Here is a 104737-nt window from a genome sequence, read left to right on the forward strand (position 1 = left end):
GCCATTAAGGCTGAAATCGGCCACATGAAAACTGACGGGCGCCTCACATGCTGCGCCTTGAAAGGCACCATCGGCGACGCTCTCTTTGCCGCGCTCTGCGCCTGCGGCCACACCATCCGCAAGATCCTGGCCCACCTCAGACTCTGGCTTGTCCGCATTGTCGTCGCCATTTTGAACGCAGTGTACCACCCGGGTCGCCAGTATCAGGCCGTCACATCAGTCTGAATGCATTGTTTAAGGCGAACTCGATAGTTGATTGTCGGTATATCATGCCTTTCTCCATCGTAAAACCACGGCATCTGGCGCCATGCGATCACTTTACAGGCTGAAGCATCACGCGGAAGCGGTCAGAGAAAGACATGCGATCTTACACTTAACCACTAAAATTACATATATACATTCCTGTCCACGCGCGCCCCCTACCTCTTCACCAGTAAAGCCGTCCCAATTCCCCCCGCCGCCGCAATCGCAGCCAATCCAATCCCAGCCCGCAATTCATAAAACAACCGCACCGCCAGTACCGCGCCCGATGCCCCAATCGGATGCCCGCGCGAAAGCGCTCCGCCGCCAATATTTACCCGCGCAACATCCAACCCCGCCCCGGTCACACAGGCCATCGCCTGCACCGCGTAGGCTTCCATAATCTCAGCCACCTCGACCCTTTCAGCTGAAACTCCCACTCGTTTCAACACCGCCCGGATGGCCACGACGGGGGCCAATCCCGGCTCCTCTGGATCACCGCCCAGCGTCACCCCGCCCAAGATCCGCAGTCCCCGCCCCGCTGCCACTCGATCCGACACTACCAAAACAAACCCCGCCGCATCCGCCGCCACCGCCGTATTCGCCGCCGTGATCGACCCGCACACCAGCTTCGCCCGTGAAGCCACCACCAAACTCAACCCCCGCGCAAACACATCCCGAACCTGCCCCGCAACCGCCACAATCTCCCCCTCACAAACCCGCGCCTTGGCGTGACTCTCCACCGCCCACTGATCCTGTGCCGCCCGCGAAATCCCCAATCGCTCCGCCAGCGCAAACGCTGCCTCCGCCATCTCCGGATCACGCTCCGCCCAAGGTGTGAACCGCGCCTGATCATAGGCCACAGCCGCCCCCCCTTCAGGATCAGTCCGCAGCCGCAACGGACGCCGCGAATAACTCTCTGCCCCGCCCGCGATCACCACCTCGGCAGCCCCCGAATCCACCAAGGCCCGTGCGATCAGAACCGCATCCAGTCCCCCCGCGCATTGGCGGTCCACCGACAGACCCGCCACCCGTTTCGGAAGCCCAGCAGCCAGTGCCACCCGCCGGGCCGGATTCCCCCCCGCCCCAAGCGCGTTTGAACAGATCAATTCATCGACCGAGCTCGCCGAAATCCCCGCCGCCGCGAGCAATGCCTGCACCACAGGCGCACCCAATTCCTCAATCTCCAACCGCGAAAAGGCGCCACCCCGAGGCACTACCGCCGTCCGCTTCGCCGCCAAGATTACGCTCATAGCCCGACCTCGCGCGCCAATCGCCCAAGATCGGTTTTCCCCGAGGCCAACACCGGCCACTCCTGAACCCAGATTGCCGCGCGCGGCGCGATCAATGCCCCCAACCGCCCCCGACAGGCCGCCAAAATCGCAGCCTCAACCGAACGATCCCCCTGCAAAACCGCCACCATCACCGCCCCGCGCAAAACATCCTTACGCGGCAGCGCCGCCACACGAGACACCCCCGGCAGTCCGGCGATAAAGCTCTCAATCTCCTCCGGAAACACATTCTGATCCGCCACCGTCACCATCCGCCCCGCCCGCCCCGACAGATACAAATACCCGCCCTGCATCCGCCCCATCTCACCGACCGACAGCCAGCCCTGATCCCAGATCGCCCCGCCTGCATCTGCCCCGCCATAGCCCTGAAACAGATAAGGCGAGCGCACCCAAATCTGCCCCGCGCGCAGGTCAACCTCGACCCCCGGATAAACCGCGCCCACCGACTCCGCAGGCGCATCCGGCCCGGCCAAAGTGATAAAACTTGCCTCGGCCGCACCATAAAACTCCCGCACGTCCGCGCCCTCCAAAGCCGCGCGCAACCCCGCGTCCAGCTTCGAGCCACCAACCAAGATCAATCCCGATGCCTGCCACCCCGCCTCAACCAACAGCCTAAGTTGTGCCGGGGTCGCGTAAATCACCCCCACCCCCGCCAAGGCCCGCGCCTGCCGGTCTGGACGCATACCGCCGAGCAGCAGAACCTCGGCCCCCAGATGTAGCCCCTCCAGCGCGCCATACAGAGCCAGCGAATGCACCAGATCGCCCAGCACCGCGACGCGGCAACCCGGCCCGATGCCAAACAGCCCCGCGTTCACCGCGAAACTGGCAATCCAAGACTCCATACTGCGCGAAATCCGCCGGGGCGCACCGGAGGAGCCAGAGGTCAGCGCCTCAAACACCCCCTGCCCCTCTGGCTGCGGGCCCACACCACCAATCCGAAACGCCCGCCCCGGCGTAGCCAGTGCGGCGCGCAACGCCCGATCATCGCCCGTAACGCACGCCTCAGGATGCCACCGAAACCATTTCATCTTGGCCTAAATACTCCCGCCGGAGGCTCCCACACCACCACGACCCTAGCGTTTCAGCAAAGACGCCATCCGCCGCAGCGCCAGCAGATAGCCTTCGGTGCCAAAGCCCGCGATCACGCCTTCTGCCCGCCCCGACACATACGAATGATGCCGAAACGCCTCGCGCTTGTGGATGTTTGAGATATGCACCTCAAGAACAACGCCTTCAAACACGTTCAGCGCATCCAAAATCGCCACCGATGTGTGCGAATAGGCGCCGGGGTTGATGATGATCCCCGCCGCCACCCCGCGCGCGCTTTGGATCCAATCCACCAGTTGCCCCTCGTGGTTCGATTGCATACACTCCACCGTCAGCCCCAACTCCACAGCCAAGCCCGACAGGCCAGCCACCACATCGGCCAAGGTTTCCTGCCCGTAAATCTCGGGCTGGCGCAGGCCCAGCAGGTTCAGGTTCGGGCCATTCAGAACGAAAATCGGCTTCATTGCGGCATCCTTCGCGATATTTTCTAAGCTTTACCGCATCTTCCCCATAACCGCATAGAAAAAACGCGCCTCCCGTGGGGGGAGGCGCGCAAGTGGGTCGCTGGGTCTGGGGGACCTGCCGTCAGGGAGACGTTAACGCTTAAGCGACCTTTTCGAGTGCGATTTGTGGCGAAAGTTCCGGCGCAATCCCCAAAGCGCGGACAACTTCACGGGTCAGTTCCGGGCGGTTCAGAGTGTAGAAATGCAGATCTTCGACGCCGCCTTCGATCAGACGGCTGCACAAGGTTGTGCATTGCGTCAGCGCCAACAAATCTTCGCGCCCATCGCGTTTCGCCATCGCAAAGCCTTCGTCCAGACGTTGCGGAACGCTCGCACCGCAACGAGAGGCGAATTTCTTGGTGCTCTCCCATGACTGGATCGGCAGGATGCCCGGAACAACTGGCGCGGTGATACCCGCTGTGACGCAAGCATCGCGGAAGCGGAAGAACGTATCCGCCTCAAAGAAAAACTGCGTGATGGCAGAGCTAGCCCCGGCATCAATCTTGCGCTTCAACCAAGTTACGTCAGCGAATTCATCCGCGGCATCCGGGTGTTGCTCGGGATAGGCGCCAACCCGCAACTTGAATTTCCCGGTTTTCGACAAGGCCTCGACCAGTTCCACCGACGAGGCGAACCCATCCGCATGGGGCGTGAACCGATCCGCGCCCTTCGGGGCATCGCCACGCAAGGCTACGATCTCGGTCACACCCACGTCGGCATAAGCCTCTGCAATCTCAAGGGTTTCGGTGCGGCTGGCATCAACGCAAGTCAGGTGCGCGGCCACGTTCAGCCCGTAATTACGCTTGATGGCGGCCACCGCGTCATGTGTCAGCTTGCGGGTGGTGCCGCCCGCGCCATAGGTAACGGAGACAAAGTTCGGCTGCATCGGTGCCAGCACCTGCACGGTTTCCCACAGTTTGAACGAAGCGTCCAAGCTTTGCGGCGGGAAGAATTCAAACGAGATACGCGGTGCAGACATGATCAGGCTCCTTTTACTTGACCCCGTTATGCCAGAGCGCGTAAATTGAAGCCAATTCATAATTTTCACCATAATGATGAAAGTGGCGCATGTATCTGGAACTCCGCCACCTGCGCACCATCCGCGCCATCCATCAAGCCGGCGGCCTCGCCCGCGCCGCCGATCTGATGAACATGACACAGTCGGCGCTCAGCCATCAGGTTGCGGGACTGGAGGCGCAAGTCGGGATGGAGTTATTCGTGCGCCGTTCCAAACCGATGACCCTGTCGGCGGCGGGTATCCGTATGCTGCGCGCGGCAGAGCGTATCTTGCCGGAAATCACCGCGCTGGAGGAAGAATTCCGCGCGCTGCAAGCTGGCAAAACGGGCCGCTTGCACATAGCTATTCAATGTCACGCCTGCTTTGACTGGTTGTTTCCGGTGCTGGAACTGTTCCGCCACGCTTGGCCCGAGGTCGATGTCGACATCCGCGCGGGCCTCGCCTTTGACAGCTTCCCCGCCCTGTTGCGCGAAGAAGTCGATCTGGTGATCTCGTCCAACCCAGAGCCGCTGCCCGGCATCAGCTTCAACCCATTGTTCGATTATCACCCGATGTTCATTGCCTCATCGCAAAACCCGCTCTCGGCCAAGCCGATGATTGAGGCCGAAGATTTTCGCGACCAGACCCTGATCACCTATCCGGTGCCGCGCGATAAGCTGGATGTATTCACCGAACTGCTGACCGCCGCCCGGATTGAGCCGCGCGCCCAGCGCCCGGTGGAACTGACCGCCGTGATCCTGATGCTGGTGGGTTCCAATCGCGGCGTAGCGGTGCTGCCCGATTGGGTGCTGCGCGATGTGAAATCCAACGCCGATTACATCACCCGCCCGTTGGGGCCGGGCAGCATCACCAAACGCCTCTATGCCGCCACCCGCGAAGAAGACGCCAGCAAGCCCTATATCGGCCATTTCCTGAAACTGGGGCGATCCGAAGCGGTCAAACTGCAGCGCGGATAGGGCACGGCTGCATCCAGCCCCAGCGCTCTGCGCATCCCAGCCATGCAAGAAACGCATTAGAATAATAAGCAGGCTTATTATATCCATGCCTAATGAATTTTGCACAAGATCAGCTAGGCCCCCTGCTGCACGACGCCGCGCGTCTGGTGCGCAAACGCTTTGCGCAGCGGGCGTCGGAATATGGCCTGTCCTCGGCGCAGTGGCGGCTTCTGGCCGTGGTGCTGCGCGAAGGTCGCGCCAGCCAAGCCCGCATCGCCGACAAATTGGAAATCGAGCCTATCTCGGTCTCGCGGCTTGTGGACCGGATGGAGCAAGCCGGTTGGGTCGCGCGTGAGCCTGACCCCGAGGATCGCCGCGTGCGTGTGATCGTGCCAACCGCCTCGACGCTGCTGATCCGTAATGACTTGAAGGCAATGGCGGATTCCGTCTTTGCCGAAGCGCTGTCGGGCCTAGCCCCCGAAGCGCGCACCGCTTTGATCGCCGGGCTGACCTCGGTGACCGCAACATTGTCTCAGGCCGTCTGCGATGCAGCGGCTGACGCAAAGGACATCTGAAAATGACCGCCAGTTCGACCAACACCCCCGCCGCAAACACAGCCCCCGCAACCGTCACCCCGATTACACCTATGACTGCTCCTGTCCCCATCCCCGCCCCCCGCAACAAGCGCCGGGTGCTGATGATCGCGGGCCCCTTGGTGCTGCTGGCGGCGGCGGGCGGCTATTGGCTGATGGGCGGGCGGTATGAAGAAACCGAAAACGCTTACCTGCACCAAGCCCGCATCGCGGTTGCCTCGTCGGTGCCGGGCCGGATTGATAAGGTGCTGGTGAAAGACAACCAAACCGTCAAGGCTGGCGACGTGCTGTTCCAAGTCGATCCCGTACCTTACAAGCTGGCGCAAGCCCAAGCCGATGCCGCCGTCACCGCCGCCCGCATCACGGTCGAGCAGTTGAAACTGGCCTACGGCACCGCTCAATCCAACCTGCAACTGGCCGAGGATGAAGCGGCCTACCAAACGGTTGAGCGCGAGCGGCAGGAAAGCCTCGGCGCGAAAGGTGTCGCCACCGACTCCAATCTCATCGACGCCCGCCACGCCGAACGCACCGCGCTCGACAAGCGAGATCTCGCCAAGCAAGCCGTCGCTTCGGCCTTGGCTGCCATCGGTGGCGATCCGCTGATCCCAACCGACAATCATCCCGCCGTGCGCGCAACCGTCATCGCCCGCGAACAAGCCGCCTATGACTACGCAAACGCCGTGGTCAAGGCGCCAGCCAATGGCGTGATTTACCAAGCCTCGTCGTTCAAACCGGGCCAGATGGTCGCCGCAGGCCAAAGCCTGTTCGCGCTGGTGCAGACCGATGACATCTGGGTCGATGCCAATTTCAAAGAAACCCAGCTTGCAGGCATCACCGTGGGCGCACCGGCCGAGTTGACCTTCGATGCCGATCCGGGCCGCAAGATAGAGGCCGTGGTGGCCGCCATTGGCGCAGGCACGGGCTCAGAGTTTTCACTGCTGCCCGCCCAGAACGCCACTGGCAACTGGGTGAAAGTCACCCAGCGCGTGCCGGTGACGCTGAAACTGGTCAACCCGGCGGATGCCGCTGGCCTTGCCTCGGGCGTCAGCGCCAGCGTTTCGGTGGACACGGGCCGTCACCGCTTGATCTCAGACCTGCTGCCCAGCTTCCTGAAGTAAACCACCATGAGCACCGCCCCCACCACAGAAGTTCCGCATAAGGGCTTGATCACGCTATCGATTATGCTGGCGACGATCATGCAGGTGCTGGACACCACCATCGCCAACGTCGCTTTGCCGACGATGACGGGTGACCTAGGCGCGTCCCAAGACACCATCACTTGGGTGCTGACCAGCTACATCGTGGCATCTGCCATCATGACCCCGGCCACCGGCTGGATTTCTGACCGCATCGGCAAGCGCGAGTTCTTTCTGATCTCGATTGCCGGCTTCGTTGCCACCTCCATCGCCTGTGGTCTGGCGTGGAGTCTACCTTCAATGGTGTTCTTCCGCCTGCTACAAGGCATCTTTGGCGCGGCTATCGTGCCGCTGTCGCAAACCTTCCTGCTCGACATCAACCCGCGCGAAAAAGCCGGTCAAGCCATGGCGCTTTGGGGGGCTGGCATCATGGTCGGCCCAATCATCGGCCCCACTTTGGGCGGCTGGCTGACCGAAAGCTTCAGCTGGCGCTGGGTGTTCTTTGTCAATCTGCCCGTGGGCATCATCGCCTTCCTCGGTTGTGCTGCCTATCTTCCAAAATCCGTGACCCGTCCGCGCCGCTTTGATTTCTTCGGCTTCGGTATGCTGTCCATCGGCATCGGTGCCTTGCAACTGATGCTGGATCGCGGCGGCGAGGTCGATTGGTTCTCCTCTGCCGAGATTTGGCTTTATCTGTTCCTGACCCTGACGGGGATGTGGGTTTTCGTGATCCATATCTTAGGCGCGGAAAGACCCTTCCTTGACCCCCGCATGTTCCTGGATCGCAACTTCTCCACGGGCCTTGTATTCATCTTCATCATCGGCATCATCTTGTTGGCCAGCCTTGCGTTGCTGCCGCCGATGCTGTCGAAAATCTTCGGCTATCCCACCATCACGACGGGTATGGTAATGGCCCCGCGCGGCGTCGGCACGATGATTTCGATGATCATGGTGGGGCGACTGGTGCAAAAGGTCGATGCCCGCCTGTTGGTGTCCGTCGGACTGATCCTGACCGCCGCCTCGCTGCACTATATGACGCAGTTCACCCCGCAGATGGATTCTGGCCCGGTGATCTGGACAGGCGTGCTTCAAGGCCTGGGGTTGGGGTTGGTGTTCGTGCCGCTGTCGACCATCGCCTTCGCCACCATAGATCCGGCCTACCGCGCCGATGCCACCAGCCTGTTTTCGCTGGTGCGCAATATCGGCTCTTCAATCGGGATTTCGATGGTGACGCTGATGCTGACGCGGAATTTGCAGGTCAATCATGCCGATCTGTCCGTCTCGATCTCGCCGTACAACCCCAACTTCAACATGGTGGTGCCGCCCGGTACGTTGACGGCGGCGACCCTGCAACAGATGGAGGGGTTGGTTTCCAGCCAAGCCCTGATGATCAGCTATATCGACGACTTCTATCTGATGATGGTGATCACGCTCTGCGCGCTGCCCTTGGCGTTTTTGCTGAAAAAGGCCCAGCCCCGCGTGATGGCCCCCGGCGAAGCCCCGGTTGCGCATGATTGATTTCCGCTTGGACAGGCGCTATAATTTAGGGGCGTACAAACCACAGGAGGGGTGCATGTTCCTGCTCTGCCACCCACGCACCTATGGCTCTGCAGCGGCCCTGCCTTTGTTGCAGGGCTGACACGACCCGCATCGCAGGTCTTCCGGTCCGCCCCTAACGGCGCTTTTGCGCTTATTTCTATGCGGATGAATCCATGACCTTGCTTGCCACCAAATCCTTGGCCCTCACCCTCGGCCAACCCCTGTTCACCGACCTTAGCTTCAGCATTGAACCCGGCGACCGCCTTGGCCTGATCGCTGCCAACGGACGCGGCAAATCCAGCCTGCTGCGCTGCTTGGCCGGCACATTGGAGCCGACCTCTGGCGAAATCACCCGCACCCGAGGCTTAAAATCCGCGCTGGTCGATCAAGACGTCCCCACCAGCCTGTTGCCCCTAACCTTCCGCGAGGCTACCCTCGCCGCCCTGCCCGCCGATCAAGCCGCGTATGAGTCGTGGCGGGCCGAGATTGTGCTGGATGATCTCTGCATTCCCGAAGCCCTGCGTGACACGTCGCTGTCCGCCCTGTCTGGCGGATGGCAACGCACCGCCCTTTTGGCCCGCGCCGCGATCCACGAGCCTGATCTTTATCTGCTGGACGAGCCGACCAACCACCTCGACCTCTCGCGTATCGGCACCCTGCAGCGCTGGCTCGGCACCCTGCCCCGCGATACCGCCGTGATCACCACCAGCCACGACCGCGCCTTCCTCGATGCCGCCACCGCGCGCAGCCTGTTCCTGCGCGCCACCGCCAGCCGGATCTTCGCGCTGCCCTATTCCCGCGCCCGCGCCGCGTTGGAAGAATCCGACGCCGCCGACTCGCGCCGCTTTGAAAATGATCTGAACAAAGCCGACCAACTCCGCCGCCAAGCCGCCAAGCTAAAAAACATAGGCATCAACTCGGGCTCGGATCTGTTGATCACCAAGACCAAGCAGTTGAAAGACCGCGCCGAAAAGCTAGAGGCCGCCGCCCGCCCCGCCCACCGAGAAACCTCATCCGGCGCGATCAAACTGGCCAATTCCGGCACCCATGCCAAAGCCCTGATCACCTTGAACGACGCGCCGATCACCACACCCGATGACCGCCCTTTGTTCCACACCGGCCAAAAATGGATCGAGCGTGGCGACCGCGTGGTGATCTTGGGCGCCAATGGCACCGGCAAATCCCAAATGATCCGCGCCGTGCTGGCCGCGATTCAAACTGGGCATCCCACGATCAAAGCCGCTGCGACCCTCGCCCTCGGCTACTCCGACCAAAACCTCGCGCAACTGCCCGACGCGATGACCCCGCAAGCCCTGATCAGCCAACACGCCAACGACCAAACCACCAAAACCCTGCTCGCAGGCGCTGGCATCAAACCCGATTGGCAAACCCGGCCTTTGGGCAAACTATCCGGCGGCCAAAGAGCCCGGCTTGCGATGCTGTTGCTGCGCCTGTCCAACCCCAACTTCTACCTGCTGGACGAACCTACCAACCATCTCGACATCGAAGGCCAAGAGGCGCTTGAACAAGAACTCCTCACCCAAGGTGCCACCTGCCTGCTGGTCAGCCACGACCGCGATTTCATCCGCGCCGTGGGTAGCCGCTTTTGGCAAGTCGAAAAGCGCAAGCTGATCGAGGTCGATGGCCCAGAGCCGTTCTTCAAAGCCGAACTCAACCGCCAGCCTTAACCACCCCGCCGCCTTGCGCTCTTTCCCCCACCCGTGTATGCCCCCCACCTTACGCCCCACCCCAGACGCGACCGGAGTCCCCGCCCATGCAAGGCAGTGCCAACCTCAACCTGATGATCAAGGCCGCCCGCCGCGCTGGCAAAGCGCTGGTGAAAGACTTCCGCGAGGTCGAGAACCTGCAAGTCTCGACCAAAGGCCCCGGTGATTTCGTCACCAAAGCCGACCGCGAGGCCGAGCGGATCATCAAAGAGGATCTGATGGGCGCCCGCCCCACCTATGGCTGGCTGGGCGAGGAGACGGGTGAGCAAGAAGGCCAGGACCCCACCCGGCGCTGGATCGTCGATCCTTTGGATGGCACCACCAACTTCCTGCACGGCATGCCGCATTGGGCGATTTCGATCGCACTAGAGCACAAGGGCGAGATCACCTCTGCCGTGGTGTTCGACGCCGCCAAGGATGAGATGTTCTGGGCCGAAAAAGGTTCAGGCGCTTGGATGAACGACCGCCGCCTGCGGGTGTCGGGCCGCCGCGCCATGCACGAGGCGGTGTTTGCTACGGGTGTGCCGTTCAGCACCAAGAAAACCCTGCCTGCCACCCTCGCCGACCTCGCTCGCCTGATGCCCGCCTGTGCCGGCATGCGCCGCTGGGGCGTCGCCTCGCTGGACCTCGCCTACGTCGCTGCGGGTCGTTTCGACGGCTATTGGGAGCGCGAGTTGCATCAATGGGACATTGCCGCAGGCATCCTGTTGGTGAAAGAAGCCGGAGGGTTGATCGGCCCGGTGCGCGAAGGCTATGACATCTTGGAAAAAGGCGCCTTGATCTGCGCCAATCAGGCGCTGTTCGCGCCGTTGACCAAAATCATTCGCGACGTGTAGGCGATTTTTAAGAAAAATCGTGGCCCCGGCTTGGACATCTAGCGCGCTGAACTAACGTTTGGGCACGCGCGGGATACGGCTGGGGCTGAACAAATATTCCGCTGCCGGATGCGGTGGCTTGCCTTTGTTCTGCACCCAAAACCCGCGCCGCAGCAGCACAGGCAGCACCAACACCGCCCCGGCAATAAAACCGCCGACATGGGCAAGGTAGGCCACGCCATCCGCAGTCGCAGAATAGCCATTAAAGCTTTGCACCGCGAACCAAATTCCCAGCACGACCCAAGCCGGGATCGAAAACACCCGGAAAAAGATGATGAAAATCAACAGCACATCGACACGGGCACGCGGAAACAGCACCAGATAGCCGCCGAGCACCCCGGCAATCGCCCCCGAGGCCCCAATCAGCGGCCCATCAAACCCCGGGTCGCCCGCCACCTGCAACGCCGCAGCCGCGAGCCCACAGGCAAGATAGAACAAAAAGTAGCGCAGATGGCCCAGCACATCTTCCAGATTGTCACCAAAGATCCACAAAAACAGCATGTTACCCGCCAGATGCATCCAGCCGCCATGCAGGAACATATGACTGATCAGCGTGGAATACCCCTCGCCCTGCATCAGCCAAGCGGGCACCAGCCCCCAAGTGTAGTAGAACTCCGCCAGCGCATACTCGCTGCGCAAGCCAAACCAAGATACCACGAACACCGCGATATTCACCGCAAGCAGCGCGTAGGTCACATAGGGCACCCGGCCCGAGGGGTTATGATCGCGGATTGGAAACATGCGGCAGCGTTTCCGATCTGGCGCGCGGCGTCAAGCTAAGTTGAAAGATTGCGCCGGGGGGCTGACGCCCCCCCCCCCCGGCATGCGATTGGCAAGAACCGAACCCACTCCCCCCAAGAATACTTACAGGCAGAGGATGACCATAAGCAGGGTCAGCCAGAGACTTCCGCCAGCAGTTGCGCATTGCCGCCCGAGGCTGTGGTGTCGATGCAGACATGCCGCTCCAGCATCACATGGGCTGCATCCGGCATATCGCCAATCAGCGACAGAATTGGCCCCTTGCGTGCGGCCAAAGCCTGCGCCCGCGCCCGGCCTTGCGCGGCGTCGCCCCACCACACAGCCCCGGAAAACCCCTCCAGCCGGGTCAGCGCCAGCGGAGCGAGGCCGTCGGCCAGCACAGCTTGCCCGCCCAAAGCCCGGACCGCCTGCGCCTGCGCTTCAGCCGCCTGCGGCCCCGGCCCAAGACAGAGGAGTGGCGCGCGCGGGCTGGCGGTCAGCCGGTTTGACTCACCTGTCGGCCCCGGCAACACCAGCGCATAGGCAGGGCCCTGCGGCGCGGGCAGGTTTTTCAGCGCCTTCGCCACCTCGGCCTCCGGCAAATCCGGGCTGGCCGCATCGGCAGCCGCCGCCGCTTTGATGGTGAAGCGGTGCAGATATTCCGGCCCGCCTGCTTTCGGCCCGGTGCCGGAAAGCCCCTCACCACCAAAGGGTTGACTGCCGACCACCGCGCCGATCTGGTTGCGGTTGACGTAAAGATTGCCGACATGCAGCGCCTCAGTCACCGCCTGCACCCGGTCATCAATCCGGGTGTGCAGCCCAAAGGTCAGCCCGTAGCCGGTGGCGTTCACCGCCTGCACCACCTGATCGACCTCACCCGCCTTGAAGGTGGCGATATGCAGCACCGGACCGAAAATCTCGCGCGGCATTTCGGCGATGCCAGCCACTTTGATCACCGTCGGGGCGATAAACGTGCCTTGCGTCGGAGCATTCATTTCGCGCAACACCCGGCCTTCCGCGCGGGCCGCTGCGATGTAGTCGCGGATACCGCCCTGCGCCTGCGCGTCGATCACTGGCCCCACGTCGGTCGCCAAATCCAAAGGATCGCCCAAAACCAACTCATCCATTGCGCCAAACAGCATTTCCTGCACCGTTTGTGCCACATCTTCCTGCACATAAAGGCAGCGCAGCGCCGAGCAGCGTTGCCCCGCTGATTGGAAGCTGGAAGCGAGTATATCGCGCACCGCCTGTTCCGGCAGCGCCGTGCTATCGACGAGCATCGCGTTCAAGCCGCCCGTCTCTGCGATCAACGGAGCGGTTGGATCCATAAAATCGGCCATCGAGCGGCGGATTTTCAGCGCGGTTTCGGTGGACCCCGTAAAGGCCACGCCCTTGATGCGCGCATCTTTAGTGATCATCCCGCCAACACCGCCATCGCCCGGCAACAGTTGCAACGCACTGGCCGGAACCCCAGCCTTCCACAGCAACTCCACCGCCAGCCCCGCGATCAGCGGCGTCTGCGGCGCGGGTTTTGCCAGCACAGTATTCCCCGCAGCGAGGGCCGCGCCGATCTGCCCCGAGAAGATTGCCAGCGGGAAATTCCACGGGCTGATGCAGGCAAACACCCCGCGCGCAGGGGCGGTCAGCGCAGCCCCGCCATCGGCATAATAGCGCAGAAAGTCAACCGCTTCGCGCAGTTCCGACACCGAATCGGCCAAGGATTTTCCCGCCTCGCGCGCCAGCAGCGCAAAGATCGCGCCGCACGAAGCCTCATACAAATCCGCCGCCCGCCGCAGCACAGTCGCACGGGTTGCCGCATCCGCCGTCCAAGGCTCTGCCAGCCGCAACGCGGTCTCCACATCCGCCTCAGATGCGCTCAGCACATGGCCGACCAGCGCACCCGTCGCCGGATTGCGCACCTCCTGCCGCAAGCCGCCGACGCTATGGCCCGCCAGCATCGGCCGCGCCTCAAACAATGTCGCCTCATGCGGCTGCCGCTCCGCCGCAAGTGCGGCAAGATCGCCCGCATCGGTCAAATCCCAGCCCTTGGCGTTCTTGCGCGCGCCAAATAGCCCCGGCCCCGTTGCAATCACGGAACTGGCCACTGGATGCATCGCCTCCATCGCAGAAATCGGACACGCCGCCACGGTTTCCGAGCTGACCTCCTCATTCACAATTTGGTTCACGAAACTGGAGTTCGCGCCATTTTCCAACAACCGCCGCACGAGGTAAGCCAGCAGATCGCGATGCGCACCCACCGGCGCATAAATCCGGCAACGTGTGGCGTTGTCGGTCAGCACAATATCGTGCAGCCGCTCGCCCATACCGTGCAAGCGCTGGAACTCAAACGACTTCTTATCGTCTGCCATCTCCAGAATAGCCGCCACCGTATGCGCGTTATGGGTGGCAAACTGCGGATAAATCCGGTCGGTCATGCCCAGCAACTTGCGCGCATTGGCGATGTAGCTGACATCCGTCGCCTGTTTGCGGGTGAACACCGGGAAGCTTTGCAGCCCCAAAACCTGCGCCCGCTTCACCTCGGCGTCCCAATAAGCCCCCTTCACCAACCGCACCATGATCTTGCGATCCAAGCGGACTGACAACGCATAAAGCCAGTCAATCACTGCCCCGGCGCGCCGCCCGTAGGCCTGCACCACCACGCCAAACCCATCCCAACCGCGCAAAGCCGGATCGGACAGCACCGCCTCGATCACCTCCAGCGACAAGGCCAGCCGATCGGCTTCCTCGGCATCAATGTTGAACCCCAACCCCGCCGCCTTCGCGAGCCCCGCCAAAGCGCGAACCCGCGGCACCAATTCCTCCATCACCCGCGCCCGCTTGGCGACCTCGTAGCGCGGATGCAGCGCCGATAGTTTCACCGAAATCCCCGGATTGCTGCGAATATCCCCGGTGACCGCCGCCTTCGCAATCGAGGTAATCGCCGCCGAATAAGACAGATGATAGCGCCGTGCATCAGCTTCGGTCCGCGCGGCTTCCCCCAACATATCATAGCTGTAAGTATAGCCCTGCCCTTCCAGCACGGTCGCGCGTTTCATCGCTTTTTCAATGGTTTCGCCCAACACAAAGTTGCGCCCCATCTCTTTCATTGCCCGCGTCACCGCCCCCCTAATCACTGGCTCGCCCAAGCGTTTCACCGCCGCTTTCAGATGGCCGACCACGCCGGGCTCGCGCTCATCCAGCACCTTTCCAGTCAGCATCAAGGCCCAAGTTGAGGCATTCACCAGCGATGACGCCGATTTTCCCAGATGCCGTCCCCAATCCGATGGCGCGATCTTATCCTCGATCAACGCATCCATCGTCACGGCATCCGGCACCCTGAGCAGCGCCTCGGCCAGACACATCAGCGCAATACCTTCATCGGTGGAAAGCCCGTACTCGGCGAGGAAAACCTCCATCAACCCCGGCTTGGCCGAGCCCCGGATCCGGCGCACGAAATCCGCGCCCAAAGCCGTCACCCGCGCGCGTTGAGCCTGATCCATCCCCGCCTCGGTAGTCAATTCGGCCACTAAAGCCGCCTCATCCCGCAGAGAATCACGCTCAATCACCGTCCACGCATCGCTCATAGCAGCCCCCTAAAGATTTCGCCCATGATAGCGCAGGTTTGACAGGCTGTTTCCCTCATTATACAATGAAGCGCAGCCGAAACGCCGCAAAAGGATCACCGCGCCATGCCAATCGACCGCGCCCAGCTTGACCGTTTCGACCATGCCATCCTGCGCGAACTCAGTATGGATGGCCGGATCAGCGCCACCGAACTTGGCCGCCGCATTGGTTTGTCAAAATCCCCCACTCAAGCCCGGATGAAACGGCTGGAGGACGGTGGCGTGATCATTGGCTACCGCGCCAATCTTGATCCGATCCGCATGGGCCAAGCCCATGTCGCCTTTGTCGAGGTGCGGCTGTCGGACACCCGCGAAGCCGCTTTGCAGGCTTTCAACAAGGCGGTGCTGGCGGTTCCAGAGGTCGAGCAGGCCCATATGATCGCCAGCCGCTTTGATTACCTACTGAAAGTCCGCACCACCGATATCCAAGATTACCGCCGCGTGCTGGCCGAGCGTATCTCTGCCCTGCCACATGTGGCCTCCACCTCGACCTATGTCGCGATGGAAGCGGTCAAAGAATTGTTCTGAAGCGGTTTTGCCTGCAATGGGCTCCGGCCGGACGTGGGCCGTCACGACCAACCGGTCTTGCGACGTTAAGTCTTTGGTTCTAGGCATTTCGCGCAAGGTCGCGCGCGCTCATCGCGCTTTTGTATCAGCGGTCTCAAGCACAACATTGCCCACCGCCATCAGCGGCTTTTGCGCGCCCGAACGACGGTTTGGGGCGAGGCGTAGTCGCCGTTCTTTAGGATAGCTGAAGATTGCTGCTTTTTCGGGCGCAGATCAATCCCACCCCTAGATATCGCTTAGCCGCCCTTGATGCGTTGAATCAGATAGATCTCGTCCAAGGGGTCAACAGCGGTGGACATGTTGGTGACGATCTGGCCATTCAGAGAAACCGAAACCCCTGCCTTGATCACCTGCAGCAGGGCTGGATGCGCCTTGACCAGCGCATCCAGAATCTCGCGCACAGTGCTACCACTGACCGAAATCACCGTCTGATCGCCTGCGAACCTGCGCAGGCCGGACCAGAGGTTGATCTCAACCACGCGCGTTTGCCTTGATCGCGGCCAGCACCTTGGGCGGTGACATCGGCAGGCTGCGCAACCGCACACCCGTGGCGGCCGCAATCGCATTGGCCAGCGCAGGCAAAGGCGGCGTGATCCCGGTTTCGCCCACACCCCGCACGCCATAAGGATGGCCGGGGTTTGGCACCTCGACGATCACCGTGTCGATCATCGGCAGGTCAGAGGCGACGGGAATGCGGTAGTCCAGGAACACCGCATTTTGCAGCCGCCCGTCCGCGCCGTAGACATATTCCTCGTTCAGCGCCCAACCGATGCCCTGCACCGCACCGCCCTGATACTGGCCTTCGACATAGGCCGGATGGATCGCGCGGCCCGCATCTTGCACCACCAGATAGCGCAGAACCGTGGTGCGCCCGGTTTCAGGATCAACCTCGACATCCACCACATGCGCGCCAAAGCTGGCCCCGACCCCGCCCGCCGTCACCTCGTGGTGGCCCGAAATCGGCCCCCCGGTGCTGCCCATCTTGGCACCGATTTCGGCGATGCTCATCGGCGGGAACTTCCCGGCGTTCGGCCCGGCGGGAACCGCCGCACCATCCAGCCATTCGACAGCCTCGGCATCAATCCCCCATTCAGCAGCGGCACGGGCGCACATCTGGGCGATGGCCTGCTTGGCAGCCTCGACCGCCGCAAGGCCACTGGCAAAGGTGGCGCGGCTGCCATGCGTGGGTTCGTTCACGCCCAACGCCCCAGTTTCCACGATATTCACCCGCACGGACTCGTAAGCGATGCCCAGCGTTTCTGCCGTCATCATCCCCAAAGAGGCCCGACTGCCGCCAACATCCGGCGTGCCGACCGACACCGTCACGGTGCCATCTTCACCAATCGCCAAGGAAACCGAGGTCTCGCCACCGTGGTTGAACCAAAATCCCGCTGCAGCGCCGCGCCCCTGATTGGGGCCAAGCGGCACCTTCAGATTGGCATGCGCCATCGTCGCCTCCAGCGTTTCCACCAGACCGATGCGGTTGTAGGTGGGGCCATAGCTGGCTTTAGCCCCTTCGCGCGCGGCGTTTTTCAGGCGCACGGCTAACGGATCAAGCCCCAACTCGTGGCACATCTCATCCAGCAGGCTTTCCACCGCAAACGCCGCCATCGGCGAGCCGGGCGCGCGGTAGGCGGCCGCTTTCGGGCGGTTGGCCAGCACTTCGTAGCCTTGGTGAAACACCGCAGGCACCGTGTAGCAGGCCAGCGCACAAGACAACGCCTCACCCACCGGGGACGAGCCGATAAACGCGCCGCCCTGCATCCGGAAATTCACCGAAGCCGCGGTGATGGTGCCATCGACCTTCATCCCCATCTTCACATCCATCGAGGCCGAGGCGGTTGGCCCGGTGGCGCGCAGCACTTCGGCGCGGCTCATCACCAGTTTCACCGGGCGACCGCCTGCCTTGCGCGACAAAGCCAGCGCCAGTGGCTCCATGAAGATCGTGGTCTTGCCGCCAAAACCGCCGCCAATTTCCGAAGGTGTGACGCGCAGTTGCGACGCCTCGGTGCCCAAAACTGCCGAGCACATCCGGCGGATATACCATTGGCCTTGGGTGCAAACCCACATCTCGCCCTTGCCATCCGCGCCCATTTGGCCAAGGCAAGCGTGGGGTTCGATATAGCCCTGATGGGTGGCTTCGGTCTTGTAGCTTTGCGCGCGCACCAGATCGGCTTCGGCAAAGCCCGCCTCCAGATCGCCATGGCCGAACTCGATGTATTTCACCACATTCGGATGCATGCCTTCGGGCACCGAATGATCAGCGGTGCCTGCACGGATCACCGGGGCATCGGGCTGCATCGCCGCATCGACGTCGATGACATGCGGCAGCACTTCGTATTCGACCTCAACCAGCCGCGCCGCATCCTGCGCCAGCAGTTTCGAGGTGGCCGCCACCGCCGCAACCGCATGGCCGTCATAGAGCGCCACATCGCCCGCAAGGGTGTTTTCCTGCAAGTTCCAATCCTCACCGGTCAGCCCGGTGGGGAAATCAGCCCGCGTGATCACCGCTTTTACGCCATCCAGCGCCAACGCCTTGGAAGCATCAATGCGGATGATCCGCGCATGGGCATGCGGCGATCGCACCACGGCGGCGTGCAGCATACCGGGGGCCGAGATATCCGCGCCATAGCGGGCGCGTCCCGTGACTTTGTCCAAGCCATCGGGGCGGTTGGGGCGGGTGCCAACCAGACGGTAGGCGGTTTTCAGATCATCCTTCGGCATCAGTGCGTCCCCCGCATTTCAGCGCCCGCATCCATCACGGCGCGGATGATTTTGTCATAGCCGGTGCAGCGGCACAGATTGCCCGCCAACCAATAACGCACTTCGACCTCAGTCGGATCGGGGTTTTGGGTCAGCAGCGCATTGGCCGCGACCAGAATCCCCGGTGTGCAAAACCCGCATTGCAGCGCCGCATGTTCGATGAACTTGCGCTGCAGCGGGTGCAGATCGGGGCCGTTTGACAGCCCCTCAACCGTCGCCACCGTTTTGCCCTCGGCTTCCGCGCCCAGCACAAGGCAGGAACACACCAAAACCCCGTCCAGTTGCACCGAGCAGGCACCGCAATCGCCGGTGCCACAGCCTTCCTTCGTGCCGGTCAGGCCCAACTGATCGCGCAGGCAATCCAGCAGCGTGTCGCGCGGATCGGCCAGAAATTCGACCGCATCGCCGTTCACCGTGGTGGAGACGTGGATTTTGCTCATGCTGAGGCTCCTTCTGCGCGGGTGTAGGCGATACGGGCGGCGCGTTGCACCAGCACGCCTACGATGTCTTTGCGGAACGTGGCGGTGCCACGTTTGTCGGAAATTGGCGTGCTGGCGGCAATCGCGGCGGCTGACAGCGCGGCTAGGGCCACTGCATCCAGCGCGGTGCCAATGATCGCCTGCGCGGCGGCTGGCACCAGCAGAATCTTCGGTGCCACCGCCCCGAGCGCAATCCGCGCCTCGATGATCCGCGCGCCGTCACGCCGCAGGTTCACCGCCACGCCGACCACAGCAATGTCCATCTCGGTGCGCGGGATGAACCGCAGATAGGCGTCGCCGCCATGCGCCCCACGGGGCGGCAAGATGATCGCAGTGATCACCTCACCCGGCAGCAAGGTGGTGCGGCTGGGGCCCGCGGGAATATCCTCGACCGCCACCGCGCGGTTGCCCTGCGGCCCGATCACCGATACCATAGCGCCTGCAGCCATCATCCCCGGCACGCTGTCGGCGGCGGGCGAGCCGTTGCACAGATTGCCCACCAAAGTCGCGCGGCCCTGCACTTGCGTCGAGCCGACCAGTTGCATCCCCTCGACCACGCCGGGCCAATCGGCGCAAACCCCCGCGTGTCGCCCCAGCTCCGCCCCCGACACCGCAATGCCAATCCGCCAACCACCTTCGGTGGTGCGGGCGATATCCTTGACGCCGGGAATATGTTTGAGATCAATCAGATCATCCGGCGTGACAATCGCCGCGCGCAATTGGACCAGAACATCCGTCCCGCCCGCAAGAAACCGTGTTAACCCTGAAGCCCCCGCCGCAATCGCTGCGGCCTGTTCAAAAGTCTTTGGCGTGTGAAATCGCATCCTGCCTCCCCTAAGCTGATGGTCATCGTCCAGACAGAATCTAAGCAGGTCTGAGTGCTGCCCGAGTATGGCGGGTATTCTGCGGGAAGTCAGCCACATCGGCAACAGTCCGAACCCCTGTGATCAACCGCAATATCGCTTTATTTGAGCTGGCGGCTCAGGTTCGGACCCAGTCCCCTGACGTGGTGTAGCTGGCCGTGAAGGTCACCGCCATTTCGGGCGGTACCTGCTTGATCAGCTACACCACGCCACGAGACATGATCGCCGACAGCCAACAAACTGTTCCTGAACTCTTCACACGCCAACGAGTCCTCGGGTACTCGAAATGCCCATCGGTGGTCACCATCCGGTCGCCCGTTCAAATCCAACACATGGCATTGAAATCATAACCCCTTGTTTTTTGGTGCCCGCGGCCGGACTTGAACCGGCACGGCCGTTCGGCCTAGAGATTTTAAGTCTCCTGTGTCTACCATTTCACCACGCGGGCAGTCATGCGGGTTTGGCAATCTGCCGCACCATAGCCATCTGCGCGGCGGGGTAAAGCACCCGAAATCATATCACTTGCAACAAACTGCTGCGCTGCGGCGATTGACTTCACCAAAATCCCTGCCTTTTATACCCGCGAGAGTTTGCGGAGGACCCCGATGAAGAAAATCTACCCCAACGCGGCGGCGGCGCTGGATGGTCTGCTGTTTGACGGCATGTTGATCGCAAGCGGCGGTTTCGGCCTCTGCGGTATCCCAGAACTGCTGATCGCGGGGATCCGTGATGCGGGCACCAAAAATCTGACCATTGCTTCGAACAACGCGGGCGTCGATGGGTTCGGGCTTGGCCAGCTTTTGGAAACCCGGCAGGTCAAGAAAATGATCTCGTCTTACGTCGGCGAGAACGCCGAATTCATGCGGCAATACCTGTCAGGCGAGTTGGAGTTAGAATTTAACCCGCAAGGCACTTTGGCCGAACGGCTGCGCGCAGGTGGCGCAGGTATCCCCGGTTTCTACACCGCCACGGGCGTGGGAACGGTGATCGCCGATGGCAAAGAGCACCACGACTTCAACGGCAAGACCTACATCTTGGAAACCGGCATCATCGCCGATCTCGCCATCGTCAAAGCGTGGAAGGCCGACCCCTCGGGCAACCTCGTGTTCCGCAAAACCGCGCGCAACTTCAACCCACCAGCGGCGACATCGGGCAAAATCTGTGTTGTTGAAGTCGAAGAAATTGTGCCGCTGGGCGCACTGGACCCCGACACCATCCACCTGCCGGGCATCTATGTGCACCGTATTGTGCAAGGCCAGCACGAAAAACGTATTGAGAATCGCACGACTCGTAAGAAGGAAGCCTAAGATGTGGGACCGCAACCAAATGGCCGAACGCGCCGGGCGCGAGTTGCAAGATGGCTGGTATGTCAATCTTGGCATCGGCATCCCCACTCTGGTGGCCAACTATATTCCCGAAGGTGTTAACGTCACCTTACAGTCGGAAAATGGCATGTTGGGCATGGGACCCTTCCCGTTTGAGGGCGAGGAAGACCCCGATCTGATCAACGCCGGCAAGCAAACCATCACCGAACTGCCGCAGACCGCTTATTTCGACTCTGCGCAGTCTTTCGCGATGATTCGCGGTGGGAAGATCGCCATGGCGATCCTTGGTGCGATGGAAGTTGCCGAAAACGGCGACTTGGCGAATTGGATGATCCCCGGTAAGCTGATCAAAGGCATGGGCGGTGCGATGGATCTGGTCGCTGGCGTTGGCCGCGTTGTTGTGGTGATGGATCACACCAGCAAGCACGGCGAATCCAAGGTGCTGAGGGCTTGCACCCTACCCTTGACTGGCAAGGCCGTGGTCAACCGCATCATCTCAAACCTTGGTGTTTTGGACGTGGTCCCCGGTGGGCTCAAAATCGTCGAATGTGCCGAGGGGGTCACCGAGGCCGAGTTGCGCGCCGCAACCGAGGGCACCATCGTTGACTGAAGTTATCCGCGAACATAGCGCGCACAAGGGCCGCTAAGTCATCCGCCAGAACGGTGAAGAAGCCGAGATCACCTATTCGATCACCAGCCCGACGCTGGTGATCGCCGACCATACCGCCGTGCCCGACAGCTTTCGCGGCAGCGGCGCGGGTCTGGCGATGCTGACACAGTTTGTCGCGGATGCGCGGGCCGAGGGCTTTAAGATCATGCCGCTCTGCCCCTTCGTCAACGCCACGTGGAAAAGCATCCTGAATGGGCGGATGTGTTCGCGGCTTGAAAGCGCTGGGGAATCTGGCGAAATCGTTAAGATTCCCTGACCGCCTCTCCATAAGTCCTTGATTTGAAGAAATTCTAATAAGGTCCCGAGTTGGGACCTTTCAATTCGTCGCCGAGATTACCTTGAACACACAAGCATCGGTGACCAATTCCGGCGGGCTTAGGCATAGCCCCTGCGCCACCTGCCACGCCGCCAAAACCTTGGGCACATAATCGCGAGTCTCGGCATAGGGCGGCACGCCCACATTGGCGTCAATCGCCCCCTCCCCCGCGTTATAGGCCGCGATCACCATCAAAGGATCATGATCGAACCGCTTCATCAGCCAGTCTAGATACGCCACCCCACCCTTGATGTTCTGCACCGGATCGGTGGAATCGCTAACGCCAAACCGCGCCGCCGTCGCCGGGATCAACTGCATCAACCCCTGCGCCCCGGCCGAGCTGACCGCATTGGGTTTGCCCGCACTTTCAATCCCGATCACCGCCAAGACCAAAGCGGGCGAGACATCGGTGCCAATCGTCGCCTTCAATATCTCGGTGCCATAGGTTGAGGCGATCTCTTGCATATGTTGCATCCGAGGGGCAGCCACCCGCGCCCCGCCCGGACCTTGGCTTAACGTGGCCAGTGCCAAGGGAAACCGCCCCGAGACCTGATCGCGCTGCACCGGCACCGCATCCCAAAACCAGCCATATTGCGCCGTGGCCGGGGTCGGCAGCGCGGGGGTCGGTGCCGCATCGGGATCAGCGGGCACCTCGGGCGCGCGGGCCTCGACCTCGGGCAAAGCCGCCAACAAACGCGCTTGCTCGGCCGGATCAATCTGCACGGTGATGCGCTTACCGGGTAGGTTATCGCTGACCTTGATGCGCTTAAAGCCCTCACCCGTGGCCGAATTCATAATGATTTCCGCCGCTGCCGGGATCGGCAGCAGAAGAATCAACCCTGCCAGAACTGCGCCTTGTGCCCGTCGCATCACGTTGGATGCCGCCTGCTTTGTTTTCATTGCGCTCAATGTTGCAGAATCGGGAAAGCTTTTCCACGTTTGCTTGCGTCAATCATGGCAATTTTGCCCAAATCGGCGCGAAAGCAACGCCTGTGAGGTACAAGGTTAAGTAGCCGCTAAAATATATATCGTTATATACCAAAGATATGCAGGGCAATCTTGCCTAAGTTGCCGCGCTTAAAAAACGCCCCACCCTGACCAAACTGCCGCCACGTTTACGGGGCCATATAGGGTCATACCGAACGGCAAGCGGCGAAACAGAGATCGCAGTTGACAGAGCCGGAGCGGTTAGAAACCTGAGCATCCCCAGAAAGGGACTACATTATGATGACCTTGAAACTTCGCAAACTGTTCAAATCCTTCCGCGCTGACGAATCCGGCGCTGTGACCGTTGACTGGGTCGTGCTGACCGCCGCCATCGTTGGCCTCGGCATGGTTGTGATGAAAACCGTTGGTGGTGGCATCGAAGGTCTGGGCGACTCGATCGTATCCGACCTGCAGGGCCGCGCTTCGGGCTACGAAAACCAGTAATCGGTTTTTTCGATCACCTGATAAGGGTGAGGGCCGCATCCGGGACGGGATGCGGCCTTTTCCATCTGCGACAGTTGCCTTGCTTGCTGCTGCGCGATTTCTCGATCAGAAACATATTTTCTCGATCAGTCGCGTCACCCGCCGCATGCCGCCGCCAAGCCGAGGCTGAACATTGCCAGTTGGACAGTGTTCCGAGCATCAAAACACCCCCCATGCCAGCGAAGCCGTCAATCCTAAAATCCGATCACATCCAGACCAAGCCGCTTCTGATGCAGAGGCGGGGCGTTCGCATCAGCCAAGCGGCAGCTTTCAGATGATTTGGCCAGAGCATTGTTTCCAAAACAGAAACGCCGCATTTCTGCACAATCGCAAGATAAAATGGTGAACGCTGCAATCACCCTGAAAAGACCTAAAGCCCGCCGCAATCGCGCCACGATTAGACGGCCTTATCAATTCAAGCCGAAGCGGTGAACGTGCTGGAACAGAGGCCAGAACGTGACGATCCAAAGCGGTGATACCTGAGCAACTCCTGGGATAGGGAAATCCAAAATGATGACGTTGAAACTTCGCAAACTGTTCAAATCCTTCCGCGCTGACGAATCCGGCGCTGTGACCGTTGACTGGGTCGTGCTGACTGCCGCCATCGTTGGCCTCGGCATGGTTGTGATGAAAACCGTCGGTGGTGGCATCGAAGGTCTGGGCGATTCGATCGTATCCGACCTGCAGGGCCGCGCTTCGGGCTACGAAAACCAGTAATCGGTTTTTTCGATCACCTGACAAGGGTGAGGGCCGCATCCGGGACGGGATGCGGCCTTTTCCATGTACGAAATCCGGGCCGAAATCTGGCACCAGACCACATTGCCGCCACGGAACCATACCGATTCCGGCCACAATCCCGCGCTATGGCGGTCATTGTAGGTTTTCTGTGTAGCCGGAGCGAAAGTCGCAAAGGAGTTAAGATGCAACGCTGGTTGAAGAAATTCATTCGAAAAACAGACGGCGCAGTCACTGTAGAATGGGTGACCTTGTCTGCGGCGGTGATCGGGCTCGGGATGCTTGTGCTGTGGCCAGTGGCCTTCAGCACGGAAAGCTCGACGCAGGGCGTGGCGGATTACATCGAAGGCATAGACGTGGGTTACGACAGATGAGTTGGGGTGTTCCGCAAGGCTTGCAACGAGGCGGAAACAAGTGGGAAAGGGGTTAACATGCGGATGATCTTTGGATTGGTGCTGGTGGTCGGCATGATGCTGGCAGGTGCCGCTGTGTTCATGGCAAAGAATTTCATCGGTCAGCAGCAATCGGCGGTGACGCGCGAGAAGCAGCTGATGGCCGACACAGGCGGTCTGACCATGGTTTTCGTCGTCAATAAGGCGAAGAACTACGGCGATCCGCTGACCAAGGAAGATGTGCAACGCATCTATTGGCCGAAAAACGCTTTGCCGGAAGGCGCGTTTGAGGATGGCGACCTGCTGTTTCCGAAAGATGCCAAAGATCCACGCTATGTGGTGCGGCAGATGGAAAAATTTGAACCGATCCTGGCAGTCAAAGTCACCGCTCCGGGCGAGCAGGCGGGTCTGAACGGCGCGATTGAAAAAGGCATGCGGGCGTTTGCGATCAAGGTTGATGCCGCAGACTTCCTGCAACCTGGCGATCGGGTGGATATCTATTGGACCGGATCTTCAGATGCCTCGGGCTCGGAAATCACCCAGCGCATCGAAAACGCGGTCAAGATCATCGCGGTGGATCGTAACGCCAAGGCCACCGTGGCTGCGGGCGAAATTCAAAGCCGCACCATGACCGTGGCCGCGACACCCGAACAGGTGGGGCGCTTGGCCCAAGCACAAGCCACCGGGCGTCTGGTGATGTCGCTGGTGGGCAATGACAGCGCAGCCGCCAGCGATCCGACCGAGATCAAAGTCACGATCAAAGACATCAACGGCGATACAACTGCCGCCCCTGAAGCCGTAGTCGTGGCACCTCAAGCGTGCTTCATCACGGTGCGTCAAGGCGGTGTTCCGACCCAAGTGCCGATCGCTTGCACCAACTAGGCCGCAAAACCGATCTTGCCGCCACTTCCTATAGTGGCGGCGGAATTCACCTTCCGCATTTGGTAGCCTGCTGTTGCAAGTTATCCACATAAGGAACGGCCTCCAACCATTTGATTCTTGCAAAAAAACGACACTTACGTCATCTTACGAACTGGATTGGGCATACCAAGACCCGACCAGAGGCGTGATCGAAAGGGCAGGTCACATGAATATGCGCAAATTCCTGACCGCCGCTTGCTTGGGGCTTGCCCTCGCAAGCATGGCGCTCAGCCCGCTGTCTGCACAGACGCTGCGGGTCATGGAGGGGTCGGCTTCGGCCCCGCTCAACGTGCCGATGAACCGCGCCGTGGTTGTGGAAAGCGACATCTCGTTCTCGGAGCTGTCGATCGCCAACCCCGGTATCGCCGATATCTCGACGCTGTCGGATAAGTCGATCTACGTTTTGGGCAAGACCCCCGGCCGCACCACGCTGACCCTGCTCGGGCCGGATGGCAAGCTGATCTCGAATGTGGATGTCTATGTCACCCCCGACATCGCGGAATTCAAAGAACGTCTGCAACAAATCCTGCCCGGCGAGAAAATCGAAGTCCGCACCGCCAATGACGGCATCGTCATGTCGGGCACGGTATCCTCCACCGCCAAGCTGGATCGCGCCCTCGATCTCGCCGAACGCTATGCGCCGCAGCGCGTGTCGAATTTGATGAACGTCGGTGGCACCCAGCAGGTGATGTTGAAAGTGCGTTTTGCCGAGATGCAGCGCTCGGTATCAAAAAGTCTGTCGGCCTCGCTGGGAGTATCGGGCGGCACCAAAATGGGTGTGATCGGAGCAACCGGCACGCTGGCGAGCCAAACAAAAGAGAATATCGCGGATGGTTTTCTGGGGCTGAAGCCAGGCACGCAAGGGGCCTTAGGCCTAGGCTTCACCGCAGGTTCTATAGAGTTTGCCGTGCTTCTGGAGGCGCTGGAATCCAAAGGCGTTGTGCGCACCTTGGCCGAGCCGAACCTGACTGCGCTGTCCGGGCAAGAGGCCACGTTCCTTGCGGGTGGCGAATATCCGATCCCGGTGACCGACAATGACGGCATCAAGATCGAATACAAGCCATTTGGCGTCGAGATGTCCTTCACACCCACTGTCGTTGATGGCGATATAATCAATTTGGTGATCAAGGCATCGGTTTCGTCGATTGATACGACCAACAGCGTCACCACCTCTGGCTTTTCGGTCAACGCCTTCAAGCGCCGCGAAACCTCGACCACGGTTGAGATGCGCGATGGTGAAAGTTTTGCCATTGCGGGCTTGCTGCAAGACGACTTCCGCGATCTGAACGGCCAAGTGCCGTGGCTGGGTGACATTCCGATCATCGGCGCCTTGTTCCGCTCGGCGGAATATCAGCGCGCACAGTCGGAACTGGTTATTATCGTTACGCCGCATCTGGTCACACCCACGCGCGGCGAGGCTTTGGCGCTGCCGACCGACCGCGTCAAACTGCCGTCCGAAAAGGATTTGTTCCTGTTTGGCAATGTGGCAGGCAAACAAAAAGGCGCTGCGGGCGATGTCGCTCGGCAAGATTTCAGCGGCTCTTATGGCTATGTGATGGAGTGATCATGCACCTGCGCTCGCTCCCTTTGATTGTCGCCGCGATAGTAAGCTTGGCGGCCTGTGATCCGATTGACTTCAACGGCGAGGCCGGCGCCTCTGTCGACGAAGGCGGGTTTGGCAACTCGACCATGAACAACACCTTGGTGATGTCGGGTGAACGCGATTACACCATCGCTTTGGCCCAACGTTTTGCGCAAACGGTGCCAACCACCATTACCTTCGCATTCAACAGCTCTGAACTGACAGCAGAAGCCCGTTCTACCTTGGCGCAACAGGCCGATTTCATCCGACAGTTCCCGCAAGTGCGCTTTCGCGTTTATGGCCATACTGATCTGGTTGGGTCAAACGCCTATAACAAGGCTTTGGGCCTGCGCCGCGCCCGCGCCGCAGTGGCCTATCTTGCCAGCCTCGGCATTGGTGGCTCTCGGCTTGAAGCAGTGGTGTCTTACGGCAAAACGCGGCCAATCATCCAAACCTCGGCGCCGGAACAGCGTAACCGCCGCACAGTCACCGAAGTTTCGGGTTTTGTGAAAAATGACCCGATGGTGTTGAACGGCAAGTATGCTCGGATCATCATGCAAGAGTATGTCAAAGGCGCAGTCGTTCCACAGGGCTTCTACACGGGCGTACTAGACCTGCCACCGCCACCGCCGGATACAAATAAGAAGTAACGACAAGGCCCGTGCGCGCGACCGCAGGGGCCTTTGTTTATGAGTTCGTTTCCGAAATAGCCGCTTAGATCGCTAAATACCCCAGATTGACGCTGTTTTAGCCCCAATCTCGCCACCATCCTCCAGCATCTTGCACTCAATGGGAACAATGCCGCGCCGAAGGCCAGGTATGCTCCCCCGATTGGCCCCAATCGCGCCTTAATTTTGGCCGGGGTCCGTGGTGGGATGTCTTGAGAAGGACGATGAAACGATGACGAGCGTGGCCAACTTACAACCTGATCCTGCACCCATTCTGGCGTGCACGATTTCGCGCGATGTGCAGAACTTTGATCTGCTGATCGACGATATGGAAAACGAGCTGGGCGAGGCTTGGGGTGATCTTGGCTTTGAAGACGCCCTGATTTTCCTGGGCCAACCTGAATCTGCCACGCTGGAGTTTGTCGCCATCGCCGTCGATGCCGAAGATGAGGCCGATCTGTCGCGGATCACCGAGATCATTCGCACCGCAAAGGCAAAGTCGATCAAAGTGATCTTAATCGCCGATCAGGTCGGCCCTGCCGCGCTGCATCAGCTGCTGCGCTTGGGTGCCGAAGATTTCGTGCCCTATCCGCTGCCCGATGGCGCTTTGCACGAAGCCATTGAACGCATCCGCAAAGCCAAACCTGCTGAAGCTGCCGCCCCTACCCCAGCCCCCGCCCCTACCCAGGCACCAATCATCTCGGATGAACCCCATGCCGAAAAGGCCCCAACGTTCAAAGCCAAAGGCGACCGCGATGCGGTGGTGCTGCCTGTGCATGGGCTTGCAGGCGGCTGTGGTGCATCCACCTTCGCCGCCAATCTGGCTTGGGAGCTGGCAACTTTGTCGAAAACAGACGCCCCGCGCGTCTGCCTGATCGACCTTGATTTCCAATATGGCTCGGCTGCGACCTACCTTGACCTGCCGCGCAAAGAGGCGGTGTTTGACCTTTTGACCGACACCGGCCATGCCGATTCTGATACCCTTCTGGCCGCCATGCTGACCTTCAACGACAAGCTGCATGTGCTGACAGCTCCGTCTGACATGCTGCCGCTGGATATCGTCAGCCCGGAAGACATTGGCCGCATCATCGACATGGCGCGGGCGAATTTCGACTTTGTGGTGATCGACATGCCGCGCACCATCGTCGCCTGGACCGAAACCGTGCTCAGCCGCGCCCATGTCTATTTCGCGCTGATGGAGTTGGACCTGCGCTCGGCACAAAACGTGCTGCGTCTGGTGCGGGCGCTGAAAGCAGAAGGTCTGCCGCATGAAAAGTTGCGCTATGTGTTGAACCGCGCGCCGAAATTCACCGATCTTTCGGCGAAAAGCCGGGTAAAGCGGATGGCCGAAAGCCTTGATATCACGATCGAAGTGCAGCTTCCCGATGGCGGCGCGCAGGTAACGCAAGCCAATGATCACGGCCTGCCACTCTCGGAAAATGCGGGCAAAAACCCGTTGCGCAAAGAAATCCAAAAGTTGGCGAAATCGCTGTTTGATCTGAACAAAGCCGTGGAAATCGGCAGGGCCTAAGGCCTGGACTTTGGGGGTTAACGATGTTCTCACGTTTCAAGAAACCGGAAGCCGGCCCAAGCGCCAGCCCAGCCGCCGCGCGCGCCGCAGCACCGGCCCCTGCGCCAAAGCCCGGCATCAGCCGCCCGGTGGCCGCACCCGCCCGCCCGCCCGCCGAGGCGGTTGCGGCTGATAAGGAAAAGAAACGCAAGGAACGTCTGGGCGAGTTGAAGCAGGAATTGCACAAGCGCCTGCTCGACAACCTCAACCTCGCCGCCATCGAACAGGCATCAGAAGCCAATCTCAAAGCCGAAATCGCCGCAATCTCGGCCGAAGCGTTGGACGAGATGTCGGTAGCTTTGTCGAAAGAAGACCGCGCCACGCTGAACCAAGAACTTTACGACGAGGTGATGGGCCTTGGCCCGCTGGAACCACTGCTGAAAGACGAATCCGTCAACGATATTCTGGTCAACGGACCGAACCGCATCTTTGTCGAACGCAACGGCAAGCTGACCCTGACCGACATCACCTTCAAGGACGAGCGCCACCTTTTGCGCATCATCGACAAGATCGTCTCAGCGGTGGGCCGTAGGGTCGACGAATCCAACCCCTATTGTGACGCCCGTTTGGCCGATGGCAGCCGTTTCAACTGCATGGTGCCGCCGGTTGCGGTCGACGGCTCTCTGGTTTCGATCCGGAAATTCAAGAAAGAGAAACTTGGCATCCCCGATCTGGTGCGCTTTGGGGCTTTCACCGAGGAAATGGGCCTTTACCTGCAGGCCGCCGTGTCATGTCGGTTGAACATCATCGTCTCGGGCGGCACCGGTTCGGGCAAAACCACCACGCTGAATGCGCTGTCCAGCTTTATCGACAACACCGAACGCGTGCTGACGATTGAGGACACTGCCGAACTTCAACTGCAACAGGTCCATGTCGGCCGGATGGAAAGCCGCCCCGCCAACGTCGAAGGCAAGGGCGCTGTGACCCAGCGCGACTGTCTGCGCAACGCCCTGCGGATGCGCCCCGACCGTATCATCGTCGGCGAAACCCGCGGTGAGGAGGTCATAGACATGTTGCAAGCGATGAACACCGGCCACGATGGATCAATGACCACCATTCACGCCAACTCGGCGCGTGACGGCATCAGCCGTCTGGAAAACATGGTTGCCATGGCCGGGATTGAGATGCCACTGAAAGCTGTGCGCAGCCAGATCGCGTCGGCCGTGAACCTGATCGTGCAAGCCTCGCGCCTGCAAGACGGCTCGCGCCGCATGGTCTCGATCACCGAAATCACCGGCATGGAGGGTGAAGTGATCTCGATGCAGGAAGTATTCCGCTACGAACGCTTGGGCGTCGAGCCCAACGGCAAAATCATTGGCCGCTTCAACGCCACCGGCGTGCGCAGCCACTATTCTGACCGCTTCAAGCAATGGGGCTACGATCTGCCTGCCTCGATCTACGAACCGATCAACTGAGGGTATCATGACCATTTCAGCCGCCCCGCTTATCTATGTTTTGATCTTCGTCGCCGTGGTGGTGATGGTGAACGGCCTGTATCTGGTGGTGTTCGGCAAATCCATCAGCCTGAACAACCGCATGAGCCGCCGTCTGGCCTTGCTGGAGAAAAACAACAACCGCGAACAGGTGCTGGAGCAGCTGCGCAAGGAAACCGAGCAGCACGTCAACTCGCGCGGCATCCCACTGTATTCGATCCTCGCCAAAAAAGCGCAGAAGGCCAACATCGCCTTCAGCCCGCAGCAACTGGTGCTGATCATGATCGGCATGGTCGGCGTGGCGTTCACGGGCCTGACCTTTGGCACCCAAGTCGCCCTGCCAATCCGTGTGGTGGTCGCCGTCGGCATGGGCGTGGGCGGCGTGTATTTCTGGGTCAACGGCAAGGCCAAAAAGCGCATCGCGTTGATGGATGAACAACTGCCCGACGCGGTTGAATTGATGGTGCGGTCCTTGCGCGTCGGCCACCCGTTTGCGTCCGCCATCGGCATCGTTTCCAAGGAAGTCCCCGATCCTTTGGGCACCGAATTTGGCATGATCTCAGACGAAGCCGCTTACGGGCGCAACGTCGCCGACAGCCTGAAAGCCTTTGCCGAACGCATGGACAGCCAGGATCTGCGCTTCCTCGCCGTCGCCGTCACCATCCAGCAAACCTCGGGCGGCAACCTTGCCGAAATCCTTGAAGGTCTGTCAAAGGTGATCCGCGCCCGCTTCAAACTGTTCCGCCGCGTCAAGGCGATCACTGGCGAGGCAAAATGGTCGGGCATGTTCCTGTCGATGTTCCCGATCGGCGCGATCGTCATGATCAACATCATCAAACCTGACTATTATGATGATGTCGCGAAATCGGCGGTGTTCATCCCGGCCTGTCTTGCTGTCGCGGTGTTTCTTGTCATCAACATCATCTTCATGCGTATCATGGTCAACATTAAGGTCTAAGCGTCATGGAATTTCTGAACACTATCAACACGCAACTGATCGACACCTTCGGCCCGCTGGGGCCGTTGCTGGCGCTTGGTCTGCTGGGTCTGGCGCTGATTGTCGCCGTGCTGCCGATGCTTCTGCAAAAGCAACCCGAGCCGTTCGACAAGCTGAAAGCCCTGCGCAAAGACATCGAAAACGCCAGCAAATCCCAAAAAAGCGCCAACCTGCGTCACAGCGAAAAAGCCGACCGGTTGGAGAAATTCGCCTCGTTCCTGGAACCGCAGGATGAGCAGACCATGACCGCCTCGCGCCTGAAAATGGTGCGCGCGGGCTACAAACAGAAAAACGCCGTCCGCACTTTTCACTTCGCGCAACTGGCCTTGGGCGTTGGTCTGCTGGGTTTGGGGATGCTTTACACCTTCACCGGCAATGACGGCGCCGAGGTGTCCACCCAAGTGATGATCATCTCTACCCTGTTGCCGGGGGGGCTTGGCTATTACTTTCCGATGTATTGGGTCAACAGCCGGGTGCAAAAGCGTCAGTCCGAAATCGTCTCGGGCTTCCCGGACGCGCTCGATCTGATGCTGGTCTGTGTCGAGGCGGGCCAGTCGCTGGACCAATCCATCAACCGCATTGCAAAAGAAAGCCGCAACTCTTGCCCCGCGCTCGCCGAAGAATTTGAAACCGTGGCACAAGAGGTCAAGGCCGGGAAAGAACGCGTCAAGGTGCTGAAAGACATGTCCGAACGCGTCGGCATCGCCGATATCTCGTCGTTCTGCACCACCCTCGTGCAATCAGCGACCTTCGGCACCTCGATGTCAGACGCCCTACGGGTGTATTCCGCCGAGATGCGCGACAAACGCATCATGCGGGCAGAAGAATTGGCCAACAAATTACCGACAAAACTCACCCTCGGCACTATGCTGTTCACGCTGCCGCCGCTATTGATCATACTGATCGGACCATCGGTGTACGGGATCTCGAAAACCCTCGGTGGCGGCTAAACCACGGGCGCAAGGCCCAGTAAGACGGGGCTAAAGTGGCGCGCGCGGCAGTTATCCTTCTGATCTGCATCCCCTTGGCCGCCTGTCAGCATGCGGGCGGCCTGTCCGCATCCGGCACCCCCCGCAACGTGCCCTACGGTGTCGATGCCCGCGAACAAGGCGTTGATGGCCTGCTGGTCGGCCACCGCCTAATGGAAGTGGGCGAATACGATCTGGCGATGAAAGCCTATCTGCGCGCCGCGTCTGAACAAGGCATGAACGCCGATGTGCTCTCGGCCATCGGCTCTGCCGATCTGAAACTGGGGCGTTTGGGTCAGGCAGAAAAAGTGCTGCGCCGCGCCATTGAAGCCGATGAGCGCAACGTGCCCGCTCTGAACAACCTTGGCTGCGTACTGATGGAGCAAGGTAAATCTGGCGAGGCCCGCCGGGTATTTCAGCAAGCTTTCGCGCTGGACAGTGGCCAATCGGACTCCATCCGTGAAAATCTCAAGCTCGCGATAGCGCGCAGCGAGGCCTCTGTATATGATCCGGTTCAGGACGAAAAACCCGTGATGAAACTGGTGCGACGCGGCCAAGGCTCTTACGTTTTGCTGTCGCAACTTTGAAGCCCGCGAATGTGAAGACCGAGCAGTAGACCAAAAAGGACGCAAAATGCGCCAACCCGTGTTGCTTACTTTGTGCCTGATCGGCGCCACCGCTCTGGCGGGGTGCCAAGGCACCCGAGACGCCGCCTCCAAACGTGCGCTGAAATCGGTGAATGTGGTCGATGAGAGCAACCTCAGCGACATCATGCTGACCGTGGGCGACCCGAATGAGGCCGTGGCCTATTTCCAGAAATCCAGCGCCGAGAACCCCGACCGCATTGATCTTAAACGCGGTCTGGCCAAGTCGTTGATCCGCGCCAACAAACCGTCTGAGGCCATCGGCGTGTACACCGCCATCATCGCCTCGTCCGAAGCCACCAACGACGACCGTGTCGGTCTGGCTGACGCGCAAATGCGCACCTCGGACTGGGCAGCCACCGCCGCCACCCTGAACACCATCCCACCAACCTTTGAAACCTTTGATCGCTATCGGCTTGAGGCCATGGTCGCCGACAGCCAGAAAAACTGGAAGAAAGCCGACAGCTTTTACGACATTGCCGCGGGCCTCACCAACAAACCCTCGGGCGTCTACAACAACTGGGGTTTCTCGAAACTGACCCGCGGCGACAATGCGGGGGCTGAAAAGCTGTTCCTCGAAGCCCTCACCTACGATTCCAAGCTGTTCACCGCCAAGAACAACCTGATCCTCGCCCGCGCAGGTCAGCGCAAATACGACATGCCGGTGATCGAGATGACCCAGACCGAGCGCGCGCAGCTTTACTACACCCTCGGACTTGCGGCCGTGAAGCAAGGCGATACATCCGTAGGCCGCGAACTGCTGCAACAAGCCGTCGACACCTCCCCCACCTATTTCGAGGCCGCCGAGCGCAGCCTGAAAGCGCTGAGCACCTGATATGATCTCTCCCCACACCGCCCTTGTCTTCCTGCCGTTCTGCTTCGCCGTCGCCATTTGGGTGTCGTGGAGCGATATGAAATTCATGAAAATCCCCAACAAAGCTGGATTGGCGCTGCTGATCCTCTGGCTGGTGCTGGGGTTGATCCTCGTGCCGTTCAAACTCTGGCTTTGGGGCTGGGCCTTGGCCGCCTGCGTCTTGGTCGCGGGCTTTATCCTGAACGCAGGCGGCGCCGTCGGTGCCGGGGACGCGAAATTCGCGGCTTCCATGGCCCCGATCTTCATCCACGCCGACATCCGCTTCGTGCTCGGCCTCTACGCCGCCTGCCTGCTCGGCGCCTTCGCCGCCCACCGCCTTGCCCGCCTGATCCCGCCGTTTCGCGCCGCCACGATCGATTGGCAAAGCTGGACGCATAAAGACTTCCCGATGGGTCTGGCGCTGTCAGGAACACTGATCTTCTACCTTTTGGCCGCACTCTTGCCGCTTTTCTAGGTCAATCCTTGGCATTGAAGCTTCGGGCGCAACAGTCGCCCCACCAATGCAAAGGTGCCGCCGATGAACATGCAAGTGCCGATGGGCGTGCAAGCCCCGCCGCAACCAAAGTCTTTGGCCGAAACCGGCCTAAGCTCGGTGATGATGCGCGACATTCTGCTCAAAACCATGTTCCGCATGAACCTCGACATGGTGACGGACCTCTCCCGCGCGATCTGCCTGCCCGTCGTCTTGACCCAAGAACTGGTCGACGCCGCCCGCCAACAACGCCTGCTCGAAGCCAAAGGCACGCTGAACGCCACATCGACCAGCAACGAGATGGGCTATCAGTTGACCGATGCTGGCAAAGCCCGCGCATTGGATGCCCTGTCACAATCCGAATACTATGGCGCTCTGCCGCTGCCCCTCGCCGCCTACTCCGCGCAAATGAAGCGCCAATCCGTCCGCGACATCAAACTGACCCGGCCCGAGTTGATGAAGGGCATGGGCCATCTGATCCTGCCGCCCGATCTGATTTCCAACCTTGGCCCCGCCGTCACCTCGGGCCGATCCATCCTGATGTATGGCCCGCCTGGCAACGGCAAATCCTCAATCTCCAACGGCATCCGCGCCGCTTTGGGCGATAAGATCTACATCCCGCGCGCGATCGAATATTCCGGTCAGGTGATCACCGTTTTCGATCCCATCGTGCATTCATCCGCCGAAGAATCCGTCGACGACCCCAACGCCCTGCGCCGCACCGGCAACCGTTATGACAACCGCTATGTCTACTGCGAACGCCCTTCGGTGATCACCGGCGGCGAATTGACCCTCGACATGCTCGATTTGAAATACAACCCCACCGCCCGCACCTACCAAGCGCCGTTGCAACTGAAAGCCTCGGGCGGCATTTTCATCGTTGACGACCTTGGCCGCCAGGCCGAACCGCCGCAAAAACTGGTCAACCGCTGGATCGTGCCGCTGGAAGAATCCCGTGATATCTTGGCGCTACAATCAGGCGAAAAATTCACCGTCCCGTTCGACACCCTCGTAATTTTCTCGACCAACTTCCACCCGAATGAGATTTTCGACGGCGCCGCCCTGCGCCGGATTTTCTTCAAGATCAAAATCGACGGCCCGAACCAAGAGATGTTCCTGAAAATCTTCGCGATGGTCGCGAAGAAAAAGAAAATCCCGCTGGACGAAGCCACCCTGATCTACATGCTGAAATCGAAATACCCGACCATCGCCAACAACTTCGCCAACTACCAGCCGACCTTCCTGATCGACCAGATGATCGCGGTCTGCGAGTTTGAAGGCATCCCCTACCAAATGTCCCCCGAGTTGATGGACCGCGCTTGGGGCAACATGTTCGTGCGGCAAGAGACGATTGCGAAGTAAACACCCCCTCTGATCGAATATACGAATCAATTGGCTGATCGGATAACCCGGTCAGGGTCCAACCTGATTAAAAAATCCGATCAATTTGATTAAAATTTGCTTTCAGACTGGCTCAAATATCCCACGGGGGTCTGGGGGTGTGAAACCCGCAGCGGCCAGCCCCAAGCGCCTAAAACCGCCGCACGCCCACCTCCGTCACCATCATATCCAACCTCTGATCGAATTGATCAATCGGCACTTCATCCAATTCCTGCGCAGCAAAGCCAAACCCCACCGCCAACGTAGGCCGTTTCAAGCGCAACCCCTGCAAGGTCCGGTCATAAAACCCGCCGCCATAGCCCAAGCGGAACCCGCGCGCATCGAACCCCACCAAAGGCACAATCAGCACCTCCGGCTCAATCCACGCGCCTTCACTCGGGATAAAAGCCCCAAACGCGCCCATTTCCATCGCACAGCCCGGCGACCATTCGCGAAACCGCAACGCCTCACCCTGCGCCACAATCACCGGCACGCAAACCGGCCCCTGATGCGCCAGCATGGCCGCCATCGGATCAGCCTCGGTGCGCATCGCCATATATCCGGCCAAAGCACGCCCGCGATGCTCTGCCAGCACATCGGCCAACAGTTCCGCCGCCTGCCCCTGCCCCGCAGCAAACGCCAATTTTCGCGCGGCAAACGCCACCTTGCGGGCCTCGGCCTTGTCGATCCCCGAATCCATCACAGCAGCACCAGCGTCGCCAGCCCCAAAAATGCCAAATAGCCCAGCACATCGGTCAAAGTCGTCACGAACGTCCCCGACGCCAAAGCCGGGTCCAGATCCAGCCGATGCAGGCCAAGCGGCACCAACACCCCGCCCATCGCCGCCACCAACTGATTGGTGATCATCGCTGCCCCCAACACCAACCCCAGCTTCCAATCGCCAAAGATCACGGTCCCCGCCAAGCCCAGCAGGAAGGCCAGCGCCAATCCGTTCAAAAGCCCGCCCACCAGTTCCCGCAACACCACCCGTTTTGCGTTGGCCGAGGTCAGCGAACGCGTGGCCAGTGCCCGCACGGCCACCGCCAAAGACTGCGTCCCGGCAATCCCACCCGTCGAGGCCACAATCGGCATCAACGCCGCCAATGTCACCAGCGAGGCAATCGTGCTCTCAAACCGAGAAATCACAAATGCCGAAATCGAGGCAGTAAACAGATTCACCACCAGCCACGGCAACCGCTGTTTCGCCGTCGCCCAAACCCCGTCCGACAAGCTCGAATCGTCGCCCACCCCAGCCAGACGCAGCATGTCCTGCTCGTGTTCCTCGTCCAACACGTTCATCGCGTCATCAATGGTGATCACGCCCACCAGCCGCCCCGTCGCATCGACCACCGGGGTTGAAATCAGGTGATACTGGTTGAACATATAAGCGACATCGGCCTCTAATTCCGTCGCCGGAACCGTGCGGAAACTATCCTCAAGTATATCCTTCAGCCGCACCTCGCGCCGAGAGGACAACAGCCGCCCCAAAGTCACATATCCCGTTGGTTTTACACGCGGATCAACAAGAATGACATGGTAGAACTGGTCCGGCAGATGCTCCACCTCGCGCAGATAATCAATCGCTTCGCCCACCGTCCAATGCTCGGGGGCCACCACCACTTCGCGCTGCATCAGACGGCCCGCGGATTGCTCCGGATAGCCCATCGCCTGCTGCACCGCAATCCGGTCCACATCCTCCAGCGCATCCAGAATCAAGCCCTGTTGTGGCAGATCAAGGTCTTCCAGAATGTCGACCACATCATCGGTGTCGAGTTCGCGCATCGCTTCGGCGACCACCGAATGTGGCAGCGATTCGATCACCTCTTCGCGGATCGATTCGTCAATTTCCGACAGGATCTCGCCGTCGATCTCGCCCGACCACAAAGCCAGCAACGCACGGCGGTCCGCCGAGCCGATCTGCTCCAGCACGTCGGCAATGTCCGCCGCGTGCAGCGGCTCCATCAATTCGGTGATGCGCGCGGTATCTTCGGCCTCAACCGCGTCAAGGATCGCCGCCACGCGGTCGGCGTGGACTTCATCTTCGTCCATAACTGCCAGATTTTCCGTCATGACGCACTCCTTTGCCGCTTGCTTACCGAAAGCTGTTTCAACAAAACAGAGGGCATGCGGAAATTTACCTAATCAGCATAAGCCTATACCATAACCGGGTTTGGCAAGCGGAGTAAGTTATGGCAGAGCAGGTTGGGACCGACATTCTTCTGGGGCAAGTGCTGTCCTTCGCAGGCGATCCCTTTGTGGATGGTCCGGATGCCGCGCGGCACGTCACGCATGGCGCGGTCGCCGTCAACCATGGCAAGATCGCAGCCGTCGGCCCCGCCGATCAAATCCGCGCCGCCTTTCCGCAGGCCCGCATCACCGATTACGGCCAATGCCTGATCTCGGCAGGCTTCATTGACGCGCATGTGCACTACCCGCAAACCGCGATCATCGCCTCTTGGGGCAAACGCCTGATCGACTGGCTGAACAGCTACACCTTCCCCGAGGAAATGCGCTTCGCCGACAGCACTTATGCCGATGAGATCGCCAACCGCTATCTCGATCTGGCGCTGGCGCACGGCACCACCTCGATGTGTACTTATGCCACCATCCACCCCGAAAGCGTCGACGCCTTCTTCACCGCCGCCCAAGCGCGCGGCCTGCGCGCTTTCGCTGGCAAAACCTGCATGGACCGCAACGCCCCCGCAGGCCTGCGCGACACCGTGCAATCAAGTTATGATGACAGCAAACGCCTTTTGCAAAAGTGGCACGGGATAAACCGCCTGTCCTACGTCATCACCCCGCGCTTCTCGCCCACCTCCAGCCCCGAACAACTGGCCGCCATGGGGCAGCTTTGGCGCGAATACCCCGACTGCCTGATGCAAACCCACCTGTCGGAGCAGGTCGACGAAATCGCATGGGTGAAAGAGCTGTTCCCGCAATCGCGCGACTACCTCGACACCTATGAGACCCAAGGCCTGTTGCGAAGCGGTGCCGTCTACGGCCACGCCATCCATCTGACACAACGTGAAAAAGACCGCCTGATCGAAGCCGGCGCAAGCCTCGTCCACTGTCCGACCTCCAACACTTTCATCGGCTCGGGCCTGTTCGACATGTCCCTTGCGCAGAACCTGAGGGTAGGCCTCGCCACCGACACCGGCGGCGGCTCATCGTTTTCCATGCTGCACACCATGGCTGCGGCCTATGAGGTGGCACAGTTACGCGGGCACGCCCTGCACCCCAGCCAACTTTGGTGGCTCGCCACCGTAGGCTCCGCCCGCGCCCTGCATGCCGAACACCAGATCGGCAACATCGCGCCGGGGATGGAGGCCGACCTGACCATCCTAGACCTGAAATCCACCCCCGCCATCGCACAAGCCACCCGACGCGCGCACAACATCTGGCAAGCGATCTTCCCCACCATCATGCTGGGCGATGACCGCGCCATCCGCGCGACATGGATCGGCGGCAAACCCCACTCACCGCGACCGCTCCTCGCGGCAGACGGATAACCGCGCTAGCGTGGCGCAAACTGAACAGGAGCCACACCCCATGCTGAAACCAATCCCCGCCCTGATGTCGACGCTATGCCTCACCGCCTGCGTCACCAGCATGCCAACGGGCCCACGCCCCGACATCGCCCGCCAGTTCAGCTTGGCGGATGGCTCACCGTTGACAGTGATGACCGATGGCCGCCAAGCCCAACTGCGCTATCCCGCCCGCTATCCGCTGACCGACGCCGAAACTGCGTCTTATGTGGAGGACGCCACCAACTGCGCCCCCGGTCGCCTGCTGAGCAGCAGTTCTGATGGTTACGATGCCCTGCGCAGCTACGCGCTGAACTGCGGCTAACACCCAATACCAGTGCCACCTCGGGAGTGGGAGGCGGATCAGAAAACGCGCTGAGGGCGCGTTTTCCCGCCGAGCGGAGGCTCCACCCGGCGGCGTTACCACCGCAGGCATGTGGCGGTCGCCTTACGCCGCACAGGCAGCGCGCTCTGCAGCTTTGGGGTGCCTCCGGCGGGAGTATTTGAAAAAGAGCAATTTCATCTTGGCGTAAATACTCCCGCCGGAGGCGTCCACATGCCCCCAGACGCACCACGCCGCAGAATCACCGCAAAACCGAACTGCCCCAGCGCAAAGCCGGGGTGATAAGACGAAACCTTGCGGCGCGAAGCCGCCCCATTTGCTTAGCCCGCGACCAGCCTATTCGTCGCCCAATTCCCAGCCATCCGGGTAGAACTCAAACGGCAGTACAATTTCTGTGGCTAACCGTTCCCATTGCCACACCGTCTCGGCATCAATCGTGATCGGACCGATCCGGGCTTGCAGCACATCACCCGCATGGCTGGTCTTGAAGCCCTTTGCCCGTAGCGCCTTCTCCACCGCCGCCCATTTGGTATCGACCTCTTCGGCGACGAATTCATAGACCACCACCGACAGCTTCGGCAGCTTCACGCCGCGGCCCACCGTGGCAAAGGTTTCAAACGTATCCGCCCGCTGTTCCTGAAAATTATGCATGATCTGCCCCCTTTGCCCGCGCGCCCAGATAAACCGAATCACGCAGCGCTTGATATTGCCGCGTCCGCCTTGTATCCGCTGCATTCAAGATTAGAATAGGGTCTGCTGTTATGCAGGGCCCCTCGGGCCCGCAAAAGCCCCCTGAACCGGAGTTCGCCATGTCCTGGACCGACGAGCGCGTCGAGACGCTCAAGAAAATGTGGGCCGAGGGCCAGTCTGCCAGCCAGATCGCCAAAGAGCTGGGCGGCGTCACCCGCAATGCCGTGATCGGCAAGGTGCACCGGCTTGGCCTGTCCAACCGCGTCGGCTCCGGCACACCCGAGGGCGAAGAGCCCGAGGTCGCAGCCCCGGTCACGCCGCGCCCCGAACCCAGCCCCAAACCTGTGGTCGTCGAAGCCCCGGTGCGCACCGCCGCCCCCGAGCGCGTGGCACCCGAGCCGCGCCCCGTCCCGCCCGTCGCTGCTGCCACTGTGGCCAGCGTCACCACCCTGCCGATCCCGATGCGCAAGGCGATCATCCCGGCGGGCCAACCTTTGCCACCGCAGCCCTCGGCCAATGAGATCAGCCCTGAGACCTTGGCTTCTGTGCGCGAAGTTGAAAAAAGCGCCAAGCGCCTGTCGCTGATGGAACTTACCGAGCGCACCTGCAAATGGCCGATCGGCGACCCGGCCACCGAAGATTTCTGGTTCTGCGGCCTGCCCTCGGTGCCCGGCAAGCCTTATTGTGAAGCCCATGTCAGCGTCGCATTCCAACCGATGTCAGCGCGCCGCGACCGTCGCCGCTGAAGCAGGCTGATTTGGCCTAAGCCAGAAAACTCAAAAGGCGCGAGCATCCCTCGCGCCTTTTGCATGCTCGCGCCGCTGATCGGCAGCGTAGGGTGGGTTTTTAACCCACCGCGAACCTCCACAGCGTAGGGTGGGCTTCAGCGCACCCCCGCCAGCCTCAATTCCCGCCCCCCAACAGTTTTTGCAAAGCCTTCTGCGCCTGTTCATCCACCGCCTCATTCATCCGCCGCTTTGCCGCATCTTCCAAACTTTCGCCGTCTTGCTGCACCACACCCAACTCAGATTCCAACTTGGCGCGGGCCTCAGCCTCCAATTCCGCCCGCTTGGCTTCCGCCTGCGCCTCTAAGGCCGCCGTCTGCTCGGCCAATTTCTCATCGGCAATCGCCTGCAAATCGAGCGAAAACTTCGGGTTCGCCCACGATCCCTTGATCAACAGCGGTGCTGTCAGCCCACCCGCCCCGGTGTCATCCGCCAAAGCCGTGGCCTTGATGCGATACTCCAAAGTCCGCGCGCCCATGCCCACATCCCCCACGCCGCGTGCCGTGATGTAAGGTGATTTCAGCACCAAATCCTCATTGCGCAATACGCCGTCGGCCATGGTGAAACTGCCGCCCAGACTGTCAAAAATCGTCTTCTGGCCTTCGCCGACATAAGACGTATCCAGCGTCCGCAGCATGCCCGCGATGTCCAAGCCCAAAATCTCGCCATTGCTTAACGCCAGCGATCCCGATCCTGACAGCGACTGCATGATCGCATCCACCGACGCGCCCGAGCCCAAAAACTTCACCCGCATGTCGCCGGTGCCCACCAGTCGCTCATAGCCGCCAAAATCGGCCAGCATTGGCCGCAACGCCATGCCCGCAAAGGATAAATCCCCCCCAACCGACAGCCCCTTGCGCCCATTGACCACAAACTGCCCCGAGATCACACCTTCATAGGCCGAGACCTTGCGCAACTCCGCCACCAGCCGCGATCGATCATTGGTCAGCACGATCTGCGACGCCCCGAACTTCACCATCCCCAGATCAATGCTGTCCGCCGTCAGCGCCACCACGGCATCCAGGCCCGACAACCCGCTGACATCAATCTTATCCGTGGGCCAACCCGCAGCCTGCACCCCACCGCTTTCGCCACCGCCCTGCCCGCCCGACACCCCGGCCAAATCCAAAGCCGCCGCCGTGACCTTGGCCGACAGCTTGGCGCGCTCCCCCGCCGTCACCAAATCAGCATCCATCGCCAGCTTGTTGCCATCAAGCACCACCGCGCCTGCACGCAGATGCAGCGACCCCGCCGTGGTCAGCGTCACCGCCCCCACCACTTGAACGTCCGAAGCCCCCAAGCCTTCAGGCAGCTTTGGGGCCGCTATGCCGGCCAAAGCCGAGATCGCCGCCAGATCGCCCAGATCGGCGCTGAGCGCGCCCTTTGCCTCTGGCCCCAGCCCCGCAGTGCCTTTGAAGCCAACTTCAGCCGCCCCGGCGATCAGCTTCAGATCGCTGTCCACCAACTTGCCATCGAGAAAATCCTGAAACGCGCCAACCTTGCCGGTCAGCGTGAACGACTGCCCATTCATCACCGCCGCCATATCAATCGTCGCAGGCCCGGTGTAACGCGGGATCGCCGCTGCGGCTTCAATCCCGCTGACTTCATAGCGCACCCCCGCCGCATGATCGGCAAACACCAGCGCCCCACCCGAGACCGAGGCCTTGTCCAGCGTGAACGGCTGCCCTACGCCCGGCGTCGCGGCTGACACCGTGCCGCCAGCCTCGCCGCCAAACACCCAGTTTTCCGCGCCCTTGGCAGACCGCTCCAGCACGATCTTCGGATTGATCGCCTCGACCCCGGTGATTTTCACATCGCCGCCGATCAGCGCCGCCAGATCCAGCGAGATCGACAGCCCCTCGGCCTGCACCATCGGCCCCTCTTTCGACCACGCGGCGTTGGAAATCGAAATCGGTCCGGTTGTCACCCCCAGCTGCGGCCAAATCGACGGTCGCACCGCGCCTGAAATCACCAATTCCCGCCCGGTCAGCGCATTAAACTTCGCCACCGCAATCCCGGCCACCTTCTCTGCCGGGATTAGAAACACCGACCCCACCAGCACGATCGCCAGCAAAACCACAGCAATAACCGAACGAATGATCCAGCGCATAATACCCTCACAACGACCCACATTCCGAGTCTACCCGCAACCCTCCGGCAAACAAGCCACTCCCCGCCGATTGGCAACACTTCGCCCGATACGCCTGCGTCACCGCCCTGTTACATTGCCCTGATTTATCGCCACCAAAACAGGAGCCCAGCATGCCAGACACGTCGTCGCCCAACACCCCCACTCCGCAAGCGCTCGACTGGCTGGAAGCAGAACTCGCCGATGCTTTTGATGAGGAATACGAGCTAGAGCTGGAAGACGCCCAACTTTCGCTGGAAATCTCCAAGATTTACAAAGACAAGCATCCCGATGGCATTGATCGACACACCTATTTCCAATCGCTGATCCGGCTGCAATCCGAACTGATCAAGCTGCAAGACTGGGTGGCCTACCACAAGAAAAAGGTCGTCGTGCTGTTTGAGGGCCGCGATTCGGCGGGCAAAGGCGGCGTGATCAAACGCATCAGCCAGCGCCTGAACCCGCGCGTCGTCCGCGTCGTGGCGCTGCCTGCACCATCCGACCGCGAAAAAACCCAGTGGTATTTTCAACGCTATGTCCCCCACCTGCCCGCAGGCGGCGAAATCGTGCTGTTAGACCGAAGCTGGTACAACCGCGCCGGAGTTGAGCGGGTAATGGGTTTCGCCGATGACGATCAGGTCGAGCAATTTTTCAACGACGTGCCAGAATTTGAACGCATGCTGGTGCGCTCGGGGATTACCGTGATCAAATACTGGTTCTCGATCACCGATGAAGAACAGCAAATGCGCTTCCTGATGCGCATCCACGATCCGATGAAGCAATGGAAACTCTCGCCGATGGACCTGCAATCCCGCGTGCGCTGGGAGCAGTATACCAAAGCCAAAGAAGAAATGATGGCCCGCACCAATATCGCCGAAGCGCCGTGGTATATTGTTGAGGGCAACGACAAAAAACGTGCCCGCCTGAATTGCATCGACCACCTGCTCCAGCAATTCCCCTACGAGCCGGTGCCGCACGAAGACGTCCACCTCCCCGACCGCGTCTTCAACCCGCAATACGAACGCGCCGTGCTGCCACCGGAATTGTATGTGCCGGCCAAATACTAACCCATAGGGTGCGCTTCAGCGCGCCACTGTATCGGTAAAGCGGGGCTTGCCCCTCAACGCATCCGGCTCATGGCGCACAAGGCGGAACGCCACCGAGCAAGAGGCGTCATGCTGCAAGCCAGACGCCAATAATCGGGCCGCGCCTGACTGGGTTGGCGCGGCCCGATTTGTGTGCGGCCAAATCGGGCAACAAACCCGTCACGCCGCATTGGAAATATCTGTAGGTGTCGCGTCCCGGCGGTTTGCGGGACGATCTTGTGCCCGTGATGGTTGATCTGACGCACACCTAACCACACCTTGCCCGCAACCCTTAGCCATTCCTGAACACCCCCAGTCTAACTCCTTGAAATCCACAAACCACGCCTCGGTCCACGCGTGGACACCCCCTACCGCCACGCTGCGTTTCAATATATAGCCTTCCGCATGTCGCAAAATCCGCCCATGCCCAACCTCGGGCTCCGCCCAGACCTCGCCCCGAAGCCCAGCTTCAGCGAACCCGTCCGCCCCGGCCAGCCCACCATCGGCATGGTGTCGCTCGGCTGCCCAAAAGCTCTCGTGGACAGTGAACGCATCCTCACCCGCCTGCGCGCCGAAGGCTACGCGATCAGCCCCGATTACAAGGGCGCCGATGCCGTGATCGTCAACACCTGCGGCTTTCTCGACAGCGCCAAAGCGGAATCCTTAGAGGCCATCGGCGAGGCTCTCGCCGAAAACGGCCGCGTCATCGTCACCGGCTGCCTCGGGGCCGAACCTGAATACATCACCGGCGCGCACCCCAAAGTTCTCGCCGTCACCGGCCCGCATCAATACGAAGCGGTCTTGGATGCCGTCCACAAAGCCGTTCCCGCCAAGCCCGACCCGTTCATTGACCTTCTGCCCGCAAGTGCCGTCAGCCTAACCCCGCGCCACTACAGCTATCTGAAAATTTCCGAGGGCTGTAACCACAAATGCAAGTTCTGCATCATCCCAGACATGCGCGGCCTGCTGCAATCCCGCCCCGCCCATGCCGTGCTGCGCGAGGCCGAAAAGCTGGTTGAAAACGGCGTGCGTGAACTTTTGGTGATCTCTCAGGACACCTCTGCCTATGGCGTGGACCGCAAGCATGACCTTAGCCCTTGGAAGGGCGGCGAAGTGCGCGCCCATATCACCGACCTCGCCCGCGCGATGGGCCATTTGGGCGGCGACACCAAACCTTGGGTCCGGCTGCACTACGTCTACCCCTACCCGCATGTCCGGCAGCTGATCCCGCTGATGGCGGAAGGGCTGATCCTGCCCTACCTCGACATCCCGTTCCAACACGCCGATCCGGGCGTGCTGAAACGTATGGCCCGCCCCGCCGCTGCTGCAAAAACGCTGGACGAAATCGCGGCATGGCGTGCGGTGTGCCCCGATATCACCCTGCGCAGCACCTTTATCGTCGGCTATCCGGGCGAAACCGAGGCTGAATTCCAGACCCTGCTGGATTGGATGGACGAAGCGCAACTCGACCGCGTCGGCTGTTTTCAGTATGAAAACGTCGCCGGTGCGCGCTCGAACAATCTGCCCGATCATGTGCCGGATGAGGTAAAGCAGGAACGCTGGGATCGCTTCATGGAGAAGGCGCAAGCCATCTCGGAAGCCAAACTGGAAGCCAAAGTCGGCCACACCTTGCAAGTCATCGTTGATGAGGTTGATGACGAAGGTGCCACCTGCCGCACCATGGCGGATGCACCGGAAATCGACGGCAACCTGTTCATTGATCAGGGGTTCGAGGGCCTGAACCCCGGCGATATGGTGACGGTGACGGTGGAAGAAGCCGGCGAATATGATCTTTGGGGGCAACGCGTTTAAGCCTGCCCCGACGCGCCACGCCGCCCCGGGCTTGATCCTGGGCCTCATGGTCGCGCAGCAGAAGCCGCCGGATCAAGTCCGGGGCGGCGAAGCTTGTGGCTTTGATCAACGCATGATCGCTTTTTTTGCCAGCCAACGCAAAAACCCGAGTCCAAAGTCACTCCCAGCTGGGAGTGACTTGTGTTTTTCTGCAATTTTTACCGTGATTTCCACAACATGTTGTGGCCTTTAGGGCATTGCGTGTTTTGTCTTGATCTTGAAGCGCTTTGGCCATGCAGCGCAAACCGATCTCGACTCGTGTTGCAACGCGGATTCTGTGCACCTCGCCCCAAGCGATCAACCGTGGTTGACGGCGTCATCCTTGCCACGCCCGCGACGGGCAAATTCCAGACTGTGATCCGCCGGAACCATCAGCGAGGTATGGCCAGCGCCATCAGCCTTGCCCTTGCCGCCGCGAACATGGCCCGCCGGATCATCGCCGCCACGGCCACGTCGCGACAACAGCAGGCTGTCATCGCTGGCCGTGCCCGGCAGGGCTGCGGAAAACTGCGGCAGCACAGTCTCTTGCACCATCGCGATCGCAGCGCTGGCAGCCGTCAGCGACAGCGCAACTGCGCCCGCCGCGATGATTTTGGTCAATGTGAAATGAGACATGATAGGCTCCATGAGGTTGTTCGATCGTAGCCTCAATCTACGCCCCCACGTCCCGCCGCATCAGGGACCATAGCCCAGCGATTTTCACAGGCAAAATCCGCCGATGGTCTGATAAACCTTCAGTCCTTCAGATGCACCCGCGCCAGCATCGCGGCCTCGACCCGGTTGCGCACATGCAGCTTTTGCAGGATCGAGGTCATGTAATGCTTGACGGTTTTTTCCTGAATATCCAGTTTGGCGCCGACCTCTTTGTTGGACAGCCCGGTCGCCACCAGCCGCAAAATGTCCTCCTCGCGGCGCGACAGATCGGCCAAGGGATTGGGCGCACCCACCGGCTTGCCGCGCAGCGCCACCAACAGCCGTCCCGCCAATCCGGGTGAGACATAAGACCGCCCCGCCGCCAGATCGCGCACCAGTTCGACCAATTCGCTGGCCCCCACCCCTTTCAGAATATAACCCGCCGCCCCCGCCTTCAGCGCCGTCATCAGATCGCCCTCATCCTCGGATGCGGTCAACATCGCGACCAAGGGCGGCTTTTCCATTTTCATGATCAGGGCCAAAGCCCCCAGGCCGCCACCCTTCGGCATCGAGACATCCAGCAACACCAGATCTGGCTTCAACAACAGGCTAAGCCGCGCCGCCGTCTCGCCGTCCTGCGCTTGGCCGACCACATCAATCCCGCCCGCATCCGCCAGCGTGCGCGCCACGCCGTCGCGGTAAATCGGGTGATCATCGGCCAAGATCAGACGGATATCGGTCATAGGGCTTCCTTCAAATCCAATGTCATCCGCAACTGCGCACCCGGCCCATCGCTGCGATTGGCAAAGCTGATATGGCCGCCCAGACTTTCCACCCGATCCGCCAATCCGGCAAGGCCCAGCCCGGCATCCTCGCGCAGAAAATCAACGGGCAGCTGCGCGAACCCCGCACCCCGGTCCAGCACTTGCACCTCTAACAGATCGCCGCGCAAGCTGACCCGCACCTCTTGGCCGCGCGCCTCGGCATGGTGCCATGCGTTGTTCAGCCCTTCCTGCACGAAGCGATAGCAGCAGATTTTCACCGCAGCGGGCAGGCCGCTGACCGCTTGGCAGTGCAAAGCCACCGCCGTGCCGGTGCGGGCCGCATGCGCCTCGGTCACGCCGCGCAGAATATCTTCCAGCGATTTCTGCTCGATATCCGGCAGTGATAAGCCACGCGCGATGCTGCGAATTTCCGAAATTGAATCCTTCACCGCGCGCTGCACCGAAGCCAAATCCTCTGCCGCGCGCCCCGAGACCTGCCCCTGCAACGCATCCAACCGCAGCGCCGCAAAGCCCATCAACTGTGCCGGGCCATCGTGCAAATCCGCCCCAATCCGCCGCAATGCCTGATCGTTGACCGAGGCAAACCGCGCCGCCGCCCCCTGCACCCGCAGGCGCAGCGCAAGGTTGCGCGCCGCCATATCCTTGAGCGCACCCAACTGGCGATCAATCGTGCGAGAGCCGCGCAGCACCACCGCGAACATCGCCGCCGCGATCAGCCCCATCGCGCCCGCCACCGTCAACCAACCGATTGCCCGCGCCCGCATCAGGTCTTGCTTCAACTGGGTGGCCACCTCGTAAAACTCTGCCACCGCGATCACCTTGCCGGATTTGATCTCACGGATCGGGCTGTAGATCTCCAGCAGCGGGATGCCCAAAGCGTGCTCGGCCGCGTCTTCTTCATCCTTAGTGTCGTTGAAATCGGCGCGCACCTCGCCGCCCCACGCCTGTTTCAAATTCTCGGTCGGCGGAAACCGCTTGCCCACGGTTTCAAGATTAGAGGCATCCACCACCAGCCCGCCGGGCCGCCAAATCTTAAAGCTGACCACCCGTTTGCCCAGCGCGGTATCGGCCAGCAATGCGCCGATTTTCACCCGCGAGTCTTCGGTCATATCCGAGCGCCGCGCCAAATCCTGCGTCAGCGGCGCGATAAAGCTTTCCATATACAGCGCCGTGGCATTGGCGGTGTTGCGCACCACCACCTCTTCGATGCGGTTTGAGACGACCGACCCCCCCAAACCCGCCGACACCAACATCACCAAGCCACCCGCCAGCGCGAATTGCTGCACCAGCGACAGCCTTGACCACGCCGTGAAGTCGAAATGCGCCATATTCGCCCCGGTATTAGGCAGTCAGCTTACACCGCTTGCGCCCCAAACACCCAAAAGCTTTTTGCCGCGTGGCTTGCGGAAAAGCCTGCGGCTTGGCTATCCCAGGTTGCTCTGCACAAACGCCACGATCTCACTGGCCGGACGCGCGCCCGCCAACCGCGCCACCTCACGCCCCCGCAGGTAGAGCACCAGCGCGGGGATCCCCTGAATCCGCGCCCGCTGCGCGATCTGCGGATTATCCTCGGTGTTCAGCTTGGCCAAACGGGCGCGTCCCTGCAACGCCTTGGCCGCCTTGACAAATTCGGGTGCCATCGCCCGGCACGGCCCGCACCACGGCGCCCAGTAATCCACCAGCAGCGCCAGCTCGTCGCCCCGCGTTGCCTTGTCATGCCCGCCCGCGTCGAACTCGATCACCCGGCCATCCGCCAAGGGATCCCCGCAAGCGCCGCATTTCGGCCCAGCCGACAACCGGTCCACCGCGACCCGGTTCATCTGCCCGCACGTGGCACAGCTTAGCTTGACCGCGTCTGCCATCGCTTACAGCAAATCCTCTTCTTCTGAGGTCACATCAATGCCCATCGACTCTAGTCCGGCCTCAAGGTTTTCGGCCAGATCGGTCATGCCCAGCAGATATTCCGCCGTGGGGGCCGAGGCCTCGACTTCCGCCACCACCACCGCTTGGCCAAATTCTTCGGGCGCATAGGTGCCGCGCCCGACCCAAGCTAGCGCCGTCAGATGCGCTTTTTCATCGACGTTCAACGCATCCAGCAAACCGCGCAACTCGGCCGCGGCCGAAGCCGTGGTTTCGCGCGACAGGTAAATAATTTCCACCACTTTCGCGGCTACAATTTCCAACATCATTATCTCCTGCTCGTCGGTATTTTAGCACAACGCTTAGGCTCGACTATGATCTAAAGCAGGGTAAGTATCCATCACCCAAACGCTCATCCCGCTAAAGCAGCCAGACCGCCAGCCCATAACCCACCGAACCCGCCAGCGTCGCCATCACGACTGAACGCGCGGCGGCATAAACCGCCAGCACCGACGCCGTACCAATCCCCAACGGCAGCGGCACGCCGCCCTTCATCATTGGCAGCACCGAGGCGACAAACAAGGTCGCGATCGCCGCAGGCCCGGTTGAGGCCAAAAACCGTGCCAGCACCCCGTCTGGCTTGATCCCCGACAGATCCGCCTTGGTGGGAAAAAACCGAAACGCCCAAGTGCAAGCGCCCACGATCAACGCCAAAGTCAAAATCTCAAGCCGCATCATTGCGCCTTACCAATAACCCGCTTACCGCGCCCGCAACCATGCCCGCCAAAATCCCCGCCGTGCCCGACCATGCCAGCGTCACCGCCACCGTGGCCGCCATCGCCACCGCAATCACCGGCAGTTGCAGCTTTGAGAGGATGGACAGCAGCAGCGCCAAAAACAACGCGGGCAGCATGAAGCCCAAAGCCGCGTCGATCACCGGATAATTCTGCAAGGCAGCCCCCCCCGCAAACGCCCCCAAAGCCGTGCCCGACAGCCATGACCCATAAGCCGCCAGCCCCAGACCAAACATGAACGCCTCGGAAAATACCACTTTTCCCCGCGCCAACGCCCCAAGCGCCGCACCAAACACCTCATCGGTCAGCCCAAACGCCCAAGCCCAAGCGTGCTTGGTGCGCGCATCAGGCCCGACGCGTTTGATCAAGGCCGGGCCATACAGCACATGCCGGATGTTCATCGCCACCAGCGTAAATGCCGACACCAGAACCGGAGCGCCCCCGGTGATCAGCGCCAAAGCCAAAAACTGCGCGGCCCCTGCGTAGATGATCAGGGACAGCCCAAACGCCTCAAGCCCGGTCAGCCCCGCCCGCGTCGCAGCAACCCCGAAGGAAAACGCGATGGGGAAATAGCCCAAAGCAATCGGCAGGGCGGTGACAAGGCCCGCAGTGAAGGTGGATTTTGGCGCGTGAAGGCTCATGGCGCTTTGCTAAGCGGTTCAGCGGATTTGGTCAACGCGCCGCTTTTTGTCACGTCATAAGAAAACGGCCCCACCTAAGTCTCGGCGGGGCCATTTCTTAACAAATGGTTAAATCGACAACCCTAAGTCACTGATAAAAAACGATTCTAAAAGGTCCCGAGTTGGGACCTCACTCTGCCGCCTCGATATAGCTTTCCAAAGGCGGGCAAATACAGATCAGATTTCGGTCGCCATAGACGTTATCAACCCGCCCAATTGGCGGCCAATATTTATCCACCCGGAACGCCCCCGGCGGGAAACAGCCCTGCTCGCGCGGGTATTTTCGGGTCCAATCGGCAACCAGATCTTCCACCGTATGCGGCGCGTGCCGCAGCGGGCTGTCCTCGCTGGAAATCTCGCCGTCTTCGACCGCCTTGATCTCGGCCCGGATCGCCAGCAAAGCCGTGATAAAGCGGTCAATCTCGGCCTTGGTTTCGGATTCCGTAGGCTCCACCATCAACGTCCCCGACACCGGCCAAGACATGGTAGGGGCATGGAAGCCGTTATCAATCAGCCGCTTCGCGATGTCATCAACGGTAACGCCGACCTCGGCAAATGGCCGTGTATCAAGAATACATTCATGCGCCACCCGTCCCTTGTTGCCCATGAACAAGATCGGATACGCCCCTTTCAGCCGTGCCGCGATGTAATTGGCGTTCAAGATCGCCACCCGCGTCGCCTGCGTCAGCCCCTCGCCGCCCATCATCAGACAATAGGCCCAAGAGATCAGCAGGATCGAGGCACTGCCATAAGGAGCCGCAGAAACCGCACCCTCGCCGCCCGTTTCAGAATGTCCCGGCAGGAACGCCGCAAGATGCGATTTCACCCCAATCGGCCCCATCCCCGGCCCACCCCCGCCATGCGGGATCGCGAAGGTTTTGTGCAGGTTAAGGTGGCTGACATCCGAGCCGATCTCACCGGGTTTCACGAGGCCCACCAGCGCGTTCATATTCGCGCCGTCAAGATAGACCTGCCCGCCAAATTCATGGGTGATCCGGCAGATATCGCGCACGGTTTCCTCAAAAACGCCGTGGGTTGAGGGGTAAGTGATCATGCAAGCGGCTAGGTTGGCACCCGCAGCGGTGGCTTTGGCTCGGAAATCCTCTACATCGACGTCACCATTCGGCATGGCTTTCACCACCACCACCTCCATCCCCGCCATCTGCGCCGAGGCCGGATTGGTGCCATGTGCCGAAACCGGGATCAGGCAGATGTTGCGGTGGCCTTCATTGCGCGAACGATGATAGGCGGCGATGGTCAACAGGCCAGCATATTCGCCCTGCGCGCCGGAATTGGGCTGCATCGAGAAGGCATCGTAGCCGGTGATTTCACACAGCTTATGCGACAAATCCTCGATCGCCTCGCGGTAGCCCAGCGCCTGATCTGCCGGGATAAACGGATGCAATGAGCCAAACTCGGGCCAGGTGATCGGCATCATCTCGGCGGCAGCATTCAGCTTCATCGTGCAAGACCCCAGTGGAATCATCGCGCGATCCAGTGCCAGATCGCGATCCGACAACCGCCGCATATAGCGCATCATTTCCGATTCCGCCCGGTTCATGTGGAACACCGGATGGGTCAGATACTCAGTTTCCCGCAGCATCGCTTCGGCAAAGCCCAGTTCTGCCTTTGCGGGGGGCGAGTCTTGAATTCCAAACGCCCGCAGCACCCGGCGGAGAACATCTTCGTTGCTGGTTTCATCCAAGCTGATACCGACATGATCGCGGCCCACCTTGCGGAAATTCAGCCCTTCCAGCCGCGCCGCCGCCAGAATCCCGGCTTGGCCAACGCCAACATCCACGGTGATCGTATCGAAAAACTGCTTCTGCGGCAGGGTTGCCCCCGCGTCGCGCAGGGCTTTCGCCAAACGCACGGTCAGCGAATGTACCCGCTCGGAAATAGCGCGCAGACCTAGTGGGCCATGAAACACCGCATACATTGAGGCCATCACCGCAAGCAAAGCCTGCGCGGTGCAGACGTTGCTGGTCGCCTTTTCGCGGCGGATATGCTGCTCGCGGGTTTGCAGGGAAAGGCGGTAGGCCTTGTTGCCGTGGCTGTCGATGGAGACGCCGACGATCCGCCCCGGCATCTGGCGTTTGTGTTCGTCCTTACAGGCGAAAAACGCCGCATGCGGACCACCATACCCCAAAGGCACGCCAAAGCGCTGGCTGGAGCCGACCGCAATATCGGCGCCCATCGCCCCCGGTTCTTTCAACATGCAGAGGGCAAGCAAGTCAGTCGCCACCACCGCAATCGCTTTGGCAGCGTGCATGGCGTCAATCCATGGGGTCAGATCGCGGACATCGCCCCAAGTGCCGGGATATTGGAAGATCGCGCCGAAGATCTGAGCCGGTTGCAGGGTTTCAGGATCGCCGATGATCACTTCGATGCCCAAAGCCTTGGCACGGGTTTGGATCACGCCGATGGTTTGGGGGTGGCAATGTTCATCCACGAAAAACTTTTTCGCTTTCGATTTGGCGACACGCTGGGCCATGGTCATCGCTTCAGCCGCTGCTGTGGCTTCATCCAGCAAGGATGCGTTGGCAAAGGGAAGGCCAGTCAGATCGGCGACCATGGTTTGATAATTGAGCAAAGCCTCAAGTCGGCCCTGCGCAATTTCGGGCTGGTAGGGGGTATAGGCGGTATACCACGCGGGATTCTCTAGGATATTGCGCTGAATTGCGGGCGGCGTCACCGTGCCGTAATAGCCCTGCCCGATCAGACTGGTCATTACCTTATTGCGCCCCGCCACCGCGCGCATCCGCGCCAGCAGGTCATGTTCCGACAGCGGAGCCCAGCCCAAAGGAATGCTTTGGCGGATGGACGCGGGGACGGTTTCATCAATCAGCGCGTCAAGGTCAGCCACGCCAACCACTTTCAGCATCGCCTGCATTTCAGACGGTGACGGGCCGATGTGGCGGCGGTTGGCGAAATCGTAGGGATCATAGTCAACGGGTGTGAAGCTCATTGCGCTCCCCTTTGGATGCAAGAACCAGACCCCGGGAATCGGGGGCCAGAATGTTCGCAAAAATCTTGCGGGCCTGACGCCCCGATCAGCCGATCAGATCGTTGTATTCGTCTTCGTCCATCATGGCATCCAGCACCGACAGATCGTCGATCCTGATCTTGAAGAACCAAGCGGCCCCGGTGGGGTCTTCGTTCACCAGTGCCGGATTATCGACCAGTTTGGTGTTAACCTCGGTGATCTCACCATCCAATGGCGCGAGAATGTCCGACGCGGCCTTGACGCTTTCGATAACGCAAACCTCGTCACCCTCGGCGACCACGGTTTCCACTTCGGGAAGCTCAATGAACACCACATCGCCCAGCGCGGTTGCGGCATGTTCGGTGATGCCAACCACCACCACATCGCCCTCGACGCGCAGCCATTCGTGATCTTTTGTGTATTTCATCGGGTGTCCTCAGCGTTTGTAGGTGGTTGGATGGAAAGGCATGGTCGCGACGGTGACAGGCAGACGCTTGCCGCGCACCTCGCCTTCCAGCGCCGTGCCGGGGCTGGCAAACGCGGCTGCGACATAGCCCATCGCAATCGGCGCGTTGACGCTTGGGCCAAAGCCGCCCGAGGTGACTTGGCCCAAAGGCGTGGCATTGGGGGTAAACAGCTCGGTATGCTCGCGCATCGGCGCACGGCCTTCCGGGCGCAGGCCGACACGCTTGCGCTCGGGGCCCTCCGCCAGTTCTTGCAGGATGCGGGCCTCGCCGGGGAAGTCGCCTGCGCGCGCGCCACCTGCGCGGCGCGCCTTCTGGATCGCCCAAGTCAGCCCCGCCTCAACTGGGCTGGTGGTGGTGTCGATGTCATGGCCATAGAGGCAAAGCCCGGCCTCAAGCCGCAAGCTGTCGCGCGCACCAAGGCCGATGGGCATGACTTCGGGCTGGTCGAGCAACACCTGAGCAAAGCTATGCAGGTGCGCGTTGGGAATTGAGATTTCGAAGCCATCTTCGCCCGTGTAGCCCGAGCGGGAAATCCACAGATCAGCACCCTGCCACGGCAGCACGGCTACATCCATAAAGCGCATCGCAGCCACGCCAGGGATCAACCGTGCCAAAGCTGCTTCGGCCTGCGGGCCTTGCAGCGCCAACAGCCCGCGATCCAGAACCGGGATCACCTCGGCATCCTCAAAAAGATACCTCTGCATATGCGCGATATCGGCGGTCTTGCAGGCGGCGTTGACCACGACGAAGATATGATCGCCGCGATTGGCGAACATCAGATCATCAAGGATGCCGCCGGTTTCATTGGTGAACAGCCCATAGCGCTGGCGGCCCTGCGTCACACCCAGCACATCGACGGGCATCAGCGCTTCAAACGCCAAGGCCAAAGCTTCATAGCTGGTTTTCGGGCGCAAGATCACTTGCCCCATGTGACTGACATCGAACAGGCCCGCCGCAGCGCGGGTGTGCAGATGTTCCTTCATCACGCCAGCGGGATATTGCACCGCCATCTCATAGCCCGCAAACGGCACCATTTTGCCGCCCAAACTGACATGCAGATCATGCAGACCCAATCTGAACAATTCTTCGGCCAAAGCCGCCCCCATAACTGCCGGATACGCATACCGGCACCGATCAGGCGGACCAATCCCCACCCTTCGATGCCCCCTCTGTCTATACCCAACTTGGGCGCCTGAGATCGTTATCCCTTCGGCGGGTGCGGACGCACCACTCTCCAGAGTCTGTTATCAGAACGGTCCTTGAGCCTGAGAGTTTACCGGGGCGGTTGCTCCTTCGGCACCAGAAGTTTCCTGCTGGATTCTCCCGATCCTGATACCTTTAGCTAGCGCAGAGGCTGCGGGGCTTGCAAGTGAAAAGAATACGACGGTATGCACCTGCTTTACGACACTCAGACGCGGGCAGGCGTGGCAATGATCATCCGGTAGGCGAGCCAGACACCAAGGATGCCAAAAATCACTCCACCCAATGCTTGCCCAATCAACACGCCCTGCGCGCCCCAATACTGCGCGAACCACCACGCCAAGGGCACGGTGCCAATGGTATGGCGACCCCAGTTGATCAGGGTGGACATCAACGGGCGGCCCAAGTTATTGCAGGCGGCATTTGCCATGAAAATCGCGCCGTTGAAGAAAAACAACAGGCACAGCGGGCCGCAAAACAGATAGACCAGATCGCGCGTCAGCCCCTCGGCATGGAACAGATCAGCGATGGGCGCGCGCAGGGCGAACAGGATGACCGTGACGATGACAACGACGACGGCGGTAAACTTCAACCCATCAAGGAAGGTTTGCAGCACCCGGTCCATCCGCCCTGCCCCATAGTTCTGGCCGATGATCGGGCCAATCGCGCCCGACAAAGCGAAAATCACACCCAAGGCCACCGGGGTTAGCCGCCCGGCAATCGCCATCCCCGCCACTGCGGCCTCGCCATAACCCGACACCATCCGCGTCACCATCGCCTGTCCCAATGGGGTGGCGACTTGGGTTAAAATCGCAGGCCCGGCAATCGCATAGACCGGGGCGAGGTCGGCCTTCAGCCCCTCGATCGACGGCCGATCAAAGCCGCCGTGATGCCGGATTACCGGGATCAGCGACACGCCTGCAATCACGATCCGCGACACCACTGACGCAATCGCAGCCCCAGTCAGATCCAGATGCAGCCCAAAGATCAGGATCGGGTCCAGCACTGCATTGGCCGCTGCCCCCCACAACGTTGCCGCCATCGCCCGCCGCGCGTCGCCATGGCTGCGCAGGATCGCGCCGCCGATCATCCCCACCATCAAGAAAGGTTGTGCCGGAATGACGATGCGCAGGAAATGCACGGTTAACTCGTGCGTGCGCCCCACCGCGCCCAGCAGGCTGACAATACCGGGTAAAAAGGCCCAGACCACCGCGGCAAAGAGAATGCCAAAAGCGATGCCAAGGATCATGCCATTGGTGGCCTTTTCCCGCGCCATCACCAGATTGCGTTGCCCCACCGCCCGCGCCACCAAGGCCGAAACGGCAATAGAAAGCCCGATGCCGAACGAGGTGGTAAAGAACAGGATCGCCCCGGCGTAACCCACTGCCGCCGTGATATCCTGTTGGTTCAGCATCGAGATGAACACCATGTTGATCAGATCAACCGAGAAAATCGCCATCAGCCCGACCGAATTGGTCAGCGACATCACCGTGATGTGGCGGAATACTCGCTGAAACCCTTATTTCATTGGTTTTGCTGGATATATGTTGCGCTTCAAGCGCATAAACTCCATACATGGCGGGCAGTACATACATACATGACCATACATGAGGCCCAAATGAGCGGCGTTAAGAAGAAGCATTTCGACCTGCCCCAGTACGTCACCAAAACCACCAAAGGCCTGTACAAGTATCAACGCCGGGTGCCGCCAGAACTGCAGAAAATCCTGTCCCGCAGCAAATGGGAACATTCGTTAGGCAGCAATTCCGGCAAGGCTTATGACCTCGCCAAACAGTACACCGACCAACACGACGCCGAAATCGCCGCGCTTCGCAATCCTGACACCGCGAAGCCCCGCGAAATGGAAATCATAGGCACCCGCGTTCAAGCACGAATAGCCTCTATGACGGCACAGGGCGTTGCCAGTGGTGACGACGACACCACGTTTGACCCCGAAGCCCGCGCCGATGATGGGTTTCAAAATGCTATTGGGGAAATGTGGCGGCGTGTTCCCAAAGCGATGGAGTTGGCGGAAGAGGTTCGCGACCCAACAGCGCGGTACAATCGTCTTGTGAACTTGTTCACTTTCGCCTTTGGTGATCAGTCCCGCGCCACGGTTGAGGGTTTGCCTACGTTCGCCCCCCCGTCAGGGGGGTATGACCTGCGCCAATACACCATGCACAAGGCGATGCTGACGGAGGCACTGGAGGCCCTCGCCCCGATGCCATCACAGACCCCAGACGAAATGCGGATATCCGCGCTGATGGAAACCTATTCCAAGGCCCAAGGCGCGCGCCCGAATACCGCAGACGGTAACCGCAGACGGGTGAAGCGGCTGGTGGCGTTTGCAGGTGACCATGGTCTAGAGCACTACACCGAAGCCATCCTAAAGCGCTACCGCGATCATCTGGTGAATGGGGACCCGAACGCGAAGCCGAAGGCGATAGAACCCATCCAAGCGGGAACCGTTCGACAGTACTTTTCCTGTCTAAAGGCTGTCTGGAATTGGGCTGCGGATGAATTCCCCGAACATCGGGAACTAGTATTCCCCCGCGTTCGGATGCCGAAGAATAACGCCACCGTGGAAAGCACGCGCTGGCAAGCGTTCGATGACGAGCAAATCAAGCTGGTGTGGAAGCTTGTGAGCGATGCATGGAGTCCAGACGCGAAAAGCAAACTGTCACAGTCCCGGCGGAAAGCGTTTTTGATGGCCATCCGAGTCCTGCTCTACACTGGCATGCGCCCCGCCGAACTGTTCCGGATCAAACACGGCGACGTATCGAACGGCGTTTTAAGCATTCACCACACCAAAACCAACACGCCCCGCCAGATACCGCTGGCCAAGCACTTGGCGGACTTTCCTGCGTATCTGGAGGCCGGAGGTTTTGCGGCTGAAATGGAGGCGGGTAAAACCTCAATCGTGGCAGGGAAGGTATACAACAAGCCGACACTGCCAGAAACACTTGCAGGCAGTCTGACGGACAATTTCGTGCCGATCATCCGCAAGGGCGGAATCACGAATAATCGGCTGGTACTGTATTCTTGTAAGGACACGCTAGTGAATCGGCTGTCCCGTGGCGGGTGCGGCGATGATGTTGTGCGCGGTATCATTGGCCACGTGACGCCGGGGAAACTGAGGCACTACAAGGAGCCTCTGGCGCAGTCCGTGGAAGGCATGGCGGCGATGCGGCGGGCGCTGGATGCGATAACCTACTGGTGAAGGGCTGACGCCCTCCCCTACCCCCTAAAGCACGCCTGCCATCCTGTTCTCAGGGCGGCGGGCGTACCTTTCACAGCCTCGACACATCACCGCCTCACACATCCTCACACCGACCCAACAGCGCGGCGGGCATCTGATTTTGATGCCTCGACAGGTCACCAAGTTTCAAGCCTTTAGGCCTCTGTGGAATTATTGAGCGCGTCAGCGCTAAAATCCACAAGTACATATGAAATCGTTAAACGCAGATTATGCGCCGTTATGTGTGGTAAATTTGACTCACTACCAGAAATGGTAGTATAAGGAGGTAACGAAAAGCTAAATCACGAAAGATATCCATGCCCCTTTTCATTTCGCAACGCAAACTGATGGAGATCACGAACGTCTCAGTCACGACCGTCAATAACCACCTCACAGATACCCCAATCATTCGCTATGACCGACACCCGCACTATTACTTGTCGGAGGTGGTGATGAAACTAAATCGCCATGCATCATCTTACATTGATCGGCTCACATATGCCGCCGAAGATGATGAAGAATTGTACACGGGCGTCGACTCCCTGCGTGTGGCAGAATCCTTTGATTCATATATCCGCCGCGATGTTCGGATGGATGCACGCGCTAAGAGCGTTCGCAATTCATTCTTCAATTCATTGGCCCTATGCGACGGCGCGCGGACGTATATGACTTACTCCGAGTCCTTGCGTTTGAAGTTACTTTTAAACGGTCCAGTCTCAATGTTTTTGCTGACCGGGGACAATTCAGAACTGCCCTTGTGGCATGGGGGCTTTAGCCCTGCTTTTGCCTTGGTCAATTCAGGGCTAGATTCCAAGGTGGCAGCATGACCGTTCGCACCATCACCCGCACCGATCACCAGCACCGCCTAGACATCCTGCGCAGGCTTGTCATCGGTTCGCCAGATGCCTGCCACAGCCTCTATCAAGCCTGTGATGGGTCTGCCGCCGAAGTAACCATGGCAATGGATTCATATGAAAAACTCTGTGCGGCTTTCCGGGACGGAACGAATTTGACCCGTCATGACGTGGTGCAGCTACTATCGGGGGCAGTCGAATGACCGCGTACCTAGTCAGCATTCGCCGCCTTGTTCTGTCCAATCAAGCAGCTTGCCGGAACCTCCACAGACTCGGCGGCGGAACCGAAGCCGGAATTGAACGAGCGCTCAATTCGGAGGCGTACCTTACAGCCGCTTTCAAGTCGGCAACGCGATTAAAACGCGATGAGGTAGAGCGCCTCATTAATTCGGTGATGGGGTCAAATAAAGAAGAGACCACGAAAGCTACATACAATGATGTGCAGCATATTTTGATGGCAGAATTTGCCGCAACGAAAGGACGTTAAGATGTTTGAAAGTGATACAACACAGTTTGAAAAGCTAGTCTCAGATTCAGAGACGCTTAAAACCAAGTGGACAGCCGTCTGTGAAGCTGTTCAGACCGACATTAAGAATCGCTATGGACTCGACGTGGACGAGTCCACTGTGCGCAAGATTGGTGAGGTGCGGCTATTCACATTGTCCAATTACGCTGCGCTAGATCAAGCGGAATACTCAAAGCAAGTAGAGGCATTGCCACAGCTTGCCGAGGTCATTCGGATTCGTGAAATCGCCGCCGGAAACATGATTGTGCGGAAGGCCGCGCTGGATGAAATCAACGCGATGCCAAACCGCTCTAAAACCAACCGCGCCGATAAGATCAGCGAAGCCCGCCGTTTGAATGTGGCCACCAGTGGCGCGGATTATGACGACTCCGGTTACAGCCATGAGCAGAAGGTTCAAATGTTGCTTACGATTTCCAATATCTCTGCCCGGATCAGTCAGGCGCGGGCATGGGGTATCCTGAAATGACCGAAGAGGAACTCCAGCCAATAATTGACCATATCCGCGAGTCTGGCGTGGACCCTTGCAGCCTGTTCGCTCCGATGCCACCCCCGGCACGCTGGAAACGCGGTCAAGCTAAACCCGCACCTGACAGCACGCCGCGCATGGATCGGCCCTTCCGAGTATTCACCCCTAGCGGGCAGGTGCTGAATACGCACGAATATATCCACGCCATCTATATGACCAAGTCCGTGCCACGTCTCGCACGCGCGATGGGAGGCATAGCATGATCACACTAGACCACTGCCAACTGCATTCCCATTGTGTGCGCGTGTGTACTGAGGGGCTAGACCCCCTGACGATTTTTGGACCCGATCAGGAAGGATACCGGGTTTCAATTTGGGGCGGATGGATTAGGACCCGTGACCACGAGCGGTTTCTGCTGCAATGTGCTGGCACGCTCAAAGCTATCGGTATGAAGCGTCAGATTTCAGCAGCTTGGAATCTGGAGAGGGGCCGATGGTGAATCCGATCATGGTAAAGCTTCCGTTCAAGCTTGGGCCGATTGTGTCCGAGATCAGACTATCTAATAAGCCCCCTTCGGCGTTCTTCACTGCCAGAAGGGCGGATGGGTCAAGGCTCTGCCACATTGGCGGGCAAGGTATTCGCGTCAGCGAAGCCGAGTATCTCCAGATTCTCAGTGCGCTACAGCCCGCCACAGGCACCAGCCCCGAACAAATCAGGATTTGGAACCTCCAGCGGCGAGCTGGTGGCAGGGATTAGGGGCTGTGGCGGGGTATGTTTGCTACCCCCGCCACGGCTTAGGACGCGGCTAGTCTCCTAGAAGCCCGTCCAACGTCGCGCACAAGGCCCTGAGATAAGCCTTGTGCGCGGCGTCTAGGTTTTTGTTCGAATCATCTGCGATCTTGTGAGCAAGGCGGATGATCTCGGACTCGCGCTGTTCTTCGGTCTGCATGGTGTAGGCTCCTTATCTTGGTTAAGTTTGAGCCTCCAACATACGGAAAAACTGCGGTAAAACAATGCCTTACGGGTGATAGAGTTAATGACATTGCGCAAGTCTGGCTTACATTGTCAGGGAAAACTGCACCGGAATACCTAAATGACACGGAAACTAACCGTTATGCCCGGAAAGTTTGACATTCACTTATTGTGTGGTATGCATGGCACACAGGTGTGATGCCAAAACAACATGATGCCATTCCCCTAGATGTATAGCCCTAATCTACCTGCGCTTCAAGCGAAAAATGAAAGAGATCGAAAATGAAAGAGACCCCAAAATACGTCACCCGCGATGCCATGCGGGACGCCCTCGACAGTTGCAAAACCAGCTTCGGCGCATGGCTGCAGATGGTGAACGATGGTGAACTACGCGCCCGCCGCCTTCGATCAAATGGGAAGGCGCTGTGGGCATACGACCTAGAGCAAGCCGTTCGTTTCATGGCGCGCCATACATTCAAGTTTGACCGCGATGCCGAGCAACGGCTGCGCGTCAGCTCCTTTGAGTTGTCCGCCTGATGCTGGGTGGCCGTCCCGAATGGATATACGACACCCCCGACTCCAAGCCCCGCCGCCCTACCACTTCCGAGAGGTTGGCAAGGAACGCCGCGCAACAGCGGTTACGCCGGGGCCTACGCGCGCGCGAAAACTGGACTGACGAAGATTTTGAAGTGGAAGAGCAACTTCTTGCGGCACAGGTCGCGGAGTGGGTGGCGGCTGGGCAAGTCCAAATCTTCCCGCCGGGGTGGTCTCGCTATGAGTGAAAAAGAAAAGAGGCCCGTGTGACAAGCACGGACCTCCGAAAGACTAACGGATGCCGAAAACACCCGTGCACTACAGTACATAACTTAGTGCAGAACCATACATTATGCAAGTGAAAGACTCCACTATGAGCGAACTACCACACCAATTTGATGACGCGGAAGCCGTCACACCGACACCAGAGGCACCAGCCCTTCAATGGCACGCTGCATGGCTGCGTGGCACCAAGACCCCCGCCTATACCCGCCTGCTAGGCACCACAGCGACTCTGATGCTGGGCGAAGTCTGGGGCCAGCATGATCGCCGCAACACCCCCGATGGAGAGTGGCAACCCGTGACCCTCACTTGGGAAGCATGGATTGAAGGCGGTCCCGCCAAGGATGGCAACCCGGCATGGGGTTTCAGTCGACACCCGATAGGCAAGCACAAGGAAGGCGTTTCCGTTGTGCTGGGCAGTAGCGAACTGAAAAGCCGCAAGGCCAAGGAAGTCGAATACATGTACGCGCTGGGGTTGGACCTCGACAGCGGCGTAAGCTTTTCCAGAACGATTGATAAGATCGAACAGCTTGGCCTGTTCTGTATTGCCTACACCACATTCAATGACGGCAAAGACGTCATGGAACTTGACCGGGACCACGTGCTGACGAAAACGGGGATCACCACTGATCCTACTGCAGATCAGATCAAAGCCTATCTTGCCAGCGGTGGCAAAGACGGCAAGACCGTGCTGGAGCCTGAATTCATCGCCGCAGTCGAGATTGAGCACCAGAAAAAGCAGATTAAGGGTGGCGTGAAGATCATCCTGAAAACTCCGACCCTCGATAAGTTCCGGCTAATCTTCCCGCTGGAAACGCCTATGAAGCTGATCGATCTGGACCCTATCCATGCCAAGGCTCTTGAAGTCTGGGAGGATGCAATCACCGGGTTTGCGCACAAGCACCTAGGCGTCACCTTCGATACATCCTGTACGGATTCAGGGAGGGTCTACTATACCCCACGTCATCCGAAAGGCTCAGAGGATCACGCTTGTGTTGTGGTGCAGGGCGACCCGTTGCGGTTTGAGGATATCAAACCGATGAAAAAGGCGGCGTACATTGCTATCCAGAAAAGCGGTGGTGGTGACAATCCTTTCCTTGAAGCTGGAGGCACTACTGCCAGTGACCTACCGCCACAAATCACCACCGACAGCGGACTCAATTTGAACAAATGGCACAGCCGGTTCAAGGCGAGGTTCATGGTCGCCGATATGCTGGAGCAGCACGCCCCGGACAAGCTGCGGCTGACTGGTAGCGAACCGAACGGGGCGGTGACAATCGAATGTCCCTACGAGAGTGAACATACTTCCGAAGGCGGAAGTGCTGCGATGGCAATTAACTGCATCAACGCTGACGCCGGATTCTGGACAGTGTTCTGTCACCACGCTGCCTGCCAAGGGCGCTGGAAAGGCGAATTCCTTAACAAAATGCTACAAGATTGGGGGATTGAGGAGTCACTACTCACCGATATCGGAGAGGGATATCTGTTGCCGCCGGGTGATCAGGATATTGAAGACGACGCCGAAACCACGGACGAAAAAACCGTGCCGCAGGATCGAACAGAACGGCACGCGGAAAAGGAATCCGAGATCACTTCCGAGTTTGAAAAGCGGGCCAGCGAATTCACCAAGCAAACCACCGACGCGGAACTCGAAGCGCTTATGGTGTGCATGCTGGAAGCTGGTGCGGGGGAATCCGCACGTCAAAAGGTCAAGGAAATTGTGGAAGCAAAGACCGTGTTCAAGGCAGCGGCTTACAACCGGATGTGGAGAGCGGCGGAGAAAGCCCACAAGCTGAAAGCTAAGCGCAAACCAAAATCCAGAGCAGGCGACATTGAACCTATCGACGTGATGGCCGATTTTGAAGACCGGATCGAATATGCGCAAGGGCGTATCCATGCGGCTAACGCCGCCAGTCCAAGCCTCTTCCGCTTCGGTGATGCATACGCCACGCCGAACCTGTTGCAGGGGCAGGTAAGCTTGCTGGAGGCCCAGAACGACTTCTACACGCCACTGGCCAAGGTGACCCGCTGGCTGAAGATTACCGACAACGATATGCGGACGGTAGCCCCGCCCGATGACGTGGTTAAGTACATGTACAATGACCCGGAATTCATCTCGGAGTTGCCAGAGTTGCTTGGCGTGGTGACAACGCCATTCTTTGCCGCCAATGGCGACCTTGTGCTGGAGCCGGGATACCATGCCGGGGCGCGGGTGATATTGGAACCGGGTGATTTGAAAGTGGCTCGCGTTAGCGAGGTTCCGACTAAAGCCGAAGTCGCGGATGCAGTGAAATTTCTGATAGAGGAAGTCATTGCCGACTTCCCGCTTGCGGGCAAGGTACGCGCCGAGATCATGGCAGCCAAAGGCGATGACGCCGCAGTCATCGCCCATTCGCTGGCGCTGATGTTACTCCCAATGGCGCGTTCCATGATAGCAGGGGCGACACCGGGGCACGTGATCACCAAGCCAGAGGCTGGCACCGGGGCAACTATGTTTGTTGACGTGTGCTCCCTCATCTCGATGGGCAGCGTAGCGCCTGCAATGTCCCTACCCGATAGTGATGTGGAAGTGGGCAAGTCTTTGACAAGCCTATTCAGCGAAGGGGCGAACATCATTTTCTATGACAACGTCAAAGACGCTGTATCCAGCACAGAACTTGCCAGCGCCATGACTGGGAAAAAGTACCGCGCGCGTTTGTTGGGCAGATCGGCAACGGTGGAAGTTGCCGTACGTGTTGTCTGGGTCTTCACCGCCAATAACTTCGAAGGCACCAAGGAATTGCTCCGGCGGTTTATCTTCATTCCGATGGATGCGATGTTAACGAACCCGGAAGAGCGTGTGCCAGTTGACGGATGGCGTCACCCCGACCTGATGGGCTGGGTGGAAGAGCACCGCGCCGAACTGGTGCACGCCTGCCTGACTATCATTCAATCATGGGTGGCCAAGGGCATGCTCCGACAAACCAAAGTTAAACGTGGCGGATTTGAAGACTGGTCTGCCGTGATGGGCGGAATTCTTGAGAATGCTGGTATCGAAGGTTTCCTATGCGGTCAAAAAGAAGAACAGGACAAAGCGCGCGATGATGGGCAGGAAGGCCAGCAAGCGCTTGTAGACGTCATGGCAGAGTATCCCAGCGATACAACATGGTTCCGACCGGGCAGCTCGAAGCCACCGGGCGCAGGGAAAGACCCAGCGGTCAACATTCAAGACCTATTGAATGGTGCCGACCGTTTCGACTTGGATTCGTATGGTGATGCTCCAAGCCCTATCGTGATAGACAACTGGGGATACAAGGATTTCACCAGCAAGTACGAAAACGCGGTCCTGATCGGCAGGCGTATGGTGAACTTTGCTCGGAAGCCTCACCTTAGCGGCGACTGGATTATACACCTCGAAATGTCCGAGGATAACCACGGCAAAAAGTACCGCATGTGGAAAGAACCCGTGAAGGTGAAGCTGACGGTGATCGACGGCGGCAAGCAAGACATGGCAGCGTGATCATCAGTACATTGTTAAGCGGAAGGGCGGCGGTTGCCGCCTTTTCCATTTGCAGATTGGAGTGATGGGAAATGTGTCAAGGGTGCGGACATGGTTTCATTTTGTGTTTTCGGTGATGGGGGATTGTTTCGTTTTGGGTGGTGAAGTTGGACGTGCGCCCGTCAGGGCGGGATTTCAGAGGAAAACGAGGGGGTACGATGCCATCAGAGGGGGTAGCGAGGGGGTAGGGTTTTGCGTACCCCCTCTCAATATTATTGTTCAATTACAGTATATTACAAGGAACGAGAGGGGGTAGAGGGGGTTAAAAGAGTATTTGTAGAATAAGAAAAGGGTATATATTTCTCTGCCCTCATTCTGACGCTGTAAAATACATATACGGTTCCCCAGCCGCTCCAGAGGTTCCGTACCCCCTCTACCCCCTCGTTTCCGGCTGAAAATCCGACAAGCACATGTAATCGTTTGATAAAACATGAGAGGGGGTAGGTCATTCGTACCCCCTCTCTCGCCTGCCAGATCAGGACCGGGCCAATCCCGGATACTGCGCGTGCAGTTGCGCCGTCAGCACCCGCGCACGCTCTTGGGTTTGGCGCGTGTGCTCTGCAGCCCGCTCTTGCAGCAACAGCCGAAGCTCCTTGCGTTCCTCTGGTGTGAGATCATCGTCAATCATCTTTCAGGCCTCCTTAGCCTTGGGCGTTATGCCTCTGCCAAGTGTACCAGCCGACTGGGACCACAGCCTATGCACGCGGGCTATTCCCCTGCAGTCCACAGATCGGGGCGAGAAATACATATCGCAGATCAGGGCTAGGCTGTTACACTGTCGTCATGCCGCTATTCCATTTCCCTTTAACATTCTGGGTTCCTGCGACCTCTGACATGGTGCCTTGCTCGCCGTTCGCATTTGTCCCCCGACAATGGGAGGTTTCCGTATACGACCTTTATTCACTCGCCGCAGAACAACACCCACTAGGCCTTCCAGTGGAGTTGATGCAGGTCTATCTCAGGCATGTGCATCTGGAAATTGCCGTGGACGCCCCGGACCACCCCACAGCGTGGAGGTTGCTCGATACATTGCGCGCCGTGCTGTACAGTCGTGGCTTGAAGCCGACGGTTGCACCTTTCGCAACAAGTTACTCCCTCAATGCCTACGCAGGTATAAACTCCAGAGGCTCGGAAACATTGCGGGCAAAACTGCCTGACGGATTACGTGACGGCATTCAGGCCAAAGAAACCAAGGTTCAGGCATGGCCTACCGAATTATTCCTAACGTGTCATAGGGGCGGACCGGACCTCACAGAGATGATAACGCCTGAGGATTTTCTTTCTGCCGTCGAAGCCTGTGCGATCTGGCAACGTATTGAAGACAAGCACTCAGCCGCTCGCGTCATCCGCAACGCTTTAGTAAAAGCGCCTCTGATGCCCGACCTCTCATCTTCAATTTTGCATATGTGGCAAGCACTCGAAAATCTGTTCGGTATCAGCAGCGAAATCACTTACCGAGTCTCGCTCCTACTCGCAGAATTGTGCGTACCAGTTGCACCCCGAAGCACCACCTACACAACAGCCAAGGCCAGTTACGGTGACCGGAGTAAAATTGCACATGGGTCAAATTCTCCAGTTGTGGATGCCCAGTGGCAACGCGCTTGGGGACTTCTGCAAAACGTGTCAAAAGCCATACTCCACAGAGGCAGCATTCCATCTGCCAATGATTTGACCGATGAACTTCTAAACCGCTAACCGTCCGAAAGCCCTTTCAGCGGCCCTCGATCATTGGTTTTGAAACCATTAACACGTTAAGTTATAGAAAGTTGCGCCATCATGCATCAAAACGAGCGATTATTGCGTAAGGGATTTTCGGCCCTCCCTATCCGCTGCCTGACGGCAGCAGTCATAATCTTGCGAAATCAAACATCACAGAGAAATAATATTACGCACGGGACAATCGAGCTATGCTGTCAGCGCGTAGCTAGCCCCTTAATGACCAGAAATCCCCCCTCTCCGACCCCCTCAAAAACAACCCCCATTGAAATCGTTGGATAATTCTGGGGTCAGCACCCCTGCGGCATATTACATAATGACTATTATAGGACTGTTAGCGCTAACATTTGTCAGTTATGACTTGCTTCGACTGATTACCTCGACACCGGGCAGGGCATCACCTCGACACACACACACGCCTAACGGCGTCCAGTGTCACCATACCACGCCAGCACCACGACCCCCACACCCTCGACAGGCCCATGACCTCGACACGCCTATGACCTCATACACCATCACCGAACGCCGTTAGGCGTCATGCTGTCAGTACATCACACCATCACGCCTAACGGCGTCCACTGACAGCCCACTGACGCCATACCCTGCTGTATCCGCTGCCTTACACACGCCAACCTGACAGGCCCTTAGACCGCCTCCTATGGCCTCTGTTGGCGTGTCGTGCCGATGCCCGATCAGGGTGTGAAGTACCCCCGCCATCACCTCGACATGGTGAAACGTATGCGCGCCGATCACATTGCAGGGTCAAAAGTACGCCCGCCGATGACATGACAGGGTGTGACTCGGTGGCTTGTCCGATTTGCTGACATTTGACCGACCGCCGTTAGGCGGCAATTATCCAGCAAAATCAATGGGGTGGCTCCAGACCGGGGTACCCCCCACCTGCAGGAAGTGCCCTGTACCCGCGCACATGCCGCTACACAACCCGGCGATTTTGGAATCCGAGAATCCAATTCGTTAAAACACATGCCTCACAAAAATTTTCACCAATCCAATGCCACAGAAGTTGTATTGATCGCCCCGAATTGCAGCGTGATCGGATAAACCGATATGTCCCCCGATTTGAAAATTGGGTCGATTCCTGCTATATAGATAGAGCCTAGCCCAGATAGGCAAAGGGCAGCGGACGAAGTTTTTCAGCCATTCAATAATCCGCTGCCAACCATAAAAATGTGGTGGGCCGTTTAGATATCGGCCCATCACCACCCCCAAATCCCCCACATTTTTATGATCGAATACGCCTATGGCCTCCAGCACTGAATCCCACTCACTTGTATTGCAAATCGACGCGGCTCCGGCGGAATCTGGAGCCAAGAAATTTCAATCTGCTATCAATGCAATCAAGCAAGCCGTGGCTGGCCTCGACCGAGACACTGACGGACTCTTCTTGAAGCTGAAAACTATCAGCCCAAAAGTTGACGTATCCGGGCTGAAAACAGCCACCAGCGCTACCAACGAACTAACATCCTCGACTGGTTCCGCTGACGCGGCAGCAACCCGCATGGGCCAGCAAATCCAGCGCGTAGCACTGGCCAGCGCCGCAGCCCTGCGCACGTCCGAGAACGCTGCACAGCGCCTCAATCTCCGACTCCACGATGTCGGTGATGTCGCCGGAATTGACCGCGCCAACGCCCGTCTGATTGCCCTACGCACAAGCCTACTTGCCGCCTCGACACCCCTACAGGTCCGCCAAGCCCGTTCAACGTTCGCGACAGCACACGACTCCGACAGCCGCAGCGCCATTGATGCACAGACCCGCCGCTTCGATCTCCAGCAACAAGCGCAAGCCGAGATTCAAGCCTCGAAAGCCGCTGCGCTTCATGCATCCGAACTTGACGCCCTTGCAATGAAGTACAATCCACTCCGTAGCGCCTCGATGGCATACGCGGCAACGCTGGAGGAAATCAATCGCGCGGAATCCGCCGGGGTTTTGACTTCGCAGCTTGCTACCGCCGCGCGTCAGCGCGCTGCACAGTCTCTCACCTCTGCCAGCGCGGGCAACGCTGCTTATGCCGTATCGGCAGGTCAAGCAAAATTCGCTGCACAATCAATGGCCTACCAAACGCAGGACGTGATTACCATGGCCTTGATGTCAGCGAATCCGCTTCAAGTCGTCGCCAGTCAAATTTTTCAGGTTTCCAGCGCCATGGATCAGGCAGGAAGTAAATCTGCCGCTTTGAAGGCTGTAAAATCTTCATTGCTAGGCCTACTTTCGCCAAGCACGCTCGCCGTGGGTGCGGTGATCCTGCTTACAACGGTTCTGGTGCAACTCGGAACTTCCATGTTCGGGGCGTCAGAACCTACTAAAACATTCGCGGAAGCCTTGGGAGATTCCACCACCGCCATTAGCAATCTATCTAGCGCGACAGATACGCTTGCCAGTGCGCGTTTGGGTTCGCTGGCTTCGGGTTACGGCGTGGTGAATGAGGCCCTCCAAACGCATCTGGAAAAACTGCAACAGGTCGCCACGCTGGAGGCTATGACGGCGAACCGCAACAACGTCCAAGCCGCTGAATCTGGCCTCACCGGATCATGGTTAAATTCCGATCTAGATGACATTCAAAACAAATTAGGAATGACTATCGGCAGCGCCCGCCAATTCGTCTTTCTTTTGGATCAGGTCAAGGCAAGCGATTCATTCGCGGAGCAAGCCAAATCTATCAGCAACGCGCGCTCATTCATGGAATCGCTGGGCATAACTTTGACCAATTCTGACGGCGCGGCCCGCGATATGCTTATGAGCCTGATCAAAGCAGAGGACGCCGGATTGAAGTTGAAAGCCGCCGCCGATGGCAGCGGTTCCGCCATCGCGACCGCCACCAGCCAAACGAGCGCTTGGGCGTCCGCTATGTCGTCTGTTCGGTCAGAAATCTCTGCCATAATGGCGGGGTTGTCCGCCTTGTCAGGCGGCGCGATCAATTTCGCAGCAGGACGCGCGGAACTCTTGGCCCTTAACGCTGGCAAGTCGATTGAAGCAGCCGCCCAAGATCGCCAGCGCGCGGAACTCGATATGAAATTGGGACAAGAGGCCACCGCCGCCGCAAGCAGGGGCAAAGGCGCTGTGTGGATCAACGCAGGCCTCGCCACCCTCCAGCGCAGCCAATTTGAGGCCCAACTGGAGCAAACCACCGCGCTCAATACAGCACGGGAAGCCGCCCGCAAGCGCGACACGGCAAGCGCAGGTGGTGGCGCTGGTAAGGGCGGATTCAAGGCCCTAGACGATACGAAAGTCACAGCCGACATCTTGAAGCGTGCTCAGGCCTTGAACGTGGAAAACCACGCCCTGCAAGCCGTGATCAACAGCACATACAAATCAGAGGAAGCCGCAAAGCTGTTCGGGGAAGCCATGGTTGCGGGTAACGGTGCAGTGGACAGCACGACCCGCGCCATGCTCGCGCAGATCGACGCGGCGGCTCTGCTCAATGAGCAGTTGACGCGTGCGGCTAAGGACCCTGTCCGCGAATTCTTGGCATCGGTTCCGCTATGGGAAGAGGCCAGCCGATCCATCCAAGGGTCTATCGTTAACAACATGTCTGACACGCTGGCGGACTTCTTCAAAACCGGAAAACTCAATCTTGCTTCCTTTGCGTCATCGGTGGCGGGAACCATGGCGGATTTCCTCGCCAAGCAAACCACTGGGATGATCCTAGGCAAGTTTGGGATTACGGGGGCAATCACCGGGAACGAAACCGCGCGCGGCGGACAGCAAGCCGCTGGCATGATCGGCAATAGCATGATTCACGCCGGACAGGTGGTCTCAAACCTACTGCACGGGTCGCTTGTATCAGGCGCGCGCAATGTTGGCACGACCGTTACCACCACCATGAGCACCAGCGGGCAAGCCGCTGGAAACAGCCTGCAGCGCGGCGTTGAAACAGGAAGCCAGCGCGGCGCGCGGACATTGGGGGATGTGTTGATGCAGGCCCTGTCAGGTGGCGGTGGTGGCGGCGGTTTCTTAGAGGTGATCGGCGGCGTTCTAGCTGGCGCGTTCTCGGAGGGCGGTTATTCATCTTCGCCCATATCCAGCACCATGCTATCGCCAGCGGCTTTTCGCAATGCACCCCACTTTGCTGAAGGAACGGCTAATACGTCTGGGATTCCGGCAGTGCTCCACGACAACGAAGCCGTAATCCCCCTAAGTCGTGGTCGCAAGATCGGTGTGGACCTCAAAGGCGGCGGGGGCGGTGGCAACACCACAACCACGTTCGGCGATATCAACACCACCGTCACAATCGACGGCGCAGGCGGTGACATGTCCGACTCCGCAACCGCCACCGCCATGGCAAACAACATCGCCACCATGATCAATCTAAAGGTCAAAGAGTCGATGGCGGATGCTGCCCGATACGGTGGTATGATGAATCCGAGAGGCGGGCGCTAACTATGCCTGACACCTTCCCCGCCATTGCCCCAGACACCAAGTCAAAGCGCCAGCGCGCTGCCCGTATCCTTCAAGCTGACTTCGGAGACGGATACGCCCAAGCTGGACCCGATGGAATTAACACCACCGTCGAAAATTGGGACCTCTCCTTTGAGAATTACCCCATCTCGGACGTTACGACCCTGACCGCCTTCCTCGATGCTCAGGCATCATACAAAAGCTTCTACTGGACCCCGCCGAATGAGGCCACGCCGAAGCTATGGCGGCAGGATGGTGACTACACTGTGGGGTATCCGGGGCCGCTGACGCGGTCCCTGTCGGTGAAGATCAAGCGAGTCTACTCGCTGTAGAATCGGTGCTAACGCACCCCCGCCCTACCCCGTCACCTCCATACATGAAGAGCCGCACATACATACATGGGTGCGGCTCCGTTTCTGTAAGTCATTGATTTTGTTGTATCTGATCCGTCAAAATGGCAGTCAGCGACATCACCGTGATATGACGAAAGAGGTTGCCCTCGACAAATTTCGCCTGCTGACCCGGCGCTTTAACCACTTGCTCTGCCATCTACACCCTGCGGAAAGTCACCCCTCCGCTACCTTTGCTTCAAATTGCCCGGAAAATTGCCGCGCGGGGGCAGGATGTAGCTTTGCATCTGCAAGAACAAAGGATCAAGCCGCAACCAGCCCATACGGCGGCGCAAAGCCCCTGCGCAAATGATTGACGCGGGCAAGCCAACTGGCCGCCCGCGTCATGCGTGGTTAGTGGTCTGGCAGTGGGTTTAGTCAGTGCTTGTCTCGCCCAGTTGCAGACCCGCCGGGGCGTGCAGATCATGCACTGGCACGAACGAAGTCGGCAAGTCTTCGCCCCGCAGTGCTGCGTCAAGCTTGCCGCGATCCAGCGCATTCTCCCAGCGGCTGACCACCACCGTCGCCACGGCATTGCCGATGAAATTGGTGATCGAGCGGCATTCCGACATGAACCGATCCACCCCAAGGATAAGCGCCATGCCCGCGACCGGCACCGTTGGCACCACCGACAGGGTTGCCGCCAGCGTGATAAAGCCCGCACCCGTCACGCCAGCTGCCCCCTTCGACGACAGCATCGCCACCGCAAGCAGCGTGATCTGATCGCCGAGCGACAGGTCGATATTGGTCGCCTGAGCGATGAACAGCGCGGCCAACGTCATGTAGATGTTGGTGCCATCGAGGTTAAACGAATAGCCCGTCGGCACCACCAACCCCACCACCGGGCGGGCGCAACCGGCACGCTCCATCTTCTCCATCAGCGCAGGCAGCGCCGATTCCGATGACGAGGTGCCCAGCACCAGCAAGATTTCGGTTTTCAGATACGCGATCAGCCGGAAGATCGAGAACCCGTTCAGCGCGCAAACCGTGCCAAGCACCACGATGATGAACAGGGCCGATGTCAAATAGAACGTGCCCACCAAAGCCGCCAGATTCACCAAAGATCCGATACCATATTTGCCGATGGTAAAGGCAAAAGCCCCAAACGCGCCAATTGGGGCTGCTTTCATCAGGATATCGACGATGCGAAACACCACTTTGCTGATCGTCTCAAACAGATCGACCACGGGCCGCGCTTTCTCGCCAATCAGGATCACGCCAACACCAAACAGGATGGCGATGAACAGCACTTGCAGGATGTTGCCGTCGACAAAGGCTGAAACCATGGTGTCGGGGATTATGCCCAGCATAAAGCCGGTCACCGTGGTCTCATGCGCCTTCTCGCTATAGCCCTGTACCGCAGAGGCATCCAGCGTGGCCGGATCAATGTTCATGCCAGCGCCCGGTTGCACCACATTGGCGACGATCAAGCCCACGACCAGCGCTAGCGTCGAGAACACGAAGAAATAACCAAACGCCTTGGCCGCAACCGTTCCGACACCGCGCAGGCTGGTCATGCCCGCCAGCCCGGTGACGATCGTCAGAAAGATCACTGGGGCGATGATCATCTTCACCAGCTTGATAAAGCCATCGCCCAGCGGTTTCAGCGACTCGCCGACGCTAGGCCAGAAATGCCCGATCAACGCGCCCAGAATGATGGCGAAGATGACTTGGAAATAAAGTGTGCGATAGAACGGACGCGGCACTTGTGCCACGGAAGTGGTGTTGATCTGCATTGTGGTCTCCTCCCAACATGCGGATGACTAGTTTGTGACGCTATAGTGACAGGTGACCTACTTGTTGCGTAGAAATGAGGCGCCTAATGGCAATGCGTTGATGTCATAGGTTTTTCTCGCCGATCAGTGCAAATATATGTGCGCTTTTCCACACGCTTAATTCGTGATAGTCTGGAAATAGAAACAACAGGCCGCAGATGATCTTACGCATGAAAAGCGCGCTGACGCGGTTTGTCCTTGCCAGTGCGGCGCTTGGCCTGCTGGCGCTGGTGTTTTACTTCGGTCAGGCAAGCGCTGTGTCGCGGCTGGGCGAACAGGCCACGGCGGCTGCAGAATCGCGGGTGCAGGCGTTGGAAAGTGTGCTGGCAACGCAGCGCGCGGTGGCGGCAATCCTATCGGATGATGGCTTGGTCAAAGACGCCCTGAGGTTAGGCTCGACCAGCGCGCAACAGGGGGTTTCGCGCAAACTCGATCAGTTGCGCGCCGAGACCGGCAGCAATGTGATCTACCTGCTCAACACCACAGGCACAGCGATTGCAGCCTCGAATTGGGACGAGCCGGTGTCGTTTGTCGGCATCAGTTATAGTTTCCGGCGCTATTTCACCGATGCGATGGCCAAGGGCATCGCACTGGAATTCGCGCTTGGCACGGTGAGCAAGCGTCCAGGACTCTATTTGTCGCATGTTGTTTCAGATGGCGCGGCGGTGATCGGCGTCGTGGTCGTCAAGATGGAGTTTGACACGCTAGAGGCCAGTTGGGCCCGCAGCCCTGATCAAACCCGGGTCAGCGACGGCTCGGGCATGGTGTTGCTGTCTTCCGCAAGCGATGAGCGATTCAAGCCGATGCCACGCCTGCAAGACAGGCTGAACATGACCCGCCCGGTGCCGGGGGCGCCAGATTGGACGCTGACGCTTAGCACCTCGATTGCTCCGGCGCGACAGGCCGGGGTTTTGGCTGCAGGGGCTGCGCTGGGGTTCGAGATTATCCTTGGCGCACTGATCTGGCGGGCGGGACGGGCCAAGCGGCGGGCGGAAAGCGCCATCGTCGCCGAGCGCCGCTACACCGCCGATCTGCAACGCGCGGTCGATGATCGCACCCGCGATCTGACCGCCGAGATGGTCGAACGCCGTCACGCCGAAGCGCGATTGGCGCGGATGCAGGCCGATCTGGTGCAGGCCAACAAGCTGGCGACCTTGGGGCAGGTCACCGCTGGCCTTGCGCATGAGGTCAATCAGCCGCTGGCGACGATCCGGCTGCTGGCCGAAAACGCGCTGGCCTTGCAAAATACCGCGCCAACCGAGGTCACCGAAAACCTTGGCAAGATCGTGCGGATGTCGGAACGCATTGGCCAGATCACCACCCATCTGCGCGGTTTTGCCCGTAAGGCGACCGGGCAAGTCGGTTCTGTCAGCGTCAAAGACGCCATTGACGCCTCGGTGATGCTGACCGCATCGCGCCGCCGGGATGAAGGCGCACGGTTGGTGATCGAAGGGGCGCTGCGGGATCTGATGGTGCGGGCCGAGGCGGTGCGACTGGAACAGGTCTTGGTCAATCTGATCCAGAACGCGCAAGAGGCTTTGGTGGGGCGGCCTGATCCCGAAATCCGCATCAGCGTCGCAGCGGACGCGACCCATGTGATGATCAGCGTCGCCGACAACGGCCCCGGCCTGCGCCCCGACATTGCCGCACAGTTGTTCACGCCCTTTGCCACCAGCAAACCCGACGGTTTGGGCCTTGGGCTGGTGATCGCGCAAGACATCCTCCGCGATCTGGGCAACGAGCTGACCGCTGATCCTCCTCTACCAGGTCATGGTGCCACCTTCCGTATCAGGTTGACCCGCACATGACGCTGTCACTGGTCCGCCTTGTCGATGACGACACCGATCTGCTTCAGGCGCAGACCCAGTCGCTGCGTATCGCCGGGTTTCAGCCCGAAGCGTTTTCCTCTGCCGCAGCCGCCCTGCGCGGCATAGATGCCGATTATCCCGGCGTGATCCTGTCGGATGTGCGGATGCCGGGCATGGACGGGTTTGAGTTGTTCCGCCGCATCCGCGCGATTGATGCCGAACTGCCGGTGATCCTGCTGACCGGGCATGGTGATGTAGCGATGGCGGTGGCCGCGATCCGCGAAGGGGCTTGGGATTTCCTGACCAAGCCGGTGGGTCTTGATGCCCTGACCGCAGCGCTGCGCCGCGCCGCACAAGCCCGCGCTTTGGTGCTGGAAAACCGCCAGCTGCGCGCCTTGCGCGAGGTGCCGGTGGCGGCGGGGCAGTTGCTGGGCAGCAGCGCCGCGATGGTGCATCTGCGCGACACGGTGGCGCGGCTGGCCGGGGCGGGGGTGGATGCGCTGATCACAGGGCCTTCGGGGGCGGGTAAAACCCTGCTTGCCCGCGCCATTCACCGCGAGGGCCCACGCCACGCCCGCGCTTTCGTTCACGTCGCCTGTGATGCCTTGGACGCCGCCCGGTTTGATCTGGATTTCTTCGGGGCCGAGGCGGGCCAACCGGGTGCACCGCGTCATACAAGGCTGGTGGGGCGGCTGGAGAAGGCGCATCGTGGCACGTTGTTTCTGGACCGGATTGATCGGCTGAGCCCGGCGCAGCAGGCCCGCATCCTGCATGTGATTGAGGCGCGCGAGGTTTGGGCTGCAGGGGCCTCTGCCGCGCGGGCGGTGGATTTGCATGTGCTGGCCGCCACGCAGGTGGATCTTGCCGCGATGGTGGCGCGGGCGGAGTTTCTGCCGGATCTGTATTATCGGCTGTCTGGCGTGACGCTGAATGTGCCCGCGTTGAGGGATCGGCGGGGGGATATTCCGATCTTGTTCCGGCGCTTCTTGCTGGCCGCCTGCGCGCGGCTGAATCTTCCCGTGCCGCAGATCACTCCGCTTTCTCAGGCAAGGTTGGCGACGCATGATTGGCCGGGCAATGCGCGGGAATTGATGCAGTTTGCGGAGTCTGTGGCTTTGGGATTGCCTGCTTTGGGGGAAGTTGCAGGAGAGGAAGTGGTGGGGTTGGCGGAAATGATGGCGGGGTATGAGGCAGGGGTGATCCGCGAGGCTTTGTTGATTTCTGGCGGAAATGTCAGCCGCGCGATGGAGCGACTGCGGCTGCCTCGGAAGACGTTTTATGATAAGGTGAACAGGTTGGGGATCAGGCCAGAGGGGTTTCGGAACCGGGGGAAATGACTTTGTCCACGCGTGGACACGGTGCGGTATTTATATATCAAATGGTTACGTTGGCCTTGTTAACACCTTTTTCATCTTTGCACGCACCGACATTGCCACGCCGCCCCTGATCAAGGAAGGGGCGGCGTGGGGTGGGGGATGGGTTTAGCGGCCCAAGCCAGCCGGGCTTTCCATCCGGTCGCGCCATTGGCTGATCGGCAGCAAAGCGTTGGGCGCGTGGCGCATCAAGGCGTGCAGGGGGATCGGCGCGGGAGTGCTTACCGGGATCGCTAGGGCCTCGGTGGGGGTGCCTGTGGCCCATTGGGCCAGTTCGCGCCCCATCGCAGTGGTCATCGCGATGCCGCGACCGTTGCAGGCGATGCCTGCGATCAGGTTGGGGGCCGGGGTGATCAGGCGCGGCAGGAAGCTGGGCACGACGGCGGCGATGCCGGACCATGTGTATTGCAAGGGCGGCAGGTCGCTCAGGTTCAGCATGTGCGCCATGCGGCGGTGGATGGCTTTGGGCACGCGGGCGTCGGCCCCTAGGCCGAGGATGTGCATCCCGCCGGTGATCAGGCGGTTGGCGGCATCGAAGCGGAAGGTGAACAGGTTACGGCGGCTGTCGGAGACGCATTGGCCGCCGGGGAGAAGCCTGTCGCGGACAGATTGCGGCAAGGGTTCGGTGGCGATCTGGAACACTTTCAGCGGAAAGAAGCTGTGGGCGAGGCCGGGGATCAGGTTATCTGCGTAAGCATTGGTGACATTGACGACGCGAGCCGCTTGAATGGTGGCTGATGCGGTGCGGGCCTGCCAGCCTTCGGGCGTGGGGTTTAGGGCTGTGACGCGGGAGTTCTCATGCAGGCGTGCGCCTGCTGTTTCAGCCGCGCAGGCCAGACCTCGGGCATAGGCGACAGGGTTCAGCACACCGCCGGAATGGTCAATCCAGCCGCCGAGCCAGCCGGTTGCTCCGGTCAGGTTTTTGACGGCGGCGGCGGTTAGAAACTCGGCAGGGCGGCCTTCGGCGGACCATTGGCGGACGCGGTCCTTGGCGCGGTTGAGGGAGGTGGGGGAGTGTGACGGCTGTATCCAGCCAGAACGATGGGAGGCGCAAGCGATGTCGTGGCGATTTATCAGATCGAACACCAGATCGGCACTGGTTGCTGCCATTTGCACCAGTTGGCTGCCTTTGGTCTCACCCAAAGTGGCGCGGATGCCGTCGGGATCGACCTTGGCGAAGTTTGGCACCACGAAGCCCGCGTTGCGGCCTGTGGCGCCGGATGCGATTTGGTTGGCTTCCAACAGCACGACGCGCAGCCCCGCCTCGGCCGCATGCAAAGCGGTGGACAGGCCCGCGAAACCGCCGCCGATCACCAGAAGGTCGGCGGTTATTTCACCCTGCGCTTGGGGGCGCAGAGCGGCGGGTGCCGCGTTGGCGTGCCAGAGGGTTGCGGGTTCGGGGTTCATCACAAGCGGCGTTTTCCGAACAGTCCGTGTGGGCCGAAGAAGCCTTGCGGCCGCCACAGCAATATCAGGCAGAGCATGACGCCGATGGCGACGATTTGTAAGGACGCCGCGCGGGCTTGCCAATCGCCGGGGACCACGGCGGCGCTGAAGGCCCCTGCCCCGACCCAGATCGCCCAGACCACGACCGAGCCCAAGATTGCGCCTCGGTTTGAGCCTGAGCCGCCAACCATCAGCATGGCCCAGACTTGGAAGGTCAGGGTGGGCAGATAGCCGTTGGGGGCGATGAAGCCGATGAAATGGGCTTGCACGGCGCCCGCAAGGCCCATCACGGCACCGCCTGCGGCGAAGGCTTGGATGCGGTAGGATCGGGCGGATTTGCCCAGAGAGATCGCGGCGCGTTCGTCTTCTCGTAGCGCTTTCAGCACGCGGCCCCACGGGCTGCGCGCGAGGTGTTCAAGGGCGAGGTAGACGGCGATGGTGACGGCGGCGATGACGGCGAGGTTGATGAAGTTGAACAGTGCGGGTTGGTCTTGCAAGCTAGCAAAGGGGCGCGGGATGAAGGCGACGCCGAAGGGGCCTCCGGTTAACGATTGGGCGTTTAGCGCCACCAGTTGCACGACGACGGCGACGCCGAAGGTGGTGATGGCGAGGTAATCGGATTTCAGCCGCAGCGTGGCAAATCCGGTGAAGGCGGCGGCGGCGGCGGTCACAACGGCGGCGGCAAGCCAGCCTGCAAGGATCGGCCAATCGAAGCCGCCGATGCGGTCTGCGGTTTCTGGGGTGGTGAGGATGGCCGAGGTGTAGGCGCCAATGGCAACAAAGCCTGCGATGCCGACGTTGAACAGCCCGGTTTGGCCCCATTGCAGGTTGAGGCCCAAGGCGATGAGGCCGAAAATCAACGCGCTCGACATAAAGAACGCGCCGTAACCCAACAGATCAATCATCTTTCCGCCCTTCCAAACAGCCCCGTCGGGCGCACCAGCAGCACCGCCATCAGGATGGCGAAGGCGATGGCGGCGCGCCATTCCGCGCCGATCAGTTGCACGGCGGCGGCTTCGGAGAGGCCGATGATCAGGCCTCCGAGCACCGCGCCGGGAACCGATCCGATGCCGCCGAGGATGGCGGCTGCGAACATCGGCAAGAGCAGATCAAGGCCCATCAGCGGGCGGATTTGCACGAGGATGCCGACCATGACCCCCGCCGCACAGGCGAGGGCCGCGCCGATGATCCAAGTGGCGCGCACGACGCGGGCGGTGTCGATTCCGACGACGCGGGCCAGGCTTGGGTTCTGGCTGTAGGCGCGCATCTCACGCCCGGTTTGGCTGCGCTGCATGAAGAGGTGCATGGCGGTGACGAGGATGATGGTGGTGGCCAGCATCACCATTTGGTCAGGGGTGATGCGGATGCCAAAGCCTATGGGGATCGCCATTTGAATGCCGCGCGAGAAATAGGTCGGGCTGGAGGTGAAGATGAATTCCAAGAGGCTGCGCAGGGCCATGGATGCCCCGAAAGACGCCATCACCACGATGATCGACTGGCCGCGGTCACGCAGGCGGGCGAACAGCAGCCAATCCAGGACGAGGGCAAGGCAGGCGGTCATTATCATGCCTGCGATGGCGGCGAGGATCAGGGGCCAGCCGAACGAAAGCGCGCCCATGGGGGCGGTGGTGCCGACGAGCGCGCCGATGGCTGCGACAACGGACAGGGTGCCGTAAGCGCCCCAAGCCATAAAATCGCCGTGGGCGAAGTTCGAGAACCGCAGGATCGAATAGGTCAGGGTGATGCCGATAGCCCCCAGGCCGATCAGACTGCCTGAAATCAATCCGTCGACGATGAATTGCAGGTTCATGCGTGCCTCCGCTGGCCAAGGTAAAGCTCTGCCACCACCGGATCATCCCACAGGGTGGCGGCGCGGCCTTCGTGGGCTTCGCGGCCTTCGACCAGCACATAGGCGCGGTCGCCGATGGCCAGCGCGGCACGGGCGTTTTGTTCGACCAGAACGATGGTGAGGCCAGCGCGGCGGATTTCATTCAGGCGGGCGAAGACCAGCTCAACAAATTTCGGCGACAGGCCCGCAGAAGGTTCATCCAACATCAAAACCCGCGGATGCACGATCAGGGCGCGGCCCACCGCGAGCATTTGGCGCTGGCCGCCCGACAGGCTGCCTGCGGCGAGTTTGCGTTGGCGGGCGAGGTCGGGGAACATGGTGTAGGTCTCGTCGATGCGGGATTGCACCTCGCCACGCTGAAGAACGCCGCCCGCGACGCGGAGGTTTTCTTCGACGGTCATTAGGGGGAAGATGTTGTCGGTTTGCGGTACGAAGGCAAGGCCTTGGCGCACGCGCAGATGGGCGGCCCCGTAAGTTATGTCGTGGCCATCGAGCAGGACTTGACCGCCTGTGACTGGGACCAATCCGGCGATGGCTTTGATAAAGCTGGATTTTCCGGCACCGTTGGGGCCGAGGATGACCACGATTTCGCGCTCATCGGCGTGGATGGATGCGCCTTTGACAATAGAAAGCCCCGGCTCGTAGCCTGCGATCAGGCACTTTACGTCGAGGATACTCATGCCGGGGTTCCTCCGAGATAGGCCTCAATGACACGGGGGTCGCGGGCAACTTCGTCAGGCGCGCCTTGGCAGAGCATGGCACCCGAGGCCATCACGAGGATGCGGTGGCAGAGGCGCGTGACCATGTCGATGTTATGCTCGATCAGCACAAAGGTGACACCGCTGCCGTTGATTTCGCGGATGCGGTCGATCAGGACTTCCAGCAGGGTCGGGTTGACGCCTGCGGCGGGTTCATCCAGCAGCACGACCTTGGGGTCGGCCATCATCACGCGGGCCAGTTCCAGCAGTTTGCGCTGACCACCCGACAGCACGCGGGCGGGATCATCGGCCAGTTTGCGCAACGCCACGAGGTCGAGCAGGCCCAAAGCCTTGTCACGGGCGGCGCGTTCCTCGGCGGCGATGCGGCGCGGGGCTAAGAAATTTGCCCACAGCCGTTCGCCGCTTTGGTTTTGGCGGGCAAGCAGCATGTTGTCGATCAGCGACAGTTCGGGAAATGGACGTGGGATCTGAAAGGTGCGCCCCATGCCGCCGGCCAAGCGGCGGTGCGCAGGCGCGCGGGTTACATCCTGCCCCATCAGCTTGATTTGCCCGGAACTGGCCGCAACCGACCCAGCCAGCAGATCAAACATCGTGGTTTTGCCCGCGCCGTTTGGTCCGATCAGGCCGAGGATTTCGCCGGAGGCCACCGAGAACGACATCTGGTCAACGGCGGTGACGCCGCCGAACCGCTTGGTCACATTGAGGGCTTGCAGAACTGTCATCGTCACCCTGATGTTTGATCTGTGATCACACTTGATTTGATCACAGTATGGGCGTCTAATTTGATCTAGCAAGATGATTCGTGAGGTTCAGATGGCGGTTGCTGACACAGGTTTGACGCTGGCGCCGGTGGGGCGCGAAAGCGTGCAGGATCGGGTGTATACCGAGTTGCGCCGCGCGCTGATCAGTGGGCTGTTCGCGCCGGGGCAAGTGGTGACGATCCGGCAGTTGTCGGATGCGCTGATGACCTCGACCATGCCCGTCCGCGATGCTTTGGGCCGTTTGATCAGTGAGCGCGCATTAGAAGCTTTGCCGAACCGCTCGATCCGGGTGCCGCCGATGACGCTAGAGCGGATTGACGATCTGTTGCGCACGCGGATTTTGATTGAGGGCGAGGCGATCGCTTTGGCCGCCCCCCGGATGACCGCCGCCAATATCGCCATGCTGCGGGGACTTATGGCGGAATGGCAGGTGTTGCGGTTGGATGGCGATCCGGCGACGGTGGATCAGGAAGCCGCACTTAATCAGGCGTTTCATTTTGAGATTTATAACGCCTGCGGCTCGCCCGTGTTGATCCCGATGATCGAAAGCCTGTGGCTGCAATCGGGGCCTTGCACGCGGGCGGCGATTTTCGCGTTCTCAGAAGCGGGAGAAAGCGACTCGGCGCATTTCCATCTGTCGATGATTGAGGCTTTGGCTGCGGGCCAAGCGCAGGCCGCGCGCGAGGCTTTGGTCGCCGATATCAGCCGCCCCTTCGCGTTTTTGCGCAAGAAGCTTTTGTCGAAAGAGATCGCCGCATGAAGAATATTCGCATCAGTCACGCCGCTTCGGGCATGGATATTTTGGCGGTGTTGAGCCCGGAAAAGGCTCCGGTCAACGCGGCTTTCCTGTGGCGGTATCTGGAAACGCCGCGTGTGGTGCCGGGGATGCATGCGATCTGGACGGGGCCGGAAATTTCCTGTCCGATCCCCACGGCGCATTTCAGCGCGCCCGAGACTGCATTGCCGCCCGAAAATGCCACCCTACACCCGCAGGCGGGGGATATTGTGCTGGCCTATGTGCCGACGCGGATGTGGGGCGGCAACCCGGACCCGATCTTTGACATCGGGCTGTTCTATGGCCCCGGCGCGCGGATGCTGTTTCCGATTGGTTGGTTGGCGGGATCTGTGGTGGCGCAGGTGCGGGCGGAAGATCGCGCGGCCTTGGCCGAGGCTTGCGGGAAGATACGGCGCAGCGGGGCTTGTGAGATCTGCTTTGAAAGGGTCGCATGATGGATGAGTTTGAGCTTTACGATCTGCGGGTGGAATTGGTGGCCCCCGAGGGTGCGAAGATTTACTGCGGCAAGGTCGGCGATTGGTTTGAACTGCATGGCGAGCAATTGCACATGCCGCCGGGCCAAAGTTTCTCGATCTATTCTTTATCGTCGATCCTGCCTTTGTTGCCCGCCAAACAACGGGTGACGCATCCGCATGATTGGATGACCTCGGATGCCGAGGTTGCCTGCCCCGATCCACATTGCCCGTCGCGGTTGCGCATCACACGGCTGGGCAAGCGGCGGTTTTCGCACGCGGATACCACCGCCGTTCCATTGCCACAGGAGTCCGCAGAATGAGTGTTCCGACCCTGGAATTGCGCCCCGGTTATACCACATCGCGGGTGATCCGTGGCGGTTGGCAGTTGGCGGGCGGGCATGGGCCGGTCGATGCCGCGCAACAGGTCGAGGATATGATCGCCTTCGCTGATGCCGGGATCACCAGTTTCGACTGTGCCGATATTTATACCGGGGTTGAGGAGTTGATCGGGGCGTTCCGCACCGCTTACAGCAATCAGCGCGGGGCCGAGGCTTTGGCGAAGATCAAGGTGCATACCAAGCTGGTGCCGGATCTGGCGGCTTTGGCGGTGGTGGACCGCGCCAGCATCCGGCGCAGCGTGGAAACCTCGCTGTCGCGGTTGCGGATGCAGCGGCTGGATCTGGTGCAGTTTCATTGGTGGGATTATGCGGTGCCGCGCTATCTGGAAGCGGTCGGCTGGCTGAATGAGATGCGGCTGGAGGGTAAGGTTGACCAGATCGGCGGGACGAATTTTGATACTGCGCGGACGTTGGAGATTATCGAGGCCGGGGTGCCTTTGTTGTCGATGCAGGTGCAGTATTCGCTGATTGATACGCGAGCGGAGCGGTTGCTGGCCAAGGCGGCTTTGGCAAATGATATGTGGATTTTCTGCTATGGCACGGTGGCGGGGGGCTTTCTGGGCGACCGTTGGCTGGGCGTGGCCGAGCCGGAGCATCCGTTGGAAAATCGCTCGCTGACCAAATACAAGCTGATCATCGACGATTTAGGCGGCTGGGATTTGTTTCAGGCATTGCTGCGCTGTCTGCGCGCCATCGCGGATCGGCATGATACCGATATTGCCACCGTTGCCAGTGCAGTGATGCTGGACCGACCAGCGGTGGCGGCGGTGATCGTGGGGGCGCGCAACCGCAGCCATTTGGCACAGAATTTGAAGGTGGCGGGGCTGCGGCTGTCTGCGCAGGACAGCGCGGAAATCGCAGCGGTGCTGGCGCAGGGCCATGTGCCCGAGGGTGACACCTATACGTTGGAGCGTGACCGTCATGGGCGGCACGGTCAGATCATCAAATACAATCTGAATAAGGCGTCCTGACAGGGCACCGGCGCGCTGATTTGCCTGCATTTGCGCGGATAACAAAAGGCCATTCCAACAGATGAGGACAACATGAGAAAGTTACTTCTAGCCAGCGCCGCTTTGGCCCTGATGCCCCTTGGCGCGCAGGCCTGCGACATCACCGTCGGGCTGGTGCTTGAGCTGACGGGTGAAGCCGGGGCTTACGGCCAGGCCGGGGCAAAATCGGTCGAGATGGCGTTTCGCGATCTGAACGATGCGGGCGGTGTGGCCGGATGCACGCTGAAAACCGATACCCGCGACAGCCAGACGCAAGCTAACTTGGCGGTGGATGCCGCGACGCAACTGGTGCAGGTGGCCAAGGTGCCCGCGATCATCGGTGGCATCATCAGCCCGATGTCGATCCCGATCCTGACTTCGGTGACGGGGCCAGCCAAGGTGCTGCAAGTATCGCCCGCCTCGTCTTCGCCAACGCTGACGGCTTTGGGCAAAGACGGTAAGACCAATGGCGTGTTCTTCCGCACCATCACTTCGGACGCGCTGCAAGGTGTGGCTGCGGCGAAGTTCGCGATGGATCAGGGCATGAAGAAGATCGTGATTATCCATCAGAACAATGACTTCGGCGTCAATCTGGTAAAGGAATTCACCGCGCCCTACACCGCTTTGGGCGGCACGGTGGTTTCGGTGACACCCTATAATGCCAAGCAGTCCAGCTATGCCTCAGAAGTCACAGCGGCTTTGGCGGGAGAACCGGATGCGTTGTATCTGATTTCCGACCCGGTCGATGGTGCGACCATTGCGCGGACGTGGATTTCCCAAGGTGGGGTGCAGAAATTCCTTTTGAATGACGGCATGAACTCGGATGATTTCGTCGCCGCTGTTGGCAAGGAATATCTTGGCGGGGCCTATGGCACCTCGTCGGGCAGCGTGGCTTCGGCCTCGACCGAATATTTCAATGCCAACTACACGGCATTTTCGGGGCTTGACCCAGCAGCGCCTGCGGCTGACCGTTCCTACGATGCGGGCGCGCTTGTGGGTCTGGCGATTGCCATCGCGGGCGGGCCGGATGCGGCAAAACTACCCGAGGCTTTGCGCAAAGCGGTCGATCCGGCGGGCGAAGTGATTTACGCGGGTAAGGAAGAGTTTACTAAGGCCTTGGCGCTGATCAAAGACGGCAAGGCGATCCGCTATGAAGGCGTGATTGGTCCGGTGAATTTCGACCAATACGGCGATATCTCGGGGCCGTTCCGGCTGTGGCAGATCGTTGACGGCAAAGTCACCACGATTGGTGAGATGACCACGGCGGATGTCGATGCAGTCAAGGCTGAGGTAAAGTAAGCTGAACGCAGCCTTTGGGCGCGGCGGTGTTGTCGCGCCCAAAGTTGCCTTCCGGTCGGATGGTGTAACACGTTCTGCCGGCTGCCGGCTGCCCGCTGGCTTTGCTGACATGACGGTGCGTGTCTTAGCGAAAAGTCTTGCCTGTCTTTGCTGCCAAGATTGCTCCATCTGCATGTCGCCATAGGCCTTGCGGCGGTGCTTGGTACGGCGGGCGCGGCGCGGTCGGACAGCGGTTGTTTGAAACTCTTCAGCGTTGAGATGTGCATGGGCCCTGCGTTGCGCGCTGCAGGGAATGCCTTTGGCGATCCGCATGGCAAGACATACTTCGATGCGATTTTGCTGACCGATGTGACGGTTGATCGGAATGGTGCAAAGCATCGGGTTTTATGCGCACGGGCTGTGGGCTGCCGCTTTGGCCGCGACCGCGTTCTTTGCCGGGTGCCGCTGATCTTTGATTTGCTGACCCGCCCGGCAGCTTTGGCGACGACCGTGGCCCTGCTGCTGAGCAAGTGGTTCCACTGCGACACGCTCAGCCGTCGCCAGAAAACATTGGCCGTGAACATCCCACATCGGCGCGCGCAGGGTCCGCTGCACCTGCTGATCGACGGCGCGGGGATCAATGTCGAAGGTGAAGGCGAATGGGATGCCCGTAAACACGGTGGCCAGAAACGCCGTGTTTGACGCAAGATCCACATCCAATGCCTGCCAGACAGGATAACGCTGTTGCGCCGAACCGAATCTGGCAGCCCTGCCAGTGCCCCCCCGCCAGCGTCGCCAGCGCCAAGGTGCGCAGTTCATCTACGCCACCAAAACGTGAATTGTTCAGCAGGAAGCCTTGGTCAGCACAACACTCTGCATGGCACCTTGCGGCCATGATGATGGTTCGGAGATGCAATGACAATCGCGGCGCAGACCGTTAGGTTGTCTTGAAACAATTGACGGCGCGGGATGAAGAACGGCATGGCAATCACTTTGAAAGACGTTGCAGAACGCGCGGGTGTGTCGCGGGCGGCGGTTTCGAGATCATTTACCGATGGGGCTTCGGTTTCGGCGAAGACCCGCGCAAAGGTTGAAAGCGCGGCTGCCGAGCTGGGCTACAGCCCGAACATCCTGGCCCGCAGCCTGACAACGCGGAAAACCCAATTGGTCGGACTGGTTTCAAACAACTTCCACAATCCGGTATTCTTGCAGATTTTCGACCTTTTCACCCGCGGCCTGCAAGAGCAGGGTTTGCGCCCGCTGTTGGTCAATCTGTCGGATGAAACCGACCCGGCACGTTCGGTGCAACTGTTGCGGCAGTATTCGGTCGATGGCGTGATCGTAGCTTCTTCGCATCTGCCGGTTGGCTTTGCACGGGCGTTTCGCGATGCGGGCCTGCCGGTGGTGCATGCCTTTGGCCGCGCCACACTGTCCCCAACCGTGCATGTGGTGGGCATCGACAACTTTGAGGCCGGCGCAATGGCGGCCGAAACCCTGATCGCCCGGGGCTATGGTCGTATCGGGTTCATGGGGGGGCCCGAGCAGGCCTCGACAACGCAAGACCGCCTTGCAGGCTTTGTCGCGGCGGCCAAGGCAAAGGCTGTGACGCCTTTGGTCAGCTTTGCGGGTGCGTATAGTTTCGAAGCCGGCCGCGCTGAAATGGCCCGCCTGCTGCGGAGCGCATCAGCCGAGGCCTATTTCTGCGGCGATGATGTGTTGTCGATCGGGGCTCTGTCGGCGGCGCAGGATGCGGGTCTGGTTGTGCCAACCGATTTGGGCATCATCGGTTTGAACGATATGGCAATGGCATGTTGGGCGAACATCGCGCTGACCACGATCCATCAACCCTTTGAGGACATTGTGCGCGCATCGATCGACCTGATCATTTCCAGCTTTGCGGACCCCGGAGCGATCCCCGAGGCCCGGTTGTTTCCCTGCCACATCGTCGAACGCCGCACCCTGCGGCCGATGCTTTGACCCCCGTCAGCGAAACAGCGCTGGTCGCGCGTCAACCCAGACGCCGTCTTGGGCCGCCGAGGCCACCGCCGCATGAATGGCGGCGATAGATCGCAGACCATCTTCGGCGGTTGGAAACAACGAAATCGCCGGATCTGGCGCACGGTCTACGCGTGCGGCAAACAAACTTTCCGCCAGATCGCGGTAGATGTTGCCAAACGCCAGCGGCATGCCCTCGGCATGACCGACGGTGACGCGCGAGGCGCGGTCGGCTTCGGGTGAAAGGTTGCCCTCGCCGCGCTCGATCACCTGCAAACGTTGCCCCAACGGCATGTAAAAAAGCTGGTTCGGCTGCTCTTGGCTCCAACGCAGACCGCCGGTCTCGCCAAAGACCTGAATGGCAAGGCCGTGTTGGCGCCCGATGGCTACCGACGAAGTCCAAAGCCGTCCAACGGTGCCACCGTCCATCCGGAAGTTGACCATGGCGTCATCTTCCAGCACCCGCGAAGGCAGGCAGGACGCGAAATCTGCCGACAGCTTTGCCACATCTTGCCCGGTGACAAAGCTGGCCATGTGCAAAGCGTGGATGCCGCAATCGGCGAATTGCGCCGAAACCCCCGCCTGTGCCGGATCATAGCGCCAGCGCACGCGCGGATTGTTGGCGTCGGCTTCATCGGCATGATGGCCATGGGCAAATTCCGCCACCACCAACCGGACGCGGCCAATATCGCCGCGCGCCACCATAGCGCGCATGTGCCGCACCAGCGCATAGCCGGTGTAGCCGTAGTTCACCGCGCAAATCACACCACTTGCACGGGCGGTCAAAACCAGATCTTCCGCCTCACCTTCCGTCACTGTCATCGGCTTTTCACACAGCACAGTGATGCCCGCCTGCAAGAACGCCTTGCTGATCTCATAGTGGGTCGCATTGGGCGTGGCGACGGTGACCAGATCGATCTTGTCGGCGCGGTTGCGCTCGCCCTCCAGCATTTCGCGCCAATCGCCATAGGCCCGGTCTGCGGCGATTCCCAGCGACTGCGCGAACGCGCGGCCCGCAGCGGGATCATGATCCAGCGCGCCGGCGACAAAGCTGAAATGGCCGTCAAGCCCGGCCGCCAGCCGATGCGCAGGGCCGATCTGGCTGCCGTTGCCGCCACCGATCATACCCCAGTTCAGTTTCTTCATGGTCCGACCTTTCTTAGAAGCCGATGGAGGAAAGAAAGGCGCGATTGGCGCGCGCATCATCAATGGGCGAGGTGCCGCCCGCTGGGTCGCAGTCTTGTTCAACCGTGCACCAACCGCTGAAATTTGCGTCCAGCAATATCTGCCGCACGCTGGGAAAATCCACATCGCCGGTGCCAAGATTGCAGAATATTCCCTGCCCGCAGGCCTCATAAAACCCTGTGTGATGTGCGACGGCGCGGGCTTTGACTACAGGGTCGATGTCCTTGAAGTGCACATAAGAAATCCGGCCGATGTGGCGGCGCATAAAGGCCACGGGATCGTACCCGGCATAGGAATGATGGCCGGTGTCAAAACAGATTTTCAGCAGGCCTTCGTCCACTTCGGACAGCAACCGCTCCAATTCCGGCTCAAAGTCGATGAAGCCCGCGGCATGCGCGTGGATGCCCACGGTCAGGCCGTGATCGACGCCCAACTGCGCCACGCGGCGAATGCGGTCGACAAAGCTTGCCCATTCGGCCGGGCCCATCGCTTCGGCCTCGGCTGCGCGTCCGGCGGTGGCGGCGCGGCGCGGCGATATCGAATCGATCAGCACCAAATGCTGGGCGCGATGGGCCACCAAGGCTTTGCAGGTGCGCTCTGCCGCGTCCCACACGTCGTCCCATTTGGCGCTGTCGTGAAACGGGCGAAACACCACGCCGCCGATCAGGGTCAGCTCATTTTCAGCCAAGGCATCGGCGAGAATCGCCGGGTCCTCGGGCATGAAGCCAATTGGGCCAAGTTCGATGCCCTTGTAGCCCGCGCCCGCGCAATCAGACAGCACACGCCGCCAGTTCGGGTTGCGAGGGTCATTGGCGAATTCAACGCCCCAAGAGCACGGCGCATTGCCGATCTTTATCATCTTTGACATCCCCCTATAGATTTATCCATGTGCCTGACCCAGCCGAAGCATGTGCCGCCTCGATTACGCGATTGACCTCCATGCCATCGGCAAAACTTGGCCAGATTGATTGATTGGTTTCGATCGCACGCAAGAAATCCCGCGCCTCGATAATGATCTGATCTTGATATCCTGTGCCATGGCCGGCACCTTGACAGAATTCCAGATAATCGGGATGGTCGGGCCCGGTCAGGATCTTGCGGAACCCGCGCTGGCCCGGCGCATCATCAGCGCGGTAAAGCCAAAGCGCGTTCTGATCTTCCTGATCAAAGCGGATTGCGCCATTTGTTCCCGTAATTTCATAGGCATAGCCCATTTTACGGCCCAAGGCCACGCGGCTGAATGACAGATGCCCCATAGCACCATTGGCAAACCGGCACATGAACTGTCCGATATCATCGTTCAACACGCCCCCTTCGGACCCCGGCCGTGTCGCATGAATCGTGGCGATATCGGCGCTGAGACGGGCAATCGGGCCAATCAACGCTAGCGCCGCGTTGATCATATGCGGGGCCAGATCGCCCATTGTGCCATTGGCCGCGCCAAAGTTGCGCCAGGTCGCGGGCTTGGTCGCATCGGCGTCGAAATCCTCGCTGTGTTCGCCGCGAAACCAGATCACATCGCCAATCTCGCCGCGCTGCACAAGGGCGCGGGCATATTGTGAAGCGGGCGTGCGGATATAGTTGAACCCAACCATATTGACGCAGCCCGAGGCCTGCGCCGCCGCCACCATCGCGCGGCTGTCGTCAAGATTTGCGCCAAGCGGCTTTTCGCAAAACACCGGTTTGTTCGCGGAAAATGCCGCTTCGGCGATGGCACGATGGGTTTCTTGCGGGCTGGCGATCACTACGGCTTCAACGCGCGGGTCCGCCACCAAGGCCCGCCAATCCGCAGTCGCCCGCGCAAAGCCAAAAGCGGCGCGATAGCGCTCGGCGCTGGCGTCCGAGGTGGCACAGATCATCTCAAGCCGGGGCCGAAGTGCTGTGTTGAACACCGCACCCACAGCCGCCATCGCCACTGAATGCGCCTTGCCCATATAGCCGCCGCCAACAATTCCGATGCCTATTTCGCGCATGGGGGCCGTCCTTCAAAAGAGTTTGCAACCGGTTGCAAAATTGATATCGTAACTGGCGATGCATCGTCAATGCGATTCCAGCCCTCAGGCAAAAAGGCACGAGCATGGACCCGACCACGACAAGCTTGCCCTTAGGCGATTTGAAAACGGCGACCCTGCGGATGACCGTAGCACAGGCCATCGTAACCTTTCTGGCCAATCAGTTCATTGAAATTGACGGGCATGTGCAAAGGGTCTGCGCCGGCGGTTTTGGCATATTTGGTCATGGCAACGCTCCGTCCCTGGGCGAGGCGCTTTACGCCGCGCGGGACAAGTTGCCGCTTTATCGCGGGCAGAACGAGCAGAGTATGGGTTTTGCTGCGGCGGCCTACGCCAAGGCGCAACTGCGGCGGCGCTTCATGTTCTGCACCGCCTCTGCCGGGCCTGGCACCGCAAATCTGCTGACGGCTGCGGCTTTGGCTCATGCCAACCGCCTGCCGATGCTGATGCTGTGCGGCGACAACTTTGCCACGCGCCTGCCAGATCCGGTCCTGCAACAGCTTGAACATTTCGGCAACCCGGCGTTTGGCGTTACCGACGCGTTTCGCGCGGTTTGTCGGTATTGGGATCGCATCACCCACCCAGCCCAGATCCTGAACAGCCTGCCCGCCGCCCTGAACACCATGCTTGATCCTGCAGATTGCGGCCCGGCGTTCTTGGCGTTGCCGCAAGATTTGCAGGGCTGGGCGTATGATTACCCCGCCGCCTTCTTTGAACCGCGCATGCACCGTATTCGCCGTCCCGCCCCGGATCCGGTGGAGGTTGCAGCAGCTGTGTCGCTTTTGAGCGCAGCGAAGCGCCCGCTGATCATTGCGGGTGGTGGTGTGCAATATTCGGGCGCTGTGACAGGGTTAACTGCCTTTGCCGAACGTCACGCGATCCCGGTTGTGGAAACCATCGCCGGGCGCGCGAATATGCTTTGGGATCATCCTTTGAACATCGGCCCTCTGGGTGTGACCGGATCAGACAGCGCCAATACAGTCGCGGCATCCGCCGACGTGATCCTTGCAGTTGGCACGCGCCTGCAAGATTTCACCACCGGATCATGGGCCGCGTTTGCTCTGGACAGCCGCATCATCAGCCTGAACGCGGCACGTCACGACGCGTGCAAACATCTGTCGCAACCTTTGGTTTGTGATGCCAGAGCTGGGTTGGCGGCGCTGGATTCGGCCCTTGGCCAATACCGCGCCCCAACCAATTGGCTGGCTTTGGCACAAGCCGAGCGACAGAATTGGAACGCCTATGTCGCGCACAACGTTGCTTCCCGCAATGGATTGCCCAGCTATGCGCAGGCCATCGGTGCAGTAAACGCGCTTTGCACGCCGCAAGACCGCATCGTCACCGCCGCAGGAGGTTTGCCTGCCGAGGTAACCGCCAACTGGCGCAGCCTTGGCATCGGCACCGTGGACGTCGAGTTTGGCTTTTCCTGCATGGGTTATGAAATCGCGGGCGGCTGGGGGGCGCGCATCGCGCAAGCCGAAACCCAACCAGACGCGCAAACGGTGGTTTTTGTGGGCGACGGATCCTATCTGCTGATGAATTCGGATATCTATTCGTCGGTGCTTTCGGGCCACAAACTGATCGTGTTGGTGTTAGATAACGGTGGGTTTGCAGTCATCAACAAGCTGCAAAAGAACACGGGCAATGCCAGCTTCAACACGCTTTTTGCCGATTGCCCGACCATCGCGGCACCGTTTGGCGTCGATTTTACTGCCCACGCTCGCGCAATGGGGGCGATTGCCGAAGAGGTGGCGTCGGTCGATGAATTTGGTGCCGCGTTCGCGCGGGCGAAAATCGCCGACCGCACCTGTGTCATCGTGATGAAAGTTGATGCGCACGAAGGTTGGACCGACCAAGGCCACGCCTGGTGGGAGGTCGGAACCCCCGAAGTCAGCACGCGCGAAGCTATCGGAACCGCCCGCGCCAAGATCGAAGCCGGTCGCGCCAATCAAAGGCGGGGTCTGTGATGCAGCGGCTGTGGCAGCGCATCAAACTGAACCAATTCGTGGTCTTGGGTCGGGTTGGCATGGATCTTTACGCCGATCCCCCCGGAACGCGGATTGAACAGGCGCAGCGGTATACCTCGGCGATTGGGGGGTCTGCTGGCAATATCGCGGTGGCGCTTGCCCGTCAGGATGTGGGCGCGGCGCTGCTGACTTGCGTGTCCGATGATCCGATCGGGCGCTATTGTGTCGCTGAACTTACGCGCTACGGCGTCGATACCCGTTATCTGCGGGCAACGGCTGGCGAGGCGCGCAATTCACTGGCGGTGGTGGAAACCATCGCGAGCAACTGCCAAAGCGTGCTGTACCGAAACGGAGCCGCCGATTTTTGCCTGTGCGATACCGACGTGGCGGCGGTCGATTATTCCGGCGTCGCAGCCCTTGTGGTCACCGGAACGGCGCTTGCCTGCGAGCCCTCGCGCCACGCCAGCTTTGGCGCCATGGCGCAAGCTCGGATGGCCGGGGCCTTGGTTGTTCTGGATATCGACTATCGTGCCTATTCATGGACTTCGCCAGCAGAGGCCGCACTGATTTGCCGCCAAGCCTGCGCCGCATCCGATATCATCGTCGGGAATGATGATGAATTTGGCTTGCTGGCCGGTAGCCATGAAAACGGCAAAGCCTATGCGAAGTCTTTGACCTACCACGGCGCGCTGCTCTCCATTTACAAGCGCGGTGCGGCGGGCTCGATCACCTTTACACCCGATTACAGCTTCGAGACCGGAATTTTTTCCGTCACCGCCCGGAAACCGATGGGGGCGGGTGACGGCTTTATGGGTGGGCTTCTGGCGGGATTGGCGCAAGGCCATACCCTTGAAACCTCTGTCCGGCGTGGGGCCGCGACCGCCGCACTCATCGTGGCGGGCATCGGCTGCGCCCCGGCCTCGCCCGACACCGCAGCACTTGACCACTTCATCAGCCAATATTGACGATCCGAAAGGCCGCCTATGCACATTGCCCCCTATGACAACCAAAATCAGGCCATCATCGCAGCGGGTCACCCGAAGGTGCCGTTGGTGTATTTCAACATCGTCAAACTGACACGCGGCGAAAGCTTCACCTCGCATGTGCCCGGATATGAGACCTGCCTCGTCCCCGCCACTGGCACCATTGACGTGCAGACCGGCGCCGACAGCTTTGCCACCATCGGCACGCGCCGCCTGAATGTCTGGGATGGCCCGCCCGAAGGCGTCTATATTTCCTCGGGAATGGCTGCCACGATGACGTGCCAATCCGATCACGCCGAAATCTTCATCGCAGGCGCGCTTTTTGATCAGGTCTTGCCTGCTTTTGCGGTGCGCGCCTGCGATATTGACCCAGTGCAATACGGGTCCGATGACACCAAGACCCACCGGAAAATAAAGCATATCCTTGGCACCAAATACCATGGCCGCGTCGGTCGATTGCTGGTGTCGGAACTTTACACCGTTGGTGCCGGAGGCTGGTCCGGCTTTCCCAGCCACAAGCACGACACCAACCGCCTTCCCGACGAAACCCGCCACGACGAGGCCTATAACTTCCGCTTCAATCCGCCCCACGGCTCAGGTCTGCAAATGCTGCAACGTGAGGATGGAAAATCGGGTGACGCCTACCACATCGTTGACGGATCAACGGTTGCCATCGACAAGGGCTATCACCCCTGCTGCGTGCTTCCGGGTTATGAGATGTATTATTTCACCATTCTAGCCGGCGAAACTCAACGTTCGCTGGTGCAATATTTCCAACCCAGCCATGCCGATCAGATCGAAACAATTCCCGGTATCAAAGACATGATCGCCAAGTTCAAATGAGCCTTGCGACGCTGCAACAGGTGCTGCCCCCCTGCCTGACCAATGGCACCGCCGTGGCCGGGTTGGTGGTGCTTGGCTGGGAGGACGCTATGGCCTATGTCCGCGCGGCCGAGGCATTGCAGCGCCCAGTTATCTTGCAAGCCGGGCCCGGCTGTCGCGCCCACACGCCTTTGCCAGTGATGGGTGCGATGTTTCGCACCTTGGCTGCGGCCGCCTCGGTTCCGGTTGTGGCGCATCTTGACCATGGTGAAGATGCCGCCGTATGCCAAATGGCGATCGACTGCGGCTTCACGTCGGTGATGTATGACGGATCTGCGTTGCCGCTCGCCGAGAACATCACCCGAACCGCCGAAATCGTCACCTTTGCGCATCGCCAAGGCGTGTCGGTCGAAGCCGAACTGGGCTATGTCGGTTATTATGGTGGCGCGCACTCGCTGGGAACCGACCCCGGCGAAGTCGCGCTTTTTGTTCGCGAAACCGGGGTGGATGCGCTGGCGGTCTCTGTCGGTAACAGCCATTTGATGATCCGGCCGGATGCGACCGTCGATCTGGCCCGTGTGCGGGCCATTCAGGCGGTGGCCCCGAATGTGCCGCTGGTCCTGCATGGCGGATCGGGCATCCCGGCGGCGCAGCGACAGCAGTTGGCGCGCGAAACCACGATTTGCAAATTCAACATCGGCACCGAGTTGCGCATGGCCTTTGGTGCGGCATTGCGCGCCGCAATAGCACAAGATCCCAACTGCTTTGACCGCAATCAACTGCTGCGAGAAACCATTGATCCAGTGAGCGCCGCGGCAAGGACCGCTATCAAGGGCCTGGCTGGGATCTGACGCGCCAAACCCAGGCTGCGTCCCTAAAGCGCGGGGACCGAGTCGGATGCGAAGGTGGCTGACCGCCTTCGCTATCGGCAATGATGTGGCGAAGTACTACGCCATCCTTCCGGCGATGTTGGTGGGCGCCTGCTACGGCCTTGCCGTGCGGAACATCATCAGCCCCGCTTCGTCGAATTCGGCGATCCTGTCGGCGGTGCTGCTGCGCCGCAACGTGGCTGTGTATGGTCTGGCCCACCTGATCGTGCCGTCTTTCACCAACCCCGGCTACCTGCACCCGCGCCCTCAACCTCAAGCCACCGAGCCACCCCCCTCCGGTGCCTTCAACCTTGGCCCCACCAATGCGTTCTTGATCGCCGGCGTCGCCGAACGCCGCGCGGCCCATACCGCAGAAAACGGTGCCGATGCCCTGATTGACGCCGTAACAACCACCTCAACCTCTGGCTTGGACCCCAACAGCAGCCCGGAACCTGCCGCCGCCAAAGCCGCGCGGATTGCAACCGCCCGCAAAGCCGACCCGGCGGCGGTGCAGGCGCTGATCGCCAGCCAGAGCAAAGCGCGCCTTTTTGGGCTGTATGGCAAGCCGCTGATCAAGGTGCTGCAACGCAATCTCGCGCAGGATGCGGCTTTCTCTTGCCGAAATGACCGCCTCAACGCATCAGATCGGACTCGGTCCAGCCAAGGACCGCCATAGCAACCCACCTGCTTCCGCGTCTACGCCAGTGACAACACCCTACTAAAAACCTTTCAACGCGCGGCCCATAAACAACCAAGGCCCCGAAACGAGAAAGGCGGTGGCACCCCAGATGCCACCGCCCAGTCTTCGGGGGAAATACGCTTTGGTCGCAAGGGTTCCATCAAACGGCTTTGAATATATCTTTTGATAGCGCAAGACCCACCCCGCCCGCATACCCAAATTGCGGTAGAGCGGCAGAGATTCTCACCGCCTTGGCAAAAATCTTTCCAACACGTCGAACACCTGTGGCCATTCCTTGAAGAACAGCAACTGGCCGGTGTTCGGCACAAAGCGGATATCCAGATGGGTATATTCTGCCATCAACTCGCGAATGGTCTGCAACGGGGTCTGCGGGTCTTGATCGCCCTGTAACAACACCACCGGTGCCTGCACCCGCTTGACCAGATGCGACCAGTCCTTTTCCGATCCGATACATTCCCGCGTGAATGCCTCCGAGGCCAAAATCCGCTCCCCAAGGCATACTTCCGACCCCGCCAGCATCGCCTCGCGGATCTCTGGGTCGGCAAAGGCTTCCATGTCGGCGGGCGAGCCGCCATTGACCTGCGCGAAGAACTTCTCCTTGCCCAGCCGCCGCGCCAAGGAAAACCCCGCCTTGACCAGAAACGGCAGGATTTTCGGCGCATAGCGGGCATTGGCAAGGATAAAGCGCTGCCACTTGTCCATCCGCTCATATTGCACCGGGGTCCGCAGCGGCAACTGGCAGGCACAGCCCAAAATCCCCGTTACCATTTCGGGGCGCTCTAAGCTGAGGCTCATCGCAAAGCGCAGATCCGCGCCCAAAGCGATCACCGCCGCGCGCTTCACCCCCAGATGCTCTAGCACAGCAATGTAATCCGCCGTCACCCCTTCCAGATGCCCCACACCTTTCGAATGCAACTCGGTCCGCCCATAGCCCGCCCGCACCGGCACGATCACCCGCATCCCGCGGTGTTTGGCGGCACGTTCCGCGCTCGCAGGCCAGCGGATCAGCCCGAAATCTAAATGCATGAACACGCAGGGCGCGCCCGAGGGCTGGCCGAACTCGATCCACTCCAACCGACGCCCGTCCGGGCCGCGCATCTGCTGGAACGACAATGCCTCAAGCGTCCCCGCCTTGGCCACCGCCACCGCACCCTCGGACGGCAGCACCGCCACATCCATCAGACCCAGCACCACCCGCACCAGTTCGGATTGGCTATGCGTTTCGGTCTTCGCCAAGATCGAGCGCACCTGCGTCCGTACCGTCTCGGCAGACCGCCTGCGCGCCTCGGCAATATCCTTCACCGGCAGCCCCAAAGTGATCCCGCGCACGATCTCGACTTCCGCCGCCGTCAGCCCAAACGCCTCTTGCACGGTCTCCTCAAAGCCCTCGGGCCAGACCAACTCCGTCGATATCACCAGCGCCAATGGCTTCGGGCCGGGGCTTTCCACCGGCCCCACCCGCACGATCACCGGACTGCCCGTGCGATGCGACCGCATCCGCAAGGTGATCGCCTTCTCGGCCTTCCCCGCCGCCACCTTGGCAATCACCCCGCGCAGCAGCTCGATATCTTCCACCTCAAACGGCAAATCGCTTAACCGCGCCGCGTCACCCAGCCCAAACGCCACCGCCGCAGGCCGATTGTGCCCTGCCAGAACCGGCCCACCGTCGCTTAGGAAAGCCGCCGAGCGCGGAATATCCTCCAGCACCGAGCGATAGACGCCATTACCGCGCGTCGCCTCAAACCGATCCAGAAACACCGAGGCCCGCGCCATATGCGCCTCTATCTCGGGGTCGTCCAACTGCACCGGATCATCCCCCGGCCCGCTGCGCAAAGGCGCTATCCGCCCCTCCCAGACATCAAGCAGATCTTCCAGCCGGATTGGGTCAAGCGCAACCTCATAGAGCCGATCGACAATCTCGGCTCTATCCTCGCGCGAGGGCGTCTGCGCGGCGTCAGCTGGGGACTTCGGCTCGGACATACCCTGTGGTGGCGCAAGCCTGCCGTTACGGCAAGTAAAATCCTGTCGCGGCAGCGCAGCAAACACCGGGAATCTTCCGATTTCCGCGAAGCCCGCCGCCACCCCTTTCCGTCGCCGCGATCTTTGCCTAAGAATACCGCGAAATCGCCGCCACAGGAGCCCGCAATGATCACCCTATACGGAGTTTACCGCTCCCGCGCCTCGCGCCCGTTATGGCTGCTGGCCGAGTTGGGCCTGCCCTACACCCACATCCCGGTGATCCAAGGCTATCGGCTGGCAGACCCCAAAGCCGCAGATGCGCCGCTGAACACCACCTCGACCGCCTACCTTCAGGTCAACCCGCAAGGCCAAATTCCCGCCTATACCGAAGACGGTCTTGTGCTGACCGAAAGCCTCGCCATCACCCTGCACATCGCTCGCTGCCATGGCGGAGCCTTGGGCCCGCAAAACAACGCCGAGGCCGCGCTGATGGAGCAATGGTCGCTGTTCGCCGCCACCTCGGTGGAAACCCCGGCGCTGGAAATCCTTTACATCATCGGCGATGGCGGCGACAAAACCCCCGAGGGTCAAGCCAGCATCGCGGTCAATGCCGAGAAACTGCGCCGCCCGCTCTCCCGCTTGGCTGCGCATCTGTCAGTCCATGATTGGCTGGTCGGCGACCGCTTCACCGCCGCCGATATCAACGTGGCCGAAATCGTCCGCTACGCCCAATCCCACCCCACATTGCTCGGCGAATTTCCAAGCCTGCAAGCATGGCTAGTGCGCTGCCAATCCCGCCCCGGCTTCAAGGCGATGTGGCAGGCCCGTGCGGCAGAACCTGCGTAATGCAACATGTAGGGTGCGCTTCAGCGCACCACTCCACAGCCCCAAGCACGCCATGGCGAAAGCCACCCCACCTTACACCGTCGGATCATCCACATAATTCCGCCAGTTATGCTGCTCCTTGAACCCCAAAACCTCGCGCGCCTTCCGGTTCGACAGCAGACTCTCCTGTGCCCCAACTGGCCTCGAAAGCGGCACTTTCGGAAAGAACCGCGCCAGTAATTCCTGATTGCTCTGACAGACCGAGTTGGTGTCATTGCAGGCATTGAACACCTGAAACCCCAACCCATCCTTGCGCAAAGCCAGATCAACAATCTGCCCCAGATCCCGCGCATCCATATAACTAAAGGTGATCCGCCGCCGCTGCCCCGGATCGACAAAGAACCCCGGAAACCGGCTGCGATATTCTTGCGGCTCAATCACATTCCCGATCCGCAAAGCATAAATATCGTTGCCAAACCGCCGCTGAAAGCTCCGCGCCGTGGCTTCATTAACCTTCTTTGACATGCCATAGCTATCCATCGGATCAATATCGTAATCCTCCTCCAGCGGCAGCACTTTGGGGTCCACAATGCCATTCGAAAAACAAACCCCATACGTCGTCTCAGAACTCGCAATGATCACCTTCGGAATACCCAGCTTACAAGCCGCCTCCAGCACGTTATAGGTGCCCATCACATTGACCCGGTAGGTCTCATTCTCGGCTTGCAACATCAGCGCAGGCACGGCGGCGAAATGCACCACCGCATCAAAACGCGGCGCCGCCCCCGCGTCCAACTCCGCCTCATCGATATGCGCGCTCATCGCATTGAACATCTGGCCAGAATCGCAAATATCGGCATTCAAATCCGCCACGCCCGGATGCCTTAAAGCCACCCGGTCCACGTTCAAAACCTTATGCCCAGCCGCCGCCAGATACGCCACCACATGCCGCCCCGCCTTGCCCGACCCACCCGTAAACAGCACCCGCATCGCGTCCTCCTTGCATTTTGTACATTTCAGTGTATATTTAATCGTACATCACAGGAGTCCACCATGACCCGCCTCGCCACACCCCAGATCTGCACCATGACCGAATTGCGCGAGCCGCAAAAGGTCTTTGACCGCGCCGGCGGCCAACCCGTCGCCATCCTGAAGAACTCGGCACTGGTAGGCTATCTGGTGCCCGCCGAGGCTGTCGGCCGCGCCGATCACCGCGACGCCACGATGAAGGAAGTGCTGGAAAGCCTCAACCGCCGCCGCGCCATCAACCAGCCCGTGCTTGACTACCTGAAAGACAAATGACCTTCTGCCTGCTCACCCCCGAACTGGTCAAAGCCATCCATGACTGCGTGCTGAACCCCGGCGAGTTGCAGGGTCGTGCGCTGAACAAATCCCTCGAAGGTGCCTTGGCCCGTGTCGAAAATCGCCTCGCCTACGGCATGATCGAGGATGCGTTCGCGCTGGCCGCCGCCTATGCTATCTCCATCGCGCAAGGCCATTGCTTCAACGATGCCACCAAACGCACCGCCCACCAAAGCATGGACGTGTGCCTTGACCTGAACGGCATCCAAATCCCTTGGACCGTCTCAGAAATCGGCCCCGTCATCATCCGCGCCGCCCAAGACCTGCTGGATGAGGGCGAACTCGCCCACTGGCTGCGCACCCACAGCTAGCCCCAGATCTTGCGCGCCCTGCCCCGCATCTGATCTAAGGACGCCAACAATCCGCATAACAAGAATCGAGCATCCCATGGCCAATGACCTGCTTTCGGGCGCACAGGACACCTACGACGCCTCCTCGATCGAGGTGCTGGAACCGCTAGAGGCCGTCCGCCTCCGCCCCGGCATGTATATCGGTGGCATTGACGAGCGCGCCTACCACCACCTTGCCGCCGAAATCATTGACAATTCGATGGACGAAGCCGTCGCAGGCCACGCCAACCGCATCGAGGTCGAACTCCATGCCGACGGCTCGCTCACCGTGCGCGACAATGGCCGTGGTATCCCGGTCGATCCGCACCCGAAATTTCCCGACAAATCCGCGCTCGAAGTCATTCTCTGCACCCTGCATTCGGGCGGAAAGTTCAACGGCAAAGCCTATGAAACCTCGGGCGGTTTGCACGGCGTCGGCAGTTCCGTCGTCAACGCGCTGTCGGATCACCTTTATGTCGAGGTCGCCCGCAACAAAGAACTCTACGCGCAGTCGTTCTCGCGCGGCACGCCACTTGGTCCCATCCAGAAAATCGGCGCCGCCCCCAACCGGCGTGGCACCGCCTTCACCTTCCACCCCGATCCGCAAATCTTCGGCAGCCACCACTTTCGCCCCTCGCGCCTGCTGCGCATGGTTCGCTCGAAAGCCTACCTGTTTTCCGGCGTCGAAATCCGCTGGAAATCTGCCATTCCCGATGGCGACACGCCAATGGAAGCCACCTTCCACTTTCCCGGCGGCCTCGCCGACTATCTGTCAGATACGCTAGAGAAAACAACCACCTACGCCGACCGCCCCTTCGCGGGTAAAGTCTCGTTCCAAGAGAAATTCCAAGTCCCCGGCTCGGTCGAATGGGCGATCAACTGGAGCCCGGTGCGCGACGGCTTCCTGCAATCTTATTGCAACACCGTCCCCACCCCGGAAGGCGGCACCCATGAATTCGGCTTTTGGTCTGCGATCTTAAAAGGCATCCGGGCCTACGGCGAACTCACCAAAAACCGCAAAGCCGAAATGATCACCCGCGACGATATGCTCGCCGGGGGCTGCGCGTTAATATCCGTCTTCATCCGCGAACCGCAATTCGTCGGCCAAACCAAAGACCGCTTGGCGACCGAAGAAGCCACCCGTTATGTCGAACTCGCCGTGCGCGACCACTTTGACAACTGGCTGGTGTCGGATTCCAAATCTGCAGGCGCGATCATGGATTTCCTGATCCTGCGCGCCGAAGAGCGCCTGAAACGCAAGCAAGAGAAAGAAACCCAGCGCAAGACCGCCACCAAAAAGCTGCGCCTGCCGGGGAAACTCACCGATTGCTCATCCAAAACCCGCGACAACACCGAATTGTTTATTGTTGAGGGGGATTCGGCTGGTGGTTCCGCCAAAGGTGCGCGTGATCGTGAAACCCAAGCCATCATGCCGCTAAAGGGTAAAATCCTCAACGTGCTGGGCGCGGCTTCCGGTAAACTTAACGAAAATTCCGAAATCCGCGACATTTGCGAGGCTTTGGGCGTGCAAATGGGCAGCCGCTTCAAAGTCGATGACCTGCGCTACGATAAAATCGTCATTATGACCGACGCTGACGTCGACGGCGCCCATATCGCCAGCCTGCTGATGACCTTCTTCTTCACCCAAATGCGCCCGCTGATCGACAAAGGCCATCTGTATCTCGCCTGCCCGCCGCTCTATCGCCTGACCCAAGGCGCGCGGCGGTTGTATGTCGCCGACGATGCCGAGAAAGAGCTTTGGCTGGCCAAAGGCCTGGGTGGCAAAGGTAAAATCGACGTGCAACGATTCAAAGGCTTGGGCGAGATGGACGCCAAAGACCTGAAAGACACCACCATGAACCCCGCCACCCGCAAACTGATCCGCGTCACGATTGACGAAGATGCACCGGGAGAGACCGGGGATCTGGTCGAGCGTTTGATGGGGAAAAAGCCAGAATTGCGCTTCCAGTATATTCAGGAGAACGCGCGGTTTGTGGAGGAGCTGGATGTCTAGAAATAATATTTTTGTAACATCCTACTCATTTGCATCTCGTCCAATAGAGTTGTTTTCAAATGGAATGAGCATTGGTAGCGCAACTTGCTTTTTTGTTGGCTTGACGGGTGGCTCTTATGCATTATTGACTAACTGGCATGTATTATCCGGTCGAAATCCCTACACAGGTCAAGCACGCCATTTTTCGGGTGCTACACCAGATATGGCAAGGGGATTGTTTTGTAAGAAGGGAAATCTTGCTGAGTTTTTAAATTTTGATTTTAGCCTTTTGAAGGAAGATGGGCAACCTGCTTGGTTTCAACACTCCGCAGGGCAAAAATACGATATTGCGTTTATGCTTGTACCACCAGATGCGCCGTTCGATATTTTTCCAGCAATTCGGTCAGACGAAACTCCTAATCTTAGATGCACTCCCGGTCGCGATGTTTTTATAATCGGATATCCGCTTGGAGTGACAAAGCAGCCGGGATTACCAATTTGGAAACGCGGTTCAATAGCAAGCGAGCCAGAACTTGAAGCCGATCAGCTTCCCATCATTTTGGTAGATTCATCAACGAGAGAAGGAATGTCAGGTTCTCCAGTAATCGCTCAAGCGATTGATGGTGCACTTCTTGATAATGGAGACACTGTCGTGGGAAGTGGTCCTTACGTTCGGTTTATCGGAATGTACTCTGGCCGATATGGCACTGATGTTGATGATAAATTGAGCGTTGGCAGAGTATGGAAAAGAGAAGTACTTGAAGAAATGGTTAGGACCTTAACTCCCGGAAACTACATACTGTCAAAATAGAGTGCATATGGCATGCTTTGCTTACTATCTAGACCACCTGGTAATCCCCCCCGAAAGTAAGGGGCTGCATAAGTAGAATTTTCTCGGTAATATGAACGAGGAGATTCCGAATGAAGACAAGCAGATACACTGAGGCGCAGATCCTCGCGATCCTGCGTCAGGCTGAAGGCGGGATGCCGG

98 protein-coding genes, 1 tRNA gene, 2 pseudogenes and 1 riboswitch are annotated in these 104737 nt (G+C 59.9%); of the genes and pseudogenes, 59 read left to right on the forward strand and 42 right to left on the reverse strand.

The window, feature by feature from the left end; translation table 11 throughout:
• A pseudogene (locus Q7V03_RS19265) lies at positions 1–225 on the forward strand (hypothetical protein); the annotation flags it as partial.
• A 194-nt stretch (positions 226–419) separates the two neighbouring features.
• Here the strand turns inward: Q7V03_RS19265 and Q7V03_RS19270 are convergent.
• The 4 genes from Q7V03_RS19270 to metF all read right to left on the reverse strand — a co-directional run bounded on the left by Q7V03_RS19270 (position 420) and on the right by metF (position 4061).
• A complete protein-coding gene (locus Q7V03_RS19270) occupies positions 420–1493 on the reverse strand; it encodes a thiolase family protein (protein WP_304927212.1) in 1074 nt (357 codons plus the stop codon).
• Positions 1490–2560 carry an AMP-binding protein gene (locus Q7V03_RS19275; RefSeq protein ID WP_304927213.1) on the reverse strand — a complete coding sequence of 357 codons (1071 nt, stop codon included), beginning with the start codon at positions 2558–2560 and terminating at the stop codon, positions 1490–1492. Before Q7V03_RS19275 ends, Q7V03_RS19270 begins: the two co-directional genes overlap by 4 nt.
• 45 nt (positions 2561–2605) lie before the next feature.
• Positions 2606–3043, reverse strand: a complete 438-nt coding sequence (gene aroQ, locus Q7V03_RS19280) for a type II 3-dehydroquinate dehydratase (protein ID WP_304927214.1) — start codon at positions 3041–3043, stop codon at positions 2606–2608.
• 139 nt (positions 3044–3182) lie between these two features.
• Complete coding sequence (metF, locus tag Q7V03_RS19285; protein ID WP_304927215.1) at positions 3183–4061, reverse strand: methylenetetrahydrofolate reductase [NAD(P)H]; 879 nt, start codon at positions 4059–4061, stop codon at positions 3183–3185.
• Between the two features lie 89 nt (positions 4062–4150).
• On the opposite strand from metF, the gene Q7V03_RS19290 reads away from it, so the two are divergent.
• From Q7V03_RS19290 to Q7V03_RS19315, 6 genes are all read left to right on the forward strand, one after another.
• Complete coding sequence (locus tag Q7V03_RS19290) at positions 4151–5056, forward strand: LysR family transcriptional regulator (RefSeq protein ID WP_304927216.1); 906 nt, start codon at positions 4151–4153, stop codon at positions 5054–5056.
• A 92-nt stretch (positions 5057–5148) separates the two neighbouring features.
• Complete coding sequence (locus Q7V03_RS19295; protein ID WP_304927217.1) at positions 5149–5610, forward strand: MarR family winged helix-turn-helix transcriptional regulator; 462 nt, start codon at positions 5149–5151, stop codon at positions 5608–5610.
• A gap of 2 nt (positions 5611–5612) precedes the next feature.
• Positions 5613–6746 carry an HlyD family secretion protein gene (locus Q7V03_RS19300; RefSeq protein ID WP_304927218.1) on the forward strand — a complete coding sequence of 378 codons (1134 nt, stop codon included), beginning with the start codon at positions 5613–5615 and terminating at the stop codon, positions 6744–6746.
• Positions 6747–6752: 6 nt separating this feature from the next.
• The gene (locus Q7V03_RS19305) at positions 6753–8282 is read left to right on the forward strand and encodes a DHA2 family efflux MFS transporter permease subunit (RefSeq protein WP_304927219.1); all 1530 of its coding nucleotides are present in this window, start codon (positions 6753–6755) and stop codon (positions 8280–8282) included.
• A 194-nt stretch (positions 8283–8476) separates the two neighbouring features.
• The gene (locus Q7V03_RS19310; RefSeq protein WP_304927220.1) at positions 8477–9991 is read left to right on the forward strand and encodes an ABC-F family ATP-binding cassette domain-containing protein; all 1515 of its coding nucleotides are present in this window, start codon (positions 8477–8479) and stop codon (positions 9989–9991) included.
• Positions 9992–10077: 86 nt separating this feature from the next.
• Positions 10078–10866: an inositol monophosphatase family protein gene (locus Q7V03_RS19315; RefSeq protein ID WP_304927221.1), complete on the forward strand. Its 789-nt coding sequence runs from the start codon at positions 10078–10080 to the stop codon at positions 10864–10866.
• A 51-nt stretch (positions 10867–10917) separates the two neighbouring features.
• On the opposite strand, the gene Q7V03_RS19320 is transcribed toward Q7V03_RS19315, so the two are convergent.
• Together Q7V03_RS19320 and putA are read right to left on the reverse strand one after the other, a co-directional pair.
• Positions 10918–11646 carry a rhomboid family intramembrane serine protease gene (locus tag Q7V03_RS19320; RefSeq protein WP_304927222.1) on the reverse strand — a complete coding sequence of 243 codons (729 nt, stop codon included), beginning with the start codon at positions 11644–11646 and terminating at the stop codon, positions 10918–10920.
• Between the two features lie 152 nt (positions 11647–11798).
• Positions 11799–15227: a bifunctional proline dehydrogenase/L-glutamate gamma-semialdehyde dehydrogenase PutA gene (gene putA / locus Q7V03_RS19325; protein ID WP_304927223.1), complete on the reverse strand. Its 3429-nt coding sequence runs from the start codon at positions 15225–15227 to the stop codon at positions 11799–11801.
• Positions 15228–15332: 105 nt separating this feature from the next.
• Here putA and Q7V03_RS19330 point away from each other — a divergent pair, with 105 nt between their 5' ends.
• Positions 15333–15794, forward strand: a complete 462-nt coding sequence (locus Q7V03_RS19330; RefSeq protein WP_304927224.1) for an Lrp/AsnC family transcriptional regulator — start codon at positions 15333–15335, stop codon at positions 15792–15794.
• A gap of 275 nt (positions 15795–16069) precedes the next feature.
• On the opposite strand, the gene Q7V03_RS19335 is transcribed toward Q7V03_RS19330, so the two are convergent.
• The 6 genes from Q7V03_RS19335 to Q7V03_RS19360 all read right to left on the reverse strand — a co-directional run bounded on the left by Q7V03_RS19335 (position 16070) and on the right by Q7V03_RS19360 (position 20497).
• Complete coding sequence (locus tag Q7V03_RS19335; protein WP_304927225.1) at positions 16070–16312, reverse strand: MoaD/ThiS family protein; 243 nt, start codon at positions 16310–16312, stop codon at positions 16070–16072.
• Positions 16305–18557, reverse strand: coding sequence for a xanthine dehydrogenase family protein molybdopterin-binding subunit (locus Q7V03_RS19340; RefSeq protein ID WP_304927226.1), 2253 nt, complete (start codon positions 18555–18557; stop codon positions 16305–16307). Before Q7V03_RS19340 ends, Q7V03_RS19335 begins: the two co-directional genes overlap by 8 nt.
• Positions 18557–19036 carry a (2Fe-2S)-binding protein gene (locus Q7V03_RS19345; protein WP_304927227.1) on the reverse strand — a complete coding sequence of 160 codons (480 nt, stop codon included), beginning with the start codon at positions 19034–19036 and terminating at the stop codon, positions 18557–18559. Before Q7V03_RS19345 ends, Q7V03_RS19340 begins: the two co-directional genes overlap by 1 nt.
• Entirely contained in the window at positions 19033–19899 is an 867-nt protein-coding gene (locus Q7V03_RS19350; RefSeq protein ID WP_304927228.1) for a xanthine dehydrogenase family protein subunit M, read from the reverse strand. The genes Q7V03_RS19345 and Q7V03_RS19350 overlap by 4 nt, the downstream gene beginning before the upstream one ends.
• A 401-nt stretch (positions 19900–20300) precedes the next feature.
• Positions 20301–20386: transfer RNA gene (locus Q7V03_RS19355), tRNA-Leu, on the reverse strand.
• Positions 20366–20497 carry a hypothetical protein gene (locus tag Q7V03_RS19360; protein WP_304927229.1) on the reverse strand — a complete coding sequence of 44 codons (132 nt, stop codon included), beginning with the start codon at positions 20495–20497 and terminating at the stop codon, positions 20366–20368. The genes Q7V03_RS19355 and Q7V03_RS19360 overlap by 21 nt, the downstream gene beginning before the upstream one ends.
• 46 nt (positions 20498–20543) lie before the next feature.
• Between Q7V03_RS19360 and Q7V03_RS19365 the strand changes: the two genes are divergently transcribed.
• The 3 genes from Q7V03_RS19365 to Q7V03_RS19375 all read left to right on the forward strand — a co-directional run bounded on the left by Q7V03_RS19365 (position 20544) and on the right by Q7V03_RS19375 (position 22189).
• A complete protein-coding gene (locus Q7V03_RS19365; RefSeq protein WP_304927230.1) occupies positions 20544–21245 on the forward strand; it encodes a CoA transferase subunit A in 702 nt (233 codons plus the stop codon).
• Between the two features lies 1 nt (position 21246).
• A complete protein-coding gene (locus Q7V03_RS19370) occupies positions 21247–21873 on the forward strand; it encodes a 3-oxoacid CoA-transferase subunit B (RefSeq protein WP_304927231.1) in 627 nt (208 codons plus the stop codon).
• A gap of 97 nt (positions 21874–21970) precedes the next feature.
• Positions 21971–22189 carry a GNAT family N-acetyltransferase gene (locus Q7V03_RS19375; RefSeq protein WP_370651174.1) on the forward strand — a complete coding sequence of 73 codons (219 nt, stop codon included), beginning with the start codon at positions 21971–21973 and terminating at the stop codon, positions 22187–22189.
• 60 nt (positions 22190–22249) lie between these two features.
• Here Q7V03_RS19375 and Q7V03_RS19380 read toward each other — a convergent pair whose 3' ends face one another.
• On the reverse strand, positions 22250–23119 hold the full coding sequence (locus Q7V03_RS19380; RefSeq protein ID WP_370651176.1) for a lytic transglycosylase domain-containing protein: 870 nt from the start codon (positions 23117–23119) through the stop codon (positions 22250–22252).
• 357 nt (positions 23120–23476) lie between these two features.
• Here Q7V03_RS19380 and Q7V03_RS19385 point away from each other — a divergent pair, with 357 nt between their 5' ends.
• The 14 genes from Q7V03_RS19385 to Q7V03_RS19450 all read left to right on the forward strand — a co-directional run bounded on the left by Q7V03_RS19385 (position 23477) and on the right by Q7V03_RS19450 (position 36337).
• Positions 23477–23680, forward strand: a complete 204-nt coding sequence (locus Q7V03_RS19385; RefSeq protein ID WP_370651175.1) for a Flp family type IVb pilin — start codon at positions 23477–23479, stop codon at positions 23678–23680.
• Positions 23681–24232: 552 nt separating this feature from the next.
• On the forward strand, positions 24233–24436 hold the full coding sequence (locus Q7V03_RS19390; RefSeq protein ID WP_370651175.1) for a Flp family type IVb pilin: 204 nt from the start codon (positions 24233–24235) through the stop codon (positions 24434–24436).
• Positions 24437–24639: 203 nt separating this feature from the next.
• Positions 24640–24828, forward strand: coding sequence for a hypothetical protein (locus Q7V03_RS19395; RefSeq protein ID WP_304927232.1), 189 nt, complete (start codon positions 24640–24642; stop codon positions 24826–24828).
• Positions 24829–24885: 57 nt separating this feature from the next.
• Positions 24886–25728, forward strand: a complete 843-nt coding sequence (gene cpaB, locus Q7V03_RS19400) for a Flp pilus assembly protein CpaB (RefSeq protein ID WP_304927233.1) — start codon at positions 24886–24888, stop codon at positions 25726–25728.
• Positions 25729–25933: 205 nt separating this feature from the next.
• Positions 25934–27331 (forward strand): type II and III secretion system protein family protein, encoded by a 1398-nt coding sequence (locus Q7V03_RS19405; RefSeq protein ID WP_304927234.1) that lies wholly within the window; start codon positions 25934–25936, stop codon positions 27329–27331.
• Positions 27332–27333: 2 nt separating this feature from the next.
• On the forward strand, positions 27334–27999 hold the full coding sequence (locus Q7V03_RS19410; protein WP_304927235.1) for an OmpA family protein: 666 nt from the start codon (positions 27334–27336) through the stop codon (positions 27997–27999).
• A 250-nt stretch (positions 28000–28249) separates the two neighbouring features.
• On the forward strand, positions 28250–29548 hold the full coding sequence (locus Q7V03_RS19415) for an AAA family ATPase (protein WP_304927236.1): 1299 nt from the start codon (positions 28250–28252) through the stop codon (positions 29546–29548).
• Between the two features lie 23 nt (positions 29549–29571).
• On the forward strand, positions 29572–31002 hold the full coding sequence (locus Q7V03_RS19420; RefSeq protein ID WP_304927237.1) for a CpaF family protein: 1431 nt from the start codon (positions 29572–29574) through the stop codon (positions 31000–31002).
• A gap of 7 nt (positions 31003–31009) precedes the next feature.
• Positions 31010–31978, forward strand: coding sequence for a type II secretion system F family protein (locus Q7V03_RS19425; RefSeq protein WP_304927238.1), 969 nt, complete (start codon positions 31010–31012; stop codon positions 31976–31978).
• A 5-nt stretch (positions 31979–31983) separates the two neighbouring features.
• Positions 31984–32967 carry a type II secretion system F family protein gene (locus Q7V03_RS19430; RefSeq protein ID WP_304927239.1) on the forward strand — a complete coding sequence of 328 codons (984 nt, stop codon included), beginning with the start codon at positions 31984–31986 and terminating at the stop codon, positions 32965–32967.
• A gap of 35 nt (positions 32968–33002) precedes the next feature.
• Complete coding sequence (locus Q7V03_RS19435) at positions 33003–33572, forward strand: tetratricopeptide repeat protein (RefSeq protein WP_304927240.1); 570 nt, start codon at positions 33003–33005, stop codon at positions 33570–33572.
• A 46-nt stretch (positions 33573–33618) separates the two neighbouring features.
• Positions 33619–34464 carry a lipopolysaccharide assembly protein LapB gene (locus tag Q7V03_RS19440; RefSeq protein WP_304927241.1) on the forward strand — a complete coding sequence of 282 codons (846 nt, stop codon included), beginning with the start codon at positions 33619–33621 and terminating at the stop codon, positions 34462–34464.
• A 1-nt stretch (position 34465) separates the two neighbouring features.
• Positions 34466–34957, forward strand: coding sequence for a prepilin peptidase (locus Q7V03_RS19445; RefSeq protein ID WP_304927242.1), 492 nt, complete (start codon positions 34466–34468; stop codon positions 34955–34957).
• A gap of 63 nt (positions 34958–35020) precedes the next feature.
• Complete coding sequence (locus Q7V03_RS19450) at positions 35021–36337, forward strand: ATPase (RefSeq protein WP_304927243.1); 1317 nt, start codon at positions 35021–35023, stop codon at positions 36335–36337.
• A gap of 169 nt (positions 36338–36506) precedes the next feature.
• On the opposite strand, the gene Q7V03_RS19455 is transcribed toward Q7V03_RS19450, so the two are convergent.
• Together Q7V03_RS19455 and mgtE are read right to left on the reverse strand one after the other, a co-directional pair.
• Positions 36507–37055, reverse strand: coding sequence for a 5-formyltetrahydrofolate cyclo-ligase (locus Q7V03_RS19455; protein ID WP_304927244.1), 549 nt, complete (start codon positions 37053–37055; stop codon positions 36507–36509).
• Positions 37055–38404 carry a magnesium transporter gene (gene mgtE / locus Q7V03_RS19460; RefSeq protein WP_370651177.1) on the reverse strand — a complete coding sequence of 450 codons (1350 nt, stop codon included), beginning with the start codon at positions 38402–38404 and terminating at the stop codon, positions 37055–37057. The genes Q7V03_RS19455 and mgtE overlap by 1 nt, the downstream gene beginning before the upstream one ends.
• A 140-nt stretch (positions 38405–38544) precedes the next feature.
• Here mgtE and guaD point away from each other — a divergent pair, with 140 nt between their 5' ends.
• Together guaD and Q7V03_RS19470 are read left to right on the forward strand one after the other, a co-directional pair.
• Entirely contained in the window at positions 38545–39864 is a 1320-nt protein-coding gene (guaD, locus tag Q7V03_RS19465; RefSeq protein WP_304927246.1) for a guanine deaminase, read from the forward strand.
• A 40-nt stretch (positions 39865–39904) separates the two neighbouring features.
• Entirely contained in the window at positions 39905–40204 is a 300-nt protein-coding gene (locus tag Q7V03_RS19470) for a hypothetical protein (protein WP_304927247.1), read from the forward strand.
• 354 nt (positions 40205–40558) lie between these two features.
• On the opposite strand, the gene Q7V03_RS19475 is transcribed toward Q7V03_RS19470, so the two are convergent.
• Positions 40559–40873 (reverse strand): hypothetical protein, encoded by a 315-nt coding sequence (locus Q7V03_RS19475; RefSeq protein WP_304927248.1) that lies wholly within the window; start codon positions 40871–40873, stop codon positions 40559–40561.
• Positions 40874–41031: 158 nt separating this feature from the next.
• Here Q7V03_RS19475 and Q7V03_RS19480 point away from each other — a divergent pair, with 158 nt between their 5' ends.
• Entirely contained in the window at positions 41032–41658 is a 627-nt protein-coding gene (locus Q7V03_RS19480) for a GcrA family cell cycle regulator (protein ID WP_304927249.1), read from the forward strand.
• A gap of 157 nt (positions 41659–41815) precedes the next feature.
• On the opposite strand, the gene Q7V03_RS19485 is transcribed toward Q7V03_RS19480, so the two are convergent.
• Positions 41816–43807 (reverse strand): AsmA family protein, encoded by a 1992-nt coding sequence (locus Q7V03_RS19485; protein ID WP_304927250.1) that lies wholly within the window; start codon positions 43805–43807, stop codon positions 41816–41818.
• A gap of 152 nt (positions 43808–43959) precedes the next feature.
• Here Q7V03_RS19485 and ppk2 point away from each other — a divergent pair, with 152 nt between their 5' ends.
• Positions 43960–44892 carry a polyphosphate kinase 2 gene (gene ppk2, locus Q7V03_RS19490; protein WP_304927251.1) on the forward strand — a complete coding sequence of 311 codons (933 nt, stop codon included), beginning with the start codon at positions 43960–43962 and terminating at the stop codon, positions 44890–44892.
• A 423-nt stretch (positions 44893–45315) separates the two neighbouring features.
• Positions 45316–46722, forward strand: a complete 1407-nt coding sequence (gene rimO, locus Q7V03_RS19495) for a 30S ribosomal protein S12 methylthiotransferase RimO (protein WP_304927252.1) — start codon at positions 45316–45318, stop codon at positions 46720–46722.
• A 336-nt stretch (positions 46723–47058) separates the two neighbouring features.
• Here the strand turns inward: rimO and Q7V03_RS19500 are convergent, their stop codons facing one another.
• The 11 genes from Q7V03_RS19500 to Q7V03_RS19550 all read right to left on the reverse strand — a co-directional run bounded on the left by Q7V03_RS19500 (position 47059) and on the right by Q7V03_RS19550 (position 57652).
• Positions 47059–47376 carry a hypothetical protein gene (locus Q7V03_RS19500; protein WP_304927253.1) on the reverse strand — a complete coding sequence of 106 codons (318 nt, stop codon included), beginning with the start codon at positions 47374–47376 and terminating at the stop codon, positions 47059–47061.
• A gap of 119 nt (positions 47377–47495) precedes the next feature.
• A complete protein-coding gene (locus Q7V03_RS19505) occupies positions 47496–48137 on the reverse strand; it encodes a response regulator transcription factor (RefSeq protein ID WP_304927254.1) in 642 nt (213 codons plus the stop codon).
• Positions 48134–49507 carry a sensor histidine kinase gene (locus Q7V03_RS19510; RefSeq protein ID WP_304927255.1) on the reverse strand — a complete coding sequence of 458 codons (1374 nt, stop codon included), beginning with the start codon at positions 49505–49507 and terminating at the stop codon, positions 48134–48136. The genes Q7V03_RS19505 and Q7V03_RS19510 overlap by 4 nt, the downstream gene beginning before the upstream one ends.
• Positions 49508–49603: 96 nt before the next feature.
• Positions 49604–50041: a co-chaperone YbbN gene (locus Q7V03_RS19515; RefSeq protein ID WP_304927256.1), complete on the reverse strand. Its 438-nt coding sequence runs from the start codon at positions 50039–50041 to the stop codon at positions 49604–49606.
• 3 nt (positions 50042–50044) lie between these two features.
• Entirely contained in the window at positions 50045–50365 is a 321-nt protein-coding gene (locus tag Q7V03_RS19520) for a DUF3775 domain-containing protein (protein WP_304927257.1), read from the reverse strand.
• A gap of 94 nt (positions 50366–50459) precedes the next feature.
• Positions 50460–50774 (reverse strand): AzlD domain-containing protein, encoded by a 315-nt coding sequence (locus Q7V03_RS19525; RefSeq protein ID WP_304927258.1) that lies wholly within the window; start codon positions 50772–50774, stop codon positions 50460–50462.
• Positions 50764–51474, reverse strand: coding sequence for an AzlC family ABC transporter permease (locus Q7V03_RS19530; RefSeq protein ID WP_304927259.1), 711 nt, complete (start codon positions 51472–51474; stop codon positions 50764–50766). Before Q7V03_RS19530 ends, Q7V03_RS19525 begins: the two co-directional genes overlap by 11 nt.
• A gap of 169 nt (positions 51475–51643) precedes the next feature.
• A complete protein-coding gene (gcvP, locus tag Q7V03_RS19535) occupies positions 51644–54481 on the reverse strand; it encodes an aminomethyl-transferring glycine dehydrogenase (protein ID WP_304927260.1) in 2838 nt (945 codons plus the stop codon).
• Positions 54482–54566: 85 nt separating this feature from the next.
• Positions 54567–54926, reverse strand: coding sequence for a glycine cleavage system protein GcvH (gene gcvH / locus Q7V03_RS19540; RefSeq protein ID WP_304927261.1), 360 nt, complete (start codon positions 54924–54926; stop codon positions 54567–54569).
• A 9-nt stretch (positions 54927–54935) separates the two neighbouring features.
• Positions 54936–56060 carry a glycine cleavage system aminomethyltransferase GcvT gene (gcvT, locus tag Q7V03_RS19545; protein ID WP_304927262.1) on the reverse strand — a complete coding sequence of 375 codons (1125 nt, stop codon included), beginning with the start codon at positions 56058–56060 and terminating at the stop codon, positions 54936–54938.
• 149 nt (positions 56061–56209) lie between these two features.
• A riboswitch (glycine riboswitch) is annotated at positions 56210–56302 on the reverse strand.
• Positions 56303–56374: 72 nt separating this feature from the next.
• Positions 56375–57652, reverse strand: coding sequence for an MATE family efflux transporter (locus Q7V03_RS19550; RefSeq protein WP_304927263.1), 1278 nt, complete (start codon positions 57650–57652; stop codon positions 56375–56377).
• 132 nt (positions 57653–57784) lie between these two features.
• Here Q7V03_RS19550 and Q7V03_RS19555 point away from each other — a divergent pair, with 132 nt between their 5' ends.
• The 5 genes from Q7V03_RS19555 (at position 57785) to Q7V03_RS19575 (ending at position 61250) form a co-directional block, all read left to right on the forward strand.
• Positions 57785–59386, forward strand: a complete 1602-nt coding sequence (locus Q7V03_RS19555; RefSeq protein ID WP_304927264.1) for a tyrosine-type recombinase/integrase — start codon at positions 57785–57787, stop codon at positions 59384–59386.
• 335 nt (positions 59387–59721) lie between these two features.
• Entirely contained in the window at positions 59722–60231 is a 510-nt protein-coding gene (locus tag Q7V03_RS19560; protein WP_304927265.1) for a hypothetical protein, read from the forward strand.
• The gene (locus Q7V03_RS19565; RefSeq protein ID WP_304927266.1) at positions 60228–60461 is read left to right on the forward strand and encodes a hypothetical protein; all 234 of its coding nucleotides are present in this window, start codon (positions 60228–60230) and stop codon (positions 60459–60461) included. Before Q7V03_RS19560 ends, Q7V03_RS19565 begins: the two co-directional genes overlap by 4 nt.
• Entirely contained in the window at positions 60458–60745 is a 288-nt protein-coding gene (locus Q7V03_RS19570; RefSeq protein WP_304927267.1) for a hypothetical protein, read from the forward strand. Before Q7V03_RS19565 ends, Q7V03_RS19570 begins: the two co-directional genes overlap by 4 nt.
• Position 60746: 1 nt before the next feature.
• Positions 60747–61250, forward strand: a complete 504-nt coding sequence (locus Q7V03_RS19575) for a hypothetical protein (RefSeq protein WP_304927268.1) — start codon at positions 60747–60749, stop codon at positions 61248–61250.
• Between the two features lie 805 nt (positions 61251–62055).
• On the opposite strand, the gene Q7V03_RS19580 is transcribed toward Q7V03_RS19575, so the two are convergent.
• On the reverse strand, positions 62056–62199 hold the full coding sequence (locus Q7V03_RS19580; RefSeq protein ID WP_304927269.1) for a hypothetical protein: 144 nt from the start codon (positions 62197–62199) through the stop codon (positions 62056–62058).
• 305 nt (positions 62200–62504) lie between these two features.
• On the opposite strand from Q7V03_RS19580, the gene Q7V03_RS19585 reads away from it, so the two are divergent.
• Positions 62505–62759: a hypothetical protein gene (locus Q7V03_RS19585; RefSeq protein ID WP_304927270.1), complete on the forward strand. Its 255-nt coding sequence runs from the start codon at positions 62505–62507 to the stop codon at positions 62757–62759.
• Positions 62760–63108: 349 nt separating this feature from the next.
• Positions 63109–66537: a hypothetical protein gene (locus tag Q7V03_RS19590; RefSeq protein ID WP_304927271.1), complete on the forward strand. Its 3429-nt coding sequence runs from the start codon at positions 63109–63111 to the stop codon at positions 66535–66537.
• A gap of 514 nt (positions 66538–67051) precedes the next feature.
• Here Q7V03_RS19590 and Q7V03_RS19595 read toward each other — a convergent pair.
• Positions 67052–67204, reverse strand: coding sequence for a hypothetical protein (locus Q7V03_RS19595; protein WP_304927272.1), 153 nt, complete (start codon positions 67202–67204; stop codon positions 67052–67054).
• A gap of 317 nt (positions 67205–67521) precedes the next feature.
• Here Q7V03_RS19595 and Q7V03_RS19600 point away from each other — a divergent pair, with 317 nt between their 5' ends.
• The 3 genes from Q7V03_RS19600 to Q7V03_RS19610 all read left to right on the forward strand — a co-directional run bounded on the left by Q7V03_RS19600 (position 67522) and on the right by Q7V03_RS19610 (position 73041).
• A complete protein-coding gene (locus tag Q7V03_RS19600) occupies positions 67522–68271 on the forward strand; it encodes a HEPN domain-containing protein (protein WP_304927273.1) in 750 nt (249 codons plus the stop codon).
• A gap of 1282 nt (positions 68272–69553) precedes the next feature.
• On the forward strand, positions 69554–72691 hold the full coding sequence (locus Q7V03_RS19605; RefSeq protein ID WP_304927274.1) for a phage tail tape measure C-terminal domain-containing protein: 3138 nt from the start codon (positions 69554–69556) through the stop codon (positions 72689–72691).
• Positions 72692–72693: 2 nt separating this feature from the next.
• Positions 72694–73041: a phage tail protein gene (locus Q7V03_RS19610; RefSeq protein WP_304927275.1), complete on the forward strand. Its 348-nt coding sequence runs from the start codon at positions 72694–72696 to the stop codon at positions 73039–73041.
• 91 nt (positions 73042–73132) lie between these two features.
• Here the strand turns inward: Q7V03_RS19610 and Q7V03_RS19615 are convergent, their stop codons facing one another.
• Together Q7V03_RS19615 and Q7V03_RS19620 are read right to left on the reverse strand one after the other, a co-directional pair.
• Positions 73133–73258, reverse strand: a complete 126-nt coding sequence (locus Q7V03_RS19615) for a hypothetical protein (protein WP_304927276.1) — start codon at positions 73256–73258, stop codon at positions 73133–73135.
• 214 nt (positions 73259–73472) lie between these two features.
• Positions 73473–74834 (reverse strand): dicarboxylate/amino acid:cation symporter, encoded by a 1362-nt coding sequence (locus Q7V03_RS19620; RefSeq protein WP_304927277.1) that lies wholly within the window; start codon positions 74832–74834, stop codon positions 73473–73475.
• A gap of 209 nt (positions 74835–75043) precedes the next feature.
• Between Q7V03_RS19620 and Q7V03_RS19625 the strand changes: the two genes are divergently transcribed.
• Together Q7V03_RS19625 and Q7V03_RS19630 are read left to right on the forward strand one after the other, a co-directional pair.
• A complete protein-coding gene (locus tag Q7V03_RS19625; RefSeq protein WP_304927278.1) occupies positions 75044–76681 on the forward strand; it encodes an ATP-binding protein in 1638 nt (545 codons plus the stop codon).
• Complete coding sequence (locus tag Q7V03_RS19630) at positions 76678–78018, forward strand: sigma-54 dependent transcriptional regulator (RefSeq protein WP_304927279.1); 1341 nt, start codon at positions 76678–76680, stop codon at positions 78016–78018. The genes Q7V03_RS19625 and Q7V03_RS19630 overlap by 4 nt, the downstream gene beginning before the upstream one ends.
• Positions 78019–78162: 144 nt before the next feature.
• On the opposite strand, the gene Q7V03_RS19635 is transcribed toward Q7V03_RS19630, so the two are convergent.
• From Q7V03_RS19635 to Q7V03_RS19655, 5 genes are read right to left on the reverse strand one after another with little or no spacing between them, the layout of a single operon-like run.
• On the reverse strand, positions 78163–79461 hold the full coding sequence (locus Q7V03_RS19635) for an FAD-binding oxidoreductase (protein WP_304927280.1): 1299 nt from the start codon (positions 79459–79461) through the stop codon (positions 78163–78165).
• Entirely contained in the window at positions 79461–80405 is a 945-nt protein-coding gene (locus tag Q7V03_RS19640; protein ID WP_304927281.1) for a branched-chain amino acid ABC transporter permease, read from the reverse strand. The genes Q7V03_RS19635 and Q7V03_RS19640 overlap by 1 nt, the downstream gene beginning before the upstream one ends.
• A complete protein-coding gene (locus Q7V03_RS19645; protein WP_304927282.1) occupies positions 80402–81310 on the reverse strand; it encodes a branched-chain amino acid ABC transporter permease in 909 nt (302 codons plus the stop codon). Before Q7V03_RS19645 ends, Q7V03_RS19640 begins: the two co-directional genes overlap by 4 nt.
• Complete coding sequence (locus Q7V03_RS19650) at positions 81307–82029, reverse strand: ABC transporter ATP-binding protein (protein ID WP_304927283.1); 723 nt, start codon at positions 82027–82029, stop codon at positions 81307–81309. Before Q7V03_RS19650 ends, Q7V03_RS19645 begins: the two co-directional genes overlap by 4 nt.
• Entirely contained in the window at positions 82026–82790 is a 765-nt protein-coding gene (locus tag Q7V03_RS19655; RefSeq protein ID WP_304927284.1) for an ABC transporter ATP-binding protein, read from the reverse strand. Before Q7V03_RS19655 ends, Q7V03_RS19650 begins: the two co-directional genes overlap by 4 nt.
• A 91-nt stretch (positions 82791–82881) precedes the next feature.
• Here Q7V03_RS19655 and Q7V03_RS19660 point away from each other — a divergent pair, with 91 nt between their 5' ends.
• From Q7V03_RS19660 to Q7V03_RS19690, 7 genes and pseudogenes are all read left to right on the forward strand, one after another.
• The gene (locus Q7V03_RS19660) at positions 82882–83589 is read left to right on the forward strand and encodes a GntR family transcriptional regulator (RefSeq protein WP_304927285.1); all 708 of its coding nucleotides are present in this window, start codon (positions 82882–82884) and stop codon (positions 83587–83589) included.
• Entirely contained in the window at positions 83586–84059 is a 474-nt protein-coding gene (locus Q7V03_RS19665; RefSeq protein ID WP_304927286.1) for a DUF3830 family protein, read from the forward strand. Before Q7V03_RS19660 ends, Q7V03_RS19665 begins: the two co-directional genes overlap by 4 nt.
• Positions 84059–84400 carry a TIGR04076 family protein gene (locus Q7V03_RS19670; RefSeq protein WP_304927287.1) on the forward strand — a complete coding sequence of 114 codons (342 nt, stop codon included), beginning with the start codon at positions 84059–84061 and terminating at the stop codon, positions 84398–84400. The genes Q7V03_RS19665 and Q7V03_RS19670 overlap by 1 nt, the downstream gene beginning before the upstream one ends.
• The gene (locus Q7V03_RS19675; RefSeq protein ID WP_304927288.1) at positions 84397–85449 is read left to right on the forward strand and encodes an aldo/keto reductase; all 1053 of its coding nucleotides are present in this window, start codon (positions 84397–84399) and stop codon (positions 85447–85449) included. Before Q7V03_RS19670 ends, Q7V03_RS19675 begins: the two co-directional genes overlap by 4 nt.
• 72 nt (positions 85450–85521) lie before the next feature.
• Complete coding sequence (locus Q7V03_RS19680) at positions 85522–86766, forward strand: ABC transporter substrate-binding protein (protein ID WP_304927289.1); 1245 nt, start codon at positions 85522–85524, stop codon at positions 86764–86766.
• A gap of 264 nt (positions 86767–87030) precedes the next feature.
• Positions 87031–87444, forward strand: a pseudogene (locus Q7V03_RS19685) (transposase); the annotation flags it as partial.
• 282 nt (positions 87445–87726) lie between these two features.
• Positions 87727–88722 (forward strand): LacI family DNA-binding transcriptional regulator, encoded by a 996-nt coding sequence (locus tag Q7V03_RS19690; RefSeq protein WP_304927290.1) that lies wholly within the window; start codon positions 87727–87729, stop codon positions 88720–88722.
• A 6-nt stretch (positions 88723–88728) separates the two neighbouring features.
• On the opposite strand, the gene Q7V03_RS19695 is transcribed toward Q7V03_RS19690, so the two are convergent.
• From Q7V03_RS19695 to Q7V03_RS19705, 3 genes are read right to left on the reverse strand one after another with little or no spacing between them, the layout of a single operon-like run.
• Positions 88729–89886 (reverse strand): Gfo/Idh/MocA family protein, encoded by a 1158-nt coding sequence (locus tag Q7V03_RS19695; RefSeq protein ID WP_304927291.1) that lies wholly within the window; start codon positions 89884–89886, stop codon positions 88729–88731.
• Between the two features lie 13 nt (positions 89887–89899).
• Complete coding sequence (locus tag Q7V03_RS19700) at positions 89900–90784, reverse strand: sugar phosphate isomerase/epimerase (protein WP_304927307.1); 885 nt, start codon at positions 90782–90784, stop codon at positions 89900–89902.
• 13 nt (positions 90785–90797) lie between these two features.
• Positions 90798–91898: a Gfo/Idh/MocA family protein gene (locus Q7V03_RS19705; RefSeq protein WP_304927292.1), complete on the reverse strand. Its 1101-nt coding sequence runs from the start codon at positions 91896–91898 to the stop codon at positions 90798–90800.
• 104 nt (positions 91899–92002) lie between these two features.
• Here Q7V03_RS19705 and iolD point away from each other — a divergent pair, with 104 nt between their 5' ends.
• The 5 genes from iolD to Q7V03_RS19730 are packed head-to-tail and all read left to right on the forward strand — an operon-like array spanning position 92003 to position 97254.
• A complete protein-coding gene (gene iolD, locus Q7V03_RS19710; RefSeq protein ID WP_304927293.1) occupies positions 92003–93904 on the forward strand; it encodes a 3D-(3,5/4)-trihydroxycyclohexane-1,2-dione acylhydrolase (decyclizing) in 1902 nt (633 codons plus the stop codon).
• Positions 93904–94869 carry a 5-dehydro-2-deoxygluconokinase gene (gene iolC / locus Q7V03_RS19715; RefSeq protein WP_304927294.1) on the forward strand — a complete coding sequence of 322 codons (966 nt, stop codon included), beginning with the start codon at positions 93904–93906 and terminating at the stop codon, positions 94867–94869. The genes iolD and iolC overlap by 1 nt, the downstream gene beginning before the upstream one ends.
• Before the next feature lie 18 nt (positions 94870–94887).
• Entirely contained in the window at positions 94888–95730 is an 843-nt protein-coding gene (locus Q7V03_RS19720) for a 5-deoxy-glucuronate isomerase (protein WP_304927295.1), read from the forward strand.
• A complete protein-coding gene (locus Q7V03_RS19725; protein WP_304927296.1) occupies positions 95727–96560 on the forward strand; it encodes a class II fructose-bisphosphate aldolase in 834 nt (277 codons plus the stop codon). The genes Q7V03_RS19720 and Q7V03_RS19725 overlap by 4 nt, the downstream gene beginning before the upstream one ends.
• Positions 96561–96606: 46 nt before the next feature.
• Positions 96607–97254: a potassium-transporting ATPase subunit C gene (locus Q7V03_RS19730; RefSeq protein WP_304927297.1), complete on the forward strand. Its 648-nt coding sequence runs from the start codon at positions 96607–96609 to the stop codon at positions 97252–97254.
• A 246-nt stretch (positions 97255–97500) separates the two neighbouring features.
• On the opposite strand, the gene Q7V03_RS19735 is transcribed toward Q7V03_RS19730, so the two are convergent.
• Complete coding sequence (locus Q7V03_RS19735; RefSeq protein WP_304927298.1) at positions 97501–99258, reverse strand: LuxR C-terminal-related transcriptional regulator; 1758 nt, start codon at positions 99256–99258, stop codon at positions 97501–97503.
• A 165-nt stretch (positions 99259–99423) separates the two neighbouring features.
• Between Q7V03_RS19735 and Q7V03_RS19740 the strand changes: the two genes are divergently transcribed.
• Positions 99424–100083, forward strand: coding sequence for a glutathione S-transferase family protein (locus Q7V03_RS19740; protein WP_304927299.1), 660 nt, complete (start codon positions 99424–99426; stop codon positions 100081–100083).
• A 72-nt stretch (positions 100084–100155) separates the two neighbouring features.
• Here Q7V03_RS19740 and Q7V03_RS19745 read toward each other — a convergent pair whose 3' ends face one another.
• On the reverse strand, positions 100156–101052 hold the full coding sequence (locus tag Q7V03_RS19745) for an NAD(P)-dependent oxidoreductase (RefSeq protein ID WP_304927300.1): 897 nt from the start codon (positions 101050–101052) through the stop codon (positions 100156–100158).
• Between the two features lie 63 nt (positions 101053–101115).
• Here Q7V03_RS19745 and Q7V03_RS19750 point away from each other — a divergent pair, with 63 nt between their 5' ends.
• From Q7V03_RS19750 to Q7V03_RS19765, 4 genes are all read left to right on the forward strand, one after another.
• Positions 101116–101364, forward strand: a complete 249-nt coding sequence (locus Q7V03_RS19750) for a hypothetical protein (protein WP_304927301.1) — start codon at positions 101116–101118, stop codon at positions 101362–101364.
• Positions 101361–101735 (forward strand): type II toxin-antitoxin system death-on-curing family toxin, encoded by a 375-nt coding sequence (locus Q7V03_RS19755; protein ID WP_304927302.1) that lies wholly within the window; start codon positions 101361–101363, stop codon positions 101733–101735. The genes Q7V03_RS19750 and Q7V03_RS19755 overlap by 4 nt, the downstream gene beginning before the upstream one ends.
• 76 nt (positions 101736–101811) lie before the next feature.
• On the forward strand, positions 101812–103767 hold the full coding sequence (parE, locus tag Q7V03_RS19760) for a DNA topoisomerase IV subunit B (RefSeq protein WP_304927303.1): 1956 nt from the start codon (positions 101812–101814) through the stop codon (positions 103765–103767).
• Positions 103760–104557 (forward strand): serine protease, encoded by a 798-nt coding sequence (locus Q7V03_RS19765; protein WP_304927304.1) that lies wholly within the window; start codon positions 103760–103762, stop codon positions 104555–104557. Before parE ends, Q7V03_RS19765 begins: the two co-directional genes overlap by 8 nt.
• Positions 104558–104737: the final 180 nt, after the last annotated feature.

It is taken from the genome of Cypionkella sp. (assembly GCF_030652235.1).
GTDB lineage: Bacteria > Pseudomonadota > Alphaproteobacteria > Rhodobacterales > Rhodobacteraceae > Cypionkella.

Coding starts and splice junctions, on each gene's coding strand:
- Q7V03_RS19270 (WP_304927212.1), bottom strand. CDS start 1,493: ATGAGCGTAATCTTGGCGGCGAAGCGGACGGCGGTAGTGCCTCGGGGT.
- Q7V03_RS19275 (WP_304927213.1), bottom strand. CDS start 2,560: ATGAAATGGTTTCGGTGGCATCCTGAGGCGTGCGTTACGGGCGATGAT.
- aroQ (WP_304927214.1), bottom strand. CDS start 3,043: ATGAAGCCGATTTTCGTTCTGAATGGCCCGAACCTGAACCTGCTGGGC.
- metF (WP_304927215.1), bottom strand. CDS start 4,061: ATGTCTGCACCGCGTATCTCGTTTGAATTCTTCCCGCCGCAAAGCTTG.
- Q7V03_RS19290 (WP_304927216.1), top strand. CDS start 4,151: ATGTATCTGGAACTCCGCCACCTGCGCACCATCCGCGCCATCCATCAA.
- Q7V03_RS19295 (WP_304927217.1), top strand. CDS start 5,149: ATGAATTTTGCACAAGATCAGCTAGGCCCCCTGCTGCACGACGCCGCG.
- Q7V03_RS19300 (WP_304927218.1), top strand. CDS start 5,613: ATGACCGCCAGTTCGACCAACACCCCCGCCGCAAACACAGCCCCCGCA.
- Q7V03_RS19305 (WP_304927219.1), top strand. CDS start 6,753: ATGAGCACCGCCCCCACCACAGAAGTTCCGCATAAGGGCTTGATCACG.
- Q7V03_RS19310 (WP_304927220.1), top strand. CDS start 8,477: ATGACCTTGCTTGCCACCAAATCCTTGGCCCTCACCCTCGGCCAACCC.
- Q7V03_RS19315 (WP_304927221.1), top strand. CDS start 10,078: ATGCAAGGCAGTGCCAACCTCAACCTGATGATCAAGGCCGCCCGCCGC.
- Q7V03_RS19320 (WP_304927222.1), bottom strand. CDS start 11,646: ATGTTTCCAATCCGCGATCATAACCCCTCGGGCCGGGTGCCCTATGTG.
- putA (WP_304927223.1), bottom strand. CDS start 15,227: ATGAGCGATGCGTGGACGGTGATTGAGCGTGATTCTCTGCGGGATGAG.
- Q7V03_RS19330 (WP_304927224.1), top strand. CDS start 15,333: ATGCCAATCGACCGCGCCCAGCTTGACCGTTTCGACCATGCCATCCTG.
- Q7V03_RS19340 (WP_304927226.1), bottom strand. CDS start 18,557: ATGCCGAAGGATGATCTGAAAACCGCCTACCGTCTGGTTGGCACCCGC.
- Q7V03_RS19345 (WP_304927227.1), bottom strand. CDS start 19,036: ATGAGCAAAATCCACGTCTCCACCACGGTGAACGGCGATGCGGTCGAA.
- Q7V03_RS19350 (WP_304927228.1), bottom strand. CDS start 19,899: ATGCGATTTCACACGCCAAAGACTTTTGAACAGGCCGCAGCGATTGCG.
- Q7V03_RS19365 (WP_304927230.1), top strand. CDS start 20,544: ATGAAGAAAATCTACCCCAACGCGGCGGCGGCGCTGGATGGTCTGCTG.
- Q7V03_RS19370 (WP_304927231.1), top strand. CDS start 21,247: ATGTGGGACCGCAACCAAATGGCCGAACGCGCCGGGCGCGAGTTGCAA.
- Q7V03_RS19380 (WP_370651176.1), bottom strand. CDS start 23,119: ATGCGACGGGCACAAGGCGCAGTTCTGGCAGGGTTGATTCTTCTGCTG.
- Q7V03_RS19385 (WP_370651175.1), top strand. CDS start 23,477: ATGACCTTGAAACTTCGCAAACTGTTCAAATCCTTCCGCGCTGACGAA.
- Q7V03_RS19390 (WP_370651175.1), top strand. CDS start 24,233: ATGACGTTGAAACTTCGCAAACTGTTCAAATCCTTCCGCGCTGACGAA.
- Q7V03_RS19395 (WP_304927232.1), top strand. CDS start 24,640: ATGCAACGCTGGTTGAAGAAATTCATTCGAAAAACAGACGGCGCAGTC.
- cpaB (WP_304927233.1), top strand. CDS start 24,886: ATGCGGATGATCTTTGGATTGGTGCTGGTGGTCGGCATGATGCTGGCA.
- Q7V03_RS19405 (WP_304927234.1), top strand. CDS start 25,934: ATGAATATGCGCAAATTCCTGACCGCCGCTTGCTTGGGGCTTGCCCTC.
- Q7V03_RS19410 (WP_304927235.1), top strand. CDS start 27,334: ATGCACCTGCGCTCGCTCCCTTTGATTGTCGCCGCGATAGTAAGCTTG.
- Q7V03_RS19415 (WP_304927236.1), top strand. CDS start 28,250: ATGACGAGCGTGGCCAACTTACAACCTGATCCTGCACCCATTCTGGCG.
- Q7V03_RS19420 (WP_304927237.1), top strand. CDS start 29,572: ATGTTCTCACGTTTCAAGAAACCGGAAGCCGGCCCAAGCGCCAGCCCA.
- Q7V03_RS19425 (WP_304927238.1), top strand. CDS start 31,010: ATGACCATTTCAGCCGCCCCGCTTATCTATGTTTTGATCTTCGTCGCC.
- Q7V03_RS19430 (WP_304927239.1), top strand. CDS start 31,984: ATGGAATTTCTGAACACTATCAACACGCAACTGATCGACACCTTCGGC.
- Q7V03_RS19440 (WP_304927241.1), top strand. CDS start 33,619: ATGCGCCAACCCGTGTTGCTTACTTTGTGCCTGATCGGCGCCACCGCT.
- Q7V03_RS19445 (WP_304927242.1), top strand. CDS start 34,466: ATGATCTCTCCCCACACCGCCCTTGTCTTCCTGCCGTTCTGCTTCGCC.
- Q7V03_RS19450 (WP_304927243.1), top strand. CDS start 35,021: ATGAACATGCAAGTGCCGATGGGCGTGCAAGCCCCGCCGCAACCAAAG.
- Q7V03_RS19455 (WP_304927244.1), bottom strand. CDS start 37,055: ATGGATTCGGGGATCGACAAGGCCGAGGCCCGCAAGGTGGCGTTTGCC.
- mgtE (WP_370651177.1), bottom strand. CDS start 38,404: ATGGACGAAGATGAAGTCCACGCCGACCGCGTGGCGGCGATCCTTGAC.
- guaD (WP_304927246.1), top strand. CDS start 38,545: ATGGCAGAGCAGGTTGGGACCGACATTCTTCTGGGGCAAGTGCTGTCC.
- Q7V03_RS19470 (WP_304927247.1), top strand. CDS start 39,905: ATGCTGAAACCAATCCCCGCCCTGATGTCGACGCTATGCCTCACCGCC.
- Q7V03_RS19475 (WP_304927248.1), bottom strand. CDS start 40,873: ATGCATAATTTTCAGGAACAGCGGGCGGATACGTTTGAAACCTTTGCC.
- Q7V03_RS19480 (WP_304927249.1), top strand. CDS start 41,032: ATGTCCTGGACCGACGAGCGCGTCGAGACGCTCAAGAAAATGTGGGCC.
- Q7V03_RS19485 (WP_304927250.1), bottom strand. CDS start 43,807: ATGCGCTGGATCATTCGTTCGGTTATTGCTGTGGTTTTGCTGGCGATC.
- ppk2 (WP_304927251.1), top strand. CDS start 43,960: ATGCCAGACACGTCGTCGCCCAACACCCCCACTCCGCAAGCGCTCGAC.
- rimO (WP_304927252.1), top strand. CDS start 45,316: ATGTCGCAAAATCCGCCCATGCCCAACCTCGGGCTCCGCCCAGACCTC.
- Q7V03_RS19500 (WP_304927253.1), bottom strand. CDS start 47,376: ATGTCTCATTTCACATTGACCAAAATCATCGCGGCGGGCGCAGTTGCG.
- Q7V03_RS19505 (WP_304927254.1), bottom strand. CDS start 48,137: ATGACCGATATCCGTCTGATCTTGGCCGATGATCACCCGATTTACCGC.
- Q7V03_RS19510 (WP_304927255.1), bottom strand. CDS start 49,507: ATGGCGCATTTCGACTTCACGGCGTGGTCAAGGCTGTCGCTGGTGCAG.
- Q7V03_RS19515 (WP_304927256.1), bottom strand. CDS start 50,041: ATGGCAGACGCGGTCAAGCTAAGCTGTGCCACGTGCGGGCAGATGAAC.
- Q7V03_RS19520 (WP_304927257.1), bottom strand. CDS start 50,365: ATGTTGGAAATTGTAGCCGCGAAAGTGGTGGAAATTATTTACCTGTCG.
- Q7V03_RS19525 (WP_304927258.1), bottom strand. CDS start 50,774: ATGCGGCTTGAGATTTTGACTTTGGCGTTGATCGTGGGCGCTTGCACT.
- Q7V03_RS19530 (WP_304927259.1), bottom strand. CDS start 51,474: ATGAGCCTTCACGCGCCAAAATCCACCTTCACTGCGGGCCTTGTCACC.
- gcvP (WP_304927260.1), bottom strand. CDS start 54,481: ATGAGCTTCACACCCGTTGACTATGATCCCTACGATTTCGCCAACCGC.
- gcvH (WP_304927261.1), bottom strand. CDS start 54,926: ATGAAATACACAAAAGATCACGAATGGCTGCGCGTCGAGGGCGATGTG.
- Q7V03_RS19550 (WP_304927263.1), bottom strand. CDS start 57,652: ATGTCGCTGACCAATTCGGTCGGGCTGATGGCGATTTTCTCGGTTGAT.
- Q7V03_RS19555 (WP_304927264.1), top strand. CDS start 57,785: ATGAGCGGCGTTAAGAAGAAGCATTTCGACCTGCCCCAGTACGTCACC.
- Q7V03_RS19560 (WP_304927265.1), top strand. CDS start 59,722: ATGCCCCTTTTCATTTCGCAACGCAAACTGATGGAGATCACGAACGTC.
- Q7V03_RS19565 (WP_304927266.1), top strand. CDS start 60,228: ATGACCGTTCGCACCATCACCCGCACCGATCACCAGCACCGCCTAGAC.
- Q7V03_RS19570 (WP_304927267.1), top strand. CDS start 60,458: ATGACCGCGTACCTAGTCAGCATTCGCCGCCTTGTTCTGTCCAATCAA.
- Q7V03_RS19575 (WP_304927268.1), top strand. CDS start 60,747: ATGTTTGAAAGTGATACAACACAGTTTGAAAAGCTAGTCTCAGATTCA.
- Q7V03_RS19580 (WP_304927269.1), bottom strand. CDS start 62,199: ATGCAGACCGAAGAACAGCGCGAGTCCGAGATCATCCGCCTTGCTCAC.
- Q7V03_RS19585 (WP_304927270.1), top strand. CDS start 62,505: ATGAAAGAGACCCCAAAATACGTCACCCGCGATGCCATGCGGGACGCC.
- Q7V03_RS19590 (WP_304927271.1), top strand. CDS start 63,109: ATGCAAGTGAAAGACTCCACTATGAGCGAACTACCACACCAATTTGAT.
- Q7V03_RS19595 (WP_304927272.1), bottom strand. CDS start 67,204: ATGATTGACGATGATCTCACACCAGAGGAACGCAAGGAGCTTCGGCTG.
- Q7V03_RS19600 (WP_304927273.1), top strand. CDS start 67,522: ATGCAGGTCTATCTCAGGCATGTGCATCTGGAAATTGCCGTGGACGCC.
- Q7V03_RS19605 (WP_304927274.1), top strand. CDS start 69,554: ATGGCCTCCAGCACTGAATCCCACTCACTTGTATTGCAAATCGACGCG.
- Q7V03_RS19610 (WP_304927275.1), top strand. CDS start 72,694: ATGCCTGACACCTTCCCCGCCATTGCCCCAGACACCAAGTCAAAGCGC.
- Q7V03_RS19615 (WP_304927276.1), bottom strand. CDS start 73,258: ATGGCAGAGCAAGTGGTTAAAGCGCCGGGTCAGCAGGCGAAATTTGTC.
- Q7V03_RS19620 (WP_304927277.1), bottom strand. CDS start 74,834: ATGCAGATCAACACCACTTCCGTGGCACAAGTGCCGCGTCCGTTCTAT.
- Q7V03_RS19625 (WP_304927278.1), top strand. CDS start 75,044: ATGAAAAGCGCGCTGACGCGGTTTGTCCTTGCCAGTGCGGCGCTTGGC.
- Q7V03_RS19630 (WP_304927279.1), top strand. CDS start 76,678: ATGACGCTGTCACTGGTCCGCCTTGTCGATGACGACACCGATCTGCTT.
- Q7V03_RS19635 (WP_304927280.1), bottom strand. CDS start 79,461: ATGAACCCCGAACCCGCAACCCTCTGGCACGCCAACGCGGCACCCGCC.
- Q7V03_RS19640 (WP_304927281.1), bottom strand. CDS start 80,405: ATGATTGATCTGTTGGGTTACGGCGCGTTCTTTATGTCGAGCGCGTTG.
- Q7V03_RS19645 (WP_304927282.1), bottom strand. CDS start 81,310: ATGAACCTGCAATTCATCGTCGACGGATTGATTTCAGGCAGTCTGATC.
- Q7V03_RS19650 (WP_304927283.1), bottom strand. CDS start 82,029: ATGAGTATCCTCGACGTAAAGTGCCTGATCGCAGGCTACGAGCCGGGG.
- Q7V03_RS19655 (WP_304927284.1), bottom strand. CDS start 82,790: ATGACAGTTCTGCAAGCCCTCAATGTGACCAAGCGGTTCGGCGGCGTC.
- Q7V03_RS19660 (WP_304927285.1), top strand. CDS start 82,882: ATGGCGGTTGCTGACACAGGTTTGACGCTGGCGCCGGTGGGGCGCGAA.
- Q7V03_RS19665 (WP_304927286.1), top strand. CDS start 83,586: ATGAAGAATATTCGCATCAGTCACGCCGCTTCGGGCATGGATATTTTG.
- Q7V03_RS19670 (WP_304927287.1), top strand. CDS start 84,059: ATGGATGAGTTTGAGCTTTACGATCTGCGGGTGGAATTGGTGGCCCCC.
- Q7V03_RS19675 (WP_304927288.1), top strand. CDS start 84,397: ATGAGTGTTCCGACCCTGGAATTGCGCCCCGGTTATACCACATCGCGG.
- Q7V03_RS19680 (WP_304927289.1), top strand. CDS start 85,522: ATGAGAAAGTTACTTCTAGCCAGCGCCGCTTTGGCCCTGATGCCCCTT.
- Q7V03_RS19690 (WP_304927290.1), top strand. CDS start 87,727: ATGGCAATCACTTTGAAAGACGTTGCAGAACGCGCGGGTGTGTCGCGG.
- Q7V03_RS19695 (WP_304927291.1), bottom strand. CDS start 89,886: ATGAAGAAACTGAACTGGGGTATGATCGGTGGCGGCAACGGCAGCCAG.
- Q7V03_RS19700 (WP_304927307.1), bottom strand. CDS start 90,784: ATGATAAAGATCGGCAATGCGCCGTGCTCTTGGGGCGTTGAATTCGCC.
- Q7V03_RS19705 (WP_304927292.1), bottom strand. CDS start 91,898: ATGCGCGAAATAGGCATCGGAATTGTTGGCGGCGGCTATATGGGCAAG.
- iolD (WP_304927293.1), top strand. CDS start 92,003: ATGGACCCGACCACGACAAGCTTGCCCTTAGGCGATTTGAAAACGGCG.
- iolC (WP_304927294.1), top strand. CDS start 93,904: ATGCAGCGGCTGTGGCAGCGCATCAAACTGAACCAATTCGTGGTCTTG.
- Q7V03_RS19720 (WP_304927295.1), top strand. CDS start 94,888: ATGCACATTGCCCCCTATGACAACCAAAATCAGGCCATCATCGCAGCG.
- Q7V03_RS19725 (WP_304927296.1), top strand. CDS start 95,727: ATGAGCCTTGCGACGCTGCAACAGGTGCTGCCCCCCTGCCTGACCAAT.
- Q7V03_RS19730 (WP_304927297.1), top strand. CDS start 96,607: ATGCGAAGGTGGCTGACCGCCTTCGCTATCGGCAATGATGTGGCGAAG.
- Q7V03_RS19735 (WP_304927298.1), bottom strand. CDS start 99,258: ATGTCCGAGCCGAAGTCCCCAGCTGACGCCGCGCAGACGCCCTCGCGC.
- Q7V03_RS19740 (WP_304927299.1), top strand. CDS start 99,424: ATGATCACCCTATACGGAGTTTACCGCTCCCGCGCCTCGCGCCCGTTA.
- Q7V03_RS19745 (WP_304927300.1), bottom strand. CDS start 101,052: ATGCGGGTGCTGTTTACGGGTGGGTCGGGCAAGGCGGGGCGGCATGTG.
- Q7V03_RS19750 (WP_304927301.1), top strand. CDS start 101,116: ATGACCCGCCTCGCCACACCCCAGATCTGCACCATGACCGAATTGCGC.
- Q7V03_RS19755 (WP_304927302.1), top strand. CDS start 101,361: ATGACCTTCTGCCTGCTCACCCCCGAACTGGTCAAAGCCATCCATGAC.
- parE (WP_304927303.1), top strand. CDS start 101,812: ATGGCCAATGACCTGCTTTCGGGCGCACAGGACACCTACGACGCCTCC.
- Q7V03_RS19765 (WP_304927304.1), top strand. CDS start 103,760: ATGTCTAGAAATAATATTTTTGTAACATCCTACTCATTTGCATCTCGT.